Genomic DNA, 115343 nt, shown 5'->3' with positions numbered 1-115343 from the left:
TCGCGCAATGGGCTGCCGCGCGTGATCCGATACTCGATCAGTCGATTTTCCTGATAACCGGTGACGGTTTCGACGAACGGCGGCGCGCCCGGCACGCGCATTTCGCGAGCGGAGCCCACGCCGTTGCGGGCCGCTTCGCCATCGCTGATCCGGCGCACACTTGCCGGCTTGAACAGCGAGGCCAGATTCTCGTGTTCGCTGAAGAAGCGGAAGACGTGCTGAACCGGCGCATCGAATTCCTCGGAGATTTCTATCCGTTGTCGTGTCATGGGACGCTCGCGTGTCGGAGGGAAGAAGACGGCGCCGATCGGTATGCGCCTTCGAAAAATGTGACATTGATTGATGTAATCATCAACTAGGGTAATTACGTGCGTGGCGTTGTGTTGGCTTCGACAACGACAACGGCAAGCGCGGCGGCAACGCGCCTGCCCTTTGCCGGGAACGTTGTGCCGCACACGGGCTTTCCATTCATATGCATATGACGTTCGCCGGATATCCGTGCGGCCGGATTGGCCAGCGTGCGCCCGGCGTGCGGCCCGCTTGCCGCGAGGCGTTGGCGCCGGGCTCACGCAAGCGTGCCGGGGCAGCGCAACGCGTTGTGTCCACTGAGGACGCTCCATTGGCGATCGACGAAGTCCGGCCGTTGTCCACGCTGATATGGATGTGCCGTTGATGTGCCGCGAGAGCGTCGCGACGGGGTGGCACTGCTAAGCGCTCTGCGGGGCAGGCTTGCGCTCAGCAGCGCGCTCGCTGATCTCGATGACGGCGGGAACGGCGCATGCGGTGCGCGCCTACTGTTTGAATGACGGCAAGTCGCGTTGAATGTGCGTCAGGATTTCGGCTGCCGCTCGTGGTAGTGGGCGCTCACCATGCACGATTACTTTTCCGCATGGCGAATTGAACAGCGGGTTGCGCATGCGCAGCGCGATGATCTTGCCCTCGTCGAGATCGTCGGCGATCAGTAGATGCGTCAGAAACGCGACGCCGTCGCCCGAACGGACGAAGCGCCGCAGTGCGGCCGGGGAGTTCGTGACGAATCGCGGCGCGAGCGGAATGTTTTCCGCGTGCGCGACGGTATAGACAATCTGACCGACGCCGAAATGCGGTGCGGGCATCATCGCGAGCGGGTAGCGGACGGCGTCGCGCATCTCGAGCGGCCCGTTGTGGCGCGTGAGCGGATGGTCGGGGGCGACGGCAAGAAAGGTCGGGTGCGACACGCTCAGGCATTCGCGAATGCCTGGCGGCAGCGACGGGTTGTACGTGAGTCCGATATGGGCGCGCTTGCGCACCACGTCGTCCACCACGCCGTTTGCCGTACGCACGTTCAGCTCGATAGATACGTGCGGGTGCCGGTTCAGGAAATCGGCGACGACCGAATCCATCAGACTTTCGACATAGCCGATCGTCAGTGCGATCTCAATGCGGCCGCGCAATTCGCCATGCAACGATTCGTGGAATTGCTCTAGTCCGATTCTGTATGTATGTGCATATTCAAGTAGCAGATCGGCCGCTTCGGTTGCGATCATGCCGTGGTGCCGGCGGTCGAACAGCGGCGTGCCGATTTCGCTTTCGAGCAGGTGCAATTGCCGGCTGACCACGGACGGCGCGGTGTTCAGCCGTTCGGCGGCAGAGCGGATCGACCCGTGCTCGAGAATGGCCTGGAAATATCGCAGGCGGCTCAAATTGACCTGGAACGATTGATCCATAAGCATGTTGCCTCAACAGGCAACGCCTGTGCACTAAAGTTGCTGTCGCTGTGATCATACAGTATGGCGATAATGAGCCGAAACGACCGGGCGCGGCGATGCGCCTGTCGATACTAATACGGGCCATACGAGGCAGCAGATCGCTATCGAAAGCGGGCGCTCGCATTGGTTCGGAGGGCCGGCGTCGTGGATGGGATCGTGCTGCCTGTCTACTTCGTCGACGCGAATCGAGAGACACGTCGTGTGATGAAGATTCCGGACGCCGGTTTCCGGCGCCAAACCCATATTTGTGCTCTTGGCCATTCAGCTTGTGCCTAGCTGAGTGGCGGGCCATGGGCGTCAACCGCTGTTGCGATACGCCGGACTGCCATGTCCTGGCGGGGCGCCGCTTGCCGTTTTAGGTTCGGAGCCATTGGACGGAAGTGGTTCGATGGTCGATTCAATTAACTGTGCCTTTTTGATCGGCCGGATGCAGATGGCTTGACGTTGGTGTCGTTCGTGCCGGGTATTCCGGCAATCGATTTTTCCGTAGGCGGGCTGGCCAACCAGCCGGCTTGATGGGTTACGTCGTTTGCCGGCGGCAGGCGCGTAAGTGCTTGCCATTGTCGTTTTCCGGCTAAAGCGAGCTGTGTGCCGCACAAGACGGATGCGCAGCATATAAGCGGGGAGCGTGCCGCGATGCGGGGGGCGGATCGCGCGGATGCAACGTGTGCCGGCCGGGCGTGATATGCCGGCAAGCCCGCTGCATTGCGCGAATCGCGTGTCGCGCGCACAGCGGCCATATTGCTTTGTTCGCTGCGTGGTCAGTGGAGTAATGGCGGGCGTGATGGCGTGGCGGTTGAAGCGCGCGCGTTGCGCCGGCTTTAATTTCCGAGGCGGCTAGCGGCAGTTGTGGTCGGAATGTATTTGCTTGGCGTCGTGGCAGATGCGCGCCGTTGGTTTTATGGCGACGCATTCTGCCGTTCATCACGAAGGAATTTCGATTCGCATTTGGATGAGTACGATGAATTCTATAGACACCAATCCTTTTTCTAATCCGGCGCGCACGCTCGTCGCCGTGACGCGTGAGTCGACCGAGCGCCGTTCGCTGAAGGCGTCGCCGCGTGTGCAGCGGGTGCTCGATGCCGTCGTGACCCGGATCGTCGACGGCGAATTCACGTCCGGCCTGCTGCCGCCGCAGGATGTGCTCGCGCGCGAACTGGGCGTGCCGCGCTCGGTGATGCGCGAAGTTACGCGCGTGTTGACCGCGCGGCGAATGGTGCAGGCCCGGACGAAGGCCGGCACGCGTCTCACGCCGCGCAGCGAATGGCGGCTCTTCGACGATCACGTGATGCAGTGGCGGATGCGGATCACGGCGGATGTCGATTTTCTGCACGACGTCGTGGCGATGTGCGATTTGGTCGAGCCCGAAGCTGCCGCGCAGGCGGCAACACACGCGGACGATGCGCAGCGGCGTGCGATTCGCGCGGCCTACGCGGCGGTGCGGGATGCGGTTGGGGCGGATGCGCTGCGCCGCGGGCTCGAGGCGCTGCATGCGGCGGTGGTCGAGGCGAGCCGCAACCAGTTCATCCGGCAGATGGGCGAGGTCGCGCGGGCCGGCGTGACGGCGATCGACTGGGATGCCGTGTCGTTGCACGGCCGGTACGATGCGATTCGCGGTGCGGCCGGGCGGCTTGCCGCGGCGATCGACGGTTACGATGCGAATGGCGCGCGCGCCGCGATGATCGGGTTGCGGATGGCTGTCAACGAGGCGGGATCGGAAGCGGCGGCCTGATCGTGGGGGCGCCGCCGGCCGTACCGGCCGTGATGCGTGGTGATCGCGCAGCGCATGTGCTTGTCGTGCGTGCGCGCTCGCTGCGGCGCACACCGCCGGTACGGGCCGGACGCCCGCGTGCGATCGCCGGCGCCCGATGTTTTCCGTCAAGCGAGCGAAATCGCTCGCTTCTTGCCGCGAACGGTTGCCTCTCTGTGCAGCGTCGCAAGCGGTGGCGGAGACTTTTCGCCGGATAGCGGCGCTTCGAGCCGCGATACGGCCAATGCCGCCGTTCCCGTTCGCTTGGCTGTTTTTGCTTGCGTCGGGTGCCGCCGCGCTGCCCACCATACATGCAGCGCGTCGTATGCGACCTTGGCGTCGTGTTTCGCGAGCAGCCGCGCGGTATCGTTCCGCGTGTGCAATATCGATCATGCCGAGTGCCGCTGGATAGGGTAGAGGACCGATGTGGCCGGGGCTTGGCGCATGCGTTTGAGCGATGGATGAGCGTAGCGCCCGGCGGCCCGGCCCGACGAGTCGCCCGATCGGCCAGCGCGGGGTGTGCCATGCGTCATGCGCGATGAAAGCAGCCCGGTTTCACGCTCGTTCGTACAACGTCACGCATGTCGGCGTAGGCCGGTGTCGGCGGCTCGTTCCGCGGTGCCGCAGCAGGCTCGCGTTGTTGACGCTTGCGCTCACGGGTCGCTAGCATCAAACCAATCAGTCGCTCAAGGATTTAACGATGCTTTGCATTCTGCCGTCGGTCGATCCGGCTATCGCCAGCTTGGCGCCGGGGTTTCGTGCGCTCAGCATCAGTGTCGAAGCTGCCGGGGTTGCGAATCCAGGCATTGCCCGCGACGCGCTGAGTCGCGCGTGCCGATCGCTCGCTGCAGGCGGCGCCGCATGGGCCGATGCGCACCTGGCGGCTTGGGCGGACGTGTTCAGGAAGTTCGGCGCGAAGCCCCAGCGCACGCCGCCTTCCGCCGAAGCGTTGCGCAAACGCGTGCTGCGCGACGGCAGCCTGCCGAGCATCGATCCGGTGGTCGATCTGTACAACGCAATCAGCATTCAATACGCGATTCCGGTCGGCGGCGAGAATTTTGCGGCCTATGCCGGCATGCCCAGGCTGGTTATAGCGGATGGCACGGAACCCTTCGACACGGTGAAGGACGGCGCGCCGGCCCAGGAAACGCCAGAGGCGGGGGAGGCGGTCTGGCGCGACGATCTCGGTGTCACATGCCGGCGCTGGAACTGGCGGCAAGGCATCCGGACGAGACTGAATGCCGATGCCAGACAGATGTGGTTCATTCTGGAAAGCTTGCCGGCAATGCCGCTGGAAGCGCTTCATGAAGCAGGCGATCGATTGATCGAAGGGTTGCGCCTCATGATGCCGGGCGCGGCGATCGACACGAAGTTGATCGGCCCCGGTGCGTGATAGAGAGCGCGGGCTCGATTCCGCTCGGGCGGGCTCCCGTGGTTTCTGATTGTCGGTGGCGTTGCCGGCTGCTATTTCCCGGGCCCGGCGTCGCCAGGGCGGCGGCTGGCGACGTTGCGCGCCGCCGTTGCTCATTCCGGAACGGCGCGAAGCGCCGGGCCGCGTTTCGGCGAAGAGCCGTGCGCGGCGGCGGCCGATACCGGCGCGGAGCCGCTCTGTCGCCGCGCTTATCCTCGCAAACCCCTACGAAGTCTTACGTAGCCGTCATACGTAGTTGTCCGCTTGTTAGGTTCGCGTCAAAGGCGAACAATATCGAGCCATCGCTTGGCGCTCGCGGGGCGTGAGGCTTGCCGCCGTTTCGGGCGGCCGCCCGCTGCGGGTTGCCCCCGCGCCTATTTCGATAAATAAAGACAGGAGACACCATGAATCGGGCTTCCAGCTACTTGATCTGGATCGCGGTCGCGCTCATCGGCGCATTCGCGTTCGGCACGATCGCGCTCGCGCACGGCGAGCGGGTCAGCGCGCTATGGATCGTGATCGCCGCCGTCTGCGTGTACTTGATCGCATACCGCTTCTACAGCCGCTTCATCGCGAGCAAGGTCGTGCAGCTCGACGGCCTGCGAATGACGCCCGCTGTCAAGTACAACGACGGCCTCGACTACGTACCGACCAACAAATACGTGCTGTTCGGCCACCATTTCGCCGCGATCGCAGGCGCCGGGCCGCTCGTCGGCCCCGTGCTTGCCGCGCAGATGGGTTATACGCCGGGAATGTTGTGGATTCTCGCGGGCGTCGTGTTCGCGGGTGCGGTGCAGGATTTCATCGTGCTGTTCATCTCGTCGCGCCGCGACGGCCGCTCGCTCGGCGATCTCGTCAAGATGGAGCTGGGCACGGTGCCCGGCGTGATCGCGCTGTTCGGCGCGTTCCTGATCATGGTGATCATTCTCGCGGTGCTCGCGCTGATCGTCGTGAAGGCGCTGACGAACTCGCCGTGGGGCACGTTCACCGTCGCCGCGACGATCCCGATCGCGCTGTTCATGGGCGTCTACACGCGCTTCATCCGGCCCGGGCGGATCGGCGAAGTGTCGATCATCGGCTTCGTGCTGCTGATGGCGTCGATCGCCTACGGCCAGCACGTGCACGATTCGGCGGCGCTCGCCGCGTGGTTCACGTTCAGCGGCACGCAGCTCACGTGGATCTTGATCGGCTACGGCTTTGTCGCATCGGTGCTGCCGGTGTGGCTGCTGCTCGCGCCGCGCGATTATCTGTCGACGTTCCTGAAGATCGGTACGATCGTCGGCCTCGCGATCGGCATTCTGATCGTCGCGCCGGAGCTGAAGATGCCAGCGCTGACGAAGTTCGTCGACGGCACCGGGCCGGTGTGGGCCGGCAATCTGTTCCCGTTCCTGTTCATCACGATCGCCTGCGGTGCGGTGTCGGGCTTTCATTCGCTGATTTCGTCGGGCACCACGCCCAAGCTGCTCGACAACGAAACCAACGCGCGGCTGATCGGCTACGGCGCGATGCTGATGGAATCGTTCGTCGCGATCATGGCGCTCGTGGCCGCATGCGTGATCGAGCCGGGGATCTATTTCGCGATGAACTCGCCGGCGGCGCTGCTCGGCACCACACCCGAAGCCGTGGCGCAGACCGTCACGCAATGGGGCTTCATGCTGACGCCCGAGATGCTGACCGAAACCGCGAAGGCAGTCGGCGAGACGACGATCGTCGCGCGCGCGGGCGGCGCGCCGACGCTGGCGGTCGGCATGGCGCACATCCTGCATCAGGTGATCGGCGGGCAGGCGATGATGGCGTTCTGGTATCACTTCGCGATCCTGTTCGAGGCGCTGTTCATCCTGACCGCGGTCGACGCGGGCACGCGCGCCGGCCGCTTCATGCTGCAGGATCTGCTCGGCACGTTCCATCCGGCGTTGAAGCGCACCGAGTCGCTGCCGGCGAACCTGGTCGCGACGGCGCTGTGCGTGGCCGCGTGGGGTTATTTCCTGTATCAGGGCGTGGTCGATCCGCTCGGCGGCATCAATACGCTGTGGCCGCTGTTCGGCATTTCGAATCAGATGCTTGCGGCGATCGCGCTCGTGCTCGGCACCGTCGTGCTGTTCAAGATGAAGCGCGAGCGCTACGCGTGGGTCACGATCGTGCCTGCCGTGTGGCTGCTGATCTGTACGCTGACGGCCGGCTGGCAGAAGGTGTTCGACGTGAATCCGAAGGTCGGCTTCGTCGCGCATGCGGCGAAGCTGCAAGCGGCGGCGGCCGACGGCAAGGTGCTGGCGCCGGCGAAGTCGCTGGCGCAGATGCAGCGGATCATCTTCAACGACTATGTCGATGCGGCGCTGGCCGGGCTTTTCATCTTTGTCGTGTTGAGCATCGCGGTGTACGGCGTGATCGCCGTGGTGCGCGCGCGTCGCATCGCGCAGCCGAGTTCGCGCGAGACGCCGTTCGAGCCGATGCCCGCCGCGCAGGCGCTCGGCAGCGGCCGTTGACCGTCAGCGGAGAAAGCGATGTTTTCTGATCTCAGCGGCGAATTGCGCACCGCCGGGCGTTATCTCGGACAGGCGTTGCGGCTGATGGTCGGCTTGCCCGACTACGACGGATACGTCGCGCATATGCGTGCGACGCATCCCGACCGGCCGGTGATGTCATACGAGGAATTTTTCCGCGAACGGCAGAACGCGCGGTATGGGGCGGGGGCGGGCAAGTGCTGTTGACGGCGCCCGCCGCGCGGCGGGCGGCGCAGCGATGCGTCAATCGTCGCGCGGCTTCGGCGGACCGTCGTACAGTCGGTCGACCAGTTCTTCCATCATGTGGCGATCATTTGGCGACAGCGATTCGATTTTGGTCGCAAGCTCGATCGTTTCCTGTTGCAGCGGGTATTTCGTGTCGCGCGACCCGGCCTGTGGGTTCGCCGCGGACGGCGACGGGCCGTAGCGCAGCCAATGCTCGTCGACCTTCAGCCACTCGACGAGCGTTGCCATGTTTTCCGATTTCGGAATGACGGTGCCGTTCAGCCATTTGTAGATGGCCTGATTTGAAACCGGCTCGCCGTGATGGCGAAACTGGAATTCCAGAATGAATTCCTTCGGACGCAAAGCTCTTCCGACGGTGTTTTTCACCGCGTGTTTCAGGCGTTTCGAGAACGCGATACTTTTTTCGCTTTTGGGCTTTGGCATGGCCGCATTGTGTTGCGGCATGCGATAAAAGTGGTCAACTCATCAAGATAAAAAAATCTCAAATAAGATAAATTTATCTTGATAAAGCGTTGGGCGGCGCGGTATAGGAAATCATTTTCTGCCGCTTAATGGCTTGTGTTTCCCGGATTTTTTACGATTTTGTAGCGTGGCCGACATTTTATTTGCGATATTGAAATAACTCATAAAAGATAAGGCGGCGTGAAACGCGCCGCCTTATCCGAACGCTCAGACCATTTCCCCGACGCACGCATCGAATGCGGCGATCAGCCGGTCGACATCGTCGGCCGTCGTTTCCGGGCACACGAGCATCATGTTGTGGAACGGTGTGATCAGAATGCCGCGATTGAGCAGATACAGATGCACGATGTGTTCAAGCTCGCCGTCGAGTTGTGCGCCGGCGATCGTGCCGTTGCGCGGCGGCGTCGGTGCGAACTGAAATTCGGTGCGCGCGCCGATCCGCGTCACGCACCACGGCAGCCCGCGTTGCGCGATGACCTGCTCGAGCCCGCTCGAAAGGCGCGCGGCCAAGCCAAACATATGGGCGTATGCATCGTCGGTCATCACGTCGGAGAGTGTCGCGCGGATGGCGTGCATCGCGAGCATGTTCGCGGTCAACGTCGTGCCGATACCCGAATGGCCGGGCGGCGCGCTCGCCTTTGCCTGCTGCGCCCGCGCTGCCACTTCGGCGCTGAAGCCGTACACCGCGCACGGCACGCCGCCGCCGATCGGCTTGCCGATGATCAGCACGTCCGGCTCCAGCCCGTGTGCGGCCGCGTAGCCGCTCGGCCCGCTACTGATCGTATGGGTTTCGTCGATCGCGAGCAGGGTGCCGTGGCGGCGCGTGATCTCGCGCGCCTGCCGCCAATAGTCCGGCTCCGGCAGCACCATGCCGATGTTCGTCATCGCCGGCTCGGCGAGCACGCATGCGACGTCGCCTTGCGCAAGCGCGGCGTCGAGCGCCGCCGGATCGTTGAATTCCACCACGCGTGTATATGCGAGCAGATCGTGCGCCTGGCCGAGCAGGCTATCGCGCTGCATGGGCCGTCCGTCGGCCAGATCGACGAACACGTCGTCGACCGTGCCGTGATAGCAGCCGTTGAACACGACGATGTGCCGGCGCCCGGTTGCCGCGCGCGCCCAGCGCAGCACGAAGCGGTTCGCATCGCTCGCGCTCAGCGCGAATTGCCAGTAGGGCAGCTTGAAACGGCGCGCAAGCTCCGCGCCGACCCACGCGGCATCGCTGCTCGGCAGCATGGTCGTGTAGCCGCGGGCTGCCTGTTCGGCGAGCGCGCGCGCAACAGGCTCGGGCGCGTGGCCGAACATCGCTCCGGTATCGCCTAGGCAGAAATCGACGTAGCGATGTCCGTCGACGTCGGTGAAATGCGCGCCGCGCGCGTGATCGACATAAAGAGAGAACGGCGTCGACCAGTCGCGCATCCAGTGCAGCGGCACGCCGAACATCAGGTGCTGCGCCGCCGCGGCGGATAGCGCACGCGATTTCGGCATCGCACGTTCGAACGCATCGCGCTCGCGTGCGAGCAGTGCGCGGGCGCGGGGCAGGTTGACTCCGTGGCGGGTCTCCAAGTGACGCTCCTTATCGAAGAAAACGGGATCGCGAAACGATTCCGAAAGCTTCGCATATCCGCCGGTGCCGGTCGACCCTTGTAATGACGCCGATGCCGTGCGATGCCGCCGGGTGCGGGGCTCGACGGCCGACAGGCGCGCTCGCGAGCGGGGGCGCGCACGTCAGCACATCGGCACATCAGCACGGTGGAGATTGCCGCGCGTCTCCGTCTCGAGCTACCCGCCGAGCGCCGCGAGATTCAACGTATGCGCGTGCCCGATCCACACCGCCGCGTCGCGATGGTCGCGCAATTCGTCGCCGGTGTTCGGGTGCAGGAAAATATCGAGCGAGCCGTGATTGACGACGAGCCACGGCACGATATCGGCAAAGCGCGCCGGGCTGAACGCGATCTGATACGACCACGCGGGATGCGGCCCGACCAGGCGTTCGTGGAAGCGGCCAAGCTCGACGAGCGCGCCGAAACGCTGCTCGACGATCTGCCGGAATGCCCAGGCGGCGTCGCGGCTGGCCGCATCGAAGTAGACGTGCGCGTGCCAGCTTTCGATCGTGGCTTCGTCGATGAATTGCATTGCCGTACTCGATGTGAATGGAAAAGGGTGCCGCTGCTGTATGTCGCGCTCAATGTCGTGTTGTCCGCGCCGGCACGGCATCATTATCGCGCGGGGCGGCAATCGATGCAGGCGGGCGGGCAAGGGCGGCGTGACGGCTGGTGTCGAGTTAAAAAAAAGCGCCATGACAGCGTCATGGCGCTTTTTCGACGAAGACCGCGCGGGCCGCGCGGCCGCTGCGGCCATACGCGCGCCGCGAATGCGGCTTATGCCGCCGCGGTCGACTTTGCCGATTTCTGCAGCTTGCCTTTACCCGCGCGCTGAATTTCCTCGAGCTTGATTTCGACATGGCGCGAGAACACATACTCGGCCGGACGCTGCTTGTCGATCGGAATGTCCGGCGCGAACGGGCCGTCGGTCTTGATGCCGTTGCGGCTGACGCGCAGCGCCTTCAGCGGATGCGCGATCGTGTCCATCACGGCGGTTGCCTCGAAGCCGCAGTGGACCATGCAGTCCGCGCACTTCTCGTAGTTGCCGACGCCGTAGTTGTCCCAGTCGGTGGTTTCCATCAGTTCCTTGAAGGTCTTCACGTAACCTTCGCCGACCAGATAGCACGGCTTCTGCCAGCCGAACACGGTGCGCGCCGGGTTGCCCCACGGCGTGCACTTGTATGTCTGATTGCCGGCGAGGAAATCGAGGAACAGCGACGATTGGCTGAACGACCAGCGCTTGCCGCCTTCGCCGCGCTTCAGGATTTCGCGGAACAGGTTCTTCGTCTTGTCGCGGTTCAGGAAGTGCTGCTGGTCCGGCGCGCGCTCGTAAGCGTAACCCGGCGACACGGTGATGCCGTCGACGCCGATCGGCTTGAGCGTGTCGAAAAACTTCGCAACGCGCTCGGGAATCGCATCGTTGAACAGCGTGCAATTGATATTCACGCGGAAGCCGCGGCGCTTGGCTTCCTTGATCGCCGCGACGGCCTTGTCGTACACGCCTTCCTGCGACACCGAGTGATCGTGCATGTCCTTGTCGCCGTCGAGGTGGACCGACCAGACGAAGTACGGGCTCGGCTGGTAGTCGTCCATCTTCTTTTCCATCAGCAGCGCGTTCGTGCACAGGTACACGAACTTCTTGCGCTTCATGATGCCCTTGACGATTTCCGGCATGTCCTTGTGCAGCAGCGGCTCGCCGCCCGCGATCGAGACGACGGGCGCGCCGCATTCGTCGACCGCCTGCAGGCATTCGTCGATCGACAGACGCTGGTTCAGAATCGGATCGGGGTAGTCGATCTTGCCGCAGCCGTTGCACGCGAGGTTGCAGCGGAACAGCGGCTCGAGCATCAGCGCGAGCGGATAGCGTTTGTTGCCGGACAGGTGTTGGCGCACGATGTATGCGCCGACGCGGACTTGCTGGAGCAGCGGAATAGACAAGGGTGTCCTCCTTAAACTTCGCGGGCGACAGCTTGCATGAGCTTCGCCGGCAACTTGAATTCGACTTTTTCCTCGCGGCCTTCCATCGTCGCGACTTCGACGGGCCCGAGCGCACGCAGCGCGGCGATCACGTCGTCGACCATTTCCTCGGGCGCCGATGCGCCCGCGGTGAGGCCGACCGTGCGCGCGCCTTCGAACCATTCGGCGCGAATTTCCGAGCCGTCCGCGACGAGATAGCTCGGCACGCCGCTTTCGGTGCCGATCTCGCGCAGCCGGTTCGAGTTCGAGCTGTTCGTCGCGCCGACGACGAGCAGCACGTCGACCTGCGCGCTCAACTCGCGCACGGCCGCTTGACGGTTCTGCGTCGCATAGCAGATGTCGCGCGTGTCCGGGCCGACGATATCGGTGAATTTGCGCATCAGCGCCTCGATGATGCCGCGCGTGTCATCGACCGACAGCGTCGTTTGCGTGACGTAGGCGACGGGCGTGTCGGCGGGCAGCGTCAGCGTGCCGACCTCGGCCTCGCTTTGCACGAGGATCACCTCGCCCGGAATCTGACCGATCGTGCCTTCAACCTCCGGATGGCCGGCATGCCCGATCAGGATCAGCCGGCGGCCCGCCGCGACGTATTGGCGGCCCTGTACGTGCACTTTCGTGACGAGCGGGCAGGTCGCGTCCAGCACGTCGAGGCCGCGGGCTTGCGCGTCCTTCTCGACGGTCTGGGCCACGCCGTGCGCGCTGAAGATCGCGACGGCACCGTGCGGCACTTCGTCGAGTTCTTCAACGAATCGCGCCCCTTTATTTCTTAGATTTTCGACGACGTGCCGGTTATGGACGATCTCGTGACGTACATAAACCGGCGCACCGTGCTGTTGCAGCGCGCGCTCGACGATCTCGATCGCACGGACAACCCCCGCACAAAAGCCGCGGGGCTGGGCAAGGATGACTCGCATAGATAGGCGAACTCCGACGACTGACGCGGGGTGCGAGAAGGCCGGCACGCCAGCCAGATCGCCCCAACTTTGGATGTTATGAATGCGGGAAACGAGCCCGGCACCCCGAAGTAATCGCGCATTTTAACCTTATCGGCTCCACCTTGCTTTAACGTTCCCGACAATGTGGCAATTGGCACAACACCCGAGTCCGGCGCCCGCGCGAGCCAAACCCAGTAAACTAAGCGGTTCCATCGAATCTTTCGGTTGCTTGACCGGCTCGCGCATATCGAAAGGCATTGAAAAGAAAAGGCTGATTTGCATGAAGATCGAATGTAGCGGGGCGCCGGCGGCGCGGCGGTGCGCCGTCCGGCCGGGCGGCGCACCGGTAGGGGGGCACGCATGACGCTCGTGGCCGTGTTTCTGCTGTCCTGTTTGTCGCTCGTGATCTGGCTCGTGCTGCTGTTCGCGCGCGGCGGTTTCTGGCGTGCGCGTCCGGCGCGGCCCCTGCCGCCCGACGCGGCGCCGTCCGATTGGCCGGCGGTGGCTGCCGTCGTGCCCGCGCGCAACGAAGCCGACGTGATCGGCGAGGCTGTTACGTCGCTCATCGGGCAGCAATATCCCGGGCCGTTCCACCTGATCGTCGTCGACGATCACAGCACCGACGGCACGGCGGCGGCCGCGCGCGCCGCCGCGACGGCCGCCGGCCGCGCCGATAGGCTCACCGTGCTGAGCGCGCAGCCGCTGCCGGCCGGCTGGTCGGGCAAGGTCTGGGCGCAATCGCAGGGCATCGCCGCGGTGCGCTCGCTCGGCCTGCCCGCGGATTACCTGTTGCTGACGGACGCCGACATTGGTCATCCGCCCGATGCGCTCCAGCAATTGGTCGTCCGCGCGCGGGCGGAGCAGCGCGATCTCGTGTCGCTGATGGTGCGGCTGCGCTGCGATTCGTTCTGGGAGAAGGCGCTGATTCCGGCGTTCGTATTCTTTTTTGCAAAACTCTATCCATTTTCTTGGGTCAATGACCCGCGCAACAAGACGGCGGGCGCGGCCGGGGGCTGCATGTTGGTCAAGCGCGCGGCACTGGACGAAGCGGGCGGGATCGAATCGATTCGCGGCGCGTTGATCGACGATTGCAGCCTGGCCGCGCAGATCAAGCATCGCGGTGCCGGCCATCATCCGATCCGGCTCGATCTCGCGCAGCGCAGCGTGTCGTTGCGGCCTTACGATAGCTGGCGCGACATCTGGAACATGATCGCGCGCACCGCTTTCACGCAGCTTCGCTATTCGCCGCTGCTGCTGGCCGGCACGCTTGCTGGCATGACGATCATCTATCTGGTGCCGCCCGTGGCGGCGCTCGCATATGGCGCGCGCGCATGGCCGGCATGGCTCGCGTGGGCGTCGATGTGCACCGCGTATGCGCCGATGTTGAGCTATTACCACCGCTCGCCGCTATGGGCGCCCGCGCTGCCGCTCGTCGCGCTGTTCTATGTCGGCGCGACGGTCGCGTCGGCGGTGCGTTACTGGCGCGGCAAGGGCGGCCAGTGGAAAGCGCGCGTGCAGGCGCCGGTGCAGGAGCGTTGACGCGAACCGACGCGAACGCCGCCCCGTATCGGCAGTGCCTGCGCGCGCCGCGAGGGCCGGCGCGGGGAAGGCAGGCGAGAGCGCCGCGATCGATGGATGATCGCGGCGCGGCGCGCGAAGTGGTTCACCCGCGCGCGGTGGGCCGGTATCGGGCTTGATTGGACTCGGCCCCGGCCAATGCGCACGGCACGTTACTTTTGCGTGAGCAGCATATAAAGCTGGATCACGACGTCCGGCGAGAGCGTAAACGGTACCCAGCCGTGGCCGGTGTGCCGCATGACCAGCAGGCGATCGCCGTTCGACTGTTTCTGAACCGCCATCAGCGGGTTTTTCGTCGATACGAAACGCCAGCCGTTCGGCAAGCCGGACGGCTGCTCGATCGTCATCGATGCGCGTGCGTATGCTAATTCCTCGATCAATTGGCTGACCTGCGGCGCGGGCAGCGTGACCGAGTACTCGCCGAGCGACAGCGTGATTTCATCTTGCGACGGCCGTGCGACATGCAGCGACGGTTTCGCGCCGACTTCGTTTGCGGCCGGCGCTGCCGCTGGGTGGTCGGAGACGGCGCAGGCGTCGGCGGTCGGCACGGGTTCGCTGGTCTGCGCGCTGAGCGCCTCGGCCGCTGCCTTGTCGTTTGCGGCGCGCTCGGCTGCGGCTTGCGCGGCCGAGCGTTCGGCGGCGACTTCGGCGAGCAGCGATTGCGCCGCCTGCCTATCGGCCTCGGCGTGTGCAGCGGCCTGCTCGGCTGCGGTGCGCTCGGCGGCAGCCTGAGCGGCCAGCGCTTCGGCCTTGGCTTTATCTTCGGCGGCTTGCGAGGCTAGGCGTTCGATCGCCGCGCGCTCGGCTTCGAGGTTCGAATCGGTCGTCGTGCGTGCCGCGGCGGCCTGTGCCACGAGCGTTTCGGCAGCGGCTTTGTCCGCCGCGGCTTGCGCGGCGGCCTGCTCGGCGGCGGTGCGTTCGGCCGCTATCTGGGCGGCAAGCAATTCGGCAGCGGCTTTGTCGGTGACGGCTTGCGCGGCGGCGGCCTCGGCCGCGGCTTGAACGGCGGCGGCTTGAGCCGTGAGCGATTCGGCCGCGGCTTTGTCGGCGGCAGCTTGCGCGGCGAGGGCTTCGGCCGCGGCTTTGTCGGCGGCAGCTTGCGCGGCGAGGGCTTCGGCCGCGGCTTTATCAGCGGCAGCTTGCGCGGCGAGCGTATCCAGCGTCGATTGCTCGATGCACATCTTTTCCGCCTGCGCCTGCTTGGCGAAGGCGGCTTCGGCCGCGCTTTGCGCGGCGGCTTGATCGGCGGCGGCCTTGTCTGCGGCCTGCTGGGCGGCGCTTGCTAATGCATGCGCTGTATGGATGAGCTGATCGATGCGGCCATCGAGCGCATCGATCTGATCGTTGAAGTTCATGCGTGCTATCTCTACGTAGGACCCGCAATTTTACCCGCAGCCCTGATGCGGGTTCGAGCACGGCATGTAACAAAATGCTGGCTAGCCCACCTTTTTCGGCTCGCCGCGCGCCGCGTCAACGCAGATAGCCTGCGTGCCGGAACCAATCGAGCGCGTCGCGGATGCCTTCGATATAGGGCCGCGCGCGATAGCCCAACTCGCGTTCCGCCTTCGCCGATGTGAAATACATCTTGTTTTTCGACATTCTGAGTCCATCGACAGTCACGAACGGCTCGCGCTTGGTCACCTTCGCGACGGCCTCGGCGCCGAGCGCGAGCGGATAGAGCGGCCAGCGCGGCAGCGCGATCGTCGGCGGCTTGCGGTTCGTCAGCCGCGCGATGTCGGCGAGCATCGTTTGCAGCGGCAGGTTTTCGCCGCCGAGGATGTAGCGCTCGCCGATCCGGCCGCGCTCGAGCGCGAGCAGGTGACCTTGTGCGACGTCGTCGACATGCGCGAGGTTCAGGCCGGTATCGACGAACGCCGGAATTTTGCCGAGCGCGGCTTCGACGATGATGCGGCCGGTCGGCGTCGGCTTCACGTCGCGCGGGCCGATCGGCGTCGACGGATTGACGATCACCGCGGGCAGTTTGTCGCTCTCGATCATCCGCTCCACGGCACGTTCGGCGAGCACCTTGCTGCGCTTGTAGACGCCGATCGCCTGCTCGGCCGTGAGCGGCGCCGATTCGTCGGACGATGTGCCGGACGGCGTCACCTTCAGCGTCGCGACGCTGCTCGTGTAGACAATCCGCTCGACCCCCTCGGCGAGCGCCGCGCGCATCGTCGCAACCGCGCCTTCGAGATTCGCGCGTTCGATTTCGCCCGGATCGGGTGCCCAGAGCCGGTAATCGGCCGCGACGTGCAGCAGGTAGCGCACGCCGGCGAGCGCGCTGCGCATCGACGCTTCGTCGCGCATGTCGCCGACTGCGATTTCGGCATCGAGATCCGCGACGTTCGTGCGCGGGCTCGTCGGCCGCACGAGCACGCGCACCCGGTAGCCTTGCCGCCGCGCGGCGCGCGCGACGGCGGAGCCGACAAAACCGGAAGCACCGGTCACCAGAACAAGATCGCGTTGTGTGTCAGTCATGGGTTCGTGGCCGCGCGGGCGCGCCGTGCGGCGGGTTGGGCATGGGGCGGAATTGTACGTGCTCGGACCGCGCGAGCGTGCGGCGGGCACATCGTATGCGGCGCGCGACTACAATGCCGGGCTTGAAGCGACTCGAAACGGCAAGGAGGAAACGATGAACGGCGGCGATCTGGACGAACGGATCGAAACCTATTACGTGCGCGTGCGTGGCATCGTGCAGGGCGTGGGTTTTCGCCATGCGACCGTGCGCGAGGCGCATGCGCTTGGCTTGCGCGGTTGGGTGACGAATCTTGACGATGGTTCGGTCGAAGCGATGATTCAAGGCCCCGCGCCGCAGATCGACCGGATGCTCGCTTGGTTTCGGCACGGACCGCCCGCCGCGCGCGTGACCGAGGTGACGTTCGACGAGCGTGTGGCGCATAAGCGCTTCGAGCGATTCCAGCAGCATTGACGGGCGGCTTGCGCGGCTGTCGTGAGTATGGCTGCTGTGCCAAGCTTGGCGGCCGTGGCCGGTGGCGCGGCTTTGCCGCTAGCGCAGGCTGCCGGATCGCGCGTTTGCGGCTTGCTCAATGTCGCAGATTCGTTCGCGGTTGCGCGGCGGGGATTGCGTCGTCCTGCGTCGTGTCCGGCTTGTCGGCGGGATCGTCGTCGCGAGCGGCAAGCAGCGCGTCCGCTTCGGCGGCCGCGGCCGCCGCGCGCAGCGCCGTGCACCGCTGCGCGCGGCGAATGTCCGACAACATCCGCAACAGCCTCGTCGTCCTGTTTTTCATCGTTCACTCCCTGCCGATGAATTCGTTTCAGTGTAGGACGATTGCGAAGGAATAGCGTGAGAATGTGATGGGCAAGTCACAGAAATGCGCTGGGTATTTTCACGTATAGGTTTCTACGTATCGCAACGCGCCTATGCATACGTGCTTGCATAGGCGCTGTTCGCGCGGCGCACAGCATCGCTTCGGCTTTCTAATTGTTTGCCGCGCGAGGGAGGACGAATCGGCGATTCCGCCGGCGTGCCCGGCGCTGCCGCTTCGATGCGGCGGCGGATAGCTGGGGTGCCGGCGGCGATGGCCGCACGCATGCGCCCATGCGTGCGGCCGGTTCCGCCCCGATTCCGGCGACGCACGCGAATCGGGGCAATGAGGGGGCGTGGGAAGGCGGCGCTTCCGCTGTCAGTGTGCGGCGGCCGACGCCGCTTGTGCGTCGCGCCGCTCGGCTTCGCAACGGTGATGCTCACGCGACAGCTTGTTCAGCAGCGGCAGCAGCAGCAAGCCGAATACCATGCCGCCAGCCGCGAGCCAGCCCAGGCCGGTGAACAATTCGGTATAGAGCGGCAGCGATGCGGTGGCCGGCAGATCGTTTGACGGCATTTGCGCGAAGTTCGCGACGACGCTGCCGAGATATTGCGATACGCCGGTCGCGACGAAATACGCGCCCATCATGAAGCCGCTCATGCGGGCCGGCACGTAGCGCGCGATCATCGCGAGGCCCAGTCCGCTCACGAGCAATTCGCCGAGCGAATAAAAACCGTAGCCGCCGACCATGAACCATGACGACACACGGCCGTCGATTGCATAGCGGCCGCTGATCGCGAACATGAGATAGCCGAGCGCGACGACGCCGAAGCCGAATGCATATTTCAGCGCGACGGGAATGTCGCGGCCGCGCCGGGCGAGGCCGTTGTAGATGGCGACGAGCACGGGGCTCAGCACCATGATCCAGATCGGATTGAGCGCCTGGAATTGTGCGGCGCTCCACGTGAAGAGCGTCGTGCCGAACAGCATGAAGCGCGGGTCGACGTTACGAAGTGCGAACAGCGTGAGCGACGTCGACATCTGCACGTAGAAAATGAAAAACAGGATCACCTGCGCGATCAGCAACAGCGCCGCAATGAGGCCGGCGCGCTCCGAGCGTTCCGACTTCACGATCATGTAGGCGAAGATCGCGAGAATTCCGAACGCCGCGGCCCATACGCTCGCAACGGCGAACTGCTTGTGCTTAAGCACATACATCGTTGCCACGCCGAGCGCGATGCCGCCCGCGATGACGGCGAACAGGCGGCGCCAATGAATCGGCTCGGCATCCGGCTGCGAGCCGATGTGAGCGAGCGTGCGGTGCATCAGCGCGAAGTTCACCACGGCGAGCGCCATGCCCGCGCAGCACACCGCGAACGCCGCATGCCAGCCCCAGTGATCCTTGATCCAAGGCGTCGCGAGCATCGACGTGGTCGAGCCGATGTTGACCGCCATGTAGTAGATCGTGAACGCGCTGTCGATTCGCGCGTCGTCGCCTTCATAGATGCGGCGAACGAGATTCGCTGCGTTCGATTTGAAGAGCCCGTTGCCGACCACGATCACGCCGAGCGATGCGTACATGAACGCAAGCCGATCGTTCGGAATCGCAAGCATCAGGTAACCTGCGCACAGTACGATGGCGCCGATGATCATCGTGCGGCGTGAGCCGAGCACCTTGTCGCCGATCCAGCCGCCGATCGACGGTGACGTGTAGACGAGCGCGGTGAATGCTCCCCAGGTCAGATTCGCATGGCTGTCGGTGAAGCCGAGCTTGTCGACCATGAAGAGCACGAGCAGTGCAGCCATCCCGTAGTAGCCGAAACGCTCCCACATTTCGATGAGAAAGACCGTCGTAAACGATCGGGTCTGGGAGACGCGAGTATTCATGGTATTCCTTTGGATAAAACAGACGAAACGTCCGTCAACAGCGGCCGCGATTCTCACGGCGTACCGGACCTTCGTCACTCAGGGTAATCCCTGAAAAAAATAATCTTCATTGAGGTATGGAGGGATGCACCACGAAAAAAAAGGATGTGGCGCGCAATCCCGCGCAACGCTTGCCTGTAAACGCAATGAGTCTGGCAAGATAGCGGCCGTCACCTATCGCACGCATTGTTTCTCAACGGGCATGCGCGGGTGACGCCGTTTGACGCAACGAGGATTCTGCCTTATTCATCAAACTTCGTTATTTTCCATCAAACAATTTTTGACGACCAGATTTCGGCCTGATATGGTTCCTTCCACTGAAAACACGCGGTCCGCCAGTACAGGCGTCGCGCTCGGCAGCAAGATTCGAGCACTGCGTCAGCGGTTAAAGCGTACGCTAGAAGAAACAGCGACCGCCGCGGGTATTTCCAAGCCGTTTTTGTCGCAGGTCGAGCGTGGGCTTGCGTCGCCGTCCATCACGTCGTTGGCCGGCATCGCGCATGCGCTGGGGGTCACGGTGCAGTATTTCGTCGAGACGCCAAGCGAAGAACGTTCGGTCAGCCGCGGCGATCAGTTGCGCTTTTTCAGCTTTGCCGATTCGGCGAATCTGTTTGCACGGCTGACGAATGTGTCGGAAGGGCGTCAGCTCGAGGCGATTCTCGTGCGGCTGCCGCCGGGACAAAAGCGGTCTGAAGTCACGACACATGCAGGCGAGGAATTCCTGTATGTGATTACAGGCGAAGTGTCGCTGACGCTGGAGGGCAAATCGTTCGTCCTGCAAGCCGGTGACAGCGCGCATTATCAGTCGACGGTTCCGCATAGCTGGGTCAACACCGCGAAAATCGAGTCGGTGGTGGTCTGGGTCGGGACACCGAGATTGTTCTAGGGCTCGGCATGCCTTTGTTCCTTTGGAAATGGGGTGCCGGTCGAAAGGAGCATGGAGATGACTAACATGAAATACGAGCACTCGGGCCAGTCCGCTTCCACGCAACCGTAAGGTTTCTTGCGTCGCGCCCGCACGGTTGCGTGCCGCGCGCCGCTTTCCCGTCACCTCTATCAAACGCACACCATGAAACACTCGCATGCCATCTCGGCCGTGCTGGCCGCGCTCGCCCTGACGATGACGCCGTTGGCGTCCGCCGTCACGGTCGCCTCGAACGTCGTTCTCGCCGCGCAGCAGGATCTGACGCGACAGGTGCCCGCCGAGGTCGAGTCACTCGATCCCGCGTACATCGAATCGTGGACCGGCAATACGATCGGCCTCGATCTGTTCGAAGGTCTCGCGCGCATCGACGCGAAAGGGGACGTGGTGCCGGGCGTCGCGCAGTCGTGGGAGCGCAAGGCGCCGGATACGTGGATCTTCAAGCTGCGCCACGATGCGAAGTGGAGCAACGGCCAGCCGGTGACGGCGGCGGATTTCGTCTATGCGTGGCAGCGTCTGGCCGATCCCAAGACGGGCTCGAAATACACGATCCTCGTCGAGTTCGTGAAGAACGCCTCGGCGATCATCGCGGGCAAGCAGCCGCCGGCCAATCTCGGCATTCGCGCGATCGATCCGTACACGTTCGAAGTGAAGACCGAAGTGCCCGTTGCGTACTTCCCCGAGCTGACCGCGATGGCGCCGCTGTTGCCCGTCAACAAGGACGTGGTGACGAAGTTCGGCACCGCGTGGACGCAGCCGAAGAACATGGTGTCCAACGGGGCGTTCTCGCTCGTCGATTGGCAGCCGAACAATCACATCGTGATGGCCAAGAGCGACAAGTATTGGAATGCACGCAACGTTGTGATTCGTAAGGTTACCTATCTGCCTGTCGAGAACGACGAGACCGCGATGCGGATGTACCAGGCGGGCCAGATCGACTACACCTATTCGATTCCCGCAGGCGCGTTCGCTCAGGTCAACAAGCAGTTCGGCAAGGAGTTGCGCCAGGGCCTGCAGCTCGCCACCTATTACTACTACCTGAATCAGACGAACAGCGGCGACGCGGCATTGAGGGACAAGCGCGTGCGCCAGGCACTGTCGATGGTGCTCGACCGCGATATCCTGACCTCGAAGATCACGCAGGCCGGCGAGGTGCCGATGTATGGCCTGATGCCGAAGGGCGTCAAGGGCGTCCAGCATCCGTTTGTGCCGGATTGGGCATCGTGGCCGATGGCCAAGCGGGTCGAATACGCGAAGAACCTGCTTAAACAAGCGGGCTACGGCGATTCGAAGCCGCTCACGTTTACGCTGACGTACAACACGAACGATTTGCATAAGAAGGTTGCGCTCTTCGCGGCATCCGAATGGCGCACGAAGCTCGGCGCGACCGCGAAGCTCGAGAACGTCGAATTCAAGGTGCTGATGAAACTGCGTCATGACGGCAAGGTGCAAGTCGCACGCGACGGCTGGTTTGCCGACTACAACGACGCTACGACGTTCTTCGATCTGATTCGCTGCGGCAGCGCGCAGAACACGGTCGGCTACTGCAATCCGAAGGTCGATGCGCTGGTTGCCGAAGCCAACCAGAAGACCGACGACGGCGCGCGCTCTGCGCTGCTCACGCAGGCACACGAGCTTGCGATGAACGATTACCCGATGACGATTCTGTTCCAGTATTCGGCGGATCGTCTGGTCAAGTCGTATGTCGGCGGCTATACGCTGACGAACTATATCGACATGCGCGCTTCGCAGGACATGTATCTGATCAAGCACTGAAACTGAAGCGGAGCCGATCATGTTGGCCTATGCATTGCGGCGCACGTTGTGGGCGGTGCCGACGATTCTCGCAGTCGTCACCGTCTGCTATCTGCTGCTGCACTTCACGCCCGGCGGGCCGTTCGATAGCGAGAAGCAGCTTTCCGCCGCAACGCTCGCGAACCTGAATGCCAAGTACCACCTCGACGAGCCGCTGTGGAAGCAGTACCTGCTGTATCTGAATTCGCTGCTCCACGGCGATCTCGGCCCGTCGTTCCGCTACGTCGACTGGACGGTCAACGATCTCGTGAAGAAGGCCCTGCCGGTGAGCCTTGGCGTCGGCGGCGTGTCGATTCCGATTTCGATCGTGCTGGGCGTGTTGCTCGGCACCGTCGCGGCGGTGCGGCGCGACAGCTTGATCGATCGTTTCGTGATGCTGATCGGCAACTTCGGCAACGTGGTTCCGCCGTTCGTGCTCGGGCCGGTGCTGGTGCTGATTTTTGCGATCGTGCTCAAGCGCGCCGACGGCGACGGCTGGCTGCCCGCCGGCGGCTGGGGCGACGGCGGCTGGCGTTACCGCGTGCTGCCGATCGCGCTGCTCGTGCTGATCAACGTATCGCTGCTTGCGCGCGTGATGCGCGGCTCGATGATCGAAACGCTGTCGAGCAATTTCATCCGGACCGCGCGCGCAAAGGGGCTGCCTGGCCGCACGATCGTCCTGCGCCATGCGTTGAAGCCGGCGCTGATGCCGGTCGTCTCGCTGTTCGGCACGGTCTGTATTTCGTCGATCACGGCAGCCGTCGTGACCGAATCGGTATTTGCGTTGCCGGGCTTGGGCCAGCTATGCGTCAACGGCGCGATTAATCGCGATTACACCCTGGTGCTCGGACTTGTCGTGCTGACGACCGTGTTCGCGGTGCTGTTCAACTTGCTGGTCGACCTTGCGTATGCGTGGCTCGATCCGCGCATCCGTTATTGAGGAGGCCGACATGGCGCCCGTTTCCTCTTCAATCGAGCTGCACGAGCCAGCCGATGCGCCGCCGCAGTCGCGCACGCCGCTCGAGCTTGCCGCACGCCGCTTCCTGCGCAATCGTGCGGCGCTCGCGAGTCTGGCGGTGCTCGTGTTGATCGCGCTCGCGTGCTTCATCGGACCGCTGCTGTTGCCGAACGATCCGGCCGCGAGTGATTGGTCGTCGATCAGCCTCGCGCCGACGTTCGCGAACATGCACTGGTTCGGCACCGACGAGTTGGGCCGCGATCTGCTCGTGCGCACCCTGATCGGCGGGCGCGTGTCGCTCGAGGTCGGGTTGCTCGGCACGCTCGTGTCGGGGCTTTTCGGCGTTGCATGGGGCGCGATTGCCGGCTTCGCGGGCGGGCGCGTCGACTCGGCGATGATGCGCGTCGTCGACATGATGTATGCGATTCCTTACCTGCTGATCTCGATCCTGATGATGACGTTGTTCGGCCGCTCGTTCGGGCTCGTCGTGCTGACGATCAGTTCGTTCTCGTGGCTCGACATGGCGCGCGTGGTGCGCGGCCAGACACTGTCGCTGCGCTCGCGCGAGTTTGTCGACGCAGCGCGTGCGATCGGCGTCGCGCCCGCGACGATCGTGCGCCGTCATGTGGTGCCGAACCTGCTCGGCGTGGTGGTGGTTTATGCGACCGTCAGCGTGCCGGCGATCGTGTTGACCGAATCCGTGCTGTCGTTTCTCGGTCTCGGCGTGCAGGAGCCGATGACGAGCTGGGGCGTGCTGATCCAGGATGGCGCGCAGAAGCTCGATGCGATGCCGTGGCTGCTGCTCGCGCCGGCGGTGATGCTGTGCGTGACGCTCTATTGCGTGAATTTCGTCGGCGATGGCTTGCGCGACGCACTCGACCCGAAGGACCGCTGAGATGGCACTACTAGAAGTCGATAATCTCGGCGTGCGCTTCACGCGCAGGGACGGGCCGCCCGTCGACGCCGTATCCGGCGTGTCGTTTTCGCTCGAGGCAGGCAAGACGCTCGGTATCGTCGGCGAGTCGGGCTCGGGCAAGAGTCAGACCGTGATGGCGCTGCTCGGGCTGCTCGCGGGCAACGGCTCGACGTCCGGCGATGCGCGCTTCGATGGCGAGAACCTGCTGACGATGAACTCGCGGCAGTTGAACGAGGTGCGCGGCAACCGGATCGGCATGATCTTCCAGGATCCGATGACGTCGCTCAATCCGTTCCTGACGATCGAGCGGCAAATGACCGAGAGTCTGCAGCTTCATCGCAAGCTGTCGCGCAAGGAGGCGGTCAAGCGTGCGATCGAAGCGCTCGAAGCCGTGCGGATTCCGGACGCCGCGCGCCGGATTCGCATGTATCCGCACGAATTCTCCGGCGGGATGCGTCAGCGGGTGATGATCGCGATGGCGCTGATGCTGGAACCCGAGATTCTGATCGCCGACGAGCCGACGACCGCGCTCGACGTGACCGTGCAAGCGCAGATCATCGAATTGCTGCGCGAACTCAATCGCGAGCGCGGCACGGCGATCGTGTTGATCACGCACGACATGGGTGTGGTCGCAGGGCTCGCCGACGACGTGATGGTGATGTACGCGGGGCGCACCGTCGAATATGCGAGCGCCGCATCCATTTTCTCCGCGCCGTCGCACCCGTACACGATCGGGCTGCTGAACGCGCTGCCGCGTCTCGATGCGCCCGATGATGCGCCGTTGGTGGCGATTGCCGGCAATCCGCCGCTGCCCGGCCAGGGTTTGGCCGGCTGCGCATTCGCGAAACGCTGCGCGTGCGCCACCGCGCGTTGCGCGACCGAGCGCCCCGTGCTCGCGCGTTATTCGGAAGCTGGCGCCGTGCGCGCTTGCCACAAACCCGTTGCGGAAATCGTCGAGGAGTTGCGATGAGTGCGCCTGGTCTCATGTCGTCCGCGGCTTCGCCCGCCGCCTCTATTTCGGGTGCCGATGCGGCGCCGCAAGCAGATACGCTATTGTCGGTGCGCGATCTCAAAGTGCATTTCCGCGTGCCGCTCGGCGGCTATCCATGGTCGCGCAAGGGCACGTTGCGCGCGGTCGACGGCGTGTCGTTCGACGTGCGCCGCGGCGAAACCGTCGGGCTCGTCGGCGAATCGGGCTGTGGCAAGTCGACGCTCGCGCGTGCGTTGATCGGCCTCGCGCCGATGACGGACGGCGCGGTTTACTGGCGCGGCGAGCCGCTTGTCAGCGGCTCGCGTCGTGATGTGAACAAGCTGCGCCGCGAGATGCAGATGATCTTTCAGGATCCGCTCGCATCGCTCGATCCGCGGATGACGATCGAGCAGGTGGTTGCCGAGCCGCTCGTCACGCATCAGCCCGGCATCGGCCGTGAAGAAATACGCCGGCGCGTATTGACGATGCTCGAGCGCGTGGGTTTGAACGCTCATCATTTGCTTCGTTATCCACACGAATTCTCTGGCGGCCAGTGCCAGCGGATCGGCATCGCGCGCGCGCTGATCGGCGAGCCGCGCCTCGTGATCTGCGATGAGCCGGTATCTGCGCTCGACGTATCGATCCAGGCGCAGATCGTGAATTTGCTACGCGATTTGCAGCGTGAGTTGTCGCTGTCCTATCTGTTCGTCGCGCACGATCTCGCCGTCGTGAAAGCCATCAGTCATCGCGTGCTCGTGATGTATCTCGGCCGCGTGATGGAGTTCGGTGCGCGCCGCGACGTGTACGGCGTGCCTCAGCATCCGTATACGCGTGCGCTGCTTGCCGCCGCGCCGGTGCCGGACCCGGCGCGTGAACGTGCGCGGCGGCCGCTGCTGCTTGCGAACGAGATGCCGTCGCCACTCAATCCGCCTTCGGGTTGCGCGTTTCGCACGCGCTGTCCCGATGCGATCGATGCCTGCGCGCACGAGGTGCCGCTGCCCGAAGTGCGCGGCGGATCGGCCGCATGCGTCGCGTGTATTCGGGCCGGCGCGGTGCAGGAAGTACATGGATGAATGATTAGTCGTTTTATATAAAAAACCGACAGGGGTTTGGGCGGCGCGAATCTGATTCGCGTCGTGGGAAGGCGTGCCGTCACGGCGGCGCGTGGGGTATCGCCGGCCGCGATTGGCGGCCGGCGAATGGGTAGTGACATAAAAAGAGAACGCGATGACAACATATCAAATCAAGAGGGTCACGCGGGCAGTCATGCTCGCGTGGGGCGTGCCGATGCTCGCGGGCTTATCGCTCTCGGGTGCCGTGCATGCGGACGACATGGTAAGCACAGCGCCCGCTCAGGCGGCGCCTGCTTTGATGCTTGCGCAGGAAGCGACTACGCCGAACGCGGTCATCAACACGGAGGCCACGCAGGCGGTTGCGCCACCGGAGTTGCAATCGAGTCAGGCGAAATCCAAGGGCTTCATTGCCGACAGCCATTTCAATATCCTGTTTCGCAACTACGCAGACGTGCTCGACGCAAAAGGCGGCCCGCATCGCCACGCGTGGGTTCAGGGCGTGATGGCGAACTTCGAGTCGGGTTACACGACCGGGCTCGTCGGCATCGGCTTCGATGCGTCGATCTACGCGGCGCTCAAGCTCGACGGCGGCCAGGGGGCGGGCAGCTTCGTGCATATCGCGAAGGGCGGCGGCGGCTCGAATCAGCTTGCGTGGGCGTTTCCCGGCATCTATGACGTCAAGGCGCGCATTTCCGAGACGGTGATCAAGTACGGTCTGCAGGCGGTCGACAATCCGTTCATGGAGCAGCACGACAACCGCGCGTTGCCGCCCACCTTCCTCGGTGCGACGCTCGTGAGCAACGAGTTCAAGAACGTGATGCTCGAAGCGGGCAGCTTCACGAAAACCAATGCGCGGGGCCACACGACGCTCACGAATCTGACGACCCAGTACGGCGGCACGCGTGTCGACCGCTTCACCTATGTGGGCGGCACCTGGGACTATTCGCCGACGGGCTCGGCGTCACTGTACGCCGGCCAGGCCGACGACGTGTGGCGGCAATATTACGGTTCGGTCAAGCAGAGTTACGGCTCGCCGCAGACGGTCAAGTGGACGGGCTTCGGCAATTTCTATTCGACGCACGACACCGGCGACGCACGCCAGGGCAAGATCGACAACAATGCGTACAGCCTGTCGCTGGCCGCGCAGCACGGCGCGCATGAGCTGCTGCTCGGTTATCAGCAGGTGCTCGGCGATCAGTTCTTTGATTATCTGAACGAGACGAACGGGATTTTTCTCGTGAACTCGATGGATGTCGACTATAACGCGCCGCACGAAAAATCGCTGCAATTGCGCTATACGTTCTACGGCAAGGATGCAGGCCTGCCGGGCTTCAAGGCGATGGTATGGGGCGTGACGGGTTGGGGCGCGGACGGTTCCGCCGGCGCGGCGCTCGATCCGACCCGTTCGAGCATCTACTGGAAGGACGGCAAGCCCGTGCAAGGGCGTCACCACGAGTTCGGCTTCATCCCGTCTTATACGGTTCAGAGCGGCAAGTTCAAGGACACGAAGATCACGTTCATTGCGATGTGGCATGTCGGCTCCGCGCATTCTTCGGACAGCGGCAATCAGGAGTACCGACTGGTCGTGAATTTGCCGGTGAAGGTGTTTTGACGGGGCGTGCAGAGAGGCGCGGGTGCGGCTGAGATTGCGCCAGCCCGGTTACGCGCCGCGCAGGCCGGCCTTGGCCAGTCTTGGCTGCAAGCGCCTGGTTAGGAATGCCTAATCAGGCGCGCCCGAATGCCGGTTTTGGGCTCGGACGAGGCGAGGGACGTCTTGTCGGGGATATCCCCGCTTCAGTTCGGGATCGTCGATATGCATTCTCAAGCAAGCGCGCGCCGCTATATCGCGCGTCAGCCCGCCGTGCCGCACACCGCATGCTCCGGCGTGTTTGCGCGTTTCAGGCCGGCTTAGGCTCTGCCGGTGCCGCGGCAGGCCCGTCGTTTGCAAGCGATGTCAATTGACGTCCGGTATCGCGCCATGCATCGAGGCCACCGCGCAATGCAAGCGCATTGGCAAAGCCCGCATCGATCAGGCGTTTCGCCATCAGCGCGGCGGACACCTCGTTCGGACACGAGCAATACACGACAAACTTCTGAGTGGCCGGATAGCGCGCGACGATGGCGTCGATATGCCGCTCGTCCGCGAACTGTGCGCCGGGAATCGAGAACGGGTCGAGCTTGCGGTGCTCGGCGGAACGTACATCGAGAATCACCGGCGCGGCAGCGTCGCGCAGCAGCGTGTCGAGTTCGTCGACGCTGATTCGTGCGTTGGCGAGCTGACGAATCAATGCGCGACGGCGCGTCCAGCGTACCGCCATGTAAATCGCGAGCAGCGCCAGCACGACGAAGAGCGCCGCGCGGCCGAGCCGGCTGGCGCCCGCGAACAGCCAGTCGATCTGCTGATGGCAGACATACCCGACGAGCAACCCGCAGGTGGCCCACAGCGCGGCGCCGAGCGCGTCATAGCCGGCGAATGTCCGATAGCGTGTGCCGAGTGCGCCCGCCATCGGCACCGAGACGAGCGACAGGCCAGGCACGAAGCGGGCGATGGCCAGCACGCGTATGCCATAGTGACCGAAGAAACGCTCGGTTTTTTTCACGCAGCTATCACGTGACAGCGAAAGCCGACAAATCGTTTTCAGTGTGCTGCCGCCATAGCGCCGGCCGGCGATATACCACGCGGTATCGCCAAGCAACGCCGCAAGCACGGATAGTGCGAGCACGGTTACGACCTGCGTGCCGATCATGTCCGGATGCAGCGCGGCCATCGCGCCGAACAGTACGAGCGTTGGCATTGCCGGCACGGGCAGGCCGATTGCGGCGGCGAGCACGTTGGCGAAGACGATGAGCGGCCCGTAACGGGCGACGAGATCATGAAGCATGGCGAACGATGTCGAGCGGCGCACGTTCGCGCGACGCGGGCGAGCAGTGGCTTAGATGGGCCGATTATCGGCCATTTTCAACGGGATGGCAGGACGGAAAAAGCGGCGCGCCGCGCGCGGCTGCGCGGCGGAATAGGTGAAACGCCAGCGGGCCGAGTTTCACCGTGGGGAGGGATCAGGACGGGCTGCGGGCGAGTGAAGCCGCGCCATGCGTTTCGCCTGGCAGCTCGGCGCCGTGCGAGCGAATCGCGGCAATCAGCTCGGCGGGCGTGATTTCGTAGCGTACTTCCCGGTGAATGCCGGGCTTGCGTTCGTCGATCTCGATCAGCAGTACGCTTTTGCCGTCTTCTGCCGCCGACAGGCGCAGCGAGCGAAGCTCGCGGCCGTCGGCCGGATCGAATTCGGTTAGCAGGGTCATGGCCCCGGAAGAACCCGTAGTGCGCATTGAACGTGTCCTCGTCGTCGTGAAATCGATGGTACGGATTGTTTCCACGCAGTTTAACGCGAACCGGACGGGAGGATTGAGATTTTCGAGTGCACTTGAACGGTGCGCCGCCGCATCGGATCAGACGAAATGCCGGCCCGCGCGCGGGCCGGCCGCGCCCCTCAAACGAGCCCCGTCGCGTAATACACGGCGATCACGAAGAAGACAGCGAGCGTCTTGATTACCGTGACGGCGAAGATGTCCCGATACGATTCGCGGTGGGTAAGCCCGGTCACCGCGAGCAATGTGATCACTGCGCCATTGTGCGGCAACGTATCCATGCCGCCGCTTGCCATCGCGACGACGCGATGCAGCACTTCCATCGGAATCTGCGCGGCCTGCGCGCCCTTGATGAACAGATCGGACATTGCCGCAAGCGCAATGCTCATGCCGCCCGAGGCCGAACCGGTGATCCCCGCGAGCGAGCTGACCGACACCGCTGCGTTGACGAGCGGATTCGGGATGTTCTTCAGCGCGTCGCCAACGACGATAAAGCCCGGCAGCGCGGCAATGACGCCGCCAAAGCCGTATTCGGACGCGGTGTTCATCGCGGCGAGCAGCGCGCCGCCGACGGCGGCCTTGGTACCGGTTGCGAAGCGCTCGCGCACGCGCGCGAACGCGGTGGCGACGACGAGCAGAATGCCGAGCAGCAGCGCTGCCTCCACCGACCAGATCGCCACGACGGTCTTGATCGGCGTCGTGACGGGCGTGTGCACGCCGGGCAGCACGTTTGCCGGCACCGTGTAGGACGCGCTGCCGTACCACGTCGGGATCAGCTTGGTCAGCGCGAAATTCGCGATACCGACGAGCACGAGCGGCGACACGGCCAACAGCGGATGCGGCAGCGACTGCGTTTCGACGCGCTCCGGTTCGTTCGTGAGCGACGTGCCGTAGCCTTCGCCCTTCGCGAGCGCCGAGCGGCGGCGCCATTCGAGATAGGTGAGGCCGACCACGATGATGAACAGCGAGCCGATCGTGCCGAGCGCGGGCGCGGCCCATGCGGTGGTCTTGAAGAACGTGGTTGGGATGATGTTCTGGATCTGCGGCGTGCCGGGCAGTGAATCCATCGTGAACGAGAACGCGCCAAGCGCGATCGCACCCGGCATCAGGCGCTTCGGAATGTTGCTCTGGCGATAGAGTTCGGCGGCGAACGGATAGACGGCGAACACCACGACGAACAGCGACACGCCGCCATAGGTGAGGAGCGCGCAAACCGCGACGATCACCGCATTCGCACGCGAGCGGCCGATATAACGGATCGCAGCCGCGACGATCGACTCGGAAAAGCCGGACAGTTCGATGACCTTACCGAACACGGCGCCCAACAGGAAAACCGGGAAATACAGCTTGACGAAGCCCACCATCTTTTCCATGAAGATGCCGGAGAAAACGGGCGCAACGGCGGCGGGATCGGTCAGGAGCACCGCGCCGAGTGCGGCGACGGGGGCGAACAGAATCACGCTGTAGCCGCGGTACGCGGCGAACATCAAAAAGGCCAGCGCGGCGAGAACGATGATGAATGACAAGGACGTCTCCTGAATCTTGGTTGTTTATTGTGCAAGTGCAGCCGCAGGAATCGTGCCACGAGCCGCCCGGCGGGCCGCTTCATGGCGGAAGTGGACCGGTGCGCAGCAGATTCTACCGAAGTCGTCTCGCAATCGAGACGATCGTGCCGCCATACTTTTCCTACAGCTCGATTTCATGGGGTAGAGCGGAAAGTCTCGCAAGTGAGATAATTCGTCCCGGTTTGGAGACAAAACAGAATAGCGATGACGCAGACCACCATAAATGGTTCGGACGGCTGGATGATGCCGCCCGTCGATTACAGCGATGTATTACGGCGTGCCGCCGAAGCGCTTTTCAGGACGTTCGAGCATTCGAGCGTCGGCACGGTGATCGTCGACAAGCATGCGCGAGTCGTCTGGATCAACCCGCGCTATGCGGCCCGCTTTGGCTACGCCGATCCGCAGCAGGCGATCGGCCTCGATTGCGAGGCGGTGATTCCGCACAGTCTGTTGCGCGAGGTAGTCGAGACCGGCCGCCCGATCCTGCTCGACATCATGGAGACCGGCCGCGAGCCGCTCGTCGTCACGCGGCTGCCGCTGACCGACGACATGGGCCAAACCGTCGGCGCAATCGGCTTTGCGCTATTCGACGAACTGAAGACGTTGACGCCGCTCTTTTCGCGTTACCAGCAGGTGCAGCAGGAACTGATCGCGACGCAGCGTTCGCTTGCGCAGGCGCGGCGCCCGAAATATACGTTCGCCAGTTTCGTCGGCACGAGCGCGGTCAGCCTGGAAACCAAGCGCCAGGGCAGGCGTGCCGCGCAAGTTGATTCACCAGTGCTGCTGCTCGGAGAAACCGGCACCGGCAAGGAGCTGCTGGCGCACGCGATTCATGCGGCGTCCGCACGCGCGTTGAAGCCGCTCGTGAGCGTCAACGTCGCGGCGATTCCCGATGCGCTGCTCGAAACCGAGTTCTTTGGCGCGGCGCCGGGCGCCTATACCGGCGCGGATCGAAAAGGACGCGTCGGCAAGTTCGAGCTTGCCGACGGCGGCACGCTGTTTCTCGACGAAATCGGCGATATGCCGCTGCCATTGCAGGGCAAGCTGTTGCGTGTGCTGCAGGATAAGGAGTTCGAACCGGTTGGTTCGAACCGGATCGTCCGTGCGAACGTCCGGATCATCGCGGCGACATCGGCCGAATTGCCGGCGCTCGTAGCGGCGGGGCGCTTTCGCGCCGATCTCTACTATCGGCTGAACGTGCTGACGATCCACGCGCCGCCGCTGCGCGAGCGGGTTTCCGATATCGAGACACTTGTTTACACGATGCTCGAGGAACTGGCCGCTCAACACCGGCTTGCTGAGCACTGCGAACTGACCGACGACGCGCTCCGGCTGTTGTGCGCATACCCATGGCCTGGCAATGTGCGCGAGCTGCGCAATACACTCGAACGGGCTTTGATGCTGTCCGATCGTGCGACGATCGATGCCCACGCCCTCGCACCGCTGCTCGGGCCGGCGAGCGGCGCGGGCGAACCGGTTGCCGCCGCGCCGCGCGATCCCATTGCGGCAGCGTGCGCCGCGAACCCTCCCGGCGGTGCGGCGTTGTACGCCGACGCCTTCGCCGCGTGGGAGCGCCGCTTCCTGCTCGATGCGCTCGCGGCGTCCGGCGGCAAGGTGACCGAGGCTGCCGCGCGGATCGGCATCGGGCGCGCGACGTTCTACAAAAAGCTTGCGGCGCTCGGCATCGGCACCTGATGTGCGCGTGGCGAACGGCAGACGGATCGGTGTGCCCGCGTATGCGCGCAGTCCGCCGGACGCATTCGTCATCGCGATGAAAGCGGGTTGATCATTGACCGATTCGCCGCGCAGGGCGAATGGATAGACGCAGTGGCGGCGAACCGATTTCGCACGGGCCCATTCAATTGCCGATTGTCCGGTTCCCTTCGGACTGTTGATGATCCTCGCGCAAAATGACGGATAACGCGCTTAAGCGGACTGAACTTGACGCGATTGTCCGGCTCGCAGCATCGCATCTGCGAGCTGATTTGCTATTTATATGACAATCCGATTGCGAAAAAGTTGGAAAAAAGCGATTGACGGGCGAAGTGACTTTATTCGCTGCGAGCAATTGGATTACGATTCAGCATTGTTTTGCCGATGGCGAAAGATCGACGGCCGTGTGGTTCGATCGCAACGGATGGCGGCAGGCTCGATACGCCGCCCGGATTGGGCCGGGCATTCGTTTGGCTTGCAGACGATTCGCGCCGATGCCCTTCAGGCAAGCCGCACCGGGCGCCGAGTGTCCCATTGCCGCGTTGCATGGCATATACTCGCGTCGTCCAAGAAGAATGTTGAGCAATAGGCCAATTCATGAAACAGACGGGTGTGCCGGCGCCGCGGCGATACGGCGCGTTCTTGCGGATGGTTTGTTTGATTGCTTTAATGGCAGGGCTTTCTGGCTGCGGAGGCAGTGCGCCATTGTTCACGTCCGATGGGCGCTCGACCACGATGGTCCAGTGTCCAGCGGCCGGCCCCTGGGAGACTTGCATCCAGAATGCGCGAGGCGTGTGTGGCGGCGACTTCGATACAATCCAGCAATCGGTCGATAACGGCGTGCGCAACCTTCTCTTCGCGTGCAAGGCGGGAAGAGGCTATTGAGCTCCGTTTGCGGGATATGAAAGCCAAGCGGAAAATGTGTGATTGACCAGAATTGATTCATATACTTCGATCCAATAACGACACGGAGCATCATTCATATGGCGACCTATAGGCAACTGACCGTCCAGCTCGAAAAACTTCAGCAGAAAATCGACAAGGAGCGCGAAAAGGCGATCACCGATGCGATTGCGGAAATTCGGGCGAAGATCGAGGAATATGACATCACGCCCGAAGAGTTGGGGTTTAAAAGCCTGAAGGCCACCGCGAAGCCCAAACGGGCGCTGCCGCCGAAGTATCTCAATCCTAAGACGGGCGAAACGTGGAGCGGCCGCGGTCGTGCGCCGGCGTGGCTCGGCAAGAATCGCAATCGTTTTCTGATTAAGGATTGATCCCGAAAACGCTCACCTTTGGCGCCTTGAAAACGGTGCGAACGGCAGACCTGCCGTTCGCACCGTTTTGTTTTGGGCATGTAAAAGGCTTGATTTACGGTATTTTCGGGCGGATTACACTGTGTCAGCCCAGGTAATTCACGGGGGTTTTATCGCGTGTTTTACTTGATCCCGAAAACACTCACCTTGTTTCCCGAAAATCCTCACCTTTAACGAACCCGCGACGGCTGCGATCGTTCGCGTTGCGCCATGGGCGGCGCAGCGGGTCTTCTGAGCATCGTCAATTAAATTGGCTGGCAAACGGGTAATGTTCGCCGCTTCACCTAATCTGTACGGAAATTGTGTGAATTTATGGGCGACGTCTCTTCGTTACCTGCGTGATCGCCATCCAATTTTTCAGTGAGGTTGTCGTGACCGTTCGTAATCTCGATGCTTTGTTCCGGCCGGCTTCCGTTGCCGTGGTCGGTGCGTCAGCGCGGCCGGGCAGCATCGGCGCAATGGTTTGGGCATGTGTGCTCGATGGCCGGTTCGACGGCCCAATCTGGCCCGTCAATCCAAAGTATGGAGAACTGAACGGATACAAAGTCTATACGCACGTCGAACATCTGCCGGGCACACCGTCGGTGGCGCTCATCTGCACGCCGCCCGCCACGTGGCCGGGCATCGTGCGCAAGCTTGGCGGCTTAGGCGCTCGGGCGGCCGTCATCGTCGGCGAAGTTCGTTCGAATGCCGACCGCGGCGCGCTGGAGCGCGCGCTCGCCGCGGCGAAGCCGCATCTGCTGCGAATCGTTGGGCCGGGCAGTCTGGGGGTGGTGTCGCCGGCGTTGAACGCGCACTTTGGTGCGCCCGCGTGCATCGCGAAAGCGGGCGCAGTCGCATGGGTGTCTCAATCGAATGCGCTGACCAACGCCGTGCTCGGCTGGGCGCATGCGCGCGGACTGGGTTTTTCGCATGCGCTCGCGCTGGGCGCCGAAGCGGATGTCGATGCTGCCGACGTGCTCGATTATCTGGCGAGCGACACCGCAACGCGCGCGATCCTGCTCGAACTCGATACAGTGAAATCCGCGCGCAAGTTCATGTCGGCCGCGCGCGCGGCGGCGCGCAACAAGCCGGTGCTTGCGCTGCGAACCGGGCGCGGCGATGCGGGCGATCTTTTTTATACCGCCGCGTTCCAGCGGGCAGGGATCGTGCGCGTCGACGCGTTCGACGATCTTCTCGACGAAATCGAAACGCTCGGCGTCGGCCGCGCAGTTGCGAGCGGCACGGTATCGCTCGTCACGAGCGATACCGGTGTCGCGAAGCTCGCGGTCGATGCGCTGTCGGCGGCAGGCGAAACCCTTGCGCATTGGCCGCCCGCCGTGCTTGACGACGTGGGCCGCGCGTTGCCCGCGAGCATCGCCGCGCGCAATCCTTTACTGCTCGGCGACGATGCACGTCCGGAATATTTCGAGGCGGCATTGAAAGCGCTCGCGAAGCATCCGCAAACGGGCGCGGTGTTCGTCGTTCACGCGACGTCGCATAGCGCACCCGCTCGCGATGTGGCGAACGTGCTGATCCGTTCGCGCCAGTTCGCGCCCCACGGGATGCTCGCGTGCTTTCTGGGTGGTCTCGATGCGCAGATGCGCGATGCATTGCACGAGCATGGCATTCCGGTGCATACGACGCCGCAGCGGCTCGCACGCGCGCATGCGCGTCTTGTCGACTATCAGCTTGGCCGCGAATTGCTGATGCAAACGCCGGAGGGAATGCCGCCGCAGCCGCCTGCATCGATCGCCGCCGCGCAGCAAGTCGCATCCGTGACGCTGGCGCAGGGGCGTGATTCGCTCGAAGGCGATGCGGCTCTTGACTGGCTTGCCCGCTTCGGCATCGAGCGTGCGAGTGATGCGCATGGCGGCGAGGCAATCGTCGACATCACGGTCGATCTGTACGACGATCCGAACTTCGGGCCGGTATTCCGCTATTCGGTGCCGGCGGTGGACAGCATGCGCGCGCCGTTCGTCGTGTATGGGCTGCCGCCGTTCAATACCGTGCTCGCGCGAGCGGTGGTCGCGCGTTCGCCATATGCGCACCGCGCGCCGACGCAGCCGCTGCTTCACGCGCTGACGGCACTGTCGCAAGCGGTGTGCGAGGTGCGCGAGGTCGTGCGGATGACGCTCGTGTTACGGGTGCTGAGCGAGCGAGTCGTCGCGCTCGGCCCGCGTATCGGGTTCGCGAAAGGGCGCAGCCGGCTCGCGATCGTCCCATATCCGCGTTATCTGGAGCAGCAGCTCGATTGGCGCGGCGAGCGTTTGACGGTGCGGCCGATTCGTCCGGAAGACGAGGCCGCGCATCGTGAATTGCTGAGTGCGATGACGCCGGACGATTTGCGGATGCGTTTTTTCGGCGCGGTGCGCGATTTCGATCATTCTCAAATCGCGCGCATGACGCAGATCGATTACGACCGCGAGATGGCGCTGATCGCGACAACCAGTGGGTCGCGCGGTCATACGACGACGCTGGGCGTCGTGCGTGCCGTTACTGATCCGGATAACGAAACAACGGAATTCGCGATCGCGGTGCGTCCGGATCAGAAGGGCAAGGGGCTCGGGCGGCTGCTTCTCTCGTGCATCATCGACTACGCGCGCTCGCGCGGCACCGCGTGGATGGTCGGCGAGGCATTGCGCGAGAACGCGGCGATGATCGCACTGGCCAAGCACTGCGGATTCACCGTTGCGGCGACGGGAGAACCGGGAGTCGTGGGCTTTCGGCTGAAGTTGCAGCCGGCTTGATCGCTGACGGTGAGAGTTTGCGGGAGCGGCAGGCATGCGCAAGGTGAGATTTTACGGGAAGGTTCGGAATGCTTGAATACCGGTTCGCCGGTGCCTGCGTGCACTTGCGCGGCGCGGTATCGGCGAGCCGCCCGGCGTATCTGCCGAGCGTGCCTGGTTTCAGGCACGCTCGGGCCGATCATCTGGCGCGAGCCTGCGCGCGGACGGCTTCAGGCCGCGAGCTTTGCCGCGGCTTCTTCCACTTGCATGCGTGATATCGCGAGTTCGTCGAGCAGCGCATCCGGATAGACCGCGCCCGTCTCACGCTCGAGGCGCGCGACGGTCAGCGCGCAGCGGGCCGTATCCTTGGGCATCGCGAGGAAGCGCTTGATCGATTCGCCGGCCTTGAATGTGTCGAACAGCGGTTGCCGCACTTCGTCGGGCAGCGTCTTCGTCCATTGATACGGCTTGCCGTTGAACGTGATCGACGGCGGCAGCGAGCGCTCTTTCTTGCCGGCCGGAATCAGCCCATACGTCCGTGCCGCCTCGCCGATTTGATCGGGCGAAAACAGCTCGTCCGGCGTGATGTCGAATTGTGCGATGTAGTCTTCGATGGTCCGCATGGCGCAAGCACGGTCGTCGCGCTTTTTTTGCGCGCGCGCAACGATATCGCGCAGCTCGTCGGCTTCTTCGGCGGAGATCGTGAAACTCGCCTGCTTCTGCTGAAGTTCGGAGAAACGTTGGAATTCGAGGTCGTTCAGAAGTTTGGCCATGACATCCGTGAGACGCCCGCCGTCGACGGCGGGCGGTGATTTGAAAGGGGCGCCATTTTAGCAGCGGTGGGGCGCAGACCGATTGGGGCGTGCGTGCCGGCGTGTGCTCACGCCGATTGGCCGCTGATCATCGACAGGTGCGTTGCCGCATCGCGCAGCCGTGCGTCGACTTCGTCGATCGAAGGCGCGGCATGGGTGTCGATGCGCCGCATGTACGGGCAGGTGAGGGCGGCGATCGCCTGGCCGAATGGGCCGAGCACCGGATACGAAATATCGATGACGCCGCACGCCTGGCGGCTGTCCCGGCGCAATGAACCGGCGGTGTGGATGCTGGCGATGAGTGGGTTTAGCGCGTGCATGTCGGGCGCGGTTTCGCTGTTCGTTTTTGCGTGCTCGGCAAGCATCTGCGCGCGTTGCTCATCCGTCTGGAATGTGAGCAGCACCGGGCCGGACGCAGACTCGACGAGTCTCACCCGCGTACCGAGCCTGACCGAAATCACGCACGGGCCAGGGCCCTCGACTTGCGCGATCACGAGCAGATTGCCGCGGTCGTAGACGCACAGGTGGCACGATTGTTCGGCGGCGTCGGCAAAGCGCTGCATCGGCGGCAGGGCTGCCGTGATCAGCCGCTTGAGCGGCGGGTGGCGATGCGCGAGCGCATAGAGCTTCAGGCTGAGCGTATAGCGCTCGCCGTTTGCCGAGCGCACCACGTAGTGGCGCGCGACGAGGCGCTCGAGCATCCGGTAGATTTCGCTCGCGTTGCGGCCGAGATGTTTGGTGATTTCCGCACGCGTTAGCCCTTCGCGCTGATCGGCGAGCAGCTCGAGGATATCGAGCCCTTTGTCGAGCGCGGGCGCGCGATAGCGTCCGGCTTCTTTGCCCTCGCGCGGTTCTGCGTCGCCCGCGGCCGGTTGGTGGTTCATCGAATTCATTCTTGATAAAGCTCGCGAACCGCCGCGCACCGATGGCGTTGCGACACGCGTTCCAGCGTCGCGCGATGCCTACCGGCATAACGTCGGTTCATGCGTTAACTAAGCAGCAGCGTTAATCGTCATGATACCCAATTGATTCGAACTTTATATGATATTTTTTCAAGAAATTTGAATAAAACAGTAGCACACAACGAGTATATGCGTGCAAAGTACCGACTCCTACCGACTGCCGACTGACGTCGAAGCGAGTATCGGAAAAGGCGCGAACAGCGTTTGCTCCAATAATCGTTATCTGCCGCGCGATGTCCCATCGAGCGTCGCGGATGGTACAAAAGACTCGCGCAATGCGTGCCGGGCAGCGGCAGGCCGGAAGGCAGCCGCTTGTTTTTGTTTGAAGCGAACCGGGAGACCGCTCGTTATGAAATTGCTGCGATACGGCCCCAAGGGGCATGAAAAGCCGGGTGTGCTCGACGCCGACGGCCATCTCCGTGACCTGTCCTCGCTGATTGACGACATCGCGGGCGATGCGCTGTCCGACGCGAGCCTGGCGCGATTGCGCGACACCGATTTCGCGTCGCTGCCGCGCGTGTCGGGCGAGCCGCGCATCGGCGCATGCGTGGGCCGGATCGGCAAGTTCGTCTGCATCGGCCTGAACTACGCGGACCATGCTGCCGAAGCGAGGCTGCCGGTGCCGAAAGAGCCCATCGTGTTCGGCAAGTGGACGAGCGCGGTTTGCGGCCCGTATGACGGCATCGAAATTCCGCGCGGCTCGACGAAGACCGATTGGGAGGTCGAACTCGGCGTCGTGATCGGCCGTGTGTGCAAGAACGTCGACGAGGCCGACGCGCTGTCATACGTCGCCGGCTATTGCGTGATCAATGACGTTTCCGAGCGCGAATGGCAGGTCAATCGCGGCGGCCAGTGGGATAAGGGCAAGGGCTTCGACACGTTCGGGCCGATCGGCCCGTGGCTCGTCACGCGCGACGAAATCGCCGATCCGCAAGCACTCGATTTATGGCTCGACGTCGATGGCCATCGCTATCAGAACGGCAATACGGGCACGATGGTGTTTTCGGTCGCGAGCCTGATTGCGTATCTGTCGCGTTGCATGAGTCTGCATCCCGGCGACGTGATCGCGACCGGCACGCCGCCTGGCGTCGGGATGGGCGTGAAGCCTTCGCCTGTCTATCTGAAGCCGGGGCAGACAGTGCGCTATGGCGTGACGGGGCTCGGCGAGCAGGTGCAGTTGACGCGCGCGGCCACGTAATCGGCGCCGCGCTGCCGGCGTAATTCGCATTCGGCCTAGGCGCAGCCTCGGGATCTGCGCTGATATGCCGATTCAACGCGACCGGTATTCGCCGCGCTGCTTGCCGGATTTCCCGAGATAATCGGATTTGACGCGGTGCGGTTCATCCGATCGGCGTGCGAAGAGCGATGAACCGATTGTCGAGCGGTTTCTTCGAGATCAGGATTTGGTGGAAAAATATCTGATCGTTCAACGTCGCGCCGACGAGCAATCCGCCATCCCCGATTCAACGGTCTTTTATCGCCGCGGGAGTGGGTCAGGAAAAAAAGTTTGATGAGCGAATGTCGGATGACGTATCATCTGCGAAACGCGCAATAGACTCCTTCCGATGTTTCCGTATCGACGCACCTTGTGTGAAAACTACAAGGATTGCGAAGTATTTTTCATGCCTATGCGGTAGGCACGTTTATTTCAAGATAAACGTGCATTTAGATTTTGAGCCGCCTGATTGGTTTGTCGTCGTATCTAAAAAAAGTCAATCGGGCTCAATTGAATCAAGGCGATTTATTCGCCAAATCATCGTCTGGGAAATGTCTGATTCCAATCTGAATGGGGCATGAGGTTCCAGCGTAACCGCGCATTGACTTGACCATTATTGATGGAGATTCGGATGGCGGATTACATCGTGGTGCTCAATGACGAAGAACAATACTCTGTTTGGCCTGAAGGCAAGGTGATTCCCGCCGGCTGGCGGGCGAGCGGCTACCGTGGATCGAAAGAAGCCTGCCTTGATCACATCAAGGACGTGTGGACCGATATGCGGCCCAGAAGCCTGCGGCTTGCGATGGAGCAGGCGGGTTCGAAAGACTGAGTCGGCGTGTTGTGCGCCGATGTTTTCCCGTCACGGTTTTGCTTGTCGGTTTGGGGCGAACCGATGGCGGCAGTACCGTGTCGATCCGTCAATTCCACATGGCTGATGCGCGAAGGTTTTTCGCCGCAGGAAGCCGGGACAACGCATCGCCATTGATTTGTTTTATCGAGCGGTGAATTGCCCGTCGGGAGATTGCTGAATGGGAAAGAATCCGGGAAGGACCTTCGGTCTTCTTTGGCTGGCACATGGCACATCGGCTGTCGGCAGCCAGATATCTCAAGTGGTCATCCCGCTTTTTGCCGTCCAGAATTTGCATTTTTCCGCGATCCAGCTCGGCTTCCTGTTGTCGCTCGAAGGTCTCCCGACGGTGCTGTTTGGTTTGTTTGCCGGCGTGCTGGTCGATCGAATGCCGCGTCGCCGGTTGCTGATCGTCTGCGACATCGCGAGATTCGCGATTTTGCTGTTGGTGCCGTTGCTGTATTGGCTGGACCTGCTGCACGCATTCAGCCTCTATGCGGTCGCGTTCACGGTGTCGTCGCTTAGCGTATTTTTCGACACGGCGTTCTGGTCCTATGTGCCGACCGTGATAGAGAAGAGCGAGTTGTCGCAAGGAAACAGCCGGCTGGCGATGACGCAGTCCGTGGCGGAGACGATCGGTCCCAGTGTTGCCGGTTCGATTATGTCGCTGATCGGCGCGCCCGGCGCGATCCTGTTGGACGCGCTGTCCTATTTGTGGTCGTTTCTCCTGATCTGCTTCGTGCGGCACGAGCCGGAAAAAAACACCGCTGCTGCCGTCGGCGAGCGGTTTTTTCCCGCGCTGAAGAAGGGCTTGGTCTTCGTCTTGACGAACCGGCTGCTGGTGCTGATCGCGCTGGGAGGTGTGATTTGGCACATCGCCTATTTTGCGTTGCTGCCAGGCTTGTACTTGTGGCTGCAAAAAACCGTCGGCGCGTCTGCCACGCAGATTGGCATCGTGTTGAGCTGCCTGGGAATCGGTGCGGCCGTCAGCGCGCCGCTTACGCCGATGCTGCGCCGCCGGATGGGGCCGCTGCCGGTGTTGGCTTCGATGCAGCTCGTCTCGGTCATATCGATTCTGGCAATTCCGCTCGCGAAATCGTCGGCGCTCGTCGATCTGGCGATAGCGGGGGGCGCACTCGCCGTGATGGGCGGAACGTCGACGATCGCCTCGATCATGCAGATGACGTTGCGCCAGGAGGTCACGCCCGAGCCGCTGCTCGGGAGAATGACGTCCGCCATTCGTTTGATCGTCTGGGGTGCGATGCCGGTCGGAGCGTTGATCGGCGGTGCGCTGTTCGGCGTGATGCCGAACGACAAGGCGTTCTACGTGATTGGCGCCGTTAGCGTTGCCGCCACGCTGTTATGGGGTGCGGCGTTGTTTTGGCGTCCGATCGATCTGGCTTATTCGGCCGATTAACTCCAACAGCGGAACCCGCATCATGAAAATGACGAACGTGTTTCCGTGCGCATATGGGCAAGAAGGAATTTATTTCTTCGACAAGATAGGCAGTGACGCGGCGCTTTATTTGGTGCCCTACACGTTGGAGTTCAACGCAGAGATCGACCGGGCCGCATTGGAGGCGGCGCTCAATGCGCTGATCCGCAGGCACGAGGCGTTGCGCACGACGTTCGTCGAGATCGACGGGCAGGTGTGCCAGCATGTCGTCGACGCGATGCGGTGCGAACTCGGATGGGAAGATCTATCCGAATTCGACGATGCAGCGCGAGCGGCAAAAGCGGACGAAATCACGCGTGAATTTGCCGCACGGCGATTCGATCTTGCGGCAGGCCCGCTGATGCGCGCGACGTTGATGCGCTTGGCGAACGCGCGCCATACGCTGCTGCTCGGCGTTCACCACATCGTATTCGATGGGTGGTCCGCGCATGTGATGGCACATGAGCTCGATGCGCTGTATCGCGCATTCAAGCATGACGTCGAGCACGGTTTGCCGGAAATGGCCGTTCAATATCGCGATTTCGCGCAGTGGCAGCGCGACGCATACACGCAAGACGGCATGGCCGACGATTTGGCTTACTGGCGCGAGACGTTGAGCGATGCGCCGGCGTTGTTGGAACTGCCGTTCGACAAGCCGCGCCCGGCTGCCCGGAATTATGCGGGCGAGATCGTGCGGACCGAGCTGCCGCCAGATGTAGCTGCCGGCTTCTCGGCGCTGATCGATGCGATGGCCGTGACGCCGTTCGTGCTGTTCATGACGTTCGCACGGATATTGTTGCATCGAATCAGTTGCGAGCGCGACATTTGCATCGGCTATCCGGTGGCGGGCCGAAGTGGTGGGGAATTCGAGGATACGATCGGCCTCTTCACGAACATGCTCGTGCTGCGCAGCCGTCACGACGGACAGACGACCTTCCGACAGGCCGTGGAGCGAACCCAGCATCAAGTGTTCGATGCGTTTGCCCATGCGGATTTGCCGTTCGATCAGCTCGTTGAGGCGTTGCAGCCGGTGCGCTCGCTTGGATGGCATCCGCTGTTTCAGGTATGCGTCACGCACGAGGCGAACGAAAGGATGTGGTCGCTCGACGGCGTGTTCGCGCTCGACGTCAATATTCCGACGCATACGTCGAAATTCGATCTGCTGCTTGCGATCGAGCAGAACGCCGATGCGCCATGGTGTTTGAAGGCCGAATACAGCACGGAGCTGTTCGAGCGCGCATCGATCGGCCGCATGCTGGAGCAACTGACGCTATTGATTGAGTGCGCCGCTGCCGATCCCGATCAGACAGTGGGGCGCCTGCGTCTTCTGAGCGACGAGCGGCGCGACTGGTTGTTGCAAAAAGGCTCCGGCCCGGCACGCGAATTGCCGCCGATCACGGTGGCCGGATTGTTCGAAGCGCAGGCGGAACGCACGCCCGATTGTGCCGCGCTGATCGACGGTGTTCGCCATATGACGTACCGCGAGCTGAACGTGGCGGCGAACCGGCTCGCGTGGCGGCTCAGAGCGCTCGGCGTCGATAGCGAAACGCCGGTGGGGTTGCTCGTTGGACGCGGGTTCGACATGGTCGTCGGCATTCTCGGGATCCTGAAGGCGGGCGGCTGCTACGTTCCGCTGGATGCCAACTATCAAGCGGAGCGTTTGTCATATCTGCTGAACGACTCAGGCATCGAAACCGTCGTGCTCGAATCGGAGTTTCGAGCCGCATTGCTGGAGCGCCCCGAAGAGTTGACGCTCGTCGAACTCGACGACCTGAAACCGGGGTCCGCCGACGTATCCGGCGCGATCGCGAATCCGCCGCGTCTCGAGTCGCCCGCGCAACTTGCCTATGTGATGTATACGTCGGGCTCCACCGGACGCCCCAAGGGCGTCGCGATCGATCATCGCGCGATTGCGCGGCTCGTGATATCGAATCCGTTTTTGCCGTTCGAGCGCGGCTTGACGATCCCGCAGCTTGCAAGCGCGTCGTTCGATCCTTCGACGCTGGAAATTTGGGGCGCGCTGCTGCACGGCGGAGCGGTGGCGCTGGTTGAAAACCACTTGGTATTGAGCCCGGCCGAGTTTAGCGCGTTTTTACAGCGGCACCGGATCAAGGCGATCAATTTCGCGAGCACGCTGCTGTCGCGGCTGTCGCACGAGATGCCGGAAATGTTCGTCGATGTCGAGCACATCATCTTCGGCGGCGATCGCGCGGATGCGGCCGCGTTGCTCAGACTGCGGCAAGCGGGCGTGCGAGCCGAGCTGATCAACGGCTACGGCCCCACCGAAGTCACGACGCTGAGCTGCACGCATGTTGTGCAAGACGACGATATCCGCGACGGTGACGTTCCGATCGGCCGCCCGTTTGCAAACACCGGCGCATATATCCTGGATGAGGATATGCAGCCGGTGCCGGTCGGGGTACAAGGCGAACTGTATCTCGGTGGCGCCGGGCTCGCCAGAGGATATTATCGGCAGCCCGAATTAACAGCCGAGCGGTTCGTGCCGAATCCGTTCGATGGCGTGCCGGGAAGCCGGTTGTACCGGACGGGCGACGTTTGCATCTGGGATTCGAACGGCCGTATTCGGTACAAGGGTCGACGCGACGGCCAGATCAAGATCGACGGATTTCGTGTCGAGTTTGGCGAGGTGCTGGCCAAGCTGCTCGAGCACCCGGACGTCAAGGAGGCCGTGGCGGACGTCGAAGAAGACGGATTGGGGCAAAAGCGGCTGGTGGCCTACGTCGTGCTCGAGCCGGGCGATGCCGGAACTCGGGTCCGCGGAATTCGGCGTTGGATGGATGACAAGCTGCCCGCCTATTTGTCGCCGAAGCGCATCTACGACGTGCCGGACATTCCGCTTACGTCGCACGGCAAACCGGACGTCAACGCACTGCGCCAACGTGCGCGCGAGAAAAACGCAGCGCCAGCGCAAGGAAGCGAGTTCGTTACCGGGACAACAGCACGTTTTTTTGAGCTGATTCGCGAGCTGTTGAACGTCGATTCGTTATCGACGGACGAGAGCTTTTACGGGAACGGCGGAAGTTCCCTTGGCGCAATCCGCTTATTGGCGAAATGCGAGCAGGAGATCGGGCGAAAGCTGCCGCTTTCCGTTTTACTTGGCAACAGTACGTTGATGGAATGTGCGCAAGCACTCGAACACGCTGTACGTGATACGTCGAGCAGCGGTTTGATGCCGCTTGTCGACGTGACGAACCGCGAAGCTCCGATACCGTTGAGCGCGCCTCAGGCCGGCTTGTATTTTGTCGACAAGATTGCGGGAGGCAATGCATCGTATTCGATTCGCTATATTTTGGCGTTCGACAGCCAAATCGACCGTGCGGCGCTCGACGCTGGATTCAACGCGCTGGTGGCCCGGCACGAAGCGTTGAGAACGACGTTCGTCGAGGTCGACGGGCAGGCATGCCAGCGCATTGCCGATTCCGCACGATTCGATCTCGGATGGGAAGATCTGACGACGCTCGATGACGAAGAGAAATCGGCAAAGTTCGACGACCTCACCCGAACATTCACCGCGCAGACGTTCGATCTTGCGCGAGGGCCGCTCCTGCACGCGACGTTGGTGCGCCTGGCGCGCGATCGGTACGCGCTGCTGCTCGGGATTCATCATATTGTGATTGACGGATGGTCCGCGCAGGTCATGGCGCGCGAGCTTGACGCGCTTTATCGCGCTTTCAAGCATGGCGGTGCGCATGGGTTGCCTGACGTGCGCGCCCAATACCGCGATTTTGCGCAATGGCAGCGCGACGTTTATGCGCGCAACGCAATGGCCGAGGATTTCAGCTACTGGCGTGATGTGTTGGCGGGGGCACCCGCGTTGCTGGAGCTGCCACTCGACAAGCCGCGTCCGATCGTCAGCAGCTACGCCGGCGAAATCGTGCAAACGACGCTGCCGCCGGCCACCGCAGCGAATTTTTCCGCACTGGCTCGCGACGAATCCACGACGCTGTTCGTCGTGTTTTTGACCGCCGTGAGCGTGCTGCTGCACCGGATCAGTGGAGCGCGCGACATCTGCATTGGTTATCCCGTTGCCGGACGCAGCCGTGCCGAATTCGAGGACACGATCGGTCTTTTCACGAACATGCTGGTGTTGCGCAGCCGTTTCGACGAAAAAATGACGTTTCATACGGCAGTCGAGCAAACGCAGCGGCATGTGGCCGACGCGCTCGATCATGCGGATCTGCCGTTCGACCGATTGGTCGAGGCGCTGGAGCCGGCACGTTCACTCGGCTGGCATCCGGTGTTTCAGGTGTGTGTGACTTGCGAAACGGACGATCAGATGTGGATTCTCGATGGCACTCCGGCGCGGGAGATCGCCATTCCGGCGCAAACCGCCAAGTTCGATTTGTCGTTCGCATTGCGCGCGGGCGTGGACGGCATGGCGATAGCCATCGAGTATTCGACCGATCTCTTCACCGACGCGACGATTCGCGGATATCTGGAAAGCCTGGTTGAGTTGTTTGAGTCGGCATCTGCCGATCCATCGATTACGGTGACCAGGCGCTTCGAGCCCCCGGCCCTACGTCAGCCGAGAAAGGCGTTGCGTTCCGCCCGGTCCGTCGCATAGCCGGACTTCCACAGTGTGCTGCACGATATTTGATACGGAGTTCTTAATGAGCATCGGACAAGTCGGAATGTCACGAAGTAGCGGCCAATGTCAAGACGATCAAACGTGGGCCCGGTTGATGGGCGGGTACATATCGCGTCTGTCGGCACACGGATGTGGAGAATTCAATCATGGCTTCAAGCGGCTGGCGTTTGCCGAACGCACGGTCGAGCGCATTGACGATCTCGATGCGAAGATCCGGCGTGCGTGCGGCTGGAGCGTGAAGCCCGTCGATGGGCTGTTGCCGGACGACGAGTTTTATTCGCTCCTGCAACGGCGAACGTTTCCGATTGCGGCCGACGTCCGGCGGCCGGAAGAGCTCGAATTCTCGGTGCTGCCCGATTTGTTTCATGACTCTCTCGGCCATCTTCCGCTGTTGACCAACGATCTTTATGGCGAATTCCTGCGCACGTATTCGGCTGTCGCCTTGAAATTCCTGGGCAACGGCCTGGCCCTGCGGTCGTTGGCAAGGGTGTATTGGTACACGATCGAAACGGGGCTTGTTATGGAAGCGGGTGCGACCAAGATTCTGGGCGCCGCGATCATCACGTCGGCGGCGGAATGCGAGGCTGTCTACGGAGGGAGGATCGAACTGCGGCCGTTCGATTTCGCGCAGGTTTTTGCGTCCGGCTACGATAGCTTCAAATTGCAGAAACAGTACTTCGTGCTCGAATCCTTCGAAACGCTCGCCGGGATCAGCGAGACCCTCGAAGCAGCACTGACCGAGTATCTTGCCGATGTCAGCCTCGTCTAGGATCGGTCTGAAAACGTCTTGACGATTGCCGGTCTCAGGTCATTGAGCGATGGTCGTGCCACAGCGTGCAGTTTTGGCCGCGCAATGATGCAGATGCAATTTACAGTGAGTCGTCGCGTGCGAGCATATATGGACAATCGTTTTCTATTCGGTTGGCTGGTTTGCAATCCTGTAGCAAGCCGTTATCTGGATCAGAATGTCGTCCGCGCATTGGCGGAAGACTTCGAATCGAGGGGCTACGTCAAGCTGCCGGGATTCTTCGAGGCAGACGCATTCGAATTCATCAAGCGTGAAGTCGACAGAATTCAGGAGGTGAGTATCCGGCGCGAATTTACGATGCCGGGGTACAACACGCCGCGTCGCTTGTCCGTCATCGGCGGCGATCGGATCGTCGACGAGTCGATCGCGTTGGCGATGCTGTACGGAAACAGCGCGTTGCGCGACGTCGTCACGAAAATCGCGCAAAGGCCCGTTTTTTTCGTGCGTCACCAGACCGAATTCATGGTGGCAAATTATCTTGAATCGTTCGAGGATACGCATGGCTGGCATCTCGACGATCCGCAATTCGCGCTGGTCGTGATTCTCGAATCGCCGGCGCGCGACAAGGGTGGCAACGTCGAGATCATTCGCGACTGGCAAACGTTTTGCACCGATCGGCAATTGGACCCCGACGGCGACATCGAAAAGGGCGTGGCGCTTGCCAATGCGCAGGCGGCGATCGAAGTCGAGTATCACGAAGCCGGCGACTGCTATTTGTTGAACGCGGGGGCGTGTCTGCACCGCGTGACGCCGATCGCGCACGGCGCGCGACGCAAAGCGCTGAATCTCGCCTACGACATCGACAGCCGGCGCGAATATGGTCGAACGGCGGATCTGCTGTATGGGGCCGCGTGAATGGCACAAGCAAATAGGTGTTCGGTTTCATGCACGCTGACGGCGCGATTATGCGAGGCGCAGCTTTTTCGATCTCTCCAACATGCAAGTATTTTTCCACCATGGAAGATGAAGCGCTAACCATCGTCGATCGATTTCGCGCGATCGCCGCCACCAGTCCGAACCGCACCGCAATCGTCTGTGGTACGGAATCGATCGACTATCGACGGTTGGGCGCCGCAAGCTCGGCGCTCGCGATGCGCTTGATACGCCGTGGCGTTCGGCTCGAAAGCCTGGTGGGCGTGGTGATCGACGATCGCGCGAAGGCAGTCGTCGCAATACTGGGCGCGATGAAAAGCGGTGCGGCGTATGTGCCGCTGGATCTGACATATCCGCCCGAGCGCTTGTCGCACCTCGTGCGCGAGGCCGGGCTTGCCGCGATCGTCGCGCCTCGGATGGCGTCCGAGCGTCTTCGGCAGCTCAAGCTCGATCCGAGCGTCGGGATCGTCTATATCGATGACGCGCTGCAGGCGCCGGAAGGTGACGACGTGGTCCAATTGCCGGCCATCAATCCGGACAACCTGGCATACGTCATCTACACATCCGGTTCGACAGGCGGCCCGAAAGGCGTCATGGTGTCGCATAGAAGCGTGATGCGGCTTTTTCACGAGACCGCGGACAGCTTTGAATTTTCGCCCGACGACACGTGGCCGTTGTTGCATTCGATTGCGTTCGACTTTTCGGTTTGGGAGATAGGGGGGGCGCTGCTGTATGGCGGATGCCTCGCAATTCCCGACGGCCGAGACGTGCGCGATCCGGCGGTGCTGTGCGAATTCATTGCGCGTGCGGGCGTGACCGTGCTCAACCAGACGCCGTCGTTTTTCTATCGCTTGTGTATATACCTGGAGCAGCATCCTGACGACCTGCGCAAGCTGTCGACAGTCAAGCTGATCATCTTTGGCGGAGAGCGGCTCGACTATGCCAAGCTGGCCCGCTGGTATGCGCTTGCCGGCCAAGCCGGGCCTGTCGTCGTCAATATGTACGGCATTACGGAAACGACGGTGCACGTCACGCTGCACCCGGTGGATTGGGCGACGGAACCGGCCGCGAGCGAGAGTGTGATCGGCGATCCGATTGCCGATCTGCGGCTGTTCATCCTCGACGAGCATCTCGAACCCGTGCCCCAGGGCGTCGTCGGCGAGATATTCGTGAGTGGGCCGGGGCTCGCGCGAGGCTATCAAGGCCGCCCCGACTTGACCGCCGATGCGTTCATGCCGTGCCCATACGCCGAGCGCGCAGGCGAGCGCATGTATCGCACCGGCGACCTGGCGAAATGGATGCCTGACGGGACGATTGGTTATGTGTCGCGAAAGAGCGGCTATCTGAAGGTGCGCGGGTTCCGCGTGTCGCTCGGCGAAATCGAAGCGGCGTTGCGCACGTGCGATGGTGTGCAGGATGCCTATGTATCGATGCGCTCGACCGACGGCGTCGACATACTGGATGCCTACTTGAAACCGGAAGCTGGCGCGCATCTGAGCAGCGGCGAGTTGCGTGAGCAGTTCGGTCGCAAATTGCCGAACTTTTGCGCGCCGCAAAACTTCTATTCGATCGAGACGATTCCACTGACGCGCAACGGCAAGATCGACTTGGCCACCATGAAAGCACACGCCGTCGAGCTGTCCGCGCACTCGGCCGCCACGCCGTCCGAGGCCGAATCGGCTTTGTTGTCGATCTGGCGATCGGTGCTCGGCAGCGATGCGGTGTCTGTTGACACGGATTTCTTCGAGGCGGGCGGCGATTCGATTCGAGCAGTCGATCTTGCTCTCGCGATGACGCGCGCGGGCTGGCGTGTCGGAGTGCAGGATATTTTCATGAGGGGCAGCGTCAGAAATATCGCGGCCGCATGCAACCGTTCGACGGAGCGGCACGTCGTGCCGGCGCGCTGCGGCAGTACGCTCGCATCCGACATGCAGACGATCATGTTGAATGCGTATGAGGCGAATCTCGCGCAACGCAACGGGATTTATCACGTCGTGCAATCGTTCGACTTGTGCGATCTTCATGCCGATGTCGATCTCGACGAACTGACGCGCAGCTTCATCGAAACGTTTTCGGCGCACCCGGTGTTCAGCACCGTGTTCGTGCGGCTCGATGGCGATATCGTCAGACGGCGCGCGGACAAACTGCGGCTTGCCGTGTCGGTCACGCCGAACGGGCAGTCGGCCCCGCCCCGGATGCCGGCAACGGCGGGGCGCGCATCGCGGGTGATCGATCCGTTCGATGCCGACAGCCCGTTGATCTACGTCGAGTTGACGCCGCTGTCGGCGCGGCGCACGCGCGTTACGCTTGAAACCCATCATGCAGTCGACGACGGCTGGGGGCAGCAGCAGCTGTTGACGGAGACGCTCGATCGCTATGGCCGTCCGGAGCAGCCAGTCGAGCCGGCTCCAGACCCGTTCGACGCATACGTGCGGCTGCAGCACGAGCAGAGCGAATCGGCCCGCGCACGCCGGTTCTGGGACGGCTACGAGATGCACGATCACTTCCTGTGCGCACCGGGGGATCACAAGGCGGCGCAGATCGGCGAGACAGATGGATCGATCCGCGCGCACACGGTCGATGCGATTTATCGATATTGCCAAGCGATCCGCGTGCAATCGAAAGCGGCCTTTTTTTGCGCCGTTTGCCGGGCGATTGCATTGATCGAAGGCGAAATAGACGTTACGCTCGGCGCGGTAACCAATGGCCGGACAGCGCAGATCGATCGAGCGTTGGAATCCGTCGGCCTTTACTGGAACATTTTGCCGTTCTCGATGCACGTCGATGCAGCCGTCGATGTCGAAAGCGAACTGACGGGCGTGCATCGTGCATTGAACGAAGCGGCTGATTTCTCGTTGTATCCGTTGTCGCGGATTTTGCGTGCGCGGGGGAATAGGGATTTCCGATATTCGCTGAACTTCACCAATTTCGACGCCGTTCGGCGGCCTGCCCGATTCGTGATATCGAACTGGGCGGGACAGGACCGCTTTCATTACCCGATCAACGTCGCGATCAACGTCGATCGGAGCGACGGCGTCAATGAAATCAGGATCGTCGCGGATGACGACGTTTTCCCGAATGCCATGCGCGTGCGTCTCATTGAGCAGGTGTGTAGCGAACTGGACCGGATTGCAGCGGCCGCATCTCGAAAGACACGGGGGGCGCAGTCGGTTTCTTGCGGCGATTGACGGTGCGATGTATCGCGCCATCAGTCAATGCGGATTGGGCAGCATGTTTATTCACTCTGGATGATCGACGAATGAAAGAACCGATTGATACTCAACCGCCGTCAGATTCATCAAAGACGTTGGCGGCGCTAGAGAAGTTGGTGTCCAAGAAGGGCATTACCCTCGGCAATATGTCATCGCCCGATATGACCGTCACGCTCGCGATGGCGTCCGTGTGTATCCCGGCGAATGTCGCGCTTGCCGAAAACGCGGTCAACCAGGCGCTCAGACAGTGGCTCGACGAAGAAGGCGCGATGCTGAGGATCGATCATGTCGAGTTGAGACGCACGCTGATCGACATGGGTTATTGGCAGCGTGACGGCTTCGGCCGGACATACGAACGACGGCCGCTGCCTGACGACCATCCTGCGCGTGAGCATGTCGCGGTGCTGGAATCGATCGAGATTACGCGCTTTGTTGCCGACGCTCGCGCACGTAACGAGGCGCTTCGCGCACAGCGCATGGCCGCGCATGCGCAAAAAAGTTGAGCAGACCGTGGATATCTGCTGTGGCGAGCCGACGTGGCGTCGTCACGCGGCAATCATGTTTGGCCGGCGGCGGGCGCGCCGTCGAATGATATCGATGAAGTACGGCTCGCGGATTTGTTGGGGCGTCCAAACGAATCTGCCGTGGCGGATGGCGCCGAGCGTGCTGTTCGGCAGGAACTGCGTGCCGATAGCGGTGATTCGCATGTGACCGGCATCCAGGCCGATTGGTTTTGTGCTTTTGTCGTTCGTTGCAGATGTGAGTGGAACATACGCGTCAGCGTGCGTTTCGAACGCAATCTCTAGCTATGAAGTGGCAAGATGCATAGTCATTCGATGAAAGGCGCTCATGCGCACCCGCGAAGTCTCGATGCGCTTTTCGACGCGCGCGCCGCCGAGTATCCGGATTCGCCCGCATTGCATGTCGACGGACGTTTCGTCAGTTATGCGGCATTAGCCGGGTTCAAGGAACGGATACGGGCGACGCTGATCGACGAAGGTCTGTACGACGCTCGGCGGCCGATCGGGTTGCTGTGCGCGAAATCGCCGGCGGCGTATGCGGGTATGTTGGCGATCATGGGCAGCGGCAACGTATACGTTCCGCTGAATCCGGGGCATCCGATCGAACGTCTGCGTCGCGTTGTCGAGCAAGCCGGGATCTCGAAGTTCGTCGTCGATTCGGCGTCTTTTGATCTGGCCGATGCGATGCTGACGGGCGCAGAGACGGCCGGCACGGTCATCGTCGCCGACGCGACGCCGAGCGCCGGCCAGCCTTCGGTATCCCCGCGTTGGTTGCGTATCGTCCATCCAACGGCCGCCGCGGTCTCGCCGTCCGCCGCGCACGGTTGCGCTCTCGCGTACTTGATGTTTACGTCCGGCAGTACCGGCCTGCCGAAGGGCGTGCCGGTCGCGCACGCGAACGTGCTTGCGCTGTTGTCCGGCCTTCGCCCGTTGCTTGCGTTGAAGCGCGACGATCGGCTCACGCATTTTGCAGAGCTGAGTTTTGATTTTTCGATAGGCGAGATTTTTCCATGCTGGGACGCGGGCGCTTGCCTTTATGTGCCGTCTCAGTCGGATTTGCTCGACCCGTCCGCATTTGTCAGGCGCCACGCGCTTACGCTGTGGAGTTCCGTTCCGACGCTTGCGGCATATGTCCAGCAACTGAGCGCGCTCGGAAGCGAGCCGATGCCGACGCTGCGGCTCTCACTTTTTTGCGGCGAAGCGCTTCCGACCAGCGTCGCGCGCTTTTGGCACGACGCGGCGCCCGCATCGCGAATCGTCAACTTGTATGGTCCCACCGAGGCCACTGTTTTCGCGACTTCCTACACTTTCGATCCGGACCGCCCGCCGCAAAGCGAATGGGTGCCGATCGGCGAGCCGCTCGATACTGTCGTTGCGCGTATCGATACATCGGCCGCACCGGACGGCTCGACGGGCGAGCTGTTGCTGTCCGGTCCACAAGTCGTCGATCGATACTGGGGCGACGCAATTGACCAGAGCCGTCATTTCGTCGCCGATTCCGTCGACGAACGGGTGCGCTGGTATCGGACGGGCGATTTCGTCAGCCGGGATCCTCGTCATGGCTATGTCTTTCATGGTCGCGCCGATCATCAGGTGAAAGTGCGCGGCTTTCGCATCGAGCTTCAGGAAATCGAGGCGACGCTGCGGCGGCTTTTGCCGGATCAGCAGGTTGCCGTGGTCGCGGCGGCAGGTGGCGACGAGCAGGAGATGCAACTCGTCGCGTTCTGCAATCGGCTGGAGCGCGATCGCGACGCACTCGCGGCGCTGTGCGCCAACGATTTGCCGGTGTACATGGTGCCGCGCATCTTCGTTCCGCTCGCGCCGTTTCCCGTCAACGACAACGGGAAGATCGACTATCTGCGCCTGAAGCGCATAGCTTGCGCCACCTTGTCCGAAGGCGTCCCAGCCGCGGGAGGTGACTGAAATCATGATCAGCGACCAGCACACACGGAAAGCCTCGATGCGTTCATCACCTCGCACGCTCCTCGCCACGCCTTCTCAGGAAGGGCTTTGGCTGCTCCATCACTCGATCGCCGGGCGTTATCTATACAATTGCCCGTTCGCGTTCCGCGTCCGCGGCCCTCTCGATTGCGTCGCGTTGACGACCGCGCTCGGAATGCTGGTTCAGCGTCATGACAGTTTGCGGACTGTCTTCGTGTCGAAGCCGGAAGGACTGATGCAGGTGGTCCACACGGAGCTGCCACCCGATACGCGTTCCATCGATTTATCCGCGATGCCGCCGCAGGCCGCGCAGCGCGAGCTTGCTCGCCTCGCGGAAGCGACGAGTCTCGACGCATTCGATCTCGAACGCGGCTCGCTCGTGCGTCTGACGATCGCTAAAATGACGCCGGACGATTATGTGCTGATGTTCACGGTGCATCACGCCGTCTTCGATGAATGGTCGACGGACATTCTGATTCGTGAACTGGGCGTGTTGTACCGGATAGCGGCGAGTGGCGGCGACGGTGCGGAAATTGCGCCGCCGCGCATGCAATTTCCGGATTACGCTGCCTGGCAGGGCCGCCCCGAGGCCGCGCCGGAAATGGAGCGTCAACTGAGCCACTGGCGGCGCTGCCTGATGGACGCCGCCGCGCCGGTGATGGTGCCTGCCGATCATCGGCCGAATCCGGGACATGACGACTATCGTGGCGAGCGCGAATGCTTCACGCTGGATTCGTCGGCTCGGCGGGCGCTGGATGCGCTCGCCGGCCGCGTTCACGCGCCGCCCGCCGCGATCCTCGTCGCGACGCTCGCGCTGGTGTTGAACCGTTACACGCGCGAGCGGGACATCAGCCTCGGCTACATCGTGTCCGGACGGTTGCTGCCCGAAAGCGAATCGATGATCGGCATGCTCGTCAACAGCCTCGTTCTGCGCATTCAGTTCGCCGAACAGTCGAGTTTCGAGGATGTCGTTCAGCAAGTGCGCGATCTGCTGTTCGATGCTTATTCGAATCAGGACGTACCGTTCCAGAAGATCGTGCGCGAACTCAATCCCGCACGCGACGTCGATGGGCATCCGCTTTTCAGATGCTGCGTGAATTACCATGCCGCCGCACGCGAAGTGCTTGCACTCGACGGTTTGCAGTGCGAGCCGTTCGTCGCCGGCCCCGAAATCGCGCAATTCGAACTGCTGCTCGATGCCTGCCCGAGCGCCGACGGTCGGATCGAATGCCGCTTCGAATATCGAACGAATCTGTTCGAGCGCGCCACGATGCAGCGTTTCGCCCGCCATTTCAGTACGCTGCTGAACGCATGCTTGGCCGCGCCGTCCGAACCGGTTTCGAGCATCGCGTTCATCGATGAGCGTGAGCGCGACCTGTTGCTGTACCGCTGGAATGCGACCGGGCGCGACTACGATACGAACGCGGGCATTGCCGATTTGCTTGCCGCGATCGCACGCGATATGCCCGACAAGGCGGCGCTCGTCGCCGGCGACGGCCATATGTCATATTCGCAGTTCGACCGTGTGACCGATGGCGTTGCCGCGTATCTGCAAAAGCAGGGCATCGGCCCGGAGATGCGAGTGGGTTTGTGCGCTGACGCATCGATCGATATGATCGTCGGAATGTTCGGCATCCTGAAGGCTGGCGCGGCATATGTCGCGCTCGATCCGGAACATCCGCCGTCGCGTCTCGCGTATCTGCTCGACAGCGCACGCCTCTCGTTCGTGCTTGCGCAGGAGCGCTTCATCGGCAAGTTTGCAAACAGCGGCCTGCGCAGCGCCGCGCTCGACCGCGACGCGGCGTTGTTCGAGGCCGCGGGCAAACCGGAATCCGTGCGCGGCCGTCGTGCCGAGCAATTGGCCTATCTGATGTACACGTCCGGATCGACGGGAAAACCGAAGGCCGTCGCGATTTCGTGGGGCAGTGTGCTGAACCACGTATGTTCGTTCCGCGAGGCGAGCGGCTTACGTGCCGACGATCGTTGCATGTTGTTTTCGAGCTTTGCATTCGACGGTTCAGTCGAAGAGATTTTTGCGCCGCTGCTGACTGGTGCAACGCTTGCGATCCATCCTGAGCGGCCAATTCCGATCGAAACGCTCGAGCAGTTGATCGTGCAACATCGGCTGACTTTCCTCGATTTCACGGCCGGCTACTGGAACGTCTGGCTGGAGTTGCTCGTTGCTCGGGGCAAATCGATTCCCGAACCGGTGAGGCAGGTCGTCATCGGCGGCGAGATGATCCGCGCAAATCAACTGATCAGTTGGGATCGCGTCGATCGCGGCGGCGAAGTCGGCTTGTTGATCACCTACGGACCGACCGAAGCAACCGTCATTGCCGCCGGCATCCGGTATCAAGGCGCGAAGGCGGGCGAGCGCACGGTGCATCGGGACGGCTATCTCGGCCGTCCGCTCGGCAATCTGTCGATTTACGTGCTCGACGACGATTTAAAGCCGGTGCCGCCGGGCGCGATCGGCGAACTCTATATCGGCGGCGCGAATCTCGCACGCGGTTACTTCGACGCACCGGCGTTGACCGCCGAGCGCTTCATTCCGAATCCGTATGCGACAGAGCCGGGGCAGCGCATCTACCGAACCGGCGATCTCGCGCTTCGGCTGCCGGACGGCACGCTGCTCCACAAGGGGCGCGCGGACAACCAGATCAAATTTCGCGGCTTTCGGATCGAATTGGGCGAGATCGAGCGTTGCCTGGCGCAATTTCCTCACGCGCAGGCTGCGGCGGCGGCCATTGCTACCGCGCCGAACGGCGATCCGACGCTGGTTGTTTTCGTGATGCCGGCAGGCAGTTACAAACTGGATGTCGATGCGGTCCGCCAGTTTCTTGCCGTGAAGCTGCCGTCCTATCTGGTCCCGCAGCGTATTGAAATCACGCGCACGTTTCCCGTCAAAGCGAGTGGCAAGACCGACGTGGCCAAACTCGTCGAAGCGCTCGAATGGAGCAAAGACGGTGCGTCGGCGGCGCGCACGCAGCAGGATGAGCCGGAAACGCCGGGTGACGGCACGGCTGCCGAAATCGCCGGGATTTTCACCGCGCTGCTCAAGCGCGGCACGATCGCGCCCCGCGATAATTTTTTCAAGGCGGGCGGCCATTCGTTGCTCGCGTTGCAAGTGCTGTCTCGCATTCGGCAAGCGCATGGTGTTCAGGTGTCGATCAAGGATTTTTATCTTCAACCAACGGCTGAAGGCCTTGCGGGAGTCGTTGAGCGTCTGAAGCAATCGAACGCGGCCAATGGCCGTTCCAATTCAACATCGATCGCGCGTTCGTCGCGCACGTGAGAGTCCAGTGTCCACTACCATGAACGACATCGACGAATCGATCAAGGACTGTCTGATCATCGGCTTTCATGACCCGAGCTTCTCGGATTTCGTAGAGATGATGCGCGGTACGGGAGAAGATACGGGTGCGTTCCGCGACTTGAACCTGACGTTCACCGAAGTGGGAGGCGTGCCGTTACGCTGTCTCGATCTGATCAATCACTTGATGACCGAAGCGGGGATGCCGCCCGATACGCCCTATGAGAATTGCGATTTCGTCTGGCCGGTGGTCCTGTATCTCGGTTCTTTTCTCCACCGCCGAGGGTTCTCGTTCGATTATGTGAGCCTGTTCCATCGCGAGAAGGACGAACTGCCCGAACGCTTCGAAGGCAAGCGTTTTCGCAGCGTGGTCATCACGACGACGGTATATGTGTCGCCACAGCCGATCATCGAAATCGTCGAATATCTGCGCTCGATAGGCATCGACGCGCCGATCATCATCGGGGGGCCGTACATCTCGAACCAGCACAAAGTCATGTCGGAGGACGAACTGTCGCTGCTCTTCAACTTCATCGGCGGCGATGTCTATGTCATCAGTTCGGAAGGCGAAACGACGCTTGCGAAAATCATCGCACGGCTGAAGGCGGGCGAAAGCCTCGACGGAATCCCGAACATCGCCGTGGCGAGTGCAGACGGGGCAGCATTCGATTTTCATCCGCTGGAAACCGAACGCAATGAACTGCACGACGAGCCGATCGACTATTCGCTGTTCGGGCCGGAGGCGATCGGCCGTTTTGTGTCGTTGCGTACCGCCAAGTCGTGCCCGTTCAACTGTAATTTCTGCGGTTTTCCGCAGCGTGCGGGCAATTACGTCTATACGGATCTCGATTACGTCGAACGGGAACTCGATGCGATCGCGGAGCTTGGCACCGTGTCGACGCTCACATTTCTCGACGATACGTTCAATGTGCCGAAAGGCCGTTTCAAGTCGATCCTGCGTTTGATGATCGATCGTGGCTATGGGTTTCGCTGGAATTCGTTTTACCGCTCCGATCATGGCGACGCCGAAACGATCGAACTGATGGCCGCTTCCGGCTGCGAGGGCGTGTTTCTCGGCATCGAATCCGGCTGTGACCGCATCCTCGAGTTGATGAACAAGGCGGCGAGAAAGAAGCACTACGGCGCAGCCATCGACAAATTCCGGGAAGTCGGCATTACGACGTATGGCTCGTTCATTATCGGCTTTCCCGGCGAGACGCGCGATTCGGTGTTCGAAACAATGGAATTCATCGAGACACACGCGCCGACTTTCTATCGCGCCCAACTTTTCTATCTCGATCCGGCTACGCCGGTGTGGCGCGATCGCGAGAAGCTCGGCGTCGTCGGCGGCGGTTTCGAGTGGCGGCATCCGACGATGGACAACCATGAAGCCAGCGCGCTGATCGAGCATATGTTCGTGACGATCCGGAATTCGGTGTGGTGTCCTCAGAACGGCTTCGAGGATTGGAGCATCTATTATTTGATGCGCCACGGCTTCTCGCGCGACGACGTCATATCGTTCGTGCGAGGCTTCAACGAGCTGGTCGGGATGAAGTTCGTGACGCCGGATAATCCGTCGGCGCGGAGCGACGTGATGGCGAGATTGCGCAACATCGCGATTGCGGCGCGGCGGCGATATCTGGCCGAGCCGAGCGCGCCGATGCCTGTGCCGAGGCCGCGTACCGCGCTCTCACGCGCGAAGGTGCTGCCCATTCTCCCGCAATGAGCGTGACGTGGAGCAAGACGATGACGACTCCGGAAACAAGCAGTCCTGTTCAATCGGCGGAACTGATCGCGCAGATGTTGTTGCAGATCGTGCCGGATGTATTGAAGCGTGCGGAAGTGTCGAGCGGCGAGGATTTGTTTGCGACATACGGCATGCAGTCGCTGACGGCGCTGCGTGTCGTGGTGGCTATGCGTGCGCGAAATATCGGATTGTCGATCGGTGATTTGTATTTGCATCGAACCATCGATGCGGTTGCGGGGCACTTGGCGAGCGTATCCGCGAGTGCGCCGCGCACGTGAACAGGGACGAGCGGCGCTACCCGCCGCGACTCGGCGACGTACTCTCCGGTTCCGCCGCGAGCGGCGCAGCCGCGCTGGATGAGGATGTGGCCAGTGGGGGCGGGCCGTGCGTCGAGCGGCTTTGAGGGCGGCTATCCGAGCATGTTAGGCACGGCGCCGGCGCATGCGTAAAATGACTGGCACTTCATTGTCCGCACGCGTTTTCATGCCGCTTCCGACTATTCCCACCGCTCCATTCTGCCCGGCTGAAGTCAAAGGCAGCATCGTCGTCGATGCGCGGGTTTCGCGCATCGCGAAGCTGCGCCGCTTCGCCGGCCCCGGCCTGTTGGTCGCGATCGGTTATATGGACCCCGGCAACTGGGCGACCGATATCCAGGCCGGCTCGCAATTCGGCTATGCGTTGCTGTGGGTTGTGGTGTTTTCGAGCCTCGCCGCAATCTTCCTGCAAATGCTCGCCGCGCGGCTGGGGCTTGCCGCCGGACGCGATCTCGCGCAAGCGAGCTATGAGCGCTACGGCCCGCTCGGGCGTGTCGTTCAATGGATCGCAGCCGAAGTGTCGATCATCGCGTGCGACATCGCCGAAGTGCTCGGCTGCGCGCTCGCGTTCAAGCTGCTGTTGGGCGTGCCGCTCGCATGGGGCATCGTGCTGACCGCGCTCGATACGATGATCGTGCTCGGCTTGCAAGGCAAGGGCTTTCGACAGATCGAGGCGATCGTCCTCGGCTTGATCGGCACGATGGCATTTTGTTTCGTCGCGCAAGTGGCGATGGTGCCGCCGGATTGGCGGGCGGTGCTGCACGGGCTCGCGCCGGGCGATCCGGGCCACGCCCGCAAGGACGCGGTCCTGCTCGCGCTTGGCATCGTCGGCGCGACGATCATGCCGCACAATCTATATCTGCATTCGTCGGTCGTGCAGACGCGGCGCGTCGTCGGCGGTGCGGGCGACGGCGTGCGCGACACGCTCGCGATAGTGCGCATCGATACCTGCGTGTCGCTGTTCGTCGCGATGCTCGTCAACGCGGCGATTCTGATTCTCGCGGGCGCCGCATTTCATACGGCGGGCCAGACCCAGGTTGCCGATATCGAGCAGGCGTACAAGCTGATCACGCCGCTTGTCGGCGGCGGGGCCGCTGTGCTGTTCGGCATCGCGCTGCTGGCCTCCGGCCAGAGTTCGACATTGACCGGCACGATCGCCGGTCAGGTCATCATGGACGGCTTTCTGCACGTGAAGATTCCGTGTTATCAACGTCGCTTGATTACGCGCGGGCTGGCACTCGTGCCCGCGCTCGTCGGCGTGTTGTGGCTCGGTGACGGCGCGGTCGGACAATTGCTGGTGTGGAGCCAGGTGTTGCTGAGCCTGCAATTGCCGTTCGCGATGTGGCCGCTGATCCGCTCGGTCAGCGACCCGCGCGTGATGAACGGCCACGCGATCGGCGGGTTCGCGCGGAGCGCCGCATGGGCGTTATTCGCGGTGATCGGCGGGACGAACCTACTGCTCATTTTTTATTCGTAAGCGCGGCGCAGTCGGTTCGTCTCATGTGTGGCGATTGTGGCGGCGCGTCCGGCCAACCAGGTGAGCCGAGCGCTCAGACCTGAGCAAGCGCTTGATCGAGGTCGGCGAGCAGATCGTCGATATGCTCGATGCCGATCGACAGCCGAACGGTTTCTTCCTTCACGCCCGCTTTGGCCAGCTCGTCGGGCGAGAGTTGGCGATGGGTCGTCGATGCGGGATGCGTGGCGAGCGATTTCGCGTCACCGATATTAACGAGCCGCGTGAACAGCTTCAGCGCGTCCTGGAACGCCGCGCCGGCCGCGCGGCCGCCTTTCACGCCGAACGTCAGGATGCCCGGCCCGCGGCCCGACAGATAGCGCTCGACGAGCGGATGGTCGCGATGATTCGGCAGTCCGGAATAATCGACCCATTCGACCTTGCTGTGCGCCGCGAGGTGCTGCGCGATTTTCAGCGCATTGTCGCTGATGCGATCGATGCGTAGCGCAAGCGTTTCGATGCCTTGCAGGATCTGAAACGCATTGAACGGGGAGATCGCCGCGCCGGTATTGCGCAGCGGCACGACACGCGCGCGGCCGATGTAAGCAGCTTCACCGAAAGCGTCGGTATAGACCACGCCGTGATAGCTGACGTCCGGTTCGTTCAACCGCTTGAAGCGCTCGGCGTGCTTGGCCCACGGGAAGCGGCCCGAATCGACGATCGCACCGCCCAGGCTCGTGCCGTGACCGCCGAGGTACTTGGTCAGCGAATGGACGACGATGTCCGCACCATGCTCGAACGGCCGCTGCAAATAGGGCGTCGGCACGGTGTTGTCGACGATCAGCGGCACGCCGTGACGATGCGCGAGTTCGGCGAGCGCGGCGATGTCGGTGATGTTGCCGAGCGGGTTGCCGACGGATTCGGCGAAGATCGCCTTCGTGCGCGAATCGATTAGCGCTTCGAACGAAGCGGGATTGCGCGGATCGGTGAACCGGGCCGTGATGCCGTATTGCGGCAATGTGTGCGCGAACAGGTTATAGGTGCCGCCGTACAGCGTGCTTGCCGAAACGATGTTGTCGCCTGCTTCCGCGATCGTGAGAATCGAATAGGTGACGGCCGCCTGCCCGGATGCGAGCGCGAGCGCGCCAATGCCGCCTTCGAGTGCCGCGACGCGCGCTTCGAGCACGCCGTTCGTCGGATTCATGATCCGCGAATAGATGTTGCCTTCGACTTTCAGGTCGAACAGATCGGCGCCGTGCTGAGTGTCGTCGAACGCAAACGCGACGGTCTGATAGATCGGCACCGCAGCCGCGCGAGTCGTGGGATCGGGGCGATAGCCGCCGTGAACGGCAATGGTTTCGAGACGCCAATCGGCGGCGGATGCGGGTTCGGCCATAAAGGGCTCCGGTCGATCAATCGGATGAAATGAAGTGCGCGTGAAAGTGTCGCTCGATTATATGGGCCGTGTCACCACGCCTTTAGCTCGTTTGGTGACAAGCTTATGCGCGGCTGCCGGCGTTTGGGTTTTGCGGCGAGCCGGCATCGCATGCATCGTGAAAATCGATTCGGCACATTGCCGGCGGCGCGATGTAGAGCAATTGGCGCCGGCTCGTCAAAGGCGCCAAGGATCAAAGGGACGGGCGTTCCCGTTCGCGTAGCGAATGCCGCATTTTTGCAATCGCACGATCGTTGCGGCAAATCGCCGCAAAATAACTCGGCGTGGCCGCATGTGCCTGTCAAGTTGAGCACGCGTGCATGCTCCGGCGAAGCTTGCGTCAGAGGCAGCATGGCGGGCGCCGGTATACGCATCCGGTTGATTGGCGATTCGTTCCATTGGCGGGGGAAGCCGTCAGCGAGTTTTGACCACTTCGTTGCGCACCCTGATCGAGTAAGCAAACGCAAACCGCCCGAGCACCGCATTTGCATTCTCTTCCAACGCGGCGTCGGCAAGCGACACTTCCAGTACGATGCCGCCTCTGACCGGATCGCTGTGCGCGTCGACGCAAGCGCCCTCGATGCCTGCGTCGGCCAGCGCCGCGTGCAACGCGTCGATCGTTTCCCGGCGCTTGAGTTCGGGCTTGAAAATTTTGCCGACAGCCGTGATCGGCAGCGCTTCGACGATGTGAATCCGTTTCGGCTGCGCGGCGCGCTCGCCGATCGTGGCACCCGCGAAGCGCATCAGCTCGTCCTCGGTCACGACGGCGCCAGGCTTGAGCTGCACGTAGGCGACGGGCAGCTCGCCCGCGTGGGCGTCCGGGCGTCCGATGGCGGCGGCGATTTGCACGGCGCGATGGCGGTGCAGCACGTCCTCGATTACCGCTGGGTCGATGTTATGTCCGCCGCGAATGATCAGTTCCTTTTTGCGCCCGGCCAGCCAGAAATAGCCGTCGGCATCGCGCCGGCCCAGATCGCCGGTGTTGAGCCAGCGCGTGCCGTCACCAAGATCGAGCCAGAGCCCGCGGTTCTGTTCGGGATTCGTATAGCCGGCAAACACGTTCGGCCCCGAAATCGCGAGCACGCCGATTTCGTCGGTTGCGCAATCCCGCACGTATTGCCCGGTATCGTCGACGATCACGGCTTTCATCGCTTGACCGGGAATCCGCAGCCCGATCGAGCCGATCTTGCGTTCGCCCAACGGTGGATTCACGCTGCTGACGCAAGCGCCTTCGGTCAGTCCGTAACCCTCCAGAATGCGTACACCCGTGCGTTCCTGAAATTTTCGAAAGACTTCGACGGGCATTGGCGCGGCGCCGCATAGCGCGTATTCGAGTGAGCGCAGGTCGCGACCGTCGACCGGCACGTCGAGCAGCGCGGCATAGAGCGTCGGCACGCCGCTGAAAAAGTTGATCCGATGATGCTCGACGATATCCCAGAAACGCCCGACGACGCCGTCGCCGCGGTAGCCTTGCGGCGTGCCGAGTACGACATGGGCGCCGCGTGAGAACGGCAGCAGACCGGTGACGAATACGGCATTGACATGAAACAGCGGCAGGCCGCAAAAAACGGTTTTGCCTGGGCCGATGTCGGTGCCGAGAAACTGGCTTGCGCTCCAGGTGTTGCTGACTTCGTTGCGATGCCGGCGCATCGCGATCTTGGGCAGACCGGTGGTGCCGCCCGTGCAGAAATATGACGATAAGTCATCCGAATCGAATGTGCGGCCGCTAACGAGTGCAGCGCCGGATTCGCGTTGGATCGCTTGCCGGAAATCGTGAACGTCGACGTGCGCGGGCACGGCGCGGCGAATCGCCCGCCGCGCGCCGCCGGGGCCGTGCAGGCGCGCGCACTCGCGCCGTTGCAGCATGTGCGCGGCGATGCCACGCAACCCGTGGACGTGGTCGGCGAGATTGACCAGCACCAGGTGGCGCAGCGACGCAACACGGTCGAGCGCCGGTTGGATTTTCTGCCATAGATCGACGCCGGGGAAGGGCGCGAGCGTGACGAGCACGCTTGCACCCGACGCGTTCAGCAACGCGGCGATCGCATCGCGTTCGAGCAGCGGGTTGATCGCGCAGACGATGCCGGCCGCCTCGCCGCCCCAGATCACGAAATGCGTTTCGGGCAGATTCGGCAAGACATATGCGACGACGTGATCGCGGCCGATACCGAGCCGGGTGAACAGGTTCGCGGTGCGTGTGATGTCGCGCACCAGTTCTCGATATGTCCAGCGCTCGACGTTGCGGTGGTTTTGTGCGCGCAGGAAGAACGACAGCGCGGGTGCGGACGGATCGATTGCCGCGCCGCGGCAAATCATTTCATAGGTGCTCGCCGGCAGATCCGACGGCCACGCTTGCGATTCGATTGCAGCGACGTCTGCTTCGGTGGCGATCCCTTTCATGTGGCCTCGTCGACGACAGAGTTGCGCTCAGTGCCGGGATCGAGCGGCCGGCCGCTCCTGACGATCCGCGACTCCACGACTTCGCCTGCCGGTTGCTTCGTGCGCCCGAAGGTGCGCGTGTGGGCGGGTTGGCGAGTGCCGTAGCAGGACCATACACGAGATTGGCCGTCGAAGCTTGATCGAAAGGTTCGCAGTAGACGGCCGAACCAACCGCTGTCGGACGGCAGGCGGCGCGAGCGGACCTGGATGCTGCGGCAAATCTCGTCGGCCCCGTGCGTGGAGCGGGGCTGCATTGTTCCGCGGAGCAATCCAATATGTAATCCTCAACACACAGATACGCATGGTGACGTCGCATACTCAAAGCGGACTCCATGCAGCACGGAACGTCACTGAACGAACCGGCAGAGAGAGGGCGGGATGAATAAGGGCTTGGAGCAGGATCGCATCAATCAGGCGGCATGGCGCAGTTCCAGTTCGCTGCGCGCGTATGGGAGCGCGTCCGGTTGGTCCGATCCCGGCGAGGAGGCGGCGTTCGAATGGTTGGCCGCGCGGGTGGACGGCGGACCGATTCTCGATGTCGGCGTGGGCGGCGGGCGCACCGTGCCGCTGTTGAAGACGCTCGGTGACGACTATATCGCCGTGGATTACACCAGCGAGCTGGTCGACGTTTGCCGGCGCAATCACCCGGATACGCGTGTCTATTTGATGGATGCGCGTGATCTGTCGGCATTTGCGGACGGCAGCTTTTCGCTCGTCGTATTCAGCTACAACGGCATCGACGCGGTCGATCACGACGGCCGTGTATCGGTGTTAAACGAATTTTCGCGCGTGCTGAAACCGGGCGGCCTTATGTGGTTCTCGACGCACAATCTCGCCGGGCCGAGCTACCGCGAGGGGCCCGCGCAATTGATTCGATGGCCGCAGCGTTCGGCCAATCCACTGGCTGCGGCGATCGACGCAGCCAGAATCGTCTATACGGTGCCGATCGGCACGTTGAATTACTGGCGCAATTCGCGTTTCAATCAGGAATTCGATGGATATGCGCGGCGCGTATGCGCGGCGCATAAGTTCGGAATCCTCGTCACCTACACCGATTTCGCTACTCAGCGGCGGCAATTGGACGCAGCGGGCTTTCATCTGCAAGCTGCATTCGGTAGTTCAACGGGCAGGCAGTTGCGGGACGATCAGGATATGAGCGGCGAAGCATGGTTCCATTTCATCGCGAGCAAACGCGGCGCGTAGCGGCGCGCACGTGCATGGTGCGTGGCGGGCGCGGCGTGGCGCGGACGTTCGGTGAATGCGTGGGCGCGTCGCGGTTTGCGGTTCGAGCACGGGTACTTTTGCGCGTGCGCCGTGCTGTGCGGTGATGCACCCGTGAATCGCGTTGGCCGCTGCGTTGGCATGCGGTGTGCTGCCGAGCCTACCGGTCTTTGCGAGCGGATTGTGCCGAAAGCTTGCGCCACAGCGTCGTCTTGCTGATGCCAAGCATGGCGCAAGCGCGGTCGCGGTCGCCGCCGCACGCGTCGAGTACCGCGCGGATTTCGTCGGCTTCCGCGCGGCGGCGGCGTTGCGTGAGCGTCAAAGGCAGTGCCGCACGGCCGCCGCCGGTTTCACCGAGATCGTCGTGCGTATCGGCGGGGCGGATCGCGGCGTCGGGGTTGGCTTTCGACGCAGCGCAATCGTCCGGCGTGTTTCGTGCGCCCGGCAGCACTTCCGGCGCGATCGCGCGCAGCGTGTCGACGCTGACGCGCCAGTCTGCGTCGGCGCCGCCCGCATCGGCCAATTCCACCGCAATCCGCTCGATCACGTTTTGCAGCTCGCGCACGTTGCCCGGCCACCGGTAACGCATTAACGCGTCGTTCGCCGGCGCGAGCGCGCGCGCCGCATCTTCGGCATCGCGCAGCCGCCCGCCGATGCGCGGTTCGCGCTGCGCGGCCTGGGCGAGCAGCGTCGCGGCGAGCGCGGGAATGTCGCTCGCGCGCTCGCGCAGCGGCGGCAGCCCGATATTCAGGATGTTCAGCCGGTAGTACAGATCGGCGCGGAACGTGCCCGCCTCGACTGCCGCAAGAAGCGGCCGATGCGTTGCCGCGACGACGCGGATGTCGATCAGCACCGGTTCGGTCGAGCCGACGCGCACCACTTCGCGCTCCTGCAGCACGCGCAGCAGCCGGCTTTGCAGCGACGGCGGCATCTCGCCGATCTCGTCGAGAAACAGCGTGCCGCGATGCGCGGCCTCGAAGAGCCCCGCCTTGCCGCCGCGCCGCGCGCCCGTGAACGCGCCTTCGTCGTAGCCGAACAACTCGCTTTCGAGCAGCGCCTCCGGAAACGCGCCGCAATTTACCGCGACGAACGGATATTTGCGGCGTGCGGATAACGCATGCAGGCTCTGCGCGATCATCTCCTTGCCGGTGCCGCTTTCGCCGAGGATCAGCACGGTTGCGTCCGATTTGGCGTAGCGCCGTGCGAGGTCGCGCGCGCGCGCGATTTCGCGCGACGCGCCGACGATGTCGTCGAGCCGGTAGCGCGCGGTGAACTGCCGGCCGTGCTGTTGCGTGCGCAGGGTACGGTCGAGCCGCTCCACCGCGCGCGATTCCTGGAACGTCAGCACGCTGCCCGGCGCGCGGCCGCCGATGCCGGTCGCGAGCGGCCCGCGATGGACCACATAGCGCACGCCGCGCACGGTCGCGAGCGTGTCGCCGTCGGCCGCGCGCAGCGTGCGCAGCTCGGGCGTGAGTTCGGACAGCGCGCGGCCGACGGCAGCCGACGGCTCGACGCCGAGCGCGCGCGCGAGCCGCTCGTTGATCGCCTCCACGCGCCCGTCGCCGTCGAGCGCGACGACCCCGTCGCGCAGATGCTGGAGCAGATTGTCGAGCCGCTGGCGGCGCAGCGCTTCGCCGTGCGTGGCGTGCGCGACTTCGAGCGCGGTGTCCACGGCCGCGCGCACCGACGCGTGCGAGTACAGAAACACCGCGCCCATTCCGACGTTCGCGGCGAGATCGGTGACGAGCCCCGGTCCCACCACCGTCTCGATGCCGCGTTCGCGCAGCTCGAGCACGCGCAGGCGCGCCTCCTGCGCGGTCTGGTACGACGCGAACGCGACGTCGAGCCCATATGCGGCGGCGAGGCTGCGCACCTCGGCCGGCGCGTCGCCGTGGCTGACGAACGCGATGCGCGCCGCGTCGCGCCGTGCGCGGGCGAGCGCGTGCATCACGTCGAAGCCGGTCGGATTGACGAGCACGACGGGCACGCGCACGCGCGTTTTCAGATACGTGCCGTTCGAGCCTGCGGCGACGATCGCGTCGGGCCGCTCGGCGCCCGCGGTCGCGAGCGCGGTGATCGCTTCCTCGTAGCCGCGCGCGACGATGCGCAGGTCGGCGCGTTCGTCGTACTCGTCGGCGATGTCACGAAACAGCGCGCGCAGCCGGCTGATGCCGACTGCCCAGATGCGAGGGCGCACGCCCGTGTCGGTCGCAAGGAGGCTCATCGGGGCGGGGCGGCGCTCGGGCGCGCCGGACGAAGTGAGGACCGTGCCATTATCGCGCGATGATTGCAAATATGGAATTTTAGTTTCTAAATTGAAATCATCGGTGCCTCGCACGGAACCGGGAATGAGTGCAGAATCAGCACGTTAGCGCGAAGCAAGCAAGCTGGCGCGGTCTTTGCTGGAATAGCGGCCATCATTTCAGGAGGAGTCGATGAGCAACCCACAACCTACCAGCGCGGGCGCGAAGTTCCGCGCGGCCGTCGCGGCCGAGCAGCCGCTGCAGGTGGTCGGCGCGATCACCGCGTATGCCGCGAAGATGGCCGAGGCGGTCGGTTTCAAGGCGGTTTATCTGTCGGGCGGCGGCGTTGCCGCGAACTCGCTGGGCATTCCCGATCTGGGCATCAGCACGATGGACGACGTGCTGATCGACGCGAACCGGATCACCAACGCGACCAGCCTGCCGTTGCTCGTCGATATCGATACAGGCTGGGGCGGCGCGTTCAATATCGCGCGCACGATCCGCTCGTTCATCAAGGCGGGCGTCGCGGCCGTGCATCTGGAGGACCAGGTCGGGCAGAAGCGTTGCGGCCACCGGCCCGGTAAGGAGTGCGTGCCGGCCGGCGAGATGGTCGACCGGATCAAGGCGGCCGTCGACGCGCGCACCGACGACGGCTTCGTCATCATGGCGCGCACCGACGCGGCCGCGGCCGAGGGGCTCGATTCGGCGATCGAGCGCGCGGTCGCCTATGTCGAGGCGGGCGCGGACATGATCTTCCCCGAGGCGATGAAGACGCTCGACGACTACCGGCGTTTCAAGGCGGCCGTCAAGGTGCCGATTCTCGCGAACCTGACCGAGTTCGGCTCGACGCCGTTCTTCACGACGGACGAACTGAGGAGCGCGAACGTCGACATCGCGCTTTATTGCTGCGGCGCTTACCGTGCGATGAACAAGGCCGCGCTGAACTTCTACGAAACGGTGCGCCGCGACGGCACGCAAAAAGCCGCGGTGCCGACGATGCAAACGCGCGCGGAACTCTACGATTATCTCGGCTATTACGCATACGAAGAGAAGCTCGACCGGCTCTTCAGCGAAGGCCGCAACTGAAGCGGCCCCCGGATTCAAGGATTCGAACCCCAGGAGAACGAACAATGAGCGAGACGAAAGAAGCAACGGCAACGAGCGCGGCGGGCGGTTTCAAGCCGAAGAAATCGGTCGCGCTGTCGGGCGTTGCGGCGGGCAACACCGCGCTATGCACGGTCGGCAAGACCGGCAACGACCTGCATTACCGCGGATACGACATTCTCGATATCGCTGGCTCGAGCGAATTCGAGGAAATTGCACACCTGCTCGTGCATGAGACGCTGCCGAACGTGACCGAACTCGCCGCGTACAAGACCAAGCTGCGCGCGCTGCGCGGGCTGCCGGCGAACGTGAAGGCCGCGCTCGAATGGGTGCCCGCGTCCGCGCATCCGATGGACGTGATGCGCACCGGCGTATCGGTGCTCGGCACCGTGCTGCCGGAGAAGGACGATCACAATCTGCCGGGCGCACGCGATATCGCGGACCGGCTGATGGCGTCGCTCGGCTCGATACTGCTGTACTGGTATCACTATTCGCACAACGGCCGCCGGATCGAGACCGAAACCGACGACGACTCGATCGGCGGCCACTTTCTGCATCTGCTGCACGGCAAGGAGCCGTCCAAATCATGGGTGGCGGCGATGCACGCGTCGCTGATCCTGTACGCGGAGCATGAATTCAACGCGTCGACGTTCACCGGCCGCGTGATCGCCGGCACGGGCTCGGACATCTATTCGGCGATCACCGGCGCGATCGGCGCGCTGCGCGGGCCGAAACATGGCGGCGCGAACGAAGTCGCCTACGAGATTCAGAGCCGCTACCGCACGCCCGACGAGGCAGAGGCCGATATCCGCCGCCGTGTCGAGAACAAGGAAGTGGTGATCGGCTTCGGCCATCCGGTCTACACGATTTCCGATCCGCGCAATAAGGTGATCAAGGAGATCGCGCGCAAGCTGTCGAAGGAGGCGGGCGACATGAAGCTGTTCAACATCGCCGAGCGGCTCGAATCGGTGATGTGGGACGCGAAGAAGATGTTTCCGAACCTCGACTGGTTCAGCGCCGTGTCGTACCGGATGATGGGCGTGCCGACCGCGATGTTCACGCCGCTGTTCGTGATCGCGCGCACGTCCGGCTGGAGCGCGCATATCATCGAGCAGCGGATCGACAACAAGATCATCCGCCCGAGCGCGAACTACACCGGCCCGGAAAACCTGAAATTCGTGCCGATCGAGAAACGCTGAGCGGGCCGGCGCGGCGCCTGGGCGCGATGCCCGCGCCGCGCGCCCGCCGGCGCGTTTGCCCCACGCGGTAGCCTTGCCGCCGGGCGCCGATCGTTACCTGTGTGTCCCCACGCCATGAATACTGCTTACCGCAAACCCCTGCCCGGCGCGTCGCTCGATTTCTTCGACGCGCGCGCCGCCGTCGACGCGATCCGCCCGGGCGCTTACGACACGCTGCCCTACACGTCGCGTGTGCTCGCCGAAAACCTGGTGCGGCGATGCGACCCGGCGATCCTCGACGATTCGCTGCGTCAGCTCGTCGAGCGCAAGCGCGAGCGCGATTTCCCGTGGTATCCGGCGCGCGTCGTCTGCCACGACATTCTCGGCCAGACCGCGCTCGTCGATCTCGCGGGCCTGCGCGACGCGATCGCCGAACGCGGCGGCGATCCGGCGAAGGTCAATCCGGTCGTGCCCGTGCAACTGATCGTCGATCATTCGCTTGCCGTCGAATGCGGCGGCTTCGATCCGGACGCGTTCGCGAAGAACCGCGCGATCGAGGATCGCCGCAACGAGGACCGTTTTCATTTCATCGACTGGACCAAGCGCGCGTTCGAGAACGTCGATGTGATTCCGCCCGGCAACGGCATCATGCACCAGATCAATCTGGAGAAAATGTCGCCCGTGATTCAGGTGCACGACGGCGTCGCGTATCCGGACACCTGCGTCGGCACCGATAGCCACACGCCGCACGTCGATGCGCTCGGCGTGATCGCGATCGGCGTGGGCGGGCTGGAGGCGGAGAACGTGATGCTCGGCCGCGCGTCGTGGATGCGGCTGCCGGATATCGTCGGCGTCGAGCTGACCGGCAGGCGGCAGCCCGGCATCACCGCGACCGACATCGTGCTCGCGCTGACCGAGTTCCTGCGCCGCGAGAAGGTGGTCGGCGCGTATCTCGAATTTCGCGGTGAAGGCGCGGCGAGCCTCACGCTCGGCGATCGCGCGACGATCTCGAACATGGCGCCCGAATACGGCGCGACGGCCGCGATGTTCTTCATCGACAGCCAGACGATCGACTATCTGCGCCTGACGGGGCGCAGCGACGAGCAGGTCAAGCTCGTCGAAACCTATGCGAAGCAAACGGGCCTGTGGGCCGATACGCTGCAACACGCGCAGTACGAGCGCACGCTGACGTTCGATCTGTCGTCGGTCGTGCGCAACATGGCCGGCCCGTCGAATCCGCACAAGCGGTTGCCGACGTCCGATCTCGCCGCGCGGGGCATTGCCGGCAAGTGGGAACAGAAGGCGGACGAAATGCCGGACGGCGCGGTGATCATCGCTGCCATCACAAGCTGCACAAACACCAGTAACCCGCGCAACGTGATCGCCGCGGGCCTGCTCGCGCGCAACGCGAATGCGCGCGGCCTCACGCGCAAGCCGTGGGTGAAGAGTTCGCTCGCGCCGGGCTCGAAGGCGGTGGAGCTGTATCTGAACGAGGCGAACCTGCTGCCGGAGCTGGAAAAGCTCGGTTTTGGCATCGTCGCGTTCGCATGCACGACGTGCAACGGGATGTCGGGCGCGCTCGATCCGAAGATTCAGCAGGAAATCGTCGAGCGCGATTTGTATGCGACCGCCGTGCTGTCGGGCAACCGCAACTTCGACGGCCGCATCCATCCGTATGCGAAGCAGGCGTTTCTCGCGTCGCCGCCGCTCGTCGTCGCGTATGCGATCGCGGGCACGATCCGCTTCGATATCGAGAAGGACGCGCTCGGCGTGGATCAGCACGGCAAGCCGGTGACGCTGAAGGACATCTGGCCGAGCGACGACGAAATCGACGCGATCGTCGCGTCGAGCGTGAAGCCCGAGCAATTCCGCCAGGTCTACGAACCGATGTTCGCGCGCGCCGCCCACGCAGGCGAGCGGGCCGCGCCGCTGTACGACTGGCGGCCGCAGAGCACGTACATTCGCCGCCCGCCGTACTGGGAAGGCGCGCTCGCGGGCGAGCGCACGCTCAGCGGCATGCGCGCGCTCGCCGTGCTCGGCGACAATATCACGACCGATCACCTGTCGCCGTCGAACGCGATCCTGCCGACGAGCGCGGCGGGCGAGTATCTTGCGAAGATGGGCGTGCCGGAGGAAGACTTCAATTCGTATGCGACGCATCGCGGCGATCACCTGACCGCGCAGCGCGCGACGTTCGCGAATCCGACGCTGAAGAACGAAATGGTGCGCGACGAGGCGGGCAACGTGAAGCCGGGCTCGCTTGCGCGGATCGAGCCCGAAGGCCGCATCACACGGATGTGGGAGGCGATCGAGACGTATATGGCGCGCAAGCAGCCGCTCGTCGTGATCGCGGGCGCGGACTATGGGCAAGGCTCGTCGCGCGATTGGGCGGCCAAGGGAGTGCGGCTGGCGGGCGTCGAGGCGATCGTCGCCGAGGGGTTCGAGCGGATTCACCGCACGAACCTGATCGGCATGGGCGTGCTGCCGCTCGAGTTCAAGCCCGGCACGAACCGCTTGACGCTCGGCATCGACGGCACGGAGACGTTCGACGTGATCGGCGAACGCACGCCGTGCGCAACGCTGACGCTCGTGATTCACCGCCGGAACGGCGAACGTGTCGAGACGCCCGTGACGTGCCGGCTCGATACCGCCGAGGAAGTGTCGATCTACGAAGCGGGCGGCGTGCTGCAGCGTTTCGCGCAGGATTTCCTCGAATCGTCGAAGGCGGCTTGAACGCGCAGCGCGCGCCGGGCTGCGTGGTTTGATGCGGCAGACGGCGTGGCGGTGCGGCGGTATAGGGCGTCGGGTGCGGCCGGGTGCGCTTGGCCTGCGCAGCCCGTGCGTCCCTCTGCTGCGGTGGCGCGGTATCAGCGGATTTGCCGGGCACGGCCGGGTCACGCCGTGCCGGCCCGGCATGCGGCGGCATGACGAAGCAGAGCGGCCGGCGACGCAGCGCCGCCGGCCGCTCGACACCATTCCCGTTACATCGGACCTATACGGATATCTATGGCTCACCTTCCTCAAATCCGGATTGCCGCGACGTACATGCGAGGCGGCACCAGCAAGGGCGTGTTCTTCCGCCTCGACGATCTGCCGCAGGCCGCGCGCGTGCCGGGCGCCGCGCGCGACGCGCTGCTGCTGCGCGTGATCGGCAGCCCCGATCCATACGGCAAACAGATCGACGGGATGGGCGGCGCGACGTCGTCCACCAGCAAGACGGTGATCGTGTCGAAGAGCACGCGGCCCGATCATGATGTCGATTACCTGTTCGGACAGGTGTCGATCGACAAGCCGTTCGTCGACTGGAGCGGCAATTGCGGCAACTTGTCGGCGGCGGTCGGGCCGTTCGCGATCAGCGGCGGGCTCGTCGATGCGGCGCGCGTGCCGCGGGACGGCATCGCGACCGTGCGGATCTGGCAGGCGAACATCGGCAAGACGATCGTCGCGCACGTGCCGATATCCAACGGCGCGGTGCAGGAAACGGGCGATTTCGAACTCGACGGCGTGACGTTCCCCGCCGCCGAAGTGCAGCTCGAATTCGTCGATCCGGCCGCCGACGAAGACGGCGACGGCGGCGGCGCGATGTTCCCGACCGGCCATGTCGTCGACGATCTCGAGGTGCCGGGCGTCGGCACGCTGAAGGCGACGCTGATCAATGCGGGCATTCCGACGATCTTCGTCGACGCGGCCGCGATCGGCTACACCGGCACCGAATTGCAGGACGCGATCAACGGCGATGCCGCCGCGCTCGCGAAATTCGAGACGATCCGCGCGCACGGCGCGCTGCGCATGGGGCTCATCAAGACGCTCGACGAAATCGCGACGCGCCAGCATACGCCAAAGGTCGCGTTCGTCGCGAAGCCGGCCGATTATGTTGCGTCGAGCGGCAAGCGCGTCGCGGCGGCGGAGATCGATTTGCTCGTGCGCGCGCTGTCGATGGGCAAGCTGCATCACGCGATGATGGGCACGGCGGCGGTCGCGATCGGCACGGCGGCGGCGATTCCGGGCACGCTCGTCAATCTGGCGGCGGGCGGCGGCGCGCGCCAGGCGGTGCGCTTCGGGCATCCGTCGGGCACGCTGCGCGTCGGCGCGCAGGCGCAGCAGGAAAACGGCGAATGGGTGGTGACGAAGGCGATCATGAGCCGCAGCGCGCGGGTGTTGATGGAGGGATGGGTGCGGGTGCCGGGGGCGGGGAATTGATCGCGCGGTTGTGCATTGCTTGATCGATTCGGCAGTGCGGATTGGGTGTAGTGGAAAATCTGCTTACTGCTGCAGACAATCGCAGATATTGCGATGTCAGTGCCGGGGGCTCAGTTTTTGATGGGCGCAAGGAGAGCGACTGTCGGATGGCGTGTATCACTTCTCCGGTGATGCAGGCATTGCAGCGCGGCCCCATTTAATTCTCGGCGCGTCGCCCGTGATAGATCGTACCTGGCTTGCAACATGATCCATGCGCGAGCCGAGCCGATGCCGGCTACTTCCAGTCTGATAGCCAGATCGGCCCCGACGTTGGCCGCACCTTTCACGACACGCGCCAGCAGATGCCGCGATACGCCGAGGCCTCCCGCCGCTTTGTCGACGCTCAGGTGCAGAGGTTCCAATGCAGCTATCCGTAAAATGTGCCCGGGATGGAGCGGTTGCTGCAACGCGGATACGTCGCGTTTGTTGCGATGACCGATGCGTTCGGAGGGAGGCGACGGGAGAATTGTGCGGAAATCGACCACTTCGATGTCGGCACCATAAAACCGGAATACGAGCTGCCAGTCGTTGTCGACCCCGATTGCCCAATGATCCGCCAGATCACCTTGACACGCCTGTATCCGCAAGGCGGGCAAATCGACATCGGCAGTTGTGCGGGCGACGTCGAGCAGTGCGAGGGTGCTGGCCAGCTTGTCGGGGTGGACGACTGTAATGCCGTGCGATGCTTTTCCACAGTAGAAAAGCTTGAGTCCCTTCGGCCTGAAAGTAATGATCATGCCGCCAGTCTCCAGGAATGAATTGCCCGGCCGCAGACGCGCTCCGCGGTCCTATGCCAAAGTATTCACGGCGTTGTTTCGGGCTACGGCTATTGAGGCTCGAGAACGTGTGTCTTCAGATAAGAGATTGCATAACCGAGAACCAGAAGAAAGAGCGGATACAAGAGCTTGATTCCGAACGACGAAATCACGGCGAACACCATGATGGTAGTCAGTCCGCCTAGAATTCTCTGTTTGTTATTGCTTGCCATCCGCAAGTAAGCAAGCACCGCGAACGCGCTCAAGATGAAGAAATTCTGGCCGGCGAGCGTAAATAACGTGGCGACCGTGATATAGCCGTTTGCACAGGCGCCAGCGACCGTCAGTATGATGATCCCGATGCCGATGACCGCGTTGACAGGGATGCCATGGTGGCGAATTTGCGATAGCGCGGCGGGCAGGATGCCTTCTCGTGCCGATGAGTAGACGAGCCGGGATGCGCCCCAGATCGCCCCGATCAAGTGAGCCATGATGATTACGAAGCCGCAGAGTGAGACGAAGATCGTCGAATAAGTACCCAGCGAACTTTCGAATAACATCGCGATCGGGGTTTTCAGCAGTCTCGGATCGGATGAATTGAACGATAGTTGCAACGCGATCGAGATCAGGATGTAGAGCCCGGCCACCAAGACGAAGCTGATCGCGATGACCTTGGGAAAATCCCGTTTGGGATCCTTGTACTCTTCGGTAGTGAAGGCCAGCAGCTCCCAGCCGGCATAGGCGAAGAATACGAGCCCGAGCGTCGGGATCGATTTTGTCCATTGCGATGGCGGCGCAATACCTTCTCCCTTCAATGGCGAAAGCACGAAGATGGACAGCGTGACGGCGACCAGGACGAAGACGAGCGTATAAGCAAGAATCTGTTGAAGTCCCGCTGCGAGTTTCGCGCCGATCACGTTGACTATGATCGCGATGAACAGCATCGCAAAGGCGATACCGGTGATTTGCCAGTAGCTCAGCTTGATCGCGTCGCCTAGATAGGATGCCGCCGTAAACGCCACGCCAGGCAGCGCGAGCGAGAACGTGCCGACCATTAGGATTTCGGTGGCGGCGGCCAGATTTCTTCCGAATGCTTCCTGAGTGAAGCCGGAAATGCCGCCGGCGTTCGGATAGAGTGAACCCAAATGGGAAAAGATGACGAGCAGAGGGATGACGAAGAGCGAATTCAGCATCCATGAGTAAACCGCGCTTGTTCCTGCCACCGAATAAGCAATGCCCGGGACGACAAGAATGCCCGCACCGATGACAAGACTCACGGCCATCGCCGTGCCGGACCAGACCGTGAGGGTTTTGCTTAACTGCTTCGATGGGTTACTCATGATTTGTCTTTTCACTCTTGATCGAAAATGGACATTTGCTCAATGACGAAGTGTCGCTGCCTTCAGGCAGAAAGTATTGAACCCAATCTAAACCCTGTCCATACGCGCTAAATTTGTCCGACGGCGGAACCTTGTCGTAGAGCATCACGCGTTTGCGGATCAGTTCCCGTACCGCGATGCCAGGCTTGGTATTACCCTCGATGCCCTTGAAGCTCCAACGCGGCGTAAAGGTGATCATTGGATTGGGGTTATGTCGGCTGCGACGTAAATGGTGCTCGGGCGTGTTGCACACCACAAAATGGCCCTCTCCGGCAAAACAGAATGCCCACGTTTCATGCTCGGGGTTCTCGGAATACTCGCGTGGCCACGGCTCGGTATCCCTATCATGTAACTGTTGCAGGATACTCCAAAACCATCGCTCGTAATCCGCGACAGTCTTGTCGACAAGCGGCCGGAATACGCACACGAGCGATGAACTGGATGTCCCGAAGTTTCGAGCGTTTTTCGTATATTCGTACAACGCTTTCGCCATGTGATCAAGATTGTTGGGGCTGTCGTCTTCGACGAATGTGAATCTTAATGATTTTTCCTTGTAGTTTTGAATGCCAAAGGTACACGGAAAGTCCGATTTTTCCTTGCCTAATTCATACTCAAATTCCGCGATGCCCTGAGTGGCCCAGGATGGCGTATGTGCGCGCAGATCGGACAATTCGAGTAACACCGGGGCAGTGTCGCGATTGACGGGTGCATGTTGCATATGCTTTGTCCTTTGGAAATTTTTCTCAAAAAACGTTCAGATTGTCCGAAACGCGAAAACCTAGCGCTCGAGCGCGTCTGATATCGCGGCTGACGATGGATTTCTTCAACCAGCGGTCTGAGCCGTCATATTTCGCTTTGAAGGGGGCGCGGCCGTGGACTGCCAGATAGTTGTCGATGATCAGCATGTCCCCTTTCTTAACGACAACATTTTGCTTAACGCGATTCAATTCGGCGATCAAATATCGCAGTGCCTCGTCATAAACACTCCCTTTATCGGGGCATTCCATGAAGTAGGGATCGATGCGTAGATATGGACTTTCAGGAACGCCGAACAGTACGGAAACGGCTTCGGATTCTTCGATCAGTTTCTTGATCGAGCGCCGCCCCGGATCATTTTCATCGATGATCTGGCGGAGGTGTTCGTTGTCTGGTTTGATGCGGTATTTTTTCTGAAACAGGATTTCCTTCTGTTCATCACTCAATTCAATGTCCTTGATGGACATGAGCGTCGTGGCGATACTGTCGTGATTTCGAATGCCGAACAGAATGAGATAATCGCCGCGGCATGGATGAAAAGCATCTTCGGTATGCCATTCAAGCTCAATATCGCTGCTGTGCCCGTTCTGTTCGGCTTCGTCGCCAGCAATCGGCAAGACGTTGTGAATCAGTCTGCCGTTTTGCAAGGTTGGCCAACTGAAAGATTCTCCCAGACACGATGCGGCCAACGCAATAAATGATTCTTCCCTGATCGTGCGACCGATCATTGCGGCGGACCGCCAGTTTGGCGGCGTGTTGCCGTAGAACGTGTCGTCATGCATCGGAAAATTTTCGATCAGGAGATAAGGTGCGTCTTTCGTCATGTCACGGAAGGAGTAAAACAGATCGAGCAGACTACGAGACGCGAGCGAAATGATCTTGGATGGATTTTTGAAGAAATCCTGTCCCACATCCATGATGTTCCCATTGTTCTCGACAATGAATTTATCGAAAAATGAAGTCAAATCCCATCGCTGCGAATCGGTCAAGGTGATGGTGGGGAACGGCGTGTTCGAATTATGATCGCTCATGATGGTCACTCGACAAATCTATCTGTTATCAGGTAAAAGCAACCGCTGTCGCCTGCTTCAGAGTAGTGAGGAATACCTTTGGGAAGGAAGATCTTTTCTCCCGGATGTGCCTCTACAAATAATTCACTCCCTTGATCTTGCCAATATAATTTCAAGCTGCCTTCCAGAATTAGAAGGGTTTCTTCGTTTTCGTGAAAATGAATCGGATTTTTTTCATGGGGCAATTCGTTGACAACCTTGACGACACCTGATTTTGGCAATAGATTGAATATTCCGGTTTTAAGATCGAAAATGTCGGACGGCTTGGTAGTCGGAATAGAGTTTTCTGTCATTTTGTTTGCGCCATGTTTTTGAAAATCATCGGGCATTTATCATAAGCAGATTGATTGACATCGGGCAAAAAATACTGCTCCCAATCCAGCCCTTCGCCGTAAGATGTCAATTTTTTTGAGGCCGGCATATTGTCATAAACAGCAACTGCATCTCGAATAGCCTGCCTGACAGCAATGCCCGCAGGTGTGTCGCCTTCAAGTCCGTCAAAAATCCAGCGAGGTTGAAAAATAATGAGCGGTTTTTCACAATACCGGCTCTTTCTAGTGATATGCGCGGGCGTGAAGCAGACGATAAAAAATGCCTGGCCGCCAAAACTAAACGCCCAATTCGGATCGTAGGGGTTCTGCGGGATATCGAACGGCCATTCCTTTTGATCCGAGTCATGCAGACGTTGCAAAATCGACCAAAACCATGTTTCGTATTCTTCGACGGTTTTTAATGAGTCGTCTAACTTAAAAAAAGCTAGAAACGAAGTGATCTTGCCAAGGCCGCGAGCCGTTTCAATGTATTTCGTCAAAACACTTCCAAGATTTTCTGTCATTGCGTCTTCATTGGAATTTTCCTCGAAAAACGCGGCTCGGAGCATATTGCCGTCATAGACCTGGTGTGCGAAATTGCAAGGAAAATGATGGTCGGAGTTGGAAAATTTTTTTATGAAATTCATTACGGGATCAATGGCCCACAATGGCGTTCCATGACAAAGCTCTCTGGCTGTCAGTAATTGATTAACGCGTCCGGACGAAACATGGGGCGAGGTGGCCAAATGATCGGTCTGGAAAGATATCTTCCCCATCTGAAGTTCTCCTGATGTGAGTTATAAAAATAAATTGCTAGTAATATATTTTTTGAGCCGGCCATGCCTCATTCTGTCAAGAAACCCAGCGGTTGACAAAGTCTGAGGGGGAATTTTGAGATTGACTGATATTTTGGTTATTAAATCTATGTCTCCATTGGAATGATTTGGCGATGTTTTTGGTTATCAAATTCCCTGTTGGCCGATCGGTATGGTGAAGGTCAGTTCAGTTTAGAGGGGTGGTGTCGGATTGAAAATAATATTTTCTTATAAAGATTCGTGTTTTGTTCAATAAATTTAGAGGATTTTTATTTGCTGCAATGCGAAATCGATTTTAGAGATTAAAACTAAAGGGTCGGATTGAGTTGTTGATATTTTATTGGCTGACAAATTTGACGAATTTTATCGCGCTAATAATATGGGAGCCAAATGCAGTGGGTGCCGACAAGTCAGCTGCCGGAGTGTCTCGTGGTAATGCATTGGTGGTCACAAAAATCTTTCCGGCACGGAAATGAAGGTATCGCGCGTCTTGCTCACCACGCTCTGAAGTGACTGCCCTTGGTTCGCGGCGAGGTTTGTTGTTTTTGGCTGAGGTGGCGCTTCTATTAAAATTTCAGATTTTTATGTCTATAAAAAATGACGCCTGAAACGGAGTGGCACTGCGGAGCCAATCAAGACGGCACTTGGTAGCCTGTACACAAAATGAATCCGCGCCACGAACTCGTGGTTTCTCCAACGCCGCACGTATCGTTTATGGTCATCGCATGTCAATGCACAGTCGACAATGCGACAACCTAGGTCTTTGCCTCCATCACCTCTATTTCCCGCCCATCCCCGACCCGATTGATCGTCCCCTGCGCGATCGCGACGAGCCGCTCGTGGTCGCCGTCTATCACGAACACGTGACACTGGCAGGTCGCCTGATTCCGTCCCCGGTAAACCAGCTTCGCGCGCGCAATCAGCGTGCCGTTGACGGCCGGGCGCAGGTAATTGATCTTGTATTCGCCCGTCACGACACGCGGCCCGAGCGCGAGCGCGCCGGCGAATGTCAACGCGTTATCGGCCAGGTAGCTGATGACGCCGCCATGAACGAAACCGTATTGCTGCCGGAGTTCGTCGCGGATCGGCAGGCGCAGCGACGCCTCGTCGCCGCCGATGTGCACGAGTTCGGTGCCGAGCAGCATGCTGAAGGGTTGCGCACGCAACGCGCCGCGCGCGTGATCCACGATGTCGGTCATCGACGCTCCTTCGCTCTCGATTGAGTCGAGTGGCCTATCCGGCAGGCCGCTGCCGCTATCCCGCCCTTTGCGCTCCACTCTAGGTATGGGATGGGCATTACGCAAGGAAATCGGGCGAAGAAATTCATCGCGGGATCGGGCCGGATTGCTCAAGTCCGCCGCCGAAATGCCGCTAAAGCCGACGCAGCTCCCTTCTTTTTTGGCTCCAACGGAAATTCATGATCAACAAAATCAAGCTCGCATCCGGTTTGCTCGGCGTACTCGTCGTGTTTTGCCTATTCATGATGGCGATCGACGGGCTCGGCTTTTGGGCGCTGTCGTCGACGCGTCGCGGTGTCGACGATCTGTCCAGCGTCGCGATCCGGCAAATCGACGCCGCCAATCTGGCGACCCATTACCTGCTCGACGCACGCACGAATCTGTCCCGCGCGAGTACGCGGATGGTGCGCGGCGATCCGAAGCCCGCCGACATGCTTCGCCACGTGCGCGATCAGCTGGCGAACGCCGATCGCGCGTTCGCGGCGTTGACGGCCGAGCCGTCGATCGGTGCGGAGAACACGGCGCGTGCCGCGGCGCTTGTCGAGCGCTACCGGAAGTACCGCACCGCGCTCGACGAACTGATTCAGTATCTCGAAACGGACAACATGCAGGCGTTCCTCGATCAGCCGACGCAATCGATCCAGGATGGGTATCTCACCGAGTTGCGCACGTTCTCCGATTTCAGCGGCAAGGTCAGCAAGGATGCGTTCGGCCTGATCGATACGGGCATCGCGTGGTTCAACGCGGTCGGAGTCGCGCTGTTCGCCGCGATGCTCGCGTGCACGGCGGCGATCTACGTCGCGGCGCGGCGCACGATCGTCGCGCCGCTGGCCGACGCGGGCAAGCATTTCGAGCGGATCGCGCGCGGCCGGCTCGACGAGCGGGTCACGCCGCGCGGCCTGTACGAGATCGACCGGCTGATGCAGGGGCTTGCCGCAATGCAGGCGAGCGTTGCGACGACGGTGCGCGCGGTGCGCGGCGCGTCGGACGCGATTCACATCGGCGCGGCCGAGATCGCGAGCGGCAATGCGGATTTGTCGGCACGCACCGCGAGCCAGGCGGCGTCGCTCGAGGAGACGGCCGCGAGCATGGAACAGTTGACCGCGACCGTGCGGCAGAACAGCGACGGCGCGCGCGCGGCGAGCGCGCTCGCCGACGAGGCGCTGCAGGCGACCCACGAAGGCCGGGCGATCGTCGACGACGTGATCGACAAGATGCGCGGGATCGCGCATAGCTCGGGCCGGATCGCGGAAATCATCGCGGTGATCGACGGGATCGCGTTTCAGACCAACATCCTCGCGCTGAACGCGGCGGTCGAGGCGGCACGGGCGGGCGAGGAGGGGCGCGGCTTCGCGGTGGTCGCGGGCGAGGTGCGCGCGCTTGCGCAGCGCAGCGCGCAGTCGGCAAAGGAAATCAAGGTGCTGATCGAGGAGTCGGTCGCGCAGATCAATGGCGGCTCGGAGCTTGTCGAGCGCGCGGGCGGCGCGATGCGCACGGTGTCGGCGTCGATCGAGCGGGTCGCGCAAACGATGACGGAAATCACGGCCGCGTCGGTCGAGCAGAGCGCGGGGATCGAGCAGGTCAATCAGGCAGTGACGCAGATGGATCAATTGACGCAGCAGAATGCCGCGCTGGTCGAGGAGGTAGCGGCGGCGGGCGGCGCGCTCAACGAGCAGACCGAGCAGTTGCAGCAATCGGTCGCGGTGTTCGAGTTGGGCGATGCGCGCGCCGCGCAGGCCGTTGCCGGAGGCGGTACGGCGGCACGCGGCGAAGCGGCGCCGCCGCGGCTCGCGGCAGCGTGACGAGGGCGTGACGAAAGAGTAACGGCGACCAGGCGCGGCGGCGCGATGCGCGCGTGCGTGGCGCGGCGGCTCGAGCGGGCAAGCCGCTGCTTGCCGTGGCTTCGGCACGTGACACGTAACGCGGGGCGTGCTCCCGTTTGAGGCGCGATGGCGCGCGGGGCGTCGTTGTGCGGCCGACGGCCGCGCCTGGCCGCCCGCGCCGTCGCTCATCCACGAGCCGCGCCGCATAAGCGGTCGCAGCAGGATGCCGCGACGGAAGGCGCGCGGCGCACTGCCGTTCGAGGCTGGCGGCGCGCGGCGCCTTCGCGGCCGGGGGCGGCGGCCGGGCTTTGGCCGCCCGGTCAATCGCCCGAGGGTAACGCCGCATAAGCGGTCGCGAGATGATAGGGCGTGGTCGACGGCATATCCGCGCGCGACACGTCGCCTTGCGCGGTCTTGCATTCGTGCCAGCCGCGCGGATGCAGGAAGCGTGTGCGAAAGCGCTCGGCCTGCTGCGCAAGCGCATCCGGCTCGCTGCCGCCGTGCGTCGCGAGCGCGCGCAGATACTCCGTTTGCGCCCAGATCCGTTGCGTGCTGTCGATGCATGCGCCGTGCTCGTCAAGCGCCGCGCAGACGCCGCCCGTCTGCGGATCGACGCCATGCCGTTGTGCGAACGCATACGCGCGGGCGAGCGCGTCGGGCAGGCTCGTGGCCGCGAGCCGGGCGCCTGCCGCGCTGACCAGATAGAACCATTCGAATTGATGACCGGGCTCGAACCGGTTATCCGCACTGCCGAGCGGCAGTTCCGCGACGCAGCCGGTGTGCGGTGCGACGAACGCGCGTTCGACCGCTTGCGCGGTGCGCAGCAGCGCGTCGTCGAATGCGCCGTCGCCGAATGCGCGGCTTGCCGCAAGCCAGCCTTCGGTCAGGTGCATCAGCGGATTTTGCAGCGGCGCACTCGTCGTTTCGGCGAAATCCTCGCTGCGCGCGGCGTCGAGCAATGCGTCGCCGCGCTGGCGCGCGAAGCGCTCGACGATCAGTGCCGCCGTGTGTTGCGCAATGTTGCGCGCGTCGCGGTTGCCGAACGCCGCAAAGTATTCGGCGCATGCGAACACGACGAACGCGTGCGTATACAGATCCTTCGTCCGCTCGAGCGGCGCACCGTGCGCGTCGACGCTGTAAAACCAGCCATCGTGGCGCGGATCGCGGAAGTGGCGGCACAATGCGGCGAACAGCGTGTGCGCATGCGCCGCATCGTTGGCGCGCGCGAACACGAAGAGCTGGCGGGCGCAGGCCATCGCGCGATACCGGGCGACGGGCAGCGGCGCATGCGTGTGTGGCGCGATGGCCTCGAACGGCAGTTGCAGCGCCGGATTGAAGCCGGGTCCGCGCCAGAGCGGCAAGACGATTTGCGCGAAATGACGGCGCAATTGCGCGGCTTGCTCGGAGGCAGAATCGGATATGGGCATGGCGGATGACGGCGCGGTTGACGACGGAAAAACGCGGCGGCCGCCGAGGCGGGCCGAGCGGCAAGGATAAAGCATGCGCCCGGCCGCCGCCGAAAAAAGGAGGGCGGAAGATGCAGAACAATCTCGAATTGATCATGCGGCTGATTCTCGCGGCAGGGCTGGGCAGCGTCATCGGCATCGAGCGCGGGCGGCTGTCGTGGGCGGCAGGGCTGCGCACGCACATGCTCGTTTGCGTCGGCTCGGCGCTCATCATGATTGTGTCCGCGTTCGGCTTTGCCGACGTGCTCGGGCGGCCGCACGTCGATCTCGATCCGTCGCGGATGGCCGCGCAGGTGGTGTCGGGGATCGGCTTTCTGGGGGCAGGATCGATCCTGCTGCGCGGCGAGATCGTCCGTGGCCTCACGACGGCGGCGAGCCTATGGTCGGTGGCGGCCGTCGGGCTGGCGGTCGGCGGCGGCCTGTATGTGGCGGCGATCGCGGCGACGGTCATCATCCTGATCATTCTCGCGGGCCTCAAGCCGCTCGAGCGCCGCTACCTTACCGTGCGCCAGCGCCGCCATCTGTCGCTGAGCGTCGAGCGCGGCGCATTGACGCTCGCGTCGTTGCACGATGCGCTCGGCATCGACAGCGCGCGCGTCAAGCAATTCATCGTCCAGCAAAGCAGCGATTCGGCCGATCGCGACGACGTGACGATCGCGTTGAGCCGCGTATCGGACATCGAATACGAGAGCATTTGCAAGCGTTTGAAACAATTGCCGGGCGTGAAGGGCTTTCGCGAGCGGCACGGCGTGTTGCAGGACGGATGACGCGCGCGTTTGTCCGGCAGCGTGAAGGCGGGTTGGAGGGGGCATGCAGCGGCATGCGGGGCCGGTCCCGGCGGATGCCGGCTTCGGCATGTGGCGGGCGCGCCGCAGGGCCGGCACCCTGGCATGAGACAATGCGGGCTCCCGACATTGTTCACAGATTTGTCCGGTGCGCATGCGGCGTGCTGCTGCTCGATCCATGACCGATTCCGCAACTTCTTCCCATCCCCGCTCTTCCCGCTTGCCCCGTTCGTCCGCTGCGAAGCGGCCGCGTGCGGTGGCAGCCGACAGCCGCGCGCCGTCGCGAGCGGCGGCCCCGATGGCGCACGACGCGGCGCCCGGCGACGCCGGGCGCGACGATCGCACGCTCGATCTGTTCGGCGGCGCTCGTCCCGGCGCGAAGCCGTCCTCGGCGGCGCGCGGGTCGGTGCAGCCGGAGAGGGCCGACGTGGACGAGCGGCAGCGCAGCTTCGAAGGTTTCGATTGGCCGGCCGGCGATGCGCGTGAAACGGGCGGCGCGGATGCCGGTGCGGCGGTTCAGTGGCCCGCACACGACGCGGATGGCACGGAGGGCGGCGCGACGGCACACGGGGCGGGCGGCGACGTGACGGCCGCCGGCGCGCAAGCGGCGGCCGGTAGCGACGTTGAGCTTGACAGCCGCGCGGTGACGCCGCAGTCGCAATACGCCGCCGCTCCCGCTAGCGAACGGGCCGATGATCCGCGGGCCGCGCAGGCTGCGGGCGCCTTTGCTGCGCCGGCAGGCGACGCGGGCCGTGATGTCCGCGCGACGGCACGCGACGCCGCCGCGCAGCTCACCACCATGCCGGGCGAACGCGAGCGAACATCGGCCAGCGTCGATCCGGCCGTATCGGGCGCTCGCGCCGAAGCGGACATTTCGTTGCGCGCCGGCCGTCCAGCCATCGACGCCGAAGCTGCGGCGGCCGGTTCCGAATCCTCGGCACGGCGGCAGACGGCTTCGGCGCCTCGCACCCATTCGAAGCGCGCGAAGTCCGAGCCGAAATCGCCGGGACGGCGGGGTGCGCCGGCAGCGCTCGCGCCGAAGCGGCGCGCGGCGGATGCTTCGGCCAAGCCGGAGCCCGCGATACCGTCACCCGAATCGGAATCGCGGGCGGCAAGCGGCAGTGCGGCGTCCGGCACCGCATCCGCTTCGCACGTGGCCGCCGCCTCGGCATCGGCATCGCTGTCCGGCGATCAGACGCCGCCCGCCCATGAGTCCGCCGCCCTCGGCTGCGATCCGCCGGGGACGCCGCCCTGCGCCGCTCCCGACATCGACACGCACCTCCGCCCGCTCGCGGACAAGTTACGCGTGCTACAGACGGAAATCTCCGATATGCGCCGGGCGGCCGACGCGCAGAGGCGCCGCGTCAATCGCCTGCTGCTCGGGCTCGGCGTGATGATGTTGCTTTCGATCGCCGGGCTGATTGTTCAATCGATGCAGGCTTCGCGGCTGCGCAGCGAATCCGTTGCATTGCAGCAACGGATCGACAGGCTCGTCGCCGAGCAGATATCGCAGCAGGCGAGCCTCGTGACGCTGTCGCAGCGCCTGGACGAGCAGGGCGAGCAGGTCGGACGGCTGACGAATCGTCTCGCCGGCGCGGCCAAGCCGGTCAAGCGGCCATACCACGGACGTTGAACAGCGGGACGGATGGCGATGTTGCGACGCTACAACGAACAGATCTGAAAACACGCGCGAAACGTAGATCGCGTGGCGTAATTGCTGCGGCGCACTAGGCAAATCTAGGGAAAACCCCTAGAATGATGACTAAGGGAAAACCCTAGTCACTCGTTGCCAGGAGTCGCATATGAGCCTCATTTTCGCGCTGCTTCAAAAGATCGAAGATCTTTTCGTCTCCCCGCACCTGCCGCTCGATGCCGATTATTCGTACAAGGCTCGCCACGCTGAGGCCGAGCGCCGGCGCAAGTCGCAAGTCGCGCAATTCGGCTTGATCCGCCGCTAAAGCCGCTGCGCGGCACGGCGCGTATTGGCGAGCCGGCGCTTTGCCCGGTTCGCCAACACCGGCCCGGCAACACGCCGCTCGATCGGGAGTAGCGGCAGCATCCGTGCCGTAGCGCGGTGCAATGAAATCGCATGTCCGTCGACAAACGCCGTTTCGCGCCGCCGCACACGCTGACGCGGTTCGTTTACCGCTGAGCACGGCGCGGCGTAGCGGACCGGCTCGTTCATGAATGCCGGATCGGGCGTCCGATCGGCTCGGCATCCCATCTGTCTGCCCGATCCGCTTCCGGCCTCCCCGATTCGCGTGATCGCACTCGGCCCGCTACACTGGGTAGTGTTTCCGCTCGTCCAAACAGGTGCGGCATGCTCGAGATGCGCCCGATGACCCAGACGGAATTTCGCGAGTACCGGCTGCGCGCGGCGCGCGGCTACGCGCAGGATTTGATCGCGTCCGGGCAGAGCACGGCGGACGAAGCCGGCGAGCGCGCGCTCGCCTGCATCGATACGCTGTTGCCCGATGGCCTGCTGACCGACGATCAGACGCTGCTGACACTCAGCGACCCCAGCGACCACCTCGCGCTTGGCTATCTCTGGTATGGCACGGCCAGCGAAGGGCCGCATCGGTCGTTGTTCATCTACGATCTCGAAATCGATCCGGCTTATCGCCGTCAAGGCTGGGCTACGCGCGTGCTACAGATGCTCGAGGACGACGCACGGCGATTGCGCGTGACCGAGATCGGCCTGTCGGTGTTCAATCACAACAGCGCGGCGCTCGCGCTGTATCGAGCACTGGGCTTCACAGCGATGACGACGACGTTCGTCAAGTCGATCACGCCGGTTTAACGCCGAATCGCGCCGCGCTCGGCCCCGCTCATTCGCGAGACGGTTCGTTGAGCCGCTCGTCCCGTCTGCACGCCGACAGCGGCAATTGCCGCGCTTTGAGCACCTTCACGATGCGTTGCGTCCGCTTGTGGCTGACCACGGTCAGACATGCGCATCCGTAGCCGTGGTGGCCGTTCGTCCGCACGTATTGATCGCCCGCGATGTCGGGAAGCCGGTCCATGCCTTCGGCCTCGGGGCCGCCCATCACGCTGAGTGTCCATGAGCCGTGGCGGTCCGTCAGCCACCAGTTTCCTGGCGTCGGATTTTCCAGCCAGCCGCAGCGGATTTCGGCCGCGCCCGTGTGCGGCAGGCCGAGCCCGGCGGCGATCGCCGCGAGCGTGAGCACCGCACGAAGCGCGCGCTGCCGTATGCGGGTGTCGCGGCGCTGGCGGCACGCGGCATTGGCCACCGGGGCACGCATCATGCTTTTCCTTTCCATCGACGCAGCAGCAGCGCATTGGCGACGACGCTCACGCTCGAAAACGCCATTGCCGCGCCGGCGATCATCGGGTTCAGCCAGCCGAGCGCGGCGAGCGGAATGCCGATCAGGTTGTAGGCGAACGCCCAGAACAGATTTTGCTGGATTTTGCGGTAGGTGCGGCGCGAGATGTCGATCGCGTCGGCGACCAGCGCGGGATCGCCGCGCATCAGCGTGATGCCGGCGGTGTGCATCGCGACGTCGGTGCCCGTCGCCATCGCGATGCCGACGTCGGCGGCGGCGAGTGCGGGCGCGTCGTTGATGCCGTCGCCGACCATCGCGACCATGCCGCCGCCCGCCTTTTGCTTCATCTGGGCGACGACGCGCGCCTTGTCGTCAGGCAGCACCTGCGCGTGAACGTCGTCGATGCCGAGCGACGCGGCCACGGCCTCGGCGCTGCCGCGATTGTCGCCGGTGACGAGCGCGCTGCGTATGCCGCGCGCCGCCAGCCGCTCGATTGCCGTGCGCGCCTGAGGCTTGACGGTGTCGCCGAATGCGACGAGCGCGAGCGCGGCGCGCGGCACGTCGATGCGCATCAGCCACGATACGGTATGGCCCGCCGCTTCCAGCGCCGCCGCGCGCTGCGCGATGCCGGCCGGTACGCCGATGCCGAGTTCGTCGCGCCAGCGCGTGCTGCCGAATGCGATCAGTTGCCCGTCGATGTTCGCTTCGACGCCACGCCCGGCGACCGCGCGCGGCGCGTGTGCCGGCGCATCCGCGAATGGCGAGCGGTGCGCGGCGATGTCGGCGGCGAACGCGGCGGCAACGGCCCGCGCGAGCGGATGCGTGCTGTCGCGCTGGACGGCGGCCGCGAGCGCCAGCGCATCGGCGTGCGGGATCTCGATCGCCTCGAGCGCCGTGACAGTGGGCCGGCCTTCGGTCAGCGTGCCGGTTTTATCGAACGCGACGATGCGGGTGCGCTGCGCGAGTTCGAGCGCGAGTGCATCCTTGATCAGCACGCCGCGCCGCGCGGCGGCGCCGGTGCCGGCCATGATCGCGGCCGGTGTCGCGAGGCCGAGCGCGCAGGGGCACGCGATCACGAGCACCGCCACGGCATTGAGGATCGCCGTTTCGGCGCTCGCGCCCGCGGCGAGCCAGCCGGCGAGCGTGACGAGCGCGATCGCGATGATCGCGGGCACGAACACGGCGCTCACGCGATCGACAAGACGTTGGATCGGCGCTTTCCCGGCCTGTGCCGATTCCACGAGCCGGATGATTCGCGCGAGCGCCGTCTCGGCGCCGATCGCGGTCGTCTCGACGGTGAGCGCGCCCTCGCCGTTGATCGAGCCGGCGGTCACGCGTTCGCCCGGCTGCTTCGGCACAGGCAAACTTTCGCCGGTGATCAGCGATTCGTCGACATGGGTGACGCCCGCCGCGATCCGGCCGTCGACCGGGATGCGCTCGCCTGGCCGCACGCGCACGCTCGTGCCCACGCGCACTTGCGCGAGCGGGACGTCGCGCTCGACGCCGTGCTCGACGACGCGCGCGCGCTCGGGGCGCAATGCGTCGAGCGCGCGGATCGCGTCGGTGGTTTGCCGCTTCGCGCGTGCTTCGAGCCATTTGCCCAGACGCACGAGCGTGATGATCACGGCGCTCGCCTCGAAGTACAGATGCGCGGGATGGCCGGGCTCGCCGCGCAACATCAACCAGAGGCTCAGGCCGTATGCGGCTGACGTGCCGAGCGCGACGAGCAGATCCATGTTGCCGGCGCGCGCGATGAGCGCGTGCCAGGCGGCGCGGTAGAAGCGTGCGCCGAAGCCGAACTGGACGATCGAAGCCAATACGAGCTGCAGCGATGCGGGCAGCGTGGCGTCGATGCCGAACGGCGCGACCAGCATTGGCCACACGAGCGGGGCGCTCAGCACGGCGGACGCGATCATCAGCCCGCGCTCGCGCCGGGCTTCGGCGAGCTTGCGCTCGCCGGCGCGCGAATGGGTGGCGGGTGCCGACGGCGGAGGCGACGCAGTGGAGGCGCTGGTCTCGGCGGTTTCGGCGGTAGGCGGCGCGATGCCGTCGATTGCCGAAGCGCGGTAGCCGGCGCGGCGCACGGCGTCAACGAGCGTGGCGGTGCCGACGCCGGGGGCGGCATCGACCGTCGCTTTTTCGGTGGCGAGGTTGACCGACGCGCTCACCACGCCAGGAACGCGCGACAGCGCCTTTTCGACGCGCCCGGCGCATGATGCGCAGGTCATCCCGCCGATGTCGAGTTCGATGACGGCCGGCGACGGCGCGGGTGGCGCGGTTGCGGCGACGGAAGCCGTGGTGGTTGCTGACTGATCGTCGATTGCCGAAGCGCGATAGCCGGCGCGGCGCACGGCGTCAACGAGCGTGGCGGTGTCGACGCCGGGGGCGGCATCGACCGTCGCTTTTTCGGTGGCGAGGTTGACCGACGCGCTCACCACGCCGGGAACGCGCGACAGCGCCTTTTCGACGCGCCCGGCGCACGACGCGCAGGTCATCCCGCCGATGTCGAGCGAAACGGTTGTCGCAACCCGAACGGCATGGCGGCTGCCGCCGTGTTCGCTTTCGTCGTCGCGATGGTTTTCTTCGGCGCGGGCGCCGGCTTCACGCCGTTCGGCGGGCGACGGCGCGAATGTCGCGCGATATCCGGCGGCGCTGAGCGAGTCGAGCAGGCCGGCCGGATCGAGCGCGGGCGTGGTGTCGAGCTTCGCGATGCCGGCGACAAGATCGACGCGCACGCGGCTCACGCCCGGCACGCGGGCGAGTGCCTGCTCGACGCGGGTCTTGCAGCCGTCGCACGTCATGCCTTCGATGCGCAGTGTCACCGTGGCCGGATCGGCGGGAATGGACAGATCAGTCATCTGCGATCCAATTCGATAAGGCGGGCGAGGCCGCCGATGAGCACAGTATCAACATTCCCATGATAGGAAGGTCAAGCGGATGATGCATCGCCGGCGTTTGCTGCCGGCGCGCGGCGGGCGTGGCGGCGGATGTCAGAAATAGGCGGCCGCTGCGCCGAACGGGATTCGCGGGCGCGAACGCCGTGCGTGCGCCGTTCGGCATGCGGCGTTTGGCCGCGCGCCCGACGGTTTGATTACAATCGGCGCGTATTGCGCTGGGCGGGATTGCCGGGGCCGGCTGCGTCGCGCGGAACGGCCGCGGCGGCGTCGAGGCGCCCGAAGCGAGGAGAGACGATGTCGACAATACGATGGCGGGCCGTGGCGCTGGGCGCTGCGTTGACGCTGAATATTCCGTTTGCGCTTGCCGCGAGCTTCGATTGCGCGCGCGCATCGAACGCGGCCGAACGTGCGATCTGCGCAAGCCCGGCGCTCGGCGAATTGGACGTGCGGATGGCGACGTATTACGAAATTTTGCAGCGCGCCCGTCCGGCCGATGAAGGGATGGCATACCGCGAGTTTCGCGATGCGTTGCGCGGTGACCAGCAGAGCTGGCGGCAGCGCGTGCGCGATGCGTGCGGGGGCCGGATCGCCTGTTTGACGAATGCGTACACCGCACGGACCGCCGCGTTGCGCGACGTCGCGGACGAGCGGCTCGCGCTGCGGGCCGCGGGCGTGCCGGCCGCGGCGGCGTCCGGCCCGACGGCGCCGCTATCGGCCGATCCGGCGGGCGTAGTTTACGTGATCGACGGCGAGCCGATCAAACTGACGAACGGCGCGGCGGTGCAGGCGGCCGCGCCGGGATCTGCGACGCAGCGGGTGACGAAGCTCGTCGCGCGCAGCAGCACAGTGACGGTCGCTGGCCGCCCGGTGACGGCCGTGCTGCTCAGCGACGATCCGGGCGGCAGCGGTCAATTTCTGTACGTCGCGGCGGCGCAGCCGGATCGCGGCGGCACGCCGGCCGTGCTGCTCGGTGATCGGCTGACGCCCGTGGCGGTATCGATCGAGCTTGGCGGCGCGGCGGCGGTGGTCGTTGTCGAATATCTGGATCGGCCGGAAGGCGCGCCGTTTGCGCAGAAGCCTTCGGTGAGGATCGTGCGGCGTTTCGGGCTGGAGAGCGGGCGGCTCGTCGAATTGCGCGGGTAGTTTGACGCGGGCATGCATCGGGGCAGTGCGCATGCCGCCGATGCTGGCAGACATTGTTTTTGCCGGGGTGACAAGGTTACGATACAGCCGATCCTAAAAATAGCGCTGATAAAGCGTCACCCGGCCGGCATGAACGCTACGAGGACCACACGAGATCACGCGAGCGCCGACCGCCAATCAACGCGCGCGGCTTTGCCGCGCGTTTGCCGTGCCACCGAATGATAAAAATATCGCAAGAAACTGCTGGTTCGTGGCGGCGCGTTTGCGCGCCGCTTGTCGCGTTGACGCTGCTCGCGGGGTGCGCGTCGACGCCGGATGCCATTCAGCGCAAGACCGGCTGGATGCGCAGCGAAGTTGCCGATTCGTATATTTACGTTTATCCGCTCGTGTTGATGGACGTTGCCCGGCAAGCCGACGCGGCGGGCGGCGTGCCGGGCAACACGCTGCGCCATGCGCGCGCGCTGCCCGCGCCCGGCGCGCCGAATCCGCCGCTCGCGAGCAGCGACATGCTGGCTTCGACCGCGTGGCTCGATGTTCGCGACGAGCCCGTCGTCGTGGTGCTGCCGGCTTCGCGCGACCGTTATCTCGACGCGCGCGCACTCGATATGTGGACCAATGTGCTGTGGTCGACGGGGATGGCCGGTTCGGGGGCGCGCGCGAATGGGCGGCCGGATCGCCCGGCGGCGATCGTTTTCGCGGCGCCCGGCTGGACGGGCAAGCTGCCGGCGGGCGCCGTGCGGGTCGATGCGCCCACGCAGGGTGTCTGGCTCGACGTGCGCATCAGCGCGGCGGGCAATCACGATCTGGAAGCTGCCAGGAAACTGCAGCGCGCGATTCGCGTCGTGCCGCTATCGGCCTATATCGGCGCGACCGGCACGCGCGGCGCATCGGCCGCGCGCCGCCCGGCGGCTTCGGCCGGCCACGCGCCGGCGGGGCAGCCGATGGCGAACGCTCAGGCGCCGGCCGGCGCACGGTCTGCAGAGCAGCCGCGGCCGCTGGCCGATCGCGCGGCGGCAGCCCAATCGGGCACGGCGCAACCATCGTCCACGCTGCAACCGGCGGCGGAATTGCCGTCAACAAACGCAACGCGGGGCGGCTCGTCTGCCGGTGGTCGTCCGCCAGGCGACGCCTCGGCGGGGGCCGCCGCGTCCGATCTCGGGCCGGTGGAGCAGGTCGCTGCGCTCGATCCCAACGCGTTCTTCTCGCGCGCCGCGCGCGCGTTGCAGGACAATCCGCCGCCCGCGGCCGACGCGCATGCGCAGCAAATCCTCACGGATATCGGCGTGACGGCCGGTGCGTCCGTACAGTGGCAGGGCGACCGGCTGGCAGCGGCCGAGCGCGGTGTCGCCGAGGCGCGCGTGCGGCTTGCGGCGCCGCCGCCGAACGCGATGAGCGCGAACGGCTGGAGCTGGCTTGGCGACGGTGTCGGCAACTATGGCGTCGATTATGCGTTGCGGGCGTATGCCGCGTCGACGCAGTTCGACGCCGCGACGTGCTCCGATGAAGCGCTCGCCGTCGTCAAGACCGACAGCGCGGGCCGGCCGTTGAACGGCGCGTATCGCTACGCGATCCGTTTCGCGGCGAATGCGCTGCCGCCCGTGCGCGCATTCTGGTCGCTTGCACCGTACACGCCGGATGGCGCGTTGCCCGAGCTGGGCCACGGCCGCCGTTCGCTTACCGGACGCGACCTGCATCGCGGCCGCGACGGCTCGATCGAGATTGCCGTGTCCACGACGCCGCCCGGCGGCCGCGCATCGAACTGGCTGCCCGCGCCACGCAGCGATTTCGCGCTTGCGCTGCACCTCTACGCGCCGAAACGTCAAGTCTGCGACGATAATTGGCGCCCGCCGGCGGTCGTTCGCAAGTGAACGTTTGCACACGTCGCCCGGTCATAAGGCCGCGTGCGACGTGACTGCACGGCAAAACGCACATGCCTATACTGGCAAAAGCCGCGCCCGTTCCGAATTTTCCCCGCCGCGATGGCGGCATCATGCATTTCATTCATGGCAAGCTTCGACAAAGAACCCGTCCAATCGACCTTGCACAAGCTTGGCGATGCCGCCCGGTCGCGCCGCGCGAAGCGCACCGGCATCGGCGCGCTGATTTTCGTCATACTGTTCGGACTGCTGGGCTTTTTCGCCGCGCCGCCGTTGATCCGTCATATCGCCGAGCAGCAGTTGAGCCAGCAACTCGAGCGTCCCGCGACGATCGAGCGCATCGCCTTCAATCCTTATACGCTGCGGCTCGAAGCCGACGGCGTGCGAATCGGCGAGCGCGGCGGGCAGGGCGGTTTCATCGACATCGGCACGCTCGTCATGCGCGCGTCGTGGGCGTCGGTCGCGCGCCTTGCGCCGATCGTCGACGAAGTGCGGCTCGACGATCCGCATTTGCGCGTCGTTCGCTATGACGCGCAACGTTTCAATTTCACCGATCTGATCGACAAATTTTCGAAGCCGTCGCCGCAGCCCGACAGCAAGCCGGTGCGCTTCTCCGTCTCGAACATCCAGGTCAACCGCGGGCGGATCGATTTCGACGATCGCCTGCTGAACGAAAAGCATGTCGTCGATCAATGGTCGCTCGGCATTCCGTTCATCGCTACGTTGGCCTCGAAGAGCGACGTCTTCGTCGAGCCGAGGCTGCGCGCGCGCGTCGACGGCAGTCCGTTCGTGATCGACGGTAAGACCAAGCCGTTTGCGCAGTCGCGCGAATCGTCGATCAATCTGAAGTTCGACGGGCTCGATTTGCCGCGGCTGCTGTCGTATGCGCCGACCAAGCTGCCCGTCGACGTGCGCGCGGGCAAGCTCACGAGCGACGTCAACGTGAATTTCGCGATGTCGGGAGACCTGCCCGCGCTGCGGATATCGGGCACGGCCGATTTGCGCGACGCGCAGGTGACGAGCCATGCAAACGAGCCGCTTTTCGCCGCGCGCGGCGTGCATGTGGCGGCCGCGCAGCTCGAGCCGTTGCGCAACGCGCTGCATTTCGACGAGATCCGGATCGATCAGCCGGTCGTTGCGCTGACGCGCGACAAGGCCGGGCTGCTGAACGTGCAGAAGCTGGCCGGCGCGTCGTCGCCGCCGGTGGACGGCGCGGCGGGCTCCGCGAACGCGGTTTCGGCACCGGGCGCCGTGCGTGCTGCCGCGACGCCGGCGGCCGTGGACGCGTCCGCGTCCTCCGCCGTCGCGGCCCACGCTGCGTCGGGCCCGGTTGCCGCGCCCGTGCGGCGCGACGCACAGCCGCTCGATCTGACGATCAAGCGCTTCGCGATCAACGACGGTACGCTGAACGTGGCCGACGCATCGCTCGCGACGCCGGCGGCCATGTCGTTTACGCACGTCGCGGCGACGCTCGCCGATTTCTCGCTCACGGGCCACGCGCCCGCGCGCTACACGCTCGCGACGGACCTCGCGAGCGGCGGCGCGATCAACGCGCAAGGCGCATTCAATCTTGCCGCGCGGCAGGCGGACACGAAGCTCGCCATCGATGCGTTCGCGTTGTCTGCCGTGCGCCCGTATTTGGCCGGTGCGACCTCCGCGCACGTGCTCGACGGCGCGCTCAGCACGACGCTCAACGCGAAGGCGGACTGGTCGAAGACGCCGTTCGACGCGCAAGTGACCGACAGTGAACTTGGGCTGAAATCGCTGAAGATCGCGTTGCCGGATTCGAAGACGCCCGCGATCGTGGTGCCCGATGCACGCGTGAAGGTGACGAAAGTCGATCTGGCTGCGCGCCGTGCCGAGATCGCGAGTGTCGATGCGGCGGGCCTGGCGCTGGACGTCGCGCGGCTGCCGGACGGGCGGATCGATCTGGCGGCGCTCGGCGAATCGCGCGGCAAACCGGCAGGCCAAGTGCGCGCGCACGCGCCGTCGTCTCGTCCGGCCGAGCGCGGCGTGGCGGCCGAGCCTGCCTGGCATTACAAGATCGACGAGTTGAACGTGAAGGACGCCCGCGCGAATTTCACCGACCGCTCGACGCCGCGTGCCGTGAAGCTCGCGTTCGCGCCGCTGCAGCTCAGCGTGCGGCAGATCAGCGACGATCTGACCCGGCCGTTGCCCGTCAAGCTCACGGCGACGCTCAATCGCAAGGGCTCGCTCGACGTATCGGGCGACGTGACGGCGACGCCGCTGAAAGTCGGCCTGAAGCTGAACGGCAACCGGCTCGACGCGGCCGCGTTCGAGCCGTATTTCGGCAGCATGCTGAACGCGACAATCGCGAGCGCGCTGCTGAACGCGAAGGGCGATCTCGCATTCGAGCAGACGAAGCAGGCCGCGCGCGCGTCGTATCGCGGCGATGCGGCGCTCGTCGACGTGCGTTTGCTCGACAAGGCGACGTCCGATCCGTTTGCCGGCTGGCGTTCGCTCGCGCTCACGAATCTGAAGGCGAATTACGACGGCGTGCGCGGCACGGACGTCGACGCGGCGCGCGTGACGTTCTCGAATTTCTACGGGCGCGTGCTGCTCGACGCGCAAGGCAAGCTGAATTTGCGGCAGGTCGTGGCGCACGAAACCGGCCCGGCGAAGTCGCTCACACGCGATGCGAGCGGTAAGGAGCCGGTGCCGCTTTCGCCGCCGGCCGCATCGGGGATGGCCGCCGCCGGCGAGCGGGCGGCAGGCGGGGCGGCCAGCGCGCATGCCGGGGCGGCCGCCTCCGATGTGGCGGCGCACGTGTCGAATGCGGCTGCGCTGGCGCAGGCGGCCCCGGCCGCTGCCGAATCGTCCGCGTCCGAATCCGCCGCCGCACCGGCGGGCGCGTCCGCTGCGGTGATCGTGAAGGCGGCCGCGCCGCCGGCGCATCCGGTACGGCTGCATTTTGGCCAACTGCTGCTGCAAAAAGGCCGCGTCACGTACACCGACAACTTCATCAAGCCGAACTACTCGGCGAATCTCGTTGCGATCAACGGCACGGTCGGCGCGTTCGGCACCGATTCCACCACGGCCGCGCCCGTCAACATCGATGCGAAATTGGCCGCCAACGGGCCGATCGCGATCAAGGGCACGGTCAATCCGCTGATCGAGAAGCCCGCGCTCGACTTGACGGCGACCGCGCACGACATCGAGCTGACGAACCTCACGCCGTACTCGGCGAAGTATGCGGGTTATCCGATCACGAAAGGCAAGCTGAACGTGGATCTGAGCTACAAGCTCGACAATGACCAACTCACCGCGAACAATCACATCTTCATCGATCAGCTGACGTTCGGTGACCACGTCGACAACGACACCGCGACGAAGCTGCCGGTGCGGCTCGCGATTTCGCTGCTGAAAAACTCGCAAGGCCAGATCGACGTGAATATTCCGGTATCCGGATCATTGTCGAACCCGGAGTTCAGCATCGGCGGGCTGATCTGGCGCGCGGTGCTGAATCTGATCGCGAAGGCCGTCACGTCGCCGTTCACGCTGCTTGCGCACGCGTTCGGCAGCGGCAGCGAGGAGCTCGGCTACGTCGAGTTCGAGCCGGGTTACGCGAAACTGTCCGACGCGGACCAGAAGAAGCTCGATACGATCTCGAAGATGCTTGCGGACAAGCCGTCGATCCGGCTCGACCTGATCGGCCGCGTCGATCCCGATAAGGATCTGCCGGGCCTGCGCGATGCGTATGTCGAGCGGCTCGTCAAACAGCAGAAGCTCAAGGACGTAATCGGCCAAGGCGAAAGCGTCGATCCGATGACCGTGAAAGTCGAGCCGGCCGAATACTCGAAGTACCTGACGAAGGCGTACAAGGCCGCCGATTTCAAGAAGCCGCGCAATATGATCGGTTTGACGAAGACGCTGCCCGACGCCGACATGAAGAAGGCGCTAGCGGAGCACGCGCCGCTCGATGAATCGGCGCTGCTCGCGCTCGCGCAGAACCGCGCGCAGGCGGTGCGCCGATATTTGGACGGCAAGGTCGATGCGAACCGAATCTTCATCGTCGCGCCGAAGCTCGACGCCAAAGGCATCGACGACAAGGGCGCGACAACGCGCGTCGACTTCGGGCTGAAGTGACGCACGCGGCCTCGAACGGCGGCGCTGACGCGGCCCGGCGGCCAGATGCATCGCACGCGCCGCTGCGTCAGCGCGCTTCGCCAGCCGGTTCGCGCTTGTCGAGTTCCTTACGCGCGGCGATCGGAATGCGCGGATCGTCCCATTCGCTCAACCATGCGATTTCCTTCGCGCTGAACACCTGCCCGTAATTGCGCAACGTGTATTGCAGCGAATCGATGATGTGGTGACGAATGATGTCGGGGGTGCGCTCGTCGTCGAGCACGCAGCGCAATGCTTCCAGCGTGGCCATCGTAATGCTCCGGATCGTGATCGGCCCGTTATCGCACGTCAATAGTGTTTCGCCAACTTGGAAAAAAAGCGCTTGCGTGCGCGGCAAATGCGCACATCGCGCGATCGGCAAGCCAAACGGCAGGAACACGGTGCAGGCGGATCGAAATCGCGGCGCATGTGCTTCGTCTGCTTGCAGTAGCGACGGGGGATCGTGCGGGCCGCGGATCGACTCGATCAGCCGGAATTCGCGGTGCTCGACGGCCTGGTCCGCCCGCGCTTGGCGCGCTCGGGCGGCGCGCCGATCAGTGCGCCGAGCCTCGCCGTCGCGTCCGCCGGCTCCACCGGGTTGTAGACCGCCATGCTGAGATCCGGCCGGCCGTCCACCGCGAAGACGGAGTACTCGAACCCAAGCGGGCCGAGCACCGGGTGCCGCACGCGCTTGACGGTTTCTCCATGCGCTTCGCTGATGTGATGGTCGCGCCACATCGCATCGAATTCTGGGCTGAGCCGGCAAAGCTCGTCGACGAGCGGCTCGACGTTTGCCGCCGCGCCCGCGCGCGCCGCGTCGACCCTGAATGCGCCCACCACGAACCGCGCCGCGCTGGCCCAATCCTGATGCGCGGCGCGAGCACGCGGATCGAGGAACACGGTGCGCAGGATATTGCGTTGTTCTGGCGGCAGCGCGCCGTAGTCGGTCAGCATTACGGTCGCCGCACGGTTCCATGCGACAACGTCCCACGTTGCCGTCCGGATGATCGCCGGGCTCGGGTCCAGCGCGTCGAGCACGCGCTGCAACCGCGGCGTGACGCCTTCGTTCTTCTGATAGCGTACTTCGGGCGGATGGCCGAGGCCGAGCACGAACAGATGTTCGCGCTCGAAGTCGGTCAGCATGAGGGCGCCGGCGATCCGGTCGAGCACGTCCGCCGACGGCGCGCCGCCCCGCCCCTGCTCCAGCCAGGTGTACCAGGTCGGGCTGATATGCGCGCGCTGCGCCACTTCCTCGCGGCGCAGGCCGGGCGTGCGGCGACGCTCGGACGGAAAGCCGAACGCGGCCGGATCGAGCTTCATCCGGCGGGTTCTCAAATAGGTTCCCAGCGGATTGCCCGATGGGTCGCGCTTAGTCATCCTGCTGTCCTGTTAATGATCATAATATGATGACGTCACTACTTTACCAGGATAACGCGTGGATCGATCATCGCCTGCATTGCATACCTGCGGAGAAATGCGATGCGTGTATTCGTCACAGGCGCGACTGGCTGGATCGGCTCGGCCGTCGTCAGGGAACTGATCGAAGCCGGCCATCAGGTGCTTGGCCTGGCCCGTTCGGATCAAGGGGCCGACGCATTGGCGGCGGCGGGGGCCGAGGTCCAGCGCGGCTCGCTCGAAGATTTGGACAGCATCAGGCGAGGCGCGGAGCAATCGGACGGCGTGATCCACACCGCCTTCAATCACGATTTCTCGAAATTCGCCGAGAATGCGGCGCACGAGCTGCGCGTGATCGACACGATCGGCGCCGTGCTCGAAGGCTCCGAGCGTGCGTTCGTGGCGACGTCGGGCATCGCGCTGCTCGCGCCCGGCGGCATGGCGACGGAGCAGACGCCGGCCCGCGAGCCGTCCGCGTCGTTTCCGCGCAACCCGGAGGGCGCGATTGCGAGGCTGAGCGCGCGGGGCGTGCGCGCGACGGTGGTGCGGCTTCCGCCGTCGGTTCACGGTCATGGCGACCGTGGCTTCATTCCGCGCATCGTCGGCTTGGCGCGCGACAAGGGCGTTTCGCCTTACATCGGTGACGGTCTCAACCGTTGGCCGGCGGTGCACCGCGTCGATGCCGCCCGTGTGTTCCGGCTGGCTTTCGAGCATCGCGCGGAACAGGGGCCGTTTCATGCGGTTGCCGATGAGGGCGTGCCTTTCAAGGCGATTGCCGAGGTGATCGGGCGGCGCTTGCAGGTGCCGGTCGTGTCGCTGTCGCCGCAGGAGGCGCACGCGCATTTCGGCTGGCTCGCCGCGTTTGTGGGCACGGACTGCCCGGCCACGAGCGAGCGGACGCGGGCGGCGCTGGGCTGGCAGCCGCAGCAACCCGGGCTCATCGCCGATATCGATCATCCGGCTTATATGGGGCGATAGTCTCGGTCTTCTCGACTGGCTCGACAGTGGTGGCCGCGATTTCGATTGCTGCACGGCCGGTTCGTTGTCGGGCGTGAGGCGGGCGGGACAGACGGGACGCGCGAAACGCGAAACGCGAAACGCGAAACGCGAAAAAACGCCCGGCAGCCGCGCGGTAGCATCGCGGCTTCGGCCGGGCGCCGCGCGCCGTATCGCTGCGGCCGGTACGCCGGCATGCACGGCGCGTATGAAATCGATTGAGTCACCAACGGCGCGACGACCGCATCGCCGCGCGATCATGGAGGCCGCGCGTTCCCCGGCCGCGCGGCAACGGGCGGCCGGGCGGCTTGCATCAGCGCTCGAGGCCGAGGCCTGGCAGCACGCGCGTTCCTTCCTGCGCAACCGATTGCAGCGAGCGCGGCTCAAGGCCGAGCGCGCGCAGGATCGTCGGCGCGACTTGCGTCGTCAGCACCGGCTCGGCGATAGTGCGGCCCTGATGGAAACCGGCATACGACACGACGAGGCCGAGATGGCTGTCGTCCGGCGCGTTGCCGCCATGCTCCTCGTCCTTTTTCTTGCTCGATGTATAGATCACACCCGGATTCGGCTGCACGATGATATCGGGCGTGCGGCCGAGCGCCGGATCGCCGAAGTGCCGCGCAAGCTCCGCGCCGGACAGGATGTAGGCCTGCGGGCCGTCCGCGCAGATGCCCGGCGCATTGCAGCCGAGGTTCGCCTTCAGCTTCGCGACGACCGCATCGCGTTGGCTCGGGTCGCGCAGCCAAATGAGGCCGACGTCGTCGGTCTGCACGAAGCCCGTGCCGACGAGGCCCGAGCCGTCGTTCAGATTGCCCGTCGCGGTGTTGTTCTGGCCGAAGTTGCCGTTCGGATCGACGAAATTGTTTGCTTCGAGAAGCGCCGTCAGCGTATCGCCGTTCTTCACGAGCTTCGTGTGATCGGACGGTGATTGGCCGTGTTTTGCCGTCACGATCACGACGGTCGAATCGGACAGGCCGCGCTGCTTGAGTTCGCCGACGATGCGGCCCAGCGCCCCGTCAACGTAGGCAATCGCATTGGCAACTTGCGGCCCCGGCGTGAAGCTCGCGTCGAGATAGCCGCCGCCTTTCGCGACCGTCGCCTTCTGCGCGACCGACAGCGTCTGGAAGTTCGTGCCGAACAGCGTGGGCACCGGCGCGCTTTGCTGGCCGGTCGAATCCTTGCCGTCGATCTGGTTGAGGATCGCCTGCACGTGATAGTTGTCGAACTTTTCGGTGTGCGTATAGACGTCGGTGTAGCTGGTGTTCGTCGCCGGGTCGATCGAGTTGATCTCGGTGCGCGCGAGGTCGTCGACACCCTTGCCGGACGGGCCGTTCAGCCAGTCGTAGCCCCACGCGTGCTTGTCGGCCCACGCGGTGCGCGCGCCGCGGATGTGTTCCTTGACGACTTCGAAGATCGTGTTCGTCTTTACATAGTTGTGCGGATAGACGGGCACGCACTGGCCGTTCACGCGCGCGTGCGGGATCGCTTGCGGATTGAAGGCGCCGCCGCCGTCGAGGTGCGTAAGCGCGCCGCCGTTTTCGCCGTCGATGCCGGTCGTCTCGTCGAATACGACGTTCCAGCCTTGCTTGCCGGAGCACGTCGTGTCGGACGGCGCGTACAGCGTGCGGTCATACGATACGTCGTAGAATAGGCCGGCGGTTTTCGGCGAGCCGCCCGTCACGAGCGCGGCGAGGCCGGGGAACGAATCCGACAGGCCCGGCGTGTGCGCGTTCGTATACGTGACGCCGGATTTCGCGAGCAGCGCGAGATTCGGGCAGGTGTTTGCGCCGATGCAGCGCGCGACATCCTGTTCGTGCAGGCCGTCGACGCTGATGAGCAACACGTGCTTCGCGTCGGCGGTGCGGGGATCGTGATGCCGGTCGCCATCCCGATCCCACGCATAGGCGGGCGAAGCGCTCGCGAACGCGAGCACGGCGGCGCTGAACATTGCGGCGATTTCAAGTTGCTTGCTGTGACTTTTCATCTATCGACCTCGTCGTTTGAACGAACTGACCCACACCCGGGGCAGCAATCTGCGCGCTGATTGCGAAGCCGTCGTGACGCATCGCTTTCGTTTGTCTGTCGGGTGAGTGGCGGGCCGCGTGATGAAGGGCGCAGCGCGAATTGTGAGAATTTGTTGCGGCGCCGGCTGCGCTGGCGCCCGGACTGGGCGTGCCGAGACGACCGCGTGCGCGGCGCGCCCAATGGACGTCGTTGTGCTTACCGCGGCGGCTCGCCGCAACGGTCTGTGGCGCGTGCATGCGCCAATGAGTGCTGCATTGCCGCCGCGCTGGCGTTCCGGCCGCATTCTGCGCCAAGCGCGCGTGCCGGCGCGCGTGCGATGCGCAAACCGCGTGTCGCGCGGCCGGCTCGAACGCCGTCGTCTCGTTGGACTTACTCGGCCGTTTCGTCGAGACCGCGCTGCAGCAGCTCGGTCAGCAGCCCGGTCATCCCGCCCGGATGCGATGCGGCGCGTTCGGTCAGACGCGCGACCAGCTCGATGTTGAGCTTGCACGCGAACGGCACGATTCCTTGCGCCTGGTCGAGCCTGCGCCGTTCGCGGCGATCGGGCGTCGACGCTTCGGAGCCCTTGCCGAAGCGCGCGGATGCCGACTGTTTCATCGCATGCGTCAGTTTCAACGCCTTATTCTTTTCGAGATCGGTTTTCTTCATTGCCATCGCATTCATCTCCCGCCGTTTTGCTGAAAGGACCGGATTGTACGCGTGCGTTTGCCGATACAATGCGGCAGCACGTCCGACCGACTTCCCGATTCATGAGCCATCCTCCCCGAGCGTTTCTGCTGGGCCCTTTGCTGAAGGGCGTTTCCCGTTCGTTCTATCTGACGCTGCGCGTGTTGCCCGCCGGGATGCGCGACCCGATCGGCCTGGCTTACCTGCTCGCGCGCGCGGCCGATACGATCGCCGATACGTCGCTGATCGCACCCGCGCAGCGGCTTGAATTGTTGCTGTCGCTGCGCGCGCAGGTGCGCGGCACGCCCGATGCGCATGCGCTGGCGCGAATGGCTGGCGAGGTGGCCGGGCAGCAGGCCGTGTCGGATGAAAAGACGTTGCTCGAATCGCTTGGCCCTGCGCTTGCGGTGTTGTCGCAATTGAGCGCATCCGATCGCGACGCGGTGCGAGACGTCGTGACGACGTTGACCGAAGGAATGGAATTCGATCTGCGCACGTTCCCCGACGAGCATTCGGGCCGCGTTGCCGCGCTGCCGGCATGGCCGGCGCTCGATCGTTATACCTACCTGGTGGCGGGTTGCGTCGGCGAATTCTGGACGAAGATGACGTGCGCGCATTTGCCCGGCTTGCTCGCCGAGCCGCCCGGCACGATGGCCGAGCGCGGCATCCGCTTCGGCAAGGCGCTGCAATTGACCAACGTGCTGCGCGATTGCGGCAAGGATTTGCGTATCGGCCGCTGCTATTTGCCGCAAACGATGCTCGATGAACTCGGGCTGCGCGCCGAGGATCTGTTGCGCCCGGATGCGTCGCTGCGCGCGCGGCCGCTGCTCGACGCGCTCGTGCGCACGACGCTGGAGCATTTCCGCGCGGGCATCGACTACACGTTCGCGATTGCGCGCCGTGCGCCGCGCTTGCGGCTGGCTTGTCTGTGGCCGATCGTCATCGGATTGAAGACGCTTGCGTTGCTGGCATCGAACGACGCGTGGCTCGATCCCGCGCACGCGTCGAAGGTTCGGCGCGGCGATGTGTACCGGATCGTCGCCCGCTCGATTCCGCTCGCGATGTCGAACCGGATGCTGCGTGCGTGGCTCGACGGGTTGATCGCCGATGTCGACGCGCGGCTGGCGGCGCGGTGACGGATGTCGGGGCCGGGATTGAAGGCTTCCATGACGCTCGTGTGACGGCGGCATATCGCGCGGCCATGCGCATGCGCCGCCCCGCGGACAGAGAGGTCCGTTGCCTGTCGCGCTTGAATCGCGCTTGACCGCGCTTGAAAACCGCGCTTTCGCCGCCATCTACACGCAGGCCGTTTCCGGCCTGCCAGCACTTCGGAAGAGGAAAAATCGATGCGCCTTCTACTCGCGTTGCTGCTGCCCTGGCTGCAGTTTTTCACGATTGGCCGCCCGTTCGCGGGCATCATCTGCCTGATTCTGCAAATCACGCTGATCGGCTGGCTGCCGGCCGCGATCTGGTCCGTGTATGCGCTCAGTCAGTACAACACGGATAAAAAGATCGAACAGGCATTCGGCCGGCGCGCATGACGCTCGCGCGGCGCGCGCGTGCGCGCCGCGCCGCTTGCCGAATCATTTGACGGCGAACAGCGTCACGTTCATGAACAGCTTGAATGCATAGCCGAGCGTCACCGCGCCGGCCACGCCGCCGAGCCACAGCATGGCGAACCATAGCCAGCCCGGCAGCCGCGCGCCGCGCACGTCGGCAGCGCGCGTATCAGTGGTGGTAGTAATGCTGGTCTTCATGACGCACCTTGCCGCGAAATACCCAGTAACCCATTGTCGTGTACGCGATGATGATCGGCAGGATCACGGCTGCGCCGACGAGCGTGAACATCTGGCTCGAGCGCGGCGCCGCGGCGTCCCATAAAGTCAGGCTTTGCGGAATCGCATACGGCCAGATGCTGACGAGCAGTCCGGCGTAGCCGAGCAGCACGAGCGCGAGCGCGATCACGAACGGCATCGTGTCGTGCCGTTCGCGAACCGCGCGGCGCATCCACAGCGCGCATCCGATCACCAGGAACGGCACCGGCAGCAGCCGCCAGAGCAGGCCCGAGGCGAACCAGCGCTGGGCGATGTTGGCATCCTGCAGCGGCGTCCAAAAGCTCACGATCGCGATGAAGCCGAGCAGCACGACGGTAAGCGGCCACACGACACGATGCAGGCGCCGCTGCAAATCGCCTTCGGTTTTCGCGACGAGCCAGCAGCAGCCGAGCAGCGCGTAGGTTGCGACGAGGCCGAGGCCCGTCAGCAGGCTGAACGGCGTGAGCCAGCCGAATGCGTCGCCGGCGAAGTGGCCGTCGCCGTTGACAGGAATGCCTTGCAGGAACGCGCCGAGCGCGACGCCCTGAAAAAACGTCGCGCCCGTCGAGCCGCCGATGAACGCGAGATCCCACAGATGCTTGGTGCGCCGCGCCTTCGCGCGGATCTCGAACGATACGCCGCGAAAAATCAGGCACACGAGCATGAAGACAAGCGGCAGATACAGCGCCGACAGCACGGTCGAATAAACGATCGGAAACACGGCGAACAGGCCCGCTCCGCCGAGCACGAGCCAGGTTTCATTGCCGTCCCACACGGGAGCGACGGTGTTCATCATCAGGTCGCGCTCGCTTTCGGCGGGGAAGAACGGAAATACGATGCCGATGCCCAGATCGAAACCGTCGAGCACGACATACATGAACAGCCCAAGCGCGATGATCGCAGCCCAGATTACGGTGACATCCATGATTTGACCTCGTTGATGGGGCGCGCCGGTTTTATGCGGCGTCGATCAATTGACGCGCGGCCGACAGCGGGCGGCGCGCGGTTTGGTCTGGGCGCGGCTGCGTGTCGGGTGCCTCGTCGGGCAGCGCAGGCCCCTTCTTCATCAGCTTCAGCATGTAGTAGACGCCGGTGCCGAACACGAGGAAGTAGACCACCACGAACGTCATCAGCGATACGCTGACTTGCTGCGCCGACAGCGGCGACACCGCCTGCGACGTGCGCATCACGCCGTAGACGACCCACGGCTGGCGGCCAGCCTCGGTCGTCACCCAGCCGGCGAGCAGCGAGACGAAGCCGCTCGGACCCATCGCGAGCGCGAGCTTGTGAAACCATTTCGCGTCGTAGAGCCGGCCTCGGCGGCGCAGCAACCATGCAAGCACGGCGACGCCGATCATCGCGAAGCCTAGCCCCACCATGATGCGAAAGCTCCAGAACACGACGGTCGAATTCGGCCGGTCCTCGGGCGGGAACGACTTCAGCCCGCGAATTTCGCCGTCCCAGCTATGCGTGAGAATCAGGCTGCCGAGATGCGGGATTTGCAGCGCGTAGCGGGTGGTTTCCGCGTTCATGTCGGGGATGCCGAACAGGTTGAGCGGCGTGCCGCCCTGTTCGGTATCCCACAGGCCCTCGATCGCCGCGATCTTCGCGGGCTGGTGGCGCAGCGTGTTGATGCCGTGCTGGTCGCCGACGACCGCTTGCAGCGGCGCGAGCACGAGCAGCAGCCACAGCGCCATCGAGAACATCTTCTTGACGGCCTTGTCGCGGCGGCCCTTCAGCAGATGCCATGCGCCGACCGCCGCCACCACGAGCGCGGCGACGATGAACGCCGCCAGCGCCATATGCGCGAGCCGGTACGGGAACGACGGGTTGAACACGATTTGGAACCAGTCGGTCGGCACGATGCGGCCGTCGACGATCTCGAAGCCCTGCGGCGTCTGCATCCAGCTATTGGACGCGAGAATCCAGAACGTCGAAATCAGCGTGCCGAGCGCGACCATCAGCGTTGCGCCGAAGTGCGCGCGCGGGCTCACGCGATTCCAGCCGAACAGCATGATGCCGAGGAAGCCCGCTTCGAGAAAGAACGCGGTCATCACTTCGTACATCAGCAGCGGGCCGGTGACGGAGCCGGCGAAGCTGGAGAAGCCGGACCAGTTCGTGCCGAACTGATAGCTCATCACGACGCCCGACACGACGCCCATGCCGAACGCGACGGCGAAAATCTTCGACCAGAACAGGCAGAGATGCTTGTAATACGCTTTGCCGGTTTTGAGCCAGCGGTATTCGAGCACGGCGATGAAACTCGCGAGCCCAATGCTCAACGCCGGAAAAACGATATGGAAGGAGACAGTGAATGCGAACTGCACGCGGGCCAGATCGAGGGCCGAAAGAGCGGTTTCCATGCGAGTAGACCGTAGGGGACGATACCCGTCGGCGGGGCTGCCGGCGGACCCTGCGCCGGGCGCGCGGCGTGGCGGCGCAAGGGTTGGTCCGAAGTATGGAGCGCTGTGTTGCGGTGCGAAATGCGCCAACTCGTCGCAGATGTCCAGCGAATAATCGAGGTTTATCGATCTAAATCGTTGATTGATATCAAATTTGATGTGTTTGGCAGGCATGGTGCGCGGCGCGGCGGGATGACGCACGTGCGGCAATACACCGCGCCGCAGCGAAGCGAATGACTGGGACTTCGGGCAGGCCGTTGGGCTGCCGGCGGCGTCGGTGAGCGTGCGCGACCGGCGGCGCGCGGATGCCGTCATGCCAGGTTCGGCGGCATCCGCGCGAATTGCGTACACTCGACATCTCGCTTCACCGTGCGCGGGCGCTTTTTTCGACGAAACTCCGACAGGTAACCAGATGATCGATTTACGCAGCGATACCGTAACGCGCCCGAGCGCGCCGATGCTGGCCGCAATGACGGCCGCCGAAGTGGGCGACGACGTATGGGGCGACGATCCCACCGTGCAGCGTTTGCAGGCCGCCGTTGCCGAGCGCGCGGGCAAGGAGGCGGGGCTCTTCTGCCCGAGCGGCACGCAGAGCAATCTCGTGGCGCTGATGGCGCATTGCGGCCGCGGCGACGAATACATCGTCGGGCAGGCGGCGCATACGTATCGATACGAAGGCGGCGGCGCGGCGGTGCTCGGCAGCATTCAGCCGCAGCCGATCGAGAACGCGGCCGACGGCACCTTGCCGCTCGACAAGATCGCCGCCGCGATCAAGCCGCTCGACGATCATTTCGCGCGCACACGCGTGCTCGCGCTCGAGAACACGATCGGCGGCAAGGTGTTGCCTGCCGGCTATGTCGAAGAAGCGGCCGCGCTCGCGCGCCGCCACGGACTCGCGACGCATCTGGATGGCGCGCGCGTATGCAACGCGGCAGTGGCGTCGGGGCGCTCGCTTGCCGAGCACTGCGCGCCGTTCGATACGGTCTCGATCTGCTTCTCAAAGGGGCTCGGCGCGCCGGTCGGCTCGGTGCTTGTCGGCAGCCGCGAGTTGATCGCGCAGGCGCGCCGCTGGCGCAAGATGCTGGGCGGCGGCATGCGGCAGGCGGGCCTGCTCGCCGCGGCCTGCCTGTATGCGCTCGAACACAATGTCGAGCGCCTTGCCGACGATCATGCGAACGCCGGGCATCTCGCGCAGGGGCTTGCGCGGATCGGCGAGATCAAGGTGCTGTCGCAGGCGACGAACATGGTGTTCGCGCAGTTTCCCGAAGCCGATTGCGCGCCGCTCGAAACGTGGCTGAAGGCGCGGGGGATACTCACGCAAATGCTCTATTCGACACGCTTCGTCACGCATCTCGACGTGTCGCGCGACGATATCGATACGGTCGTCGACGCAATCAGCGCTTACTTCGCGCGTTCGCGCGCGTGATGCCGGCGCCGGTGCGTCGCGCGGCCACCGCGCCGGTGTTGCCGGGCGCGCGAGCCGTGCCGGCGGCAAGCGGCGGCGCGAGCAGGCGCCGTGCCGCGTCGACGACGCGCGCGGACAGCGATTCCATCGTGGGCGACTGCACGGCCCATGCGTGCCAATATAACGATACGTCCGTCACACGTCCCGGCGCGAGATCGACGAGACCTTGTTTCGCGAGCGGCCGCGAATCGAGCAGCAGCTCGGGCACCATCGCGTAGCCTAGGCCGTGCCGCACGGCGGCGAAGTGAGCGTGCGTGCCGGGCACGTAGTGGCACGCAAACGCGCCTTCCGGCAAGCCGAGCCGTTCCTTTAAAAACGAGAATTGCAGCGCGTCGCGCCGGCTGTGCGCGACGATTGGCGCTTGGCGCGCGCCCGTGCGCGTCAGGCCGTCGGGAAACCAGCGTGCGGCGAACCCGGTCGCGGCGAGCAGCCGGTAGCGCATCGAGCCGAGCGGCGTCGCCGTGCAGCCGCGCATCGGCTTGCTTTCGGTGGTCACGCAGCCGATCGCCATGCCGCTTTCGAGCAGCGCATAGGTGTGGTCCTGATCCTCGACGATCAGCTCGAACAGCATCCGCTCTCCGGCGAGCACCGACGTCAACGCGGGCAGAAACCACGATCCGAGGCTGTCCGAATTGAGCGCGATGGTCACTGCGATGGTCGAGCCGTGCTCTGCGGCGAGATCGGCTTGCAGATCCGCATGCAGCAGCGCGAGGCGGCGCAGATGCTGCAGCACGCGTTGACCGGTGGCCGTCGGCCGGCATGGGCGCGTGCGGAGCAAAAGCGGCGCGCCGATGCTCGTCTCCAGTGCCCGCACGCGCTGGGTGACCGCCGACGCCGTGACGTGCAGCCGCGCCGCCGCCTGCTCGAAACTGCCGGTGTCCGCGACGGCGAGCAGCGCTGCCGCCTGTTTGGGATCGATCGTCATGGGTTGCGGATGGAGTGGTTTAGGCCATGCGAAATTCTAAGAAAAATTTAGCATATTTAACTTCGGCTAAATATTGTAGCGAATACGGCATCGCTGCTCGACAATCCGTGCGCACGCCCGCGGCTGGATAATCTTGCCGGTTTTCAGTGCCGAGGCTGCATCGGCGGGTTGTACGGCGAGCTGTTCAACCCATTTTTCACTGCCGCACGGATACGAAAAAGAGAAGGATCACGACATGATCGACCGCAGGCCGAATGCGATGCTGAATGCAGCACGCAATGCAGCGCTGCCGCGCGAGTCCGTGCACCAGCCGCGCTTGCGGTGCATGCCGGCGCATCGCGTGGCCGATGCAGGCGTAAACGCACGCGCACGCGCGGGTGCCGCCGCTGCCATCGCGAAGACAGCGCCCGGGATTGACGCGGCCGAACGCGCCTGCGTGATCGAATGGTTTCGTATCCTCGGCTGAGCGGCGGATCGAATGCATACGCTCTATCTGATTGCGATCGTCGCGGAGGCGATGTCAGGTGCGCTGATGGCGATGCAGCGCGGCATGGACCGCTTCGGTCTGGCCTTCGTCGGCGCGGTGACCGCGTTGGGCGGCGGTACGGTGCGCGACGTGCTGCTCGGCCGCTATCCGCTGACCTGGATCGCGCATCCGGAATACTTGCTGCTGACGCTGGCGGCGGCGACATTCGCGTCGATGACTGCGACGCACGTGGCGCGCTTGAAGTCGTGGTTCACCGCCGTCGACGCGCTTGGGCTCGCCGCGTTTTCGATCATCGGCTGCGATGTCGCGGCGAGCGTCATCCCCAGTCCGGTCGTGATCGTGCTGGCAGGCGCGATCACGGGCGTTTGCGGCGGGATGCTGCGCGATTTGCTGTGTAACGAAGTGCCGCTCGTGCTGCGCAAGGAGCTATATGCGAGCATCGCGCTGCTGACGGGCGCGCTGTATGTCGGATTGCAGGCGCTTGACGCGCCGCACGGCATCGCAACCATTGCGGCGCTGCTGAGCGGATTCGCGTTGCGCATGCTGGCCGTGTGGCGAGGCTGGCGGATGAAGGCGTTTGGTCCGCTCGACGCAGGCTGATGGGGAGGCCTGCTCGGCACGTGCCGATCGGGCCTGCATATGGCTGCCGTGACGGAGGTGTTGATCCGGCGACGGCACAAGTGCGCTCATCGTTTTCATCGCCGACGTTTGCGGTGGAATGCTGGAGGTGTGCGCACGGCTCGGCGCGCGTCGGGCATGGCGTGTGAGCATGGTTATCAGCGCAATCTGCCGCACGCATACGCGAGCTTGATGACGGACGTTGCGCCGTCCCCGCAGCGATCGGCCCGGCATGGATGCATCGTGACGCCCGAACCGCTCGGCGCGCGTTGCGCCGACGGAGGAGTCATGAGCGGCAAGCGCCGCCCGGACATACCGTCGGCGCGTTCATGCAGGCACGACGATCGGCGTCGCACCGTCTCCCGCATCGACGAGCTTCACACGAAACCCGTAACAACGCTCGAACAGATCGGCGCGCATCACCTCGGCGGGCGCGTCATCGGCGATGATCGCGCCGTTTGCGAGCAGCGCGAGCCGGTCTGCATGGCGAGCGGCGAGATTCGGATCATGCATGATCGTCAGGACGCCGATGTTCCATTCGCGGGCCAGATATCGCGACAGAGCGAGCACTTGGTGCTGATGTGCGAGATCGAGTGCGGCGGTGGGCTCATCCAGCAGCAGATAGCGCGCCGCGCTCGCGGATGCGCCGCTCGGCCAGAGTTGCGCGATGGCGCGCGCGAACTGCACCCGCGCCAACTCTCCGCCCGAAAGCGTCGTGACGTCGCGGGGGCCGAGCGCCGCCGCGCCGGCGAGTGCGAGCGCTTGCGACGCGATATCGTTGTCTTCCCGCGTGAGCGCGCCGGTGCGCCGCGCGTGAGGGTAGCGGCCGAGCCGCACGATTTCCGACACGCTGAACGGGAACGCAGGCAACGACGCTTGCGGCAGCACCGCGCGCAACCGCGCGAGACGCGGCGCGGGGATCTTGCCGAGCGGTTCGCCGTTGAGCGTCACCGCGCCGCGGAGCGTCGCGTTGCACGCCACGCCTGAGGCTTTCAAATCGCCCGCCAGTACTTCGAGCAGCGTGCTTTTGCCTGCGCCGTTGCGTCCGAGCAGGGCGGTGACGCGGCCGGGGACGATGCGGATCGACAGATCGCGGAGGATGGTGTTGTCACCACGGATAACGTGAAGATGATCGGCGGTCAGCATGATTCTATTCGCAGTGTCAAGCGCCAAGCGCGGCGCGCTGTTTCCACAGCAGCGCGAGGAAAAACGGTGCGCCGAGCAGCGCGGTGAGGATGCCCAGTGGAATCTCGGCCGGCGCGGCGAGCGTTCGTGCTGCCAGATCGGCGCAGAGCGCGACGAGCGCGCCGAGCAGCGCCGCGCCCGGCATCGCGATCCGCTGGTCGGGGCCGACCGCGAGCCGCACCCAATGCGGCGCGATCATCCCGATGAAACCGATCATGCCGGTACACGAGACGAGCGAGCCTATGCATAACGCGGTGCCGACGATTACGCGGCGCTTCACGCGCAACACCGGCACGCCGAGATGCTGCGCCTGCGTTTCGCCGAGCTGCAGTGCGTTCAGCGCGTGCCGCTCACGTGCGAGCAGCGCGCAGCCGACGAGCGCGAACGGCGTGATCGCGACGATCGTGCGCCATTGCGCGCCTCCCACGCTGCCAAGGCTCCAAAACGTCAACGAACGCAACTGCGTGTCATTGGCGAAATAAGTCAGCAGTCCGATCGTCGAGCCGCAGAGCGCATTGATTGCGATGCCGGCAAGCAGCAGTAGCGGCAGCGCGAGCTGGCCGCGCGTTGCCGCGAACCGGTGGATGATCGCCGCGACGCCGAGCGCGCCCGCGAACGCGGCAATCGGCGGATAGCCGAGCGCGACCGGTCCGGCGACGATGCACGGCCCGAGCACGATCAACGCCGATGCCCCGAGCGCCGCGCCGCTCGATATGCCGATCAAGGCCGGATCGGCAAGCGGATTGCGAAACAGCGCTTGCGTGGCTGCCCCGGCCATGCCGAAACCGGCGCCGACCAACGACGCGAGCGCGACACGCGGTGCGCGGATTTCCAGCAGCACCGCTCGCGCTTGTCGCAACATGGGGTCGCTCGACAGCAGCGTATCGGAGGCCGTAAGCGCGTCGAACAATTGTGCGGGCGTGAGCGGATAAGCGCCGATGCAAAGCGCGGCGATCGCGGCAAGCGCGAGTGCCAGCGCGAGTGCGGTGAGCGTGCGGAGGGCGCGTCGCCGGCGATGCGCGTTAGGGGCGGCGTTGGCGGGTGCGGATTCGATGAGCGGCGCGGGACGTGCCGAATCGGCCGACGGGGAGCGGGTGGCGGGTCTCATCTCAACGGGGTGCGGCGATGGCGCTGCGGTGGAAGATGATCAGCCAGCGCGATGTGCCGCGCGGCAGGGGGCGGTTGTTTTGTCATGCGTGATGCAAAACGGGCAGGCCGCGCGGGTTCGCTCGATGCGGCGAGGATGCGCGAATTGAATACGTAATGGGCTGAACGGGGCGGGCGCAGTGGCGCGCGGCGGCCGTGCCTGTGTGCGGCACGCAAGACGCGCCGAGCGGCGTGCATTAGACGCGCCGGATTCACCAAACGCATCTTTCGCGATTGCGTCGAATCTATCGAATGCATTAAGCGTGCCGAACCCGGCGACCGGCGCGTCGTCGACAAAAATACAATGGAATCCGAAAGATCCATCGAATCCGGCATAGCCACGGCGATGTGAGCGCGCGCGTTCATACGAGGGCGGTGTTCAGCCGGCGCTGCAACTCGGCAACCGCTTGCGGCAGGCGCGGCCCGAAGCCGAGCAGAAACAATGCGTCGAGCGCAACGATGCGCCGTGCGCGCGCGGCCGGCGTCGCCGCGAAGCCGGGCGCGGCCCATAGCGCGTCGCTGCCGCCGAGCGCCTGCAACCCTTCGTCCGTGATCAGCACCACGTCCGGTGCGGCGCTGGCCAGCGCCTCGGCGTTCAGCGGTTTGTAGTGATCGAAGCCGGCCATCGCGTTGCGTGCGCCTGCGTAGCGGATCATTGCATCGGCGGCGGTTTGCCGGCCGGCGACGAGCGCTTGATTGCCGGTGTGGTTGAGCACGAACAGCACGCGCGCGGGGGTGCGTTGCGTTGTGCGGGGCGGCGCGGCCTCGACGCGTGCGACGCTCGCCCGCCAATCGCGCTCGAAGCGTGCGAGCAGCGCATCGCCCGCTTGCGTGAGCGAAAGTGCCTGCGCGATGCCGCGAATCTTGCGGCGCACCGATTCGACATCGTGGGTGTCGTCGAACGTCTTGACCGTCACGCCGGCGCGCCCGAGTTGCGCGAGCGCGTCGGGCGGCCCGGCTTGCGACGAGGCGAGTACGAGATCGGGCCGCAGCGACAGCAATCCTTCCGCCGATAACGCGCGCTGGTAGCCGACTTTCGGCAAGCGGCGTGCGGCATCCGGATACGTGCATGTCGTATCGGCGCCGACGAGTTCGTGATGCGCGTTGCGCGCGCCGTCCAATGCATAGATCGTCTCGGCGATCGAGCCGCCGATCGCGATGACGCGCTGAGGTCGCAGGCTCGTTTGGGGCAGCGTGTGCGCAAGCGTGCGCGGATTGACGGCGGCCAGCGCCAGCACGCCTGCGCCAGTGAGGCACTTGCGGCGGCGCATATCGATGCGCGCGCCGCTCATCGCTTCGCTCCGGCTTCGCCGACATGCGCATCGACGCGTGCATCGGCGTTCGCGTCGAACGCCGTTTGCAGCGCGCCGACGAGTTCCCGCCAGCCCGTCAATTCCGGTTGCCCCGGTTTGCGTGCGCCGAACAGCATCGCGATCGATTCGCCGGCGGTGTCGAACAGTTCGAGCGACGTGACGGGGCCGTCGCTCGTCGGCTTGGTCACGACCCATGCCGACGCGATAAGATCGCCGCGCAAATGCAAGTTGAAACCCTCGTCGAGCACGTTGATCCACGGCCCGGTGCGACGGATGTTCCCGACGGGCCCGGTATGGATCTGGATCATCCCGCGATTGCCGACGAAAACCATGATCGGCAGCCGGCTCAGCGCCGCGCGCTCGAGCACGCGGCGCGTGGCATCGGGCGCGACGCGCCGCGCGCGTTGTGCGCCGGCAAGCCGCAACGCCTGCGTGCGCGTGACGCCGAAACGGCCGAGCATGCCGTGGAATGCATGCGTATCGGTCATCGCATCCCACGCGGCGCGCAGGCCGGCAACGTCGATTGCTTCGTCGGGCCTCTCGGCGAGCGCGGCCGGT

General features: G+C 63.9%; 91 protein-coding genes (2 of these 91 running past the window's edge). 49 read left to right on the top strand and 42 right to left on the bottom strand.

What is annotated here, in order from left to right; genetic code table 11:
- The 3 genes from AQ611_RS24195 to AQ611_RS26235 form a co-directional block, all read right to left on the bottom strand.
- Window positions 1-269 carry the 5' portion of an SRPBCC family protein gene (locus AQ611_RS24195; protein WP_059512831.1) on the bottom strand. Its footprint begins 172 nt before the window's first position, so 269 of the gene's 441 nt are visible here — the first part of the coding sequence; it begins with the start codon at window positions 267-269; the stop codon falls past the left edge of the window.
- Between the two features lie 522 nt (window positions 270-791).
- Entirely contained in the window at window positions 792-1706 is a 915-nt protein-coding gene (locus tag AQ611_RS24190) for a LysR family transcriptional regulator (RefSeq protein WP_059512573.1), read from the bottom strand.
- A gap of 339 nt (window positions 1707-2045) precedes the next feature.
- Window positions 2046-2309 carry a hypothetical protein gene (locus AQ611_RS26235; protein ID WP_197517146.1) on the bottom strand — a complete coding sequence of 88 codons (264 nt, stop codon included), beginning with the start codon at window positions 2307-2309 and terminating at the stop codon, window positions 2046-2048.
- A 400-nt stretch (window positions 2310-2709) separates the two neighbouring features.
- On the opposite strand from AQ611_RS26235, the gene AQ611_RS24185 reads away from it, so the two are divergent.
- From AQ611_RS24185 to AQ611_RS24165, 4 genes are all read left to right on the top strand, one after another.
- The gene (locus AQ611_RS24185; protein WP_059512833.1) at window positions 2710-3480 is read left to right on the top strand and encodes a FadR/GntR family transcriptional regulator; all 771 of its coding nucleotides are present in this window, start codon (window positions 2710-2712) and stop codon (window positions 3478-3480) included.
- Between the two features lie 718 nt (window positions 3481-4198).
- Window positions 4199-4891, top strand: a complete 693-nt coding sequence (locus tag AQ611_RS24175) for a B3/B4 domain-containing protein (RefSeq protein ID WP_059512577.1) — start codon at window positions 4199-4201, stop codon at window positions 4889-4891.
- A gap of 422 nt (window positions 4892-5313) precedes the next feature.
- Window positions 5314-7392: a carbon starvation CstA family protein gene (locus tag AQ611_RS24170; RefSeq protein ID WP_069236327.1), complete on the top strand. Its 2079-nt coding sequence runs from the start codon at window positions 5314-5316 to the stop codon at window positions 7390-7392.
- An 18-nt stretch (window positions 7393-7410) separates the two neighbouring features.
- Window positions 7411-7617 (top strand): YbdD/YjiX family protein, encoded by a 207-nt coding sequence (locus tag AQ611_RS24165; protein ID WP_059512581.1) that lies wholly within the window; start codon window positions 7411-7413, stop codon window positions 7615-7617.
- Between the two features lie 36 nt (window positions 7618-7653).
- On the opposite strand, the gene AQ611_RS24160 is transcribed toward AQ611_RS24165, so the two are convergent.
- The 5 genes from AQ611_RS24160 to ispH all read right to left on the bottom strand — a co-directional run bounded on the left by AQ611_RS24160 (window position 7654) and on the right by ispH (window position 12613).
- A complete protein-coding gene (locus AQ611_RS24160; RefSeq protein WP_231936052.1) occupies window positions 7654-8022 on the bottom strand; it encodes an XRE family transcriptional regulator in 369 nt (122 codons plus the stop codon).
- Window positions 8023-8325: 303 nt separating this feature from the next.
- Window positions 8326-9684: an aspartate aminotransferase family protein gene (locus AQ611_RS24155; protein WP_069236326.1), complete on the bottom strand. Its 1359-nt coding sequence runs from the start codon at window positions 9682-9684 to the stop codon at window positions 8326-8328.
- A 216-nt stretch (window positions 9685-9900) separates the two neighbouring features.
- On the bottom strand, window positions 9901-10254 hold the full coding sequence (locus AQ611_RS24150) for a DOPA 4,5-dioxygenase family protein (protein ID WP_069236325.1): 354 nt from the start codon (window positions 10252-10254) through the stop codon (window positions 9901-9903).
- 245 nt (window positions 10255-10499) lie between these two features.
- Window positions 10500-11660 carry an adenosyl-hopene transferase HpnH gene (hpnH, locus tag AQ611_RS24145; protein WP_069236324.1) on the bottom strand — a complete coding sequence of 387 codons (1161 nt, stop codon included), beginning with the start codon at window positions 11658-11660 and terminating at the stop codon, window positions 10500-10502.
- A gap of 11 nt (window positions 11661-11671) precedes the next feature.
- Window positions 11672-12613, bottom strand: a complete 942-nt coding sequence (gene ispH, locus AQ611_RS24140) for a 4-hydroxy-3-methylbut-2-enyl diphosphate reductase (RefSeq protein WP_059512589.1) — start codon at window positions 12611-12613, stop codon at window positions 11672-11674.
- A 381-nt stretch (window positions 12614-12994) separates the two neighbouring features.
- On the opposite strand from ispH, the gene AQ611_RS24135 reads away from it, so the two are divergent.
- A complete protein-coding gene (locus AQ611_RS24135) occupies window positions 12995-14173 on the top strand; it encodes a glycosyltransferase (protein WP_069236323.1) in 1179 nt (392 codons plus the stop codon).
- Window positions 14174-14364: 191 nt separating this feature from the next.
- Here AQ611_RS24135 and AQ611_RS24130 read toward each other — a convergent pair whose 3' ends face one another.
- Window positions 14365-15567, bottom strand: coding sequence for a hypothetical protein (locus tag AQ611_RS24130; protein ID WP_069236322.1), 1203 nt, complete (start codon window positions 15565-15567; stop codon window positions 14365-14367).
- A 115-nt stretch (window positions 15568-15682) separates the two neighbouring features.
- Window positions 15683-16690 carry a hopanoid-associated sugar epimerase gene (hpnA, locus tag AQ611_RS24125; protein WP_059512595.1) on the bottom strand — a complete coding sequence of 336 codons (1008 nt, stop codon included), beginning with the start codon at window positions 16688-16690 and terminating at the stop codon, window positions 15683-15685.
- A 154-nt stretch (window positions 16691-16844) separates the two neighbouring features.
- On the opposite strand from hpnA, the gene AQ611_RS24120 reads away from it, so the two are divergent.
- The gene (locus tag AQ611_RS24120; protein WP_059512837.1) at window positions 16845-17141 is read left to right on the top strand and encodes an acylphosphatase; all 297 of its coding nucleotides are present in this window, start codon (window positions 16845-16847) and stop codon (window positions 17139-17141) included.
- Between the two features lie 115 nt (window positions 17142-17256).
- Here AQ611_RS24120 and AQ611_RS24115 read toward each other — a convergent pair whose 3' ends face one another.
- Window positions 17257-17460 carry a hypothetical protein gene (locus tag AQ611_RS24115; RefSeq protein ID WP_059512604.1) on the bottom strand — a complete coding sequence of 68 codons (204 nt, stop codon included), beginning with the start codon at window positions 17458-17460 and terminating at the stop codon, window positions 17257-17259.
- Between the two features lie 396 nt (window positions 17461-17856).
- Window positions 17857-19365, bottom strand: coding sequence for a peptide MFS transporter (locus tag AQ611_RS24110; protein WP_059512606.1), 1509 nt, complete (start codon window positions 19363-19365; stop codon window positions 17857-17859).
- 343 nt (window positions 19366-19708) lie between these two features.
- Between AQ611_RS24110 and AQ611_RS24105 the strand changes: the two genes are divergently transcribed.
- The 7 genes from AQ611_RS24105 to AQ611_RS24075 all read left to right on the top strand — a co-directional run bounded on the left by AQ611_RS24105 (window position 19709) and on the right by AQ611_RS24075 (window position 27649).
- Window positions 19709-20290, top strand: coding sequence for a helix-turn-helix domain-containing protein (locus tag AQ611_RS24105; protein ID WP_059512608.1), 582 nt, complete (start codon window positions 19709-19711; stop codon window positions 20288-20290).
- A 183-nt stretch (window positions 20291-20473) separates the two neighbouring features.
- Entirely contained in the window at window positions 20474-22102 is a 1629-nt protein-coding gene (locus AQ611_RS24100; protein WP_069236321.1) for a peptide ABC transporter substrate-binding protein, read from the top strand.
- Between the two features lie 19 nt (window positions 22103-22121).
- Window positions 22122-23060, top strand: a complete 939-nt coding sequence (locus tag AQ611_RS24095) for an ABC transporter permease subunit (RefSeq protein ID WP_059512612.1) — start codon at window positions 22122-22124, stop codon at window positions 23058-23060.
- A 10-nt stretch (window positions 23061-23070) separates the two neighbouring features.
- On the top strand, window positions 23071-23973 hold the full coding sequence (locus AQ611_RS24090) for an ABC transporter permease (protein ID WP_059512614.1): 903 nt from the start codon (window positions 23071-23073) through the stop codon (window positions 23971-23973).
- 1 nt (window position 23974) lies between these two features.
- Window positions 23975-24964, top strand: coding sequence for an ABC transporter ATP-binding protein (locus AQ611_RS24085; protein ID WP_069236320.1), 990 nt, complete (start codon window positions 23975-23977; stop codon window positions 24962-24964).
- A 14-nt stretch (window positions 24965-24978) separates the two neighbouring features.
- The gene (locus AQ611_RS24080) at window positions 24979-26037 is read left to right on the top strand and encodes an ABC transporter ATP-binding protein (protein ID WP_176704035.1); all 1059 of its coding nucleotides are present in this window, start codon (window positions 24979-24981) and stop codon (window positions 26035-26037) included.
- A gap of 154 nt (window positions 26038-26191) precedes the next feature.
- On the top strand, window positions 26192-27649 hold the full coding sequence (locus tag AQ611_RS24075) for an OprD family porin (RefSeq protein ID WP_059512620.1): 1458 nt from the start codon (window positions 26192-26194) through the stop codon (window positions 27647-27649).
- Window positions 27650-27935: 286 nt separating this feature from the next.
- Here the strand turns inward: AQ611_RS24075 and AQ611_RS24070 are convergent, their stop codons facing one another.
- The 3 genes from AQ611_RS24070 to AQ611_RS24060 form a co-directional block, all read right to left on the bottom strand.
- The gene (locus tag AQ611_RS24070) at window positions 27936-28919 is read right to left on the bottom strand and encodes a DedA family protein/thiosulfate sulfurtransferase GlpE (RefSeq protein ID WP_069236319.1); all 984 of its coding nucleotides are present in this window, start codon (window positions 28917-28919) and stop codon (window positions 27936-27938) included.
- A gap of 175 nt (window positions 28920-29094) precedes the next feature.
- Window positions 29095-29364: a hypothetical protein gene (locus tag AQ611_RS24065; protein WP_059512624.1), complete on the bottom strand. Its 270-nt coding sequence runs from the start codon at window positions 29362-29364 to the stop codon at window positions 29095-29097.
- Window positions 29365-29525: 161 nt separating this feature from the next.
- The gene (locus AQ611_RS24060) at window positions 29526-30929 is read right to left on the bottom strand and encodes a GntP family permease (protein WP_069236318.1); all 1404 of its coding nucleotides are present in this window, start codon (window positions 30927-30929) and stop codon (window positions 29526-29528) included.
- A 243-nt stretch (window positions 30930-31172) separates the two neighbouring features.
- Here AQ611_RS24060 and AQ611_RS24055 point away from each other — a divergent pair, with 243 nt between their 5' ends.
- From AQ611_RS24055 to AQ611_RS24040, 4 genes are all read left to right on the top strand, one after another.
- Window positions 31173-32663, top strand: coding sequence for a sigma-54 interaction domain-containing protein (locus AQ611_RS24055; protein WP_069236317.1), 1491 nt, complete (start codon window positions 31173-31175; stop codon window positions 32661-32663).
- A 603-nt stretch (window positions 32664-33266) separates the two neighbouring features.
- Entirely contained in the window at window positions 33267-33566 is a 300-nt protein-coding gene (locus tag AQ611_RS26540; protein WP_369828210.1) for a hypothetical protein, read from the top strand.
- Window positions 33567-33664: 98 nt separating this feature from the next.
- Window positions 33665-33955, top strand: a complete 291-nt coding sequence (locus tag AQ611_RS24045) for an H-NS histone family protein (RefSeq protein ID WP_059512630.1) — start codon at window positions 33665-33667, stop codon at window positions 33953-33955.
- A 410-nt stretch (window positions 33956-34365) separates the two neighbouring features.
- Window positions 34366-36723, top strand: coding sequence for a GNAT family N-acetyltransferase (locus AQ611_RS24040; RefSeq protein ID WP_069236502.1), 2358 nt, complete (start codon window positions 34366-34368; stop codon window positions 36721-36723).
- A gap of 209 nt (window positions 36724-36932) precedes the next feature.
- Here the strand turns inward: AQ611_RS24040 and AQ611_RS24035 are convergent, their stop codons facing one another.
- Both AQ611_RS24035 and AQ611_RS24030 read right to left on the bottom strand, forming a co-directional pair.
- Entirely contained in the window at window positions 36933-37475 is a 543-nt protein-coding gene (locus tag AQ611_RS24035; RefSeq protein ID WP_069236315.1) for a hypothetical protein, read from the bottom strand.
- 107 nt (window positions 37476-37582) lie between these two features.
- Window positions 37583-38407 (bottom strand): IclR family transcriptional regulator, encoded by an 825-nt coding sequence (locus AQ611_RS24030; protein ID WP_069236314.1) that lies wholly within the window; start codon window positions 38405-38407, stop codon window positions 37583-37585.
- 418 nt (window positions 38408-38825) lie between these two features.
- On the opposite strand from AQ611_RS24030, the gene AQ611_RS24025 reads away from it, so the two are divergent.
- The 14 genes from AQ611_RS24025 (at window position 38826) to AQ611_RS23965 (ending at window position 60792) form a co-directional block, all read left to right on the top strand.
- Window positions 38826-39674 (top strand): ureidoglycolate lyase, encoded by an 849-nt coding sequence (locus tag AQ611_RS24025; RefSeq protein ID WP_069236313.1) that lies wholly within the window; start codon window positions 38826-38828, stop codon window positions 39672-39674.
- Between the two features lie 649 nt (window positions 39675-40323).
- Window positions 40324-40524 (top strand): MbtH family protein, encoded by a 201-nt coding sequence (locus tag AQ611_RS24020; RefSeq protein ID WP_059512843.1) that lies wholly within the window; start codon window positions 40324-40326, stop codon window positions 40522-40524.
- 199 nt (window positions 40525-40723) lie between these two features.
- Entirely contained in the window at window positions 40724-41959 is a 1236-nt protein-coding gene (locus AQ611_RS24015; RefSeq protein WP_083237542.1) for an MFS transporter, read from the top strand.
- A gap of 22 nt (window positions 41960-41981) precedes the next feature.
- Window positions 41982-46562 (top strand): non-ribosomal peptide synthetase, encoded by a 4581-nt coding sequence (locus AQ611_RS24010; RefSeq protein ID WP_069236311.1) that lies wholly within the window; start codon window positions 41982-41984, stop codon window positions 46560-46562.
- A gap of 13 nt (window positions 46563-46575) precedes the next feature.
- Complete coding sequence (locus AQ611_RS24005) at window positions 46576-47355, top strand: hypothetical protein (RefSeq protein ID WP_125910293.1); 780 nt, start codon at window positions 46576-46578, stop codon at window positions 47353-47355.
- Window positions 47356-47484: 129 nt separating this feature from the next.
- Window positions 47485-48249: a HalD/BesD family halogenase gene (locus AQ611_RS24000; protein WP_059512642.1), complete on the top strand. Its 765-nt coding sequence runs from the start codon at window positions 47485-47487 to the stop codon at window positions 48247-48249.
- 101 nt (window positions 48250-48350) lie between these two features.
- The gene (locus tag AQ611_RS23995) at window positions 48351-51455 is read left to right on the top strand and encodes a non-ribosomal peptide synthetase (RefSeq protein ID WP_069236310.1); all 3105 of its coding nucleotides are present in this window, start codon (window positions 48351-48353) and stop codon (window positions 51453-51455) included.
- Window positions 51443-51982, top strand: a complete 540-nt coding sequence (locus AQ611_RS23990; RefSeq protein ID WP_125910294.1) for a DUF2087 domain-containing protein — start codon at window positions 51443-51445, stop codon at window positions 51980-51982. The genes AQ611_RS23995 and AQ611_RS23990 overlap by 13 nt, the downstream gene beginning before the upstream one ends.
- Window positions 51983-52015: 33 nt before the next feature.
- Window positions 52016-52285, top strand: a complete 270-nt coding sequence (locus AQ611_RS26230; RefSeq protein ID WP_125910295.1) for a hypothetical protein — start codon at window positions 52016-52018, stop codon at window positions 52283-52285.
- 30 nt (window positions 52286-52315) lie between these two features.
- On the top strand, window positions 52316-53923 hold the full coding sequence (locus AQ611_RS23985) for an AMP-binding protein (RefSeq protein WP_197517144.1): 1608 nt from the start codon (window positions 52316-52318) through the stop codon (window positions 53921-53923).
- Window positions 53924-53960: 37 nt separating this feature from the next.
- On the top strand, window positions 53961-57236 hold the full coding sequence (locus AQ611_RS23980; protein ID WP_069236308.1) for a non-ribosomal peptide synthetase: 3276 nt from the start codon (window positions 53961-53963) through the stop codon (window positions 57234-57236).
- Window positions 57237-57243: 7 nt separating this feature from the next.
- Complete coding sequence (locus AQ611_RS23975) at window positions 57244-58980, top strand: PhpK family radical SAM P-methyltransferase (RefSeq protein ID WP_180978118.1); 1737 nt, start codon at window positions 57244-57246, stop codon at window positions 58978-58980.
- 20 nt (window positions 58981-59000) lie between these two features.
- Complete coding sequence (locus AQ611_RS23970) at window positions 59001-59279, top strand: acyl carrier protein (protein WP_176704034.1); 279 nt, start codon at window positions 59001-59003, stop codon at window positions 59277-59279.
- Window positions 59280-59484: 205 nt separating this feature from the next.
- Window positions 59485-60792 (top strand): Nramp family divalent metal transporter, encoded by a 1308-nt coding sequence (locus AQ611_RS23965; protein ID WP_069236306.1) that lies wholly within the window; start codon window positions 59485-59487, stop codon window positions 60790-60792.
- Between the two features lie 73 nt (window positions 60793-60865).
- Here AQ611_RS23965 and AQ611_RS23960 read toward each other — a convergent pair whose 3' ends face one another.
- Window positions 60866-62164, bottom strand: a complete 1299-nt coding sequence (locus tag AQ611_RS23960) for an O-acetylhomoserine aminocarboxypropyltransferase/cysteine synthase family protein (RefSeq protein ID WP_069236305.1) — start codon at window positions 62162-62164, stop codon at window positions 60866-60868.
- A gap of 453 nt (window positions 62165-62617) precedes the next feature.
- Entirely contained in the window at window positions 62618-64603 is a 1986-nt protein-coding gene (locus AQ611_RS23955; RefSeq protein WP_069236304.1) for an acyl-CoA synthetase, read from the bottom strand.
- Window positions 64604-65020: 417 nt separating this feature from the next.
- Here AQ611_RS23955 and AQ611_RS23950 point away from each other — a divergent pair, with 417 nt between their 5' ends.
- On the top strand, window positions 65021-65845 hold the full coding sequence (locus AQ611_RS23950) for a class I SAM-dependent methyltransferase (protein WP_069236303.1): 825 nt from the start codon (window positions 65021-65023) through the stop codon (window positions 65843-65845).
- Between the two features lie 178 nt (window positions 65846-66023).
- Here the strand turns inward: AQ611_RS23950 and prpR are convergent, their stop codons facing one another.
- Complete coding sequence (gene prpR, locus AQ611_RS23945; RefSeq protein WP_069236302.1) at window positions 66024-68087, bottom strand: propionate catabolism operon regulatory protein PrpR; 2064 nt, start codon at window positions 68085-68087, stop codon at window positions 66024-66026.
- A 211-nt stretch (window positions 68088-68298) separates the two neighbouring features.
- Here prpR and prpB point away from each other — a divergent pair, with 211 nt between their 5' ends.
- The 4 genes from prpB to prpF all read left to right on the top strand — a co-directional run bounded on the left by prpB (window position 68299) and on the right by prpF (window position 74588).
- On the top strand, window positions 68299-69192 hold the full coding sequence (gene prpB, locus AQ611_RS23940) for a methylisocitrate lyase (protein WP_059512665.1): 894 nt from the start codon (window positions 68299-68301) through the stop codon (window positions 69190-69192).
- 44 nt (window positions 69193-69236) lie between these two features.
- Window positions 69237-70409 (top strand): bifunctional 2-methylcitrate synthase/citrate synthase, encoded by a 1173-nt coding sequence (gene prpC / locus AQ611_RS23935; protein ID WP_059512666.1) that lies wholly within the window; start codon window positions 69237-69239, stop codon window positions 70407-70409.
- 114 nt (window positions 70410-70523) lie between these two features.
- Window positions 70524-73121 (top strand): Fe/S-dependent 2-methylisocitrate dehydratase AcnD, encoded by a 2598-nt coding sequence (gene acnD / locus AQ611_RS23930; protein ID WP_069236301.1) that lies wholly within the window; start codon window positions 70524-70526, stop codon window positions 73119-73121.
- Window positions 73122-73394: 273 nt separating this feature from the next.
- The gene (prpF, locus tag AQ611_RS23925) at window positions 73395-74588 is read left to right on the top strand and encodes a 2-methylaconitate cis-trans isomerase PrpF (protein WP_069236300.1); all 1194 of its coding nucleotides are present in this window, start codon (window positions 73395-73397) and stop codon (window positions 74586-74588) included.
- Window positions 74589-74698: 110 nt separating this feature from the next.
- On the opposite strand, the gene AQ611_RS23920 is transcribed toward prpF, so the two are convergent.
- From AQ611_RS23920 to AQ611_RS23895, 7 genes are all read right to left on the bottom strand, one after another.
- Window positions 74699-75364: a HigA family addiction module antitoxin gene (locus AQ611_RS23920; protein ID WP_069236299.1), complete on the bottom strand. Its 666-nt coding sequence runs from the start codon at window positions 75362-75364 to the stop codon at window positions 74699-74701.
- 89 nt (window positions 75365-75453) lie between these two features.
- Window positions 75454-76722: an APC family permease gene (locus AQ611_RS23915; RefSeq protein ID WP_082711691.1), complete on the bottom strand. Its 1269-nt coding sequence runs from the start codon at window positions 76720-76722 to the stop codon at window positions 75454-75456.
- Complete coding sequence (locus tag AQ611_RS23910) at window positions 76715-77479, bottom strand: YqcI/YcgG family protein (RefSeq protein ID WP_069236298.1); 765 nt, start codon at window positions 77477-77479, stop codon at window positions 76715-76717. Before AQ611_RS23910 ends, AQ611_RS23915 begins: the two co-directional genes overlap by 8 nt.
- Before the next feature lie 25 nt (window positions 77480-77504).
- On the bottom strand, window positions 77505-78548 hold the full coding sequence (locus AQ611_RS23905; RefSeq protein ID WP_069236297.1) for a TauD/TfdA family dioxygenase: 1044 nt from the start codon (window positions 78546-78548) through the stop codon (window positions 77505-77507).
- A 5-nt stretch (window positions 78549-78553) separates the two neighbouring features.
- On the bottom strand, window positions 78554-78880 hold the full coding sequence (locus tag AQ611_RS25240) for a cupin domain-containing protein (RefSeq protein WP_180978117.1): 327 nt from the start codon (window positions 78878-78880) through the stop codon (window positions 78554-78556).
- Complete coding sequence (locus AQ611_RS23900; protein WP_083237537.1) at window positions 78877-79674, bottom strand: YqcI/YcgG family protein; 798 nt, start codon at window positions 79672-79674, stop codon at window positions 78877-78879. The genes AQ611_RS25240 and AQ611_RS23900 overlap by 4 nt, the downstream gene beginning before the upstream one ends.
- Window positions 79675-80468: 794 nt before the next feature.
- Window positions 80469-80912 carry a PaaI family thioesterase gene (locus AQ611_RS23895; RefSeq protein ID WP_069236295.1) on the bottom strand — a complete coding sequence of 148 codons (444 nt, stop codon included), beginning with the start codon at window positions 80910-80912 and terminating at the stop codon, window positions 80469-80471.
- Window positions 80913-81130: 218 nt separating this feature from the next.
- Between AQ611_RS23895 and AQ611_RS23890 the strand changes: the two genes are divergently transcribed.
- Window positions 81131-82753, top strand: a complete 1623-nt coding sequence (locus AQ611_RS23890) for a methyl-accepting chemotaxis protein (RefSeq protein ID WP_069236294.1) — start codon at window positions 81131-81133, stop codon at window positions 82751-82753.
- A 341-nt stretch (window positions 82754-83094) separates the two neighbouring features.
- On the opposite strand, the gene AQ611_RS23885 is transcribed toward AQ611_RS23890, so the two are convergent.
- On the bottom strand, window positions 83095-84201 hold the full coding sequence (locus tag AQ611_RS23885; protein WP_069236293.1) for an AGE family epimerase/isomerase: 1107 nt from the start codon (window positions 84199-84201) through the stop codon (window positions 83095-83097).
- A 110-nt stretch (window positions 84202-84311) separates the two neighbouring features.
- Here AQ611_RS23885 and AQ611_RS23880 point away from each other — a divergent pair, with 110 nt between their 5' ends.
- The 4 genes from AQ611_RS23880 to AQ611_RS23865 all read left to right on the top strand — a co-directional run bounded on the left by AQ611_RS23880 (window position 84312) and on the right by AQ611_RS23865 (window position 87825).
- Window positions 84312-85007 (top strand): MgtC/SapB family protein, encoded by a 696-nt coding sequence (locus AQ611_RS23880; protein ID WP_069236501.1) that lies wholly within the window; start codon window positions 84312-84314, stop codon window positions 85005-85007.
- 316 nt (window positions 85008-85323) lie between these two features.
- Window positions 85324-86658, top strand: coding sequence for a hypothetical protein (locus tag AQ611_RS23875; RefSeq protein ID WP_146011752.1), 1335 nt, complete (start codon window positions 85324-85326; stop codon window positions 86656-86658).
- 169 nt (window positions 86659-86827) lie between these two features.
- Entirely contained in the window at window positions 86828-86983 is a 156-nt protein-coding gene (locus AQ611_RS26225) for a hypothetical protein (protein ID WP_173678743.1), read from the top strand.
- A gap of 362 nt (window positions 86984-87345) precedes the next feature.
- Window positions 87346-87825 (top strand): GNAT family N-acetyltransferase, encoded by a 480-nt coding sequence (locus AQ611_RS23865; RefSeq protein ID WP_069236290.1) that lies wholly within the window; start codon window positions 87346-87348, stop codon window positions 87823-87825.
- Window positions 87826-87853: 28 nt separating this feature from the next.
- Here the strand turns inward: AQ611_RS23865 and AQ611_RS23860 are convergent, their stop codons facing one another.
- Window positions 87854-88288 (bottom strand): DUF4087 domain-containing protein, encoded by a 435-nt coding sequence (locus tag AQ611_RS23860; RefSeq protein WP_374755058.1) that lies wholly within the window; start codon window positions 88286-88288, stop codon window positions 87854-87856.
- On the bottom strand, window positions 88285-91164 hold the full coding sequence (locus AQ611_RS23855) for a heavy metal translocating P-type ATPase (RefSeq protein ID WP_083237534.1): 2880 nt from the start codon (window positions 91162-91164) through the stop codon (window positions 88285-88287). Before AQ611_RS23855 ends, AQ611_RS23860 begins: the two co-directional genes overlap by 4 nt.
- Before the next feature lie 333 nt (window positions 91165-91497).
- On the opposite strand from AQ611_RS23855, the gene AQ611_RS23845 reads away from it, so the two are divergent.
- The 3 genes from AQ611_RS23845 to AQ611_RS23835 all read left to right on the top strand — a co-directional run bounded on the left by AQ611_RS23845 (window position 91498) and on the right by AQ611_RS23835 (window position 98330).
- Window positions 91498-92346, top strand: a complete 849-nt coding sequence (locus AQ611_RS23845) for a lysozyme inhibitor LprI family protein (protein WP_069236498.1) — start codon at window positions 91498-91500, stop codon at window positions 92344-92346.
- Between the two features lie 218 nt (window positions 92347-92564).
- Entirely contained in the window at window positions 92565-94214 is a 1650-nt protein-coding gene (locus tag AQ611_RS23840) for a DUF1254 domain-containing protein (RefSeq protein WP_069236289.1), read from the top strand.
- 135 nt (window positions 94215-94349) lie between these two features.
- A complete protein-coding gene (locus AQ611_RS23835; RefSeq protein WP_069236288.1) occupies window positions 94350-98330 on the top strand; it encodes a DUF748 domain-containing protein in 3981 nt (1326 codons plus the stop codon).
- 67 nt (window positions 98331-98397) lie between these two features.
- Here AQ611_RS23835 and AQ611_RS23830 read toward each other — a convergent pair whose 3' ends face one another.
- Together AQ611_RS23830 and AQ611_RS23825 are read right to left on the bottom strand one after the other, a co-directional pair.
- Window positions 98398-98619 (bottom strand): hypothetical protein, encoded by a 222-nt coding sequence (locus tag AQ611_RS23830; RefSeq protein WP_059512867.1) that lies wholly within the window; start codon window positions 98617-98619, stop codon window positions 98398-98400.
- A gap of 215 nt (window positions 98620-98834) precedes the next feature.
- On the bottom strand, window positions 98835-99725 hold the full coding sequence (locus AQ611_RS23825) for a helix-turn-helix transcriptional regulator (protein ID WP_069236287.1): 891 nt from the start codon (window positions 99723-99725) through the stop codon (window positions 98835-98837).
- A 102-nt stretch (window positions 99726-99827) separates the two neighbouring features.
- Here AQ611_RS23825 and AQ611_RS23820 point away from each other — a divergent pair, with 102 nt between their 5' ends.
- The gene (locus AQ611_RS23820) at window positions 99828-100721 is read left to right on the top strand and encodes an SDR family oxidoreductase (protein ID WP_069236286.1); all 894 of its coding nucleotides are present in this window, start codon (window positions 99828-99830) and stop codon (window positions 100719-100721) included.
- Window positions 100722-101052: 331 nt separating this feature from the next.
- Here AQ611_RS23820 and AQ611_RS23810 read toward each other — a convergent pair whose 3' ends face one another.
- Together AQ611_RS23810 and AQ611_RS23805 are read right to left on the bottom strand one after the other, a co-directional pair.
- Window positions 101053-102723, bottom strand: a complete 1671-nt coding sequence (locus AQ611_RS23810; RefSeq protein ID WP_069236284.1) for an alkaline phosphatase family protein — start codon at window positions 102721-102723, stop codon at window positions 101053-101055.
- 410 nt (window positions 102724-103133) lie between these two features.
- Window positions 103134-103418 (bottom strand): hypothetical protein, encoded by a 285-nt coding sequence (locus AQ611_RS23805; protein WP_069236497.1) that lies wholly within the window; start codon window positions 103416-103418, stop codon window positions 103134-103136.
- A 95-nt stretch (window positions 103419-103513) separates the two neighbouring features.
- Here AQ611_RS23805 and AQ611_RS23800 point away from each other — a divergent pair, with 95 nt between their 5' ends.
- Both AQ611_RS23800 and AQ611_RS23795 read left to right on the top strand, forming a co-directional pair.
- Window positions 103514-104566 carry a phytoene/squalene synthase family protein gene (locus AQ611_RS23800; RefSeq protein WP_069236283.1) on the top strand — a complete coding sequence of 351 codons (1053 nt, stop codon included), beginning with the start codon at window positions 103514-103516 and terminating at the stop codon, window positions 104564-104566.
- Between the two features lie 210 nt (window positions 104567-104776).
- Window positions 104777-104971: a YqaE/Pmp3 family membrane protein gene (locus AQ611_RS23795; RefSeq protein ID WP_059512712.1), complete on the top strand. Its 195-nt coding sequence runs from the start codon at window positions 104777-104779 to the stop codon at window positions 104969-104971.
- A 42-nt stretch (window positions 104972-105013) separates the two neighbouring features.
- Here the strand turns inward: AQ611_RS23795 and AQ611_RS25235 are convergent, their stop codons facing one another.
- Genes AQ611_RS25235 through AQ611_RS23785 form a run of 3 tightly spaced genes read right to left on the bottom strand, consistent with a single transcriptional unit; the run spans window position 105014 to window position 107607 of the window.
- A complete protein-coding gene (locus AQ611_RS25235) occupies window positions 105014-105187 on the bottom strand; it encodes a hypothetical protein (protein WP_082711696.1) in 174 nt (57 codons plus the stop codon).
- Window positions 105159-106169, bottom strand: a complete 1011-nt coding sequence (cydB, locus tag AQ611_RS23790; RefSeq protein ID WP_069236282.1) for a cytochrome d ubiquinol oxidase subunit II — start codon at window positions 106167-106169, stop codon at window positions 105159-105161. Before cydB ends, AQ611_RS25235 begins: the two co-directional genes overlap by 29 nt.
- Before the next feature lie 31 nt (window positions 106170-106200).
- Window positions 106201-107607, bottom strand: coding sequence for a cytochrome ubiquinol oxidase subunit I (locus AQ611_RS23785; RefSeq protein ID WP_059512716.1), 1407 nt, complete (start codon window positions 107605-107607; stop codon window positions 106201-106203).
- 451 nt (window positions 107608-108058) lie between these two features.
- Between AQ611_RS23785 and ltaE the strand changes: the two genes are divergently transcribed.
- Window positions 108059-109072 (top strand): low-specificity L-threonine aldolase, encoded by a 1014-nt coding sequence (ltaE, locus tag AQ611_RS23780; RefSeq protein WP_069236281.1) that lies wholly within the window; start codon window positions 108059-108061, stop codon window positions 109070-109072.
- On the opposite strand, the gene AQ611_RS23775 is transcribed toward ltaE, so the two are convergent.
- A complete protein-coding gene (locus tag AQ611_RS23775) occupies window positions 109041-110036 on the bottom strand; it encodes an HTH-type transcriptional regulator ArgP (protein WP_069236280.1) in 996 nt (331 codons plus the stop codon). The genes ltaE and AQ611_RS23775 overlap by 32 nt on opposite strands.
- A gap of 478 nt (window positions 110037-110514) precedes the next feature.
- Here AQ611_RS23775 and AQ611_RS23765 point away from each other — a divergent pair, with 478 nt between their 5' ends.
- Window positions 110515-111123 carry a trimeric intracellular cation channel family protein gene (locus tag AQ611_RS23765; protein WP_069236278.1) on the top strand — a complete coding sequence of 203 codons (609 nt, stop codon included), beginning with the start codon at window positions 110515-110517 and terminating at the stop codon, window positions 111121-111123.
- Between the two features lie 345 nt (window positions 111124-111468).
- Here the strand turns inward: AQ611_RS23765 and AQ611_RS23760 are convergent, their stop codons facing one another.
- The 4 genes from AQ611_RS23760 to AQ611_RS23745 all read right to left on the bottom strand — a co-directional run.
- Window positions 111469-112287, bottom strand: a complete 819-nt coding sequence (locus AQ611_RS23760) for a heme ABC transporter ATP-binding protein (RefSeq protein ID WP_069236496.1) — start codon at window positions 112285-112287, stop codon at window positions 111469-111471.
- Window positions 112288-112303: 16 nt separating this feature from the next.
- A complete protein-coding gene (locus tag AQ611_RS23755) occupies window positions 112304-113434 on the bottom strand; it encodes a FecCD family ABC transporter permease (protein WP_083237533.1) in 1131 nt (376 codons plus the stop codon).
- A gap of 400 nt (window positions 113435-113834) precedes the next feature.
- Window positions 113835-114764: a heme/hemin ABC transporter substrate-binding protein gene (locus tag AQ611_RS23750; RefSeq protein ID WP_069236277.1), complete on the bottom strand. Its 930-nt coding sequence runs from the start codon at window positions 114762-114764 to the stop codon at window positions 113835-113837.
- A protein-coding gene (locus AQ611_RS23745; protein ID WP_069236276.1) for a hemin-degrading factor crosses the window boundary here: on the bottom strand, window positions 114761-115343 show its 3' portion. Its footprint extends 554 nt past the window's final position; only the last 583 of its 1137 coding nucleotides appear in the window; the start codon falls outside the window, past its right edge — the gene reads right to left on this strand; it ends in the stop codon at window positions 114761-114763. Before AQ611_RS23745 ends, AQ611_RS23750 begins: the two co-directional genes overlap by 4 nt.

This window comes from Burkholderia singularis (assembly GCF_001718875.1).
GTDB lineage: Bacteria > Pseudomonadota > Gammaproteobacteria > Burkholderiales > Burkholderiaceae > Burkholderia > Burkholderia singularis.
The sequence above is the reverse complement of the archived record's forward strand: the minus strand, read 5'-3'. Positions and strand labels throughout refer to the sequence as shown.

Bases quoted from the DNA above. Each gene is read 5' to 3' on its own strand.
- AQ611_RS24190 (WP_059512573.1), bottom strand. From the start codon at position 1,706: ATGGATCAATCGTTCCAGGTCAATTTGAGCCGCCTGCGATATTTCCAG.
- AQ611_RS26235 (WP_197517146.1), bottom strand. From the start codon at position 2,309: ATGGCAAGCACTTACGCGCCTGCCGCCGGCAAACGACGTAACCCATCA.
- AQ611_RS24185 (WP_059512833.1), top strand. From the start codon at position 2,710: ATGAATTCTATAGACACCAATCCTTTTTCTAATCCGGCGCGCACGCTC.
- AQ611_RS24175 (WP_059512577.1), top strand. From the start codon at position 4,199: ATGCTTTGCATTCTGCCGTCGGTCGATCCGGCTATCGCCAGCTTGGCG.
- AQ611_RS24170 (WP_069236327.1), top strand. From the start codon at position 5,314: ATGAATCGGGCTTCCAGCTACTTGATCTGGATCGCGGTCGCGCTCATC.
- AQ611_RS24165 (WP_059512581.1), top strand. From the start codon at position 7,411: ATGTTTTCTGATCTCAGCGGCGAATTGCGCACCGCCGGGCGTTATCTC.
- AQ611_RS24150 (WP_069236325.1), bottom strand. From the start codon at position 10,254: ATGCAATTCATCGACGAAGCCACGATCGAAAGCTGGCACGCGCACGTC.
- ispH (WP_059512589.1), bottom strand. From the start codon at position 12,613: ATGCGAGTCATCCTTGCCCAGCCCCGCGGCTTTTGTGCGGGGGTTGTC.
- AQ611_RS24135 (WP_069236323.1), top strand. From the start codon at position 12,995: ATGACGCTCGTGGCCGTGTTTCTGCTGTCCTGTTTGTCGCTCGTGATC.
- AQ611_RS24130 (WP_069236322.1), bottom strand. From the start codon at position 15,567: ATGAACTTCAACGATCAGATCGATGCGCTCGATGGCCGCATCGATCAG.
- hpnA (WP_059512595.1), bottom strand. From the start codon at position 16,690: ATGACTGACACACAACGCGATCTTGTTCTGGTGACCGGTGCTTCCGGT.
- AQ611_RS24120 (WP_059512837.1), top strand. From the start codon at position 16,845: ATGAACGGCGGCGATCTGGACGAACGGATCGAAACCTATTACGTGCGC.
- AQ611_RS24115 (WP_059512604.1), bottom strand. From the start codon at position 17,460: ATGAAAAACAGGACGACGAGGCTGTTGCGGATGTTGTCGGACATTCGC.
- AQ611_RS24110 (WP_059512606.1), bottom strand. From the start codon at position 19,365: ATGAATACTCGCGTCTCCCAGACCCGATCGTTTACGACGGTCTTTCTC.
- AQ611_RS24105 (WP_059512608.1), top strand. From the start codon at position 19,709: ATGGTTCCTTCCACTGAAAACACGCGGTCCGCCAGTACAGGCGTCGCG.
- AQ611_RS24100 (WP_069236321.1), top strand. From the start codon at position 20,474: ATGAAACACTCGCATGCCATCTCGGCCGTGCTGGCCGCGCTCGCCCTG.
- AQ611_RS24095 (WP_059512612.1), top strand. From the start codon at position 22,122: ATGTTGGCCTATGCATTGCGGCGCACGTTGTGGGCGGTGCCGACGATT.
- AQ611_RS24090 (WP_059512614.1), top strand. From the start codon at position 23,071: ATGGCGCCCGTTTCCTCTTCAATCGAGCTGCACGAGCCAGCCGATGCG.
- AQ611_RS24085 (WP_069236320.1), top strand. From the start codon at position 23,975: ATGGCACTACTAGAAGTCGATAATCTCGGCGTGCGCTTCACGCGCAGG.
- AQ611_RS24080 (WP_176704035.1), top strand. From the start codon at position 24,979: ATGTCGTCCGCGGCTTCGCCCGCCGCCTCTATTTCGGGTGCCGATGCG.
- AQ611_RS24075 (WP_059512620.1), top strand. From the start codon at position 26,192: ATGACAACATATCAAATCAAGAGGGTCACGCGGGCAGTCATGCTCGCG.
- AQ611_RS24070 (WP_069236319.1), bottom strand. From the start codon at position 28,919: ATGCTTCATGATCTCGTCGCCCGTTACGGGCCGCTCATCGTCTTCGCC.
- AQ611_RS24065 (WP_059512624.1), bottom strand. From the start codon at position 29,364: ATGCGCACTACGGGTTCTTCCGGGGCCATGACCCTGCTAACCGAATTC.
- AQ611_RS24055 (WP_069236317.1), top strand. From the start codon at position 31,173: ATGACGCAGACCACCATAAATGGTTCGGACGGCTGGATGATGCCGCCC.
- AQ611_RS24045 (WP_059512630.1), top strand. From the start codon at position 33,665: ATGGCGACCTATAGGCAACTGACCGTCCAGCTCGAAAAACTTCAGCAG.
- AQ611_RS24035 (WP_069236315.1), bottom strand. From the start codon at position 37,475: ATGGCCAAACTTCTGAACGACCTCGAATTCCAACGTTTCTCCGAACTT.
- AQ611_RS24030 (WP_069236314.1), bottom strand. From the start codon at position 38,407: ATGAATTCGATGAACCACCAACCGGCCGCGGGCGACGCAGAACCGCGC.
- AQ611_RS24025 (WP_069236313.1), top strand. From the start codon at position 38,826: ATGAAATTGCTGCGATACGGCCCCAAGGGGCATGAAAAGCCGGGTGTG.
- AQ611_RS24020 (WP_059512843.1), top strand. From the start codon at position 40,324: ATGGCGGATTACATCGTGGTGCTCAATGACGAAGAACAATACTCTGTT.
- AQ611_RS24015 (WP_083237542.1), top strand. From the start codon at position 40,724: ATGGGAAAGAATCCGGGAAGGACCTTCGGTCTTCTTTGGCTGGCACAT.
- AQ611_RS24010 (WP_069236311.1), top strand. From the start codon at position 41,982: ATGAAAATGACGAACGTGTTTCCGTGCGCATATGGGCAAGAAGGAATT.
- AQ611_RS24000 (WP_059512642.1), top strand. From the start codon at position 47,485: ATGGACAATCGTTTTCTATTCGGTTGGCTGGTTTGCAATCCTGTAGCA.
- AQ611_RS23995 (WP_069236310.1), top strand. From the start codon at position 48,351: ATGGAAGATGAAGCGCTAACCATCGTCGATCGATTTCGCGCGATCGCC.
- AQ611_RS23985 (WP_197517144.1), top strand. From the start codon at position 52,316: ATGAAAGGCGCTCATGCGCACCCGCGAAGTCTCGATGCGCTTTTCGAC.
- AQ611_RS23980 (WP_069236308.1), top strand. From the start codon at position 53,961: ATGCGTTCATCACCTCGCACGCTCCTCGCCACGCCTTCTCAGGAAGGG.
- AQ611_RS23970 (WP_176704034.1), top strand. From the start codon at position 59,001: ATGACGACTCCGGAAACAAGCAGTCCTGTTCAATCGGCGGAACTGATC.
- AQ611_RS23965 (WP_069236306.1), top strand. From the start codon at position 59,485: ATGCCGCTTCCGACTATTCCCACCGCTCCATTCTGCCCGGCTGAAGTC.
- AQ611_RS23960 (WP_069236305.1), bottom strand. From the start codon at position 62,164: ATGGCCGAACCCGCATCCGCCGCCGATTGGCGTCTCGAAACCATTGCC.
- AQ611_RS23955 (WP_069236304.1), bottom strand. From the start codon at position 64,603: ATGAAAGGGATCGCCACCGAAGCAGACGTCGCTGCAATCGAATCGCAA.
- AQ611_RS23950 (WP_069236303.1), top strand. From the start codon at position 65,021: ATGAATAAGGGCTTGGAGCAGGATCGCATCAATCAGGCGGCATGGCGC.
- prpR (WP_069236302.1), bottom strand. From the start codon at position 68,087: ATGAGCCTCCTTGCGACCGACACGGGCGTGCGCCCTCGCATCTGGGCA.
- prpB (WP_059512665.1), top strand. From the start codon at position 68,299: ATGAGCAACCCACAACCTACCAGCGCGGGCGCGAAGTTCCGCGCGGCC.
- prpC (WP_059512666.1), top strand. From the start codon at position 69,237: ATGAGCGAGACGAAAGAAGCAACGGCAACGAGCGCGGCGGGCGGTTTC.
- acnD (WP_069236301.1), top strand. From the start codon at position 70,524: ATGAATACTGCTTACCGCAAACCCCTGCCCGGCGCGTCGCTCGATTTC.
- prpF (WP_069236300.1), top strand. From the start codon at position 73,395: ATGGCTCACCTTCCTCAAATCCGGATTGCCGCGACGTACATGCGAGGC.
- AQ611_RS23920 (WP_069236299.1), bottom strand. From the start codon at position 75,364: ATGATCATTACTTTCAGGCCGAAGGGACTCAAGCTTTTCTACTGTGGA.
- AQ611_RS23915 (WP_082711691.1), bottom strand. From the start codon at position 76,722: ATGAGTAACCCATCGAAGCAGTTAAGCAAAACCCTCACGGTCTGGTCC.
- AQ611_RS23910 (WP_069236298.1), bottom strand. From the start codon at position 77,479: ATGCAACATGCACCCGTCAATCGCGACACTGCCCCGGTGTTACTCGAA.
- AQ611_RS23905 (WP_069236297.1), bottom strand. From the start codon at position 78,548: ATGAGCGATCATAATTCGAACACGCCGTTCCCCACCATCACCTTGACC.
- AQ611_RS25240 (WP_180978117.1), bottom strand. From the start codon at position 78,880: ATGACAGAAAACTCTATTCCGACTACCAAGCCGTCCGACATTTTCGAT.
- AQ611_RS23900 (WP_083237537.1), bottom strand. From the start codon at position 79,674: ATGGGGAAGATATCTTTCCAGACCGATCATTTGGCCACCTCGCCCCAT.
- AQ611_RS23895 (WP_069236295.1), bottom strand. From the start codon at position 80,912: ATGACCGACATCGTGGATCACGCGCGCGGCGCGTTGCGTGCGCAACCC.
- AQ611_RS23890 (WP_069236294.1), top strand. From the start codon at position 81,131: ATGATCAACAAAATCAAGCTCGCATCCGGTTTGCTCGGCGTACTCGTC.
- AQ611_RS23885 (WP_069236293.1), bottom strand. From the start codon at position 84,201: ATGCCCATATCCGATTCTGCCTCCGAGCAAGCCGCGCAATTGCGCCGT.
- AQ611_RS23880 (WP_069236501.1), top strand. From the start codon at position 84,312: ATGCAGAACAATCTCGAATTGATCATGCGGCTGATTCTCGCGGCAGGG.
- AQ611_RS23875 (WP_146011752.1), top strand. From the start codon at position 85,324: ATGGCGCACGACGCGGCGCCCGGCGACGCCGGGCGCGACGATCGCACG.
- AQ611_RS26225 (WP_173678743.1), top strand. From the start codon at position 86,828: ATGAGCCTCATTTTCGCGCTGCTTCAAAAGATCGAAGATCTTTTCGTC.
- AQ611_RS23865 (WP_069236290.1), top strand. From the start codon at position 87,346: ATGCTCGAGATGCGCCCGATGACCCAGACGGAATTTCGCGAGTACCGG.
- AQ611_RS23860 (WP_374755058.1), bottom strand. From the start codon at position 88,288: ATGATGCGTGCCCCGGTGGCCAATGCCGCGTGCCGCCAGCGCCGCGAC.
- AQ611_RS23855 (WP_083237534.1), bottom strand. From the start codon at position 91,164: ATGACTGATCTGTCCATTCCCGCCGATCCGGCCACGGTGACACTGCGC.
- AQ611_RS23845 (WP_069236498.1), top strand. From the start codon at position 91,498: ATGTCGACAATACGATGGCGGGCCGTGGCGCTGGGCGCTGCGTTGACG.
- AQ611_RS23840 (WP_069236289.1), top strand. From the start codon at position 92,565: ATGATAAAAATATCGCAAGAAACTGCTGGTTCGTGGCGGCGCGTTTGC.
- AQ611_RS23835 (WP_069236288.1), top strand. From the start codon at position 94,350: ATGGCAAGCTTCGACAAAGAACCCGTCCAATCGACCTTGCACAAGCTT.
- AQ611_RS23830 (WP_059512867.1), bottom strand. From the start codon at position 98,619: ATGGCCACGCTGGAAGCATTGCGCTGCGTGCTCGACGACGAGCGCACC.
- AQ611_RS23825 (WP_069236287.1), bottom strand. From the start codon at position 99,725: ATGACTAAGCGCGACCCATCGGGCAATCCGCTGGGAACCTATTTGAGA.
- AQ611_RS23820 (WP_069236286.1), top strand. From the start codon at position 99,828: ATGCGTGTATTCGTCACAGGCGCGACTGGCTGGATCGGCTCGGCCGTC.
- AQ611_RS23810 (WP_069236284.1), bottom strand. From the start codon at position 102,723: ATGAAAAGTCACAGCAAGCAACTTGAAATCGCCGCAATGTTCAGCGCC.
- AQ611_RS23805 (WP_069236497.1), bottom strand. From the start codon at position 103,418: ATGGCAATGAAGAAAACCGATCTCGAAAAGAATAAGGCGTTGAAACTG.
- AQ611_RS23800 (WP_069236283.1), top strand. From the start codon at position 103,514: ATGAGCCATCCTCCCCGAGCGTTTCTGCTGGGCCCTTTGCTGAAGGGC.
- AQ611_RS23795 (WP_059512712.1), top strand. From the start codon at position 104,777: ATGCGCCTTCTACTCGCGTTGCTGCTGCCCTGGCTGCAGTTTTTCACG.
- AQ611_RS25235 (WP_082711696.1), bottom strand. From the start codon at position 105,187: ATGAAGACCAGCATTACTACCACCACTGATACGCGCGCTGCCGACGTG.
- cydB (WP_069236282.1), bottom strand. From the start codon at position 106,169: ATGGATGTCACCGTAATCTGGGCTGCGATCATCGCGCTTGGGCTGTTC.
- AQ611_RS23785 (WP_059512716.1), bottom strand. From the start codon at position 107,607: ATGGAAACCGCTCTTTCGGCCCTCGATCTGGCCCGCGTGCAGTTCGCA.
- ltaE (WP_069236281.1), top strand. From the start codon at position 108,059: ATGATCGATTTACGCAGCGATACCGTAACGCGCCCGAGCGCGCCGATG.
- AQ611_RS23775 (WP_069236280.1), bottom strand. From the start codon at position 110,036: ATGACGATCGATCCCAAACAGGCGGCAGCGCTGCTCGCCGTCGCGGAC.
- AQ611_RS23765 (WP_069236278.1), top strand. From the start codon at position 110,515: ATGCATACGCTCTATCTGATTGCGATCGTCGCGGAGGCGATGTCAGGT.
- AQ611_RS23760 (WP_069236496.1), bottom strand. From the start codon at position 112,287: ATGCTGACCGCCGATCATCTTCACGTTATCCGTGGTGACAACACCATC.
- AQ611_RS23755 (WP_083237533.1), bottom strand. From the start codon at position 113,434: ATGAGACCCGCCACCCGCTCCCCGTCGGCCGATTCGGCACGTCCCGCG.
- AQ611_RS23750 (WP_069236277.1), bottom strand. From the start codon at position 114,764: ATGAGCGGCGCGCGCATCGATATGCGCCGCCGCAAGTGCCTCACTGGC.